The organism is Stappia sp. TSB10P1A (assembly GCF_900185725.1).
Lineage (GTDB): Bacteria > Pseudomonadota > Alphaproteobacteria > Rhizobiales > Stappiaceae > Stappia.
This window is the reverse complement of the sequence record NZ_FYAU01000036.1, coordinates 56363-168017: the sequence shown is the minus strand read 5'-3', so window position 1 is coordinate 168017 and position 111655 is coordinate 56363. Positions and strand designations below refer to the sequence as shown.

The 111655-nt window shown below is 65.0% G+C and carries 109 protein-coding genes and 1 tRNA gene (2 of these 110 cut by a window edge); 56 read left to right on the top strand and 54 right to left on the bottom strand.

From position 1 onward, the window contains the following. Positions 1 to 198: the 5' end (the start) of a 4Fe-4S dicluster domain-containing protein gene (locus tag TSB10P1A_RS19460; protein WP_186389605.1), read on the bottom strand. It extends 1842 nt beyond the left edge of the window; only the first 198 of its 2040 coding nucleotides appear in the window; the start codon lies at positions 196 to 198; its stop codon lies beyond the left edge, outside the window. Between the two features lie 252 nt (positions 199 to 450). Here TSB10P1A_RS19460 and TSB10P1A_RS19455 point away from each other — a divergent pair, with 252 nt between their 5' ends. Continuing rightward, positions 451 to 966, top strand: coding sequence for a DUF3305 domain-containing protein (locus TSB10P1A_RS19455; RefSeq protein ID WP_186389604.1), 516 nt, complete (start codon positions 451 to 453; stop codon positions 964 to 966). Beyond that, a complete protein-coding gene (locus tag TSB10P1A_RS19450) occupies positions 963 to 1742 on the top strand; it encodes a DUF3306 domain-containing protein (protein ID WP_186389603.1) in 780 nt (259 codons plus the stop codon). The genes TSB10P1A_RS19455 and TSB10P1A_RS19450 overlap by 4 nt, the downstream gene beginning before the upstream one ends. A gap of 21 nt (positions 1743 to 1763) precedes the next feature. On the opposite strand, the gene TSB10P1A_RS19445 is transcribed toward TSB10P1A_RS19450, so the two are convergent. Together TSB10P1A_RS19445 and moaA are read right to left on the bottom strand one after the other, a co-directional pair. Beyond that, positions 1764 to 2102, bottom strand: a complete 339-nt coding sequence (locus TSB10P1A_RS19445) for a hypothetical protein (protein ID WP_186389602.1) — start codon at positions 2100 to 2102, stop codon at positions 1764 to 1766. A gap of 1 nt (position 2103) precedes the next feature. Continuing rightward, positions 2104 to 3105 (bottom strand): GTP 3',8-cyclase MoaA, encoded by a 1002-nt coding sequence (gene moaA, locus TSB10P1A_RS19440; protein ID WP_186389601.1) that lies wholly within the window; start codon positions 3103 to 3105, stop codon positions 2104 to 2106. A gap of 226 nt (positions 3106 to 3331) precedes the next feature. On the opposite strand from moaA, the gene TSB10P1A_RS19435 reads away from it, so the two are divergent. Next, on the top strand, positions 3332 to 3703 hold the full coding sequence (locus TSB10P1A_RS19435; RefSeq protein WP_244293189.1) for a gamma-butyrobetaine hydroxylase-like domain-containing protein: 372 nt from the start codon (positions 3332 to 3334) through the stop codon (positions 3701 to 3703). Positions 3704 to 3794: 91 nt separating this feature from the next. Next, positions 3795 to 4490: a L,D-transpeptidase gene (locus TSB10P1A_RS19430; RefSeq protein WP_186390078.1), complete on the top strand. Its 696-nt coding sequence runs from the start codon at positions 3795 to 3797 to the stop codon at positions 4488 to 4490. Positions 4491 to 4492: 2 nt separating this feature from the next. Here TSB10P1A_RS19430 and TSB10P1A_RS19425 read toward each other — a convergent pair whose 3' ends face one another. The 6 genes from TSB10P1A_RS19425 to TSB10P1A_RS19400 all read right to left on the bottom strand — a co-directional run bounded on the left by TSB10P1A_RS19425 (position 4493) and on the right by TSB10P1A_RS19400 (position 9676). Next, entirely contained in the window at positions 4493 to 4729 is a 237-nt protein-coding gene (locus TSB10P1A_RS19425; protein ID WP_186389599.1) for a hypothetical protein, read from the bottom strand. A 360-nt stretch (positions 4730 to 5089) separates the two neighbouring features. Then, positions 5090 to 5680 carry a L,D-transpeptidase gene (locus TSB10P1A_RS19420; RefSeq protein ID WP_186389598.1) on the bottom strand — a complete coding sequence of 197 codons (591 nt, stop codon included), beginning with the start codon at positions 5678 to 5680 and terminating at the stop codon, positions 5090 to 5092. A 325-nt stretch (positions 5681 to 6005) separates the two neighbouring features. Next, entirely contained in the window at positions 6006 to 7640 is a 1635-nt protein-coding gene (locus TSB10P1A_RS19415) for a fumarate hydratase (protein ID WP_186389597.1), read from the bottom strand. Between the two features lie 137 nt (positions 7641 to 7777). Then, positions 7778 to 8347 (bottom strand): YceI family protein, encoded by a 570-nt coding sequence (locus tag TSB10P1A_RS19410; RefSeq protein WP_186389596.1) that lies wholly within the window; start codon positions 8345 to 8347, stop codon positions 7778 to 7780. A gap of 93 nt (positions 8348 to 8440) precedes the next feature. After that, positions 8441 to 9028 carry a cytochrome b gene (locus TSB10P1A_RS19405; RefSeq protein ID WP_186389595.1) on the bottom strand — a complete coding sequence of 196 codons (588 nt, stop codon included), beginning with the start codon at positions 9026 to 9028 and terminating at the stop codon, positions 8441 to 8443. 72 nt (positions 9029 to 9100) lie between these two features. Then, entirely contained in the window at positions 9101 to 9676 is a 576-nt protein-coding gene (locus TSB10P1A_RS19400) for a YceI family protein (protein WP_186389594.1), read from the bottom strand. Positions 9677 to 9947: 271 nt separating this feature from the next. Here TSB10P1A_RS19400 and TSB10P1A_RS19395 point away from each other — a divergent pair, with 271 nt between their 5' ends. Beyond that, complete coding sequence (locus tag TSB10P1A_RS19395; protein WP_186389593.1) at positions 9948 to 10580, top strand: glutathione S-transferase N-terminal domain-containing protein; 633 nt, start codon at positions 9948 to 9950, stop codon at positions 10578 to 10580. 24 nt (positions 10581 to 10604) lie between these two features. Here the strand turns inward: TSB10P1A_RS19395 and TSB10P1A_RS19390 are convergent, their stop codons facing one another. Then, on the bottom strand, positions 10605 to 11303 hold the full coding sequence (locus TSB10P1A_RS19390) for a glutathione S-transferase N-terminal domain-containing protein (protein ID WP_186389592.1): 699 nt from the start codon (positions 11301 to 11303) through the stop codon (positions 10605 to 10607). Positions 11304 to 11561: 258 nt separating this feature from the next. Between TSB10P1A_RS19390 and TSB10P1A_RS19385 the strand changes: the two genes are divergently transcribed. The 4 genes from TSB10P1A_RS19385 to smpB all read left to right on the top strand — a co-directional run bounded on the left by TSB10P1A_RS19385 (position 11562) and on the right by smpB (position 20842). Beyond that, positions 11562 to 17075 carry an alpha-2-macroglobulin family protein gene (locus TSB10P1A_RS19385; RefSeq protein ID WP_186389591.1) on the top strand — a complete coding sequence of 1838 codons (5514 nt, stop codon included), beginning with the start codon at positions 11562 to 11564 and terminating at the stop codon, positions 17073 to 17075. A gap of 24 nt (positions 17076 to 17099) precedes the next feature. Next, complete coding sequence (gene pbpC, locus TSB10P1A_RS19380) at positions 17100 to 19202, top strand: penicillin-binding protein 1C (protein ID WP_186389590.1); 2103 nt, start codon at positions 17100 to 17102, stop codon at positions 19200 to 19202. Between the two features lie 228 nt (positions 19203 to 19430). Beyond that, complete coding sequence (gene dapA / locus TSB10P1A_RS19375; protein WP_186390077.1) at positions 19431 to 20309, top strand: 4-hydroxy-tetrahydrodipicolinate synthase; 879 nt, start codon at positions 19431 to 19433, stop codon at positions 20307 to 20309. Between the two features lie 53 nt (positions 20310 to 20362). Then, the gene (gene smpB / locus TSB10P1A_RS19370) at positions 20363 to 20842 is read left to right on the top strand and encodes an SsrA-binding protein SmpB (RefSeq protein WP_186389589.1); all 480 of its coding nucleotides are present in this window, start codon (positions 20363 to 20365) and stop codon (positions 20840 to 20842) included. Between the two features lie 116 nt (positions 20843 to 20958). On the opposite strand, the gene TSB10P1A_RS19365 is transcribed toward smpB, so the two are convergent. The 10 genes from TSB10P1A_RS19365 to rpoZ form a co-directional block, all read right to left on the bottom strand. Further along, positions 20959 to 21390, bottom strand: a complete 432-nt coding sequence (locus TSB10P1A_RS19365) for a thioesterase family protein (RefSeq protein WP_186389588.1) — start codon at positions 21388 to 21390, stop codon at positions 20959 to 20961. 19 nt (positions 21391 to 21409) lie between these two features. Next, a complete protein-coding gene (gene parC / locus TSB10P1A_RS19360) occupies positions 21410 to 23659 on the bottom strand; it encodes a DNA topoisomerase IV subunit A (RefSeq protein WP_186389587.1) in 2250 nt (749 codons plus the stop codon). 63 nt (positions 23660 to 23722) lie between these two features. Next, positions 23723 to 24505, bottom strand: a complete 783-nt coding sequence (gene recO, locus TSB10P1A_RS19355) for a DNA repair protein RecO (protein ID WP_186389586.1) — start codon at positions 24503 to 24505, stop codon at positions 23723 to 23725. Positions 24506 to 24533: 28 nt separating this feature from the next. Beyond that, a complete protein-coding gene (gene era / locus TSB10P1A_RS19350) occupies positions 24534 to 25448 on the bottom strand; it encodes a GTPase Era (protein WP_186390076.1) in 915 nt (304 codons plus the stop codon). 35 nt (positions 25449 to 25483) lie between these two features. Next, positions 25484 to 26200 (bottom strand): ribonuclease III, encoded by a 717-nt coding sequence (rnc, locus tag TSB10P1A_RS19345; protein ID WP_186389585.1) that lies wholly within the window; start codon positions 26198 to 26200, stop codon positions 25484 to 25486. 24 nt (positions 26201 to 26224) lie between these two features. After that, the gene (gene lepB / locus TSB10P1A_RS19340; RefSeq protein WP_186389584.1) at positions 26225 to 26977 is read right to left on the bottom strand and encodes a signal peptidase I; all 753 of its coding nucleotides are present in this window, start codon (positions 26975 to 26977) and stop codon (positions 26225 to 26227) included. 222 nt (positions 26978 to 27199) lie between these two features. Further along, entirely contained in the window at positions 27200 to 27958 is a 759-nt protein-coding gene (locus TSB10P1A_RS19335; RefSeq protein WP_186389583.1) for a pyridoxine 5'-phosphate synthase, read from the bottom strand. Positions 27959 to 28072: 114 nt separating this feature from the next. After that, entirely contained in the window at positions 28073 to 28666 is a 594-nt protein-coding gene (locus tag TSB10P1A_RS19330; RefSeq protein WP_186389582.1) for a DUF2062 domain-containing protein, read from the bottom strand. A gap of 47 nt (positions 28667 to 28713) precedes the next feature. Beyond that, entirely contained in the window at positions 28714 to 30927 is a 2214-nt protein-coding gene (locus TSB10P1A_RS19325) for a bifunctional (p)ppGpp synthetase/guanosine-3',5'-bis(diphosphate) 3'-pyrophosphohydrolase (protein WP_186389581.1), read from the bottom strand. A 130-nt stretch (positions 30928 to 31057) separates the two neighbouring features. Further along, the gene (gene rpoZ / locus TSB10P1A_RS19320) at positions 31058 to 31465 is read right to left on the bottom strand and encodes a DNA-directed RNA polymerase subunit omega (protein ID WP_186389580.1); all 408 of its coding nucleotides are present in this window, start codon (positions 31463 to 31465) and stop codon (positions 31058 to 31060) included. Positions 31466 to 31915: 450 nt separating this feature from the next. Here rpoZ and TSB10P1A_RS19315 point away from each other — a divergent pair, with 450 nt between their 5' ends. Beyond that, positions 31916 to 32503, top strand: coding sequence for an NYN domain-containing protein (locus TSB10P1A_RS19315; protein WP_186389579.1), 588 nt, complete (start codon positions 31916 to 31918; stop codon positions 32501 to 32503). Positions 32504 to 32514: 11 nt separating this feature from the next. Next, a complete protein-coding gene (locus TSB10P1A_RS19310; RefSeq protein ID WP_186390075.1) occupies positions 32515 to 33168 on the top strand; it encodes a uracil-DNA glycosylase in 654 nt (217 codons plus the stop codon). Positions 33169 to 33192: 24 nt separating this feature from the next. On the opposite strand, the gene TSB10P1A_RS19305 is transcribed toward TSB10P1A_RS19310, so the two are convergent. The 5 genes from TSB10P1A_RS19305 to TSB10P1A_RS19285 form a co-directional block, all read right to left on the bottom strand. After that, on the bottom strand, positions 33193 to 33963 hold the full coding sequence (locus TSB10P1A_RS19305) for an arginyltransferase (protein ID WP_186389578.1): 771 nt from the start codon (positions 33961 to 33963) through the stop codon (positions 33193 to 33195). A 28-nt stretch (positions 33964 to 33991) separates the two neighbouring features. Further along, positions 33992 to 35824, bottom strand: a complete 1833-nt coding sequence (locus TSB10P1A_RS19300; protein ID WP_186389577.1) for an SLC13 family permease — start codon at positions 35822 to 35824, stop codon at positions 33992 to 33994. 160 nt (positions 35825 to 35984) lie between these two features. Further along, the gene (locus TSB10P1A_RS19295; RefSeq protein WP_186389576.1) at positions 35985 to 36482 is read right to left on the bottom strand and encodes an RDD family protein; all 498 of its coding nucleotides are present in this window, start codon (positions 36480 to 36482) and stop codon (positions 35985 to 35987) included. 84 nt (positions 36483 to 36566) lie between these two features. Further along, complete coding sequence (locus TSB10P1A_RS19290; protein WP_186389575.1) at positions 36567 to 37790, bottom strand: threonine ammonia-lyase; 1224 nt, start codon at positions 37788 to 37790, stop codon at positions 36567 to 36569. A 41-nt stretch (positions 37791 to 37831) separates the two neighbouring features. Then, a complete protein-coding gene (locus TSB10P1A_RS19285) occupies positions 37832 to 38452 on the bottom strand; it encodes a LysE family translocator (protein ID WP_186389574.1) in 621 nt (206 codons plus the stop codon). A gap of 99 nt (positions 38453 to 38551) precedes the next feature. Here TSB10P1A_RS19285 and TSB10P1A_RS19280 point away from each other — a divergent pair, with 99 nt between their 5' ends. After that, positions 38552 to 39946, top strand: coding sequence for a PLP-dependent aminotransferase family protein (locus TSB10P1A_RS19280; protein ID WP_186389573.1), 1395 nt, complete (start codon positions 38552 to 38554; stop codon positions 39944 to 39946). A 9-nt stretch (positions 39947 to 39955) separates the two neighbouring features. Here TSB10P1A_RS19280 and hemB read toward each other — a convergent pair whose 3' ends face one another. After that, positions 39956 to 40996 carry a porphobilinogen synthase gene (gene hemB, locus TSB10P1A_RS19275; protein WP_186389572.1) on the bottom strand — a complete coding sequence of 347 codons (1041 nt, stop codon included), beginning with the start codon at positions 40994 to 40996 and terminating at the stop codon, positions 39956 to 39958. A 196-nt stretch (positions 40997 to 41192) separates the two neighbouring features. On the opposite strand from hemB, the gene TSB10P1A_RS19270 reads away from it, so the two are divergent. The 14 genes from TSB10P1A_RS19270 (at position 41193) to TSB10P1A_RS19205 (ending at position 55275) form a co-directional block, all read left to right on the top strand. Further along, entirely contained in the window at positions 41193 to 42332 is a 1140-nt protein-coding gene (locus tag TSB10P1A_RS19270) for an isobutyryl-CoA dehydrogenase (protein ID WP_186389571.1), read from the top strand. An 85-nt stretch (positions 42333 to 42417) separates the two neighbouring features. After that, positions 42418 to 43479, top strand: a complete 1062-nt coding sequence (locus TSB10P1A_RS19265) for an enoyl-CoA hydratase/isomerase family protein (protein ID WP_186389570.1) — start codon at positions 42418 to 42420, stop codon at positions 43477 to 43479. Between the two features lie 34 nt (positions 43480 to 43513). Beyond that, positions 43514 to 43924, top strand: coding sequence for a DUF6163 family protein (locus TSB10P1A_RS19260; protein ID WP_186389569.1), 411 nt, complete (start codon positions 43514 to 43516; stop codon positions 43922 to 43924). Positions 43925 to 44047: 123 nt separating this feature from the next. Next, a complete protein-coding gene (mmsB, locus tag TSB10P1A_RS19255; RefSeq protein WP_186389568.1) occupies positions 44048 to 44944 on the top strand; it encodes a 3-hydroxyisobutyrate dehydrogenase in 897 nt (298 codons plus the stop codon). A 263-nt stretch (positions 44945 to 45207) separates the two neighbouring features. Beyond that, complete coding sequence (ldtR, locus tag TSB10P1A_RS19250; protein ID WP_186389567.1) at positions 45208 to 45720, top strand: transcriptional regulator LdtR; 513 nt, start codon at positions 45208 to 45210, stop codon at positions 45718 to 45720. Between the two features lie 342 nt (positions 45721 to 46062). After that, complete coding sequence (locus TSB10P1A_RS19245; RefSeq protein ID WP_186390074.1) at positions 46063 to 47346, top strand: L,D-transpeptidase family protein; 1284 nt, start codon at positions 46063 to 46065, stop codon at positions 47344 to 47346. A 157-nt stretch (positions 47347 to 47503) separates the two neighbouring features. Continuing rightward, complete coding sequence (locus TSB10P1A_RS19240; RefSeq protein ID WP_208985235.1) at positions 47504 to 47707, top strand: hypothetical protein; 204 nt, start codon at positions 47504 to 47506, stop codon at positions 47705 to 47707. 231 nt (positions 47708 to 47938) lie between these two features. Beyond that, a complete protein-coding gene (gene glyA, locus TSB10P1A_RS19235; protein ID WP_208987177.1) occupies positions 47939 to 49249 on the top strand; it encodes a serine hydroxymethyltransferase in 1311 nt (436 codons plus the stop codon). Positions 49250 to 49337: 88 nt separating this feature from the next. Next, the gene (gene nrdR / locus TSB10P1A_RS19230) at positions 49338 to 49814 is read left to right on the top strand and encodes a transcriptional regulator NrdR (protein WP_186389565.1); all 477 of its coding nucleotides are present in this window, start codon (positions 49338 to 49340) and stop codon (positions 49812 to 49814) included. 20 nt (positions 49815 to 49834) lie between these two features. Next, positions 49835 to 50959, top strand: a complete 1125-nt coding sequence (ribD, locus tag TSB10P1A_RS19225) for a bifunctional diaminohydroxyphosphoribosylaminopyrimidine deaminase/5-amino-6-(5-phosphoribosylamino)uracil reductase RibD (protein ID WP_186389564.1) — start codon at positions 49835 to 49837, stop codon at positions 50957 to 50959. Between the two features lies 1 nt (position 50960). Continuing rightward, a complete protein-coding gene (locus TSB10P1A_RS19220; RefSeq protein ID WP_186389563.1) occupies positions 50961 to 51563 on the top strand; it encodes a riboflavin synthase in 603 nt (200 codons plus the stop codon). Between the two features lie 205 nt (positions 51564 to 51768). Next, positions 51769 to 52215: a 6,7-dimethyl-8-ribityllumazine synthase gene (gene ribH, locus TSB10P1A_RS19215; protein ID WP_186389562.1), complete on the top strand. Its 447-nt coding sequence runs from the start codon at positions 51769 to 51771 to the stop codon at positions 52213 to 52215. A gap of 1 nt (position 52216) precedes the next feature. Then, positions 52217 to 52744: a transcription antitermination factor NusB gene (nusB, locus tag TSB10P1A_RS19210; RefSeq protein ID WP_186389561.1), complete on the top strand. Its 528-nt coding sequence runs from the start codon at positions 52217 to 52219 to the stop codon at positions 52742 to 52744. Positions 52745 to 53139: 395 nt separating this feature from the next. Next, positions 53140 to 55275 carry a sodium-translocating pyrophosphatase gene (locus TSB10P1A_RS19205; RefSeq protein WP_186389560.1) on the top strand — a complete coding sequence of 712 codons (2136 nt, stop codon included), beginning with the start codon at positions 53140 to 53142 and terminating at the stop codon, positions 55273 to 55275. Positions 55276 to 55390: 115 nt separating this feature from the next. On the opposite strand, the gene TSB10P1A_RS19200 is transcribed toward TSB10P1A_RS19205, so the two are convergent. After that, positions 55391 to 55828, bottom strand: coding sequence for an outer membrane protein assembly factor BamE (locus tag TSB10P1A_RS19200; RefSeq protein ID WP_186389559.1), 438 nt, complete (start codon positions 55826 to 55828; stop codon positions 55391 to 55393). Between the two features lie 141 nt (positions 55829 to 55969). Here TSB10P1A_RS19200 and TSB10P1A_RS19195 point away from each other — a divergent pair, with 141 nt between their 5' ends. The 6 genes from TSB10P1A_RS19195 (at position 55970) to TSB10P1A_RS19170 (ending at position 60626) form a co-directional block, all read left to right on the top strand. Then, a complete protein-coding gene (locus TSB10P1A_RS19195; protein ID WP_186389558.1) occupies positions 55970 to 56509 on the top strand; it encodes a ubiquinol-cytochrome C chaperone family protein in 540 nt (179 codons plus the stop codon). Between the two features lie 18 nt (positions 56510 to 56527). Then, the gene (locus TSB10P1A_RS19190) at positions 56528 to 57085 is read left to right on the top strand and encodes a DUF177 domain-containing protein (RefSeq protein ID WP_186389557.1); all 558 of its coding nucleotides are present in this window, start codon (positions 56528 to 56530) and stop codon (positions 57083 to 57085) included. 313 nt (positions 57086 to 57398) lie between these two features. Further along, a complete protein-coding gene (plsX, locus tag TSB10P1A_RS19185; protein ID WP_186389556.1) occupies positions 57399 to 58460 on the top strand; it encodes a phosphate acyltransferase PlsX in 1062 nt (353 codons plus the stop codon). Beyond that, positions 58457 to 59434: a beta-ketoacyl-ACP synthase III gene (locus TSB10P1A_RS19180; protein ID WP_186389555.1), complete on the top strand. Its 978-nt coding sequence runs from the start codon at positions 58457 to 58459 to the stop codon at positions 59432 to 59434. Before plsX ends, TSB10P1A_RS19180 begins: the two co-directional genes overlap by 4 nt. 169 nt (positions 59435 to 59603) lie before the next feature. Further along, a complete protein-coding gene (locus TSB10P1A_RS19175; protein WP_186389554.1) occupies positions 59604 to 59924 on the top strand; it encodes an integration host factor subunit alpha in 321 nt (106 codons plus the stop codon). Between the two features lie 33 nt (positions 59925 to 59957). Beyond that, complete coding sequence (locus TSB10P1A_RS19170; RefSeq protein WP_186389553.1) at positions 59958 to 60626, top strand: MerR family transcriptional regulator; 669 nt, start codon at positions 59958 to 59960, stop codon at positions 60624 to 60626. Positions 60627 to 60666: 40 nt separating this feature from the next. Here TSB10P1A_RS19170 and TSB10P1A_RS19165 read toward each other — a convergent pair whose 3' ends face one another. The 12 genes from TSB10P1A_RS19165 to TSB10P1A_RS19110 all read right to left on the bottom strand — a co-directional run bounded on the left by TSB10P1A_RS19165 (position 60667) and on the right by TSB10P1A_RS19110 (position 71862). Continuing rightward, a complete protein-coding gene (locus tag TSB10P1A_RS19165) occupies positions 60667 to 61302 on the bottom strand; it encodes a cytochrome c (protein ID WP_186389552.1) in 636 nt (211 codons plus the stop codon). A gap of 2 nt (positions 61303 to 61304) precedes the next feature. Beyond that, positions 61305 to 62558 carry a sorbosone dehydrogenase family protein gene (locus TSB10P1A_RS19160; RefSeq protein WP_186389551.1) on the bottom strand — a complete coding sequence of 418 codons (1254 nt, stop codon included), beginning with the start codon at positions 62556 to 62558 and terminating at the stop codon, positions 61305 to 61307. 236 nt (positions 62559 to 62794) lie between these two features. Continuing rightward, positions 62795 to 64366 carry a GMC family oxidoreductase gene (locus tag TSB10P1A_RS19155; RefSeq protein WP_186389550.1) on the bottom strand — a complete coding sequence of 524 codons (1572 nt, stop codon included), beginning with the start codon at positions 64364 to 64366 and terminating at the stop codon, positions 62795 to 62797. Between the two features lie 14 nt (positions 64367 to 64380). Further along, positions 64381 to 64905 carry a Twin-arginine translocation pathway signal gene (locus TSB10P1A_RS19150; RefSeq protein ID WP_186389549.1) on the bottom strand — a complete coding sequence of 175 codons (525 nt, stop codon included), beginning with the start codon at positions 64903 to 64905 and terminating at the stop codon, positions 64381 to 64383. 30 nt (positions 64906 to 64935) lie between these two features. After that, the gene (locus TSB10P1A_RS19145) at positions 64936 to 65331 is read right to left on the bottom strand and encodes a VOC family protein (RefSeq protein WP_186389548.1); all 396 of its coding nucleotides are present in this window, start codon (positions 65329 to 65331) and stop codon (positions 64936 to 64938) included. Positions 65332 to 65498: 167 nt separating this feature from the next. Then, positions 65499 to 65789 (bottom strand): ribbon-helix-helix domain-containing protein, encoded by a 291-nt coding sequence (locus TSB10P1A_RS19140; protein ID WP_186389547.1) that lies wholly within the window; start codon positions 65787 to 65789, stop codon positions 65499 to 65501. A 148-nt stretch (positions 65790 to 65937) separates the two neighbouring features. Then, positions 65938 to 66828 (bottom strand): DUF930 domain-containing protein, encoded by an 891-nt coding sequence (locus TSB10P1A_RS19135; protein ID WP_186389546.1) that lies wholly within the window; start codon positions 66826 to 66828, stop codon positions 65938 to 65940. Positions 66829 to 66947: 119 nt separating this feature from the next. Further along, positions 66948 to 67024, bottom strand: a tRNA-Pro gene (locus tag TSB10P1A_RS19130). 70 nt (positions 67025 to 67094) lie between these two features. Further along, positions 67095 to 68387: an O-antigen ligase gene (locus TSB10P1A_RS19125; RefSeq protein ID WP_186389545.1), complete on the bottom strand. Its 1293-nt coding sequence runs from the start codon at positions 68385 to 68387 to the stop codon at positions 67095 to 67097. Then, a complete protein-coding gene (locus TSB10P1A_RS19120; protein WP_244293186.1) occupies positions 68384 to 69925 on the bottom strand; it encodes an undecaprenyl-phosphate glucose phosphotransferase in 1542 nt (513 codons plus the stop codon). The genes TSB10P1A_RS19125 and TSB10P1A_RS19120 overlap by 4 nt, the downstream gene beginning before the upstream one ends. Before the next feature lie 14 nt (positions 69926 to 69939). After that, positions 69940 to 71178, bottom strand: a complete 1239-nt coding sequence (locus TSB10P1A_RS19115) for a glycosyltransferase (protein ID WP_186389544.1) — start codon at positions 71176 to 71178, stop codon at positions 69940 to 69942. 126 nt (positions 71179 to 71304) lie between these two features. Beyond that, positions 71305 to 71862 carry a polysaccharide biosynthesis/export family protein gene (locus TSB10P1A_RS19110; RefSeq protein ID WP_186389543.1) on the bottom strand — a complete coding sequence of 186 codons (558 nt, stop codon included), beginning with the start codon at positions 71860 to 71862 and terminating at the stop codon, positions 71305 to 71307. A gap of 113 nt (positions 71863 to 71975) precedes the next feature. Between TSB10P1A_RS19110 and TSB10P1A_RS19105 the strand changes: the two genes are divergently transcribed. Further along, complete coding sequence (locus TSB10P1A_RS19105; protein ID WP_208987153.1) at positions 71976 to 74243, top strand: exopolysaccharide transport family protein; 2268 nt, start codon at positions 71976 to 71978, stop codon at positions 74241 to 74243. An 83-nt stretch (positions 74244 to 74326) separates the two neighbouring features. On the opposite strand, the gene TSB10P1A_RS19100 is transcribed toward TSB10P1A_RS19105, so the two are convergent. Continuing rightward, on the bottom strand, positions 74327 to 75541 hold the full coding sequence (locus TSB10P1A_RS19100) for a GNAT family N-acetyltransferase (RefSeq protein WP_186389542.1): 1215 nt from the start codon (positions 75539 to 75541) through the stop codon (positions 74327 to 74329). 311 nt (positions 75542 to 75852) lie between these two features. Here TSB10P1A_RS19100 and TSB10P1A_RS19095 point away from each other — a divergent pair, with 311 nt between their 5' ends. Then, complete coding sequence (locus TSB10P1A_RS19095; RefSeq protein WP_244293185.1) at positions 75853 to 76308, top strand: polysaccharide deacetylase family protein; 456 nt, start codon at positions 75853 to 75855, stop codon at positions 76306 to 76308. Here the strand turns inward: TSB10P1A_RS19095 and TSB10P1A_RS19090 are convergent. Next, positions 76283 to 76513 (bottom strand): DUF2842 domain-containing protein, encoded by a 231-nt coding sequence (locus TSB10P1A_RS19090; RefSeq protein ID WP_186389540.1) that lies wholly within the window; start codon positions 76511 to 76513, stop codon positions 76283 to 76285. The genes TSB10P1A_RS19095 and TSB10P1A_RS19090 overlap by 26 nt on opposite strands. Before the next feature lie 208 nt (positions 76514 to 76721). On the opposite strand from TSB10P1A_RS19090, the gene TSB10P1A_RS19085 reads away from it, so the two are divergent. Beyond that, positions 76722 to 77828, top strand: coding sequence for a COX15/CtaA family protein (locus TSB10P1A_RS19085; RefSeq protein WP_186389539.1), 1107 nt, complete (start codon positions 76722 to 76724; stop codon positions 77826 to 77828). Between the two features lie 70 nt (positions 77829 to 77898). Here the strand turns inward: TSB10P1A_RS19085 and TSB10P1A_RS19080 are convergent, their stop codons facing one another. From TSB10P1A_RS19080 to TSB10P1A_RS19065, 4 genes are all read right to left on the bottom strand, one after another. Further along, positions 77899 to 79182, bottom strand: coding sequence for an O-acetylhomoserine aminocarboxypropyltransferase (locus tag TSB10P1A_RS19080; RefSeq protein WP_186389538.1), 1284 nt, complete (start codon positions 79180 to 79182; stop codon positions 77899 to 77901). A 124-nt stretch (positions 79183 to 79306) separates the two neighbouring features. Then, positions 79307 to 79489 carry a hypothetical protein gene (locus TSB10P1A_RS19075; RefSeq protein ID WP_186389537.1) on the bottom strand — a complete coding sequence of 61 codons (183 nt, stop codon included), beginning with the start codon at positions 79487 to 79489 and terminating at the stop codon, positions 79307 to 79309. 52 nt (positions 79490 to 79541) lie between these two features. Beyond that, complete coding sequence (locus tag TSB10P1A_RS19070; RefSeq protein ID WP_186390070.1) at positions 79542 to 80063, bottom strand: CoA-binding protein; 522 nt, start codon at positions 80061 to 80063, stop codon at positions 79542 to 79544. Positions 80064 to 80080: 17 nt separating this feature from the next. Next, entirely contained in the window at positions 80081 to 80911 is an 831-nt protein-coding gene (locus tag TSB10P1A_RS19065) for an enoyl-CoA hydratase (RefSeq protein WP_186389536.1), read from the bottom strand. A gap of 160 nt (positions 80912 to 81071) precedes the next feature. Between TSB10P1A_RS19065 and TSB10P1A_RS19060 the strand changes: the two genes are divergently transcribed. From TSB10P1A_RS19060 to rpsI, 3 genes are all read left to right on the top strand, one after another. Further along, complete coding sequence (locus TSB10P1A_RS19060; RefSeq protein WP_186389535.1) at positions 81072 to 81485, top strand: PaaI family thioesterase; 414 nt, start codon at positions 81072 to 81074, stop codon at positions 81483 to 81485. A 228-nt stretch (positions 81486 to 81713) separates the two neighbouring features. Beyond that, positions 81714 to 82181: a 50S ribosomal protein L13 gene (rplM, locus tag TSB10P1A_RS19055; protein ID WP_120268039.1), complete on the top strand. Its 468-nt coding sequence runs from the start codon at positions 81714 to 81716 to the stop codon at positions 82179 to 82181. Positions 82182 to 82184: 3 nt separating this feature from the next. After that, entirely contained in the window at positions 82185 to 82661 is a 477-nt protein-coding gene (gene rpsI / locus TSB10P1A_RS19050; protein ID WP_186389534.1) for a 30S ribosomal protein S9, read from the top strand. A gap of 67 nt (positions 82662 to 82728) precedes the next feature. Here the strand turns inward: rpsI and TSB10P1A_RS19045 are convergent, their stop codons facing one another. Then, entirely contained in the window at positions 82729 to 83151 is a 423-nt protein-coding gene (locus TSB10P1A_RS19045) for an Lrp/AsnC family transcriptional regulator (RefSeq protein ID WP_186389533.1), read from the bottom strand. A 187-nt stretch (positions 83152 to 83338) separates the two neighbouring features. On the opposite strand from TSB10P1A_RS19045, the gene rocF reads away from it, so the two are divergent. Then, complete coding sequence (gene rocF / locus TSB10P1A_RS19040) at positions 83339 to 84292, top strand: arginase (RefSeq protein ID WP_244293184.1); 954 nt, start codon at positions 83339 to 83341, stop codon at positions 84290 to 84292. Positions 84293 to 84318: 26 nt separating this feature from the next. Beyond that, positions 84319 to 85533 (top strand): ornithine--oxo-acid transaminase, encoded by a 1215-nt coding sequence (rocD, locus tag TSB10P1A_RS19035; protein WP_371515145.1) that lies wholly within the window; start codon positions 84319 to 84321, stop codon positions 85531 to 85533. A 48-nt stretch (positions 85534 to 85581) separates the two neighbouring features. On the opposite strand, the gene TSB10P1A_RS19030 is transcribed toward rocD, so the two are convergent. Further along, positions 85582 to 86109, bottom strand: coding sequence for a DUF6653 family protein (locus tag TSB10P1A_RS19030; protein ID WP_208984677.1), 528 nt, complete (start codon positions 86107 to 86109; stop codon positions 85582 to 85584). Positions 86110 to 86345: 236 nt separating this feature from the next. Next, positions 86346 to 88151: an alpha/beta hydrolase gene (locus TSB10P1A_RS19025; protein WP_186389530.1), complete on the bottom strand. Its 1806-nt coding sequence runs from the start codon at positions 88149 to 88151 to the stop codon at positions 86346 to 86348. Positions 88152 to 88313: 162 nt separating this feature from the next. Here TSB10P1A_RS19025 and TSB10P1A_RS19020 point away from each other — a divergent pair, with 162 nt between their 5' ends. The 15 genes from TSB10P1A_RS19020 (at position 88314) to TSB10P1A_RS18950 (ending at position 104987) form a co-directional block, all read left to right on the top strand. Beyond that, positions 88314 to 88838 (top strand): hypothetical protein, encoded by a 525-nt coding sequence (locus TSB10P1A_RS19020; protein WP_186389529.1) that lies wholly within the window; start codon positions 88314 to 88316, stop codon positions 88836 to 88838. Positions 88839 to 89033: 195 nt separating this feature from the next. After that, positions 89034 to 90251 (top strand): LL-diaminopimelate aminotransferase, encoded by a 1218-nt coding sequence (locus TSB10P1A_RS19015; protein ID WP_186389528.1) that lies wholly within the window; start codon positions 89034 to 89036, stop codon positions 90249 to 90251. A gap of 51 nt (positions 90252 to 90302) precedes the next feature. Then, complete coding sequence (locus TSB10P1A_RS19010; RefSeq protein ID WP_186389527.1) at positions 90303 to 91625, top strand: homoserine dehydrogenase; 1323 nt, start codon at positions 90303 to 90305, stop codon at positions 91623 to 91625. A 37-nt stretch (positions 91626 to 91662) separates the two neighbouring features. Further along, positions 91663 to 92661, top strand: coding sequence for a class II fructose-bisphosphatase (gene glpX / locus TSB10P1A_RS19005; protein WP_186389526.1), 999 nt, complete (start codon positions 91663 to 91665; stop codon positions 92659 to 92661). A gap of 23 nt (positions 92662 to 92684) precedes the next feature. Further along, positions 92685 to 94514: a single-stranded-DNA-specific exonuclease RecJ gene (gene recJ / locus TSB10P1A_RS19000; protein WP_186389525.1), complete on the top strand. Its 1830-nt coding sequence runs from the start codon at positions 92685 to 92687 to the stop codon at positions 94512 to 94514. A 108-nt stretch (positions 94515 to 94622) separates the two neighbouring features. Continuing rightward, on the top strand, positions 94623 to 94826 hold the full coding sequence (locus TSB10P1A_RS18995; protein WP_186389524.1) for a hypothetical protein: 204 nt from the start codon (positions 94623 to 94625) through the stop codon (positions 94824 to 94826). Between the two features lie 85 nt (positions 94827 to 94911). After that, positions 94912 to 95823, top strand: coding sequence for a nitrilase-related carbon-nitrogen hydrolase (locus tag TSB10P1A_RS18990; protein WP_186389523.1), 912 nt, complete (start codon positions 94912 to 94914; stop codon positions 95821 to 95823). A gap of 5 nt (positions 95824 to 95828) precedes the next feature. Beyond that, positions 95829 to 96233 carry a DUF423 domain-containing protein gene (locus tag TSB10P1A_RS18985; protein WP_186389522.1) on the top strand — a complete coding sequence of 135 codons (405 nt, stop codon included), beginning with the start codon at positions 95829 to 95831 and terminating at the stop codon, positions 96231 to 96233. Positions 96234 to 96406: 173 nt separating this feature from the next. Beyond that, complete coding sequence (locus TSB10P1A_RS18980; RefSeq protein WP_186389521.1) at positions 96407 to 97660, top strand: sarcosine oxidase subunit beta family protein; 1254 nt, start codon at positions 96407 to 96409, stop codon at positions 97658 to 97660. Between the two features lie 8 nt (positions 97661 to 97668). Then, a complete protein-coding gene (locus TSB10P1A_RS18975; RefSeq protein WP_186389520.1) occupies positions 97669 to 98025 on the top strand; it encodes a cupin domain-containing protein in 357 nt (118 codons plus the stop codon). A gap of 10 nt (positions 98026 to 98035) precedes the next feature. After that, a complete protein-coding gene (locus tag TSB10P1A_RS18970; protein WP_186389519.1) occupies positions 98036 to 98341 on the top strand; it encodes a sarcosine oxidase subunit delta in 306 nt (101 codons plus the stop codon). Beyond that, positions 98338 to 101358 (top strand): sarcosine oxidase subunit alpha family protein, encoded by a 3021-nt coding sequence (locus TSB10P1A_RS18965; protein WP_186389518.1) that lies wholly within the window; start codon positions 98338 to 98340, stop codon positions 101356 to 101358. Before TSB10P1A_RS18970 ends, TSB10P1A_RS18965 begins: the two co-directional genes overlap by 4 nt. Next, a complete protein-coding gene (locus TSB10P1A_RS18960; RefSeq protein WP_186389517.1) occupies positions 101351 to 101926 on the top strand; it encodes a sarcosine oxidase subunit gamma in 576 nt (191 codons plus the stop codon). The genes TSB10P1A_RS18965 and TSB10P1A_RS18960 overlap by 8 nt, the downstream gene beginning before the upstream one ends. Positions 101927 to 102167: 241 nt before the next feature. Next, positions 102168 to 103985: a DEAD/DEAH box helicase gene (locus TSB10P1A_RS18955; RefSeq protein WP_186390068.1), complete on the top strand. Its 1818-nt coding sequence runs from the start codon at positions 102168 to 102170 to the stop codon at positions 103983 to 103985. 276 nt (positions 103986 to 104261) lie between these two features. Beyond that, on the top strand, positions 104262 to 104987 hold the full coding sequence (locus tag TSB10P1A_RS18950; protein WP_186389516.1) for a carbonic anhydrase: 726 nt from the start codon (positions 104262 to 104264) through the stop codon (positions 104985 to 104987). Between the two features lie 202 nt (positions 104988 to 105189). Here the strand turns inward: TSB10P1A_RS18950 and TSB10P1A_RS18945 are convergent, their stop codons facing one another. The 5 genes from TSB10P1A_RS18945 to TSB10P1A_RS18925 form a co-directional block, all read right to left on the bottom strand. Further along, the gene (locus TSB10P1A_RS18945) at positions 105190 to 106014 is read right to left on the bottom strand and encodes a phosphodiesterase (RefSeq protein WP_186389515.1); all 825 of its coding nucleotides are present in this window, start codon (positions 106012 to 106014) and stop codon (positions 105190 to 105192) included. Positions 106015 to 106091: 77 nt separating this feature from the next. Next, on the bottom strand, positions 106092 to 107351 hold the full coding sequence (locus tag TSB10P1A_RS18940; protein WP_186389514.1) for an ABC transporter substrate-binding protein: 1260 nt from the start codon (positions 107349 to 107351) through the stop codon (positions 106092 to 106094). 61 nt (positions 107352 to 107412) lie between these two features. Continuing rightward, complete coding sequence (locus TSB10P1A_RS18935) at positions 107413 to 108258, bottom strand: carbohydrate ABC transporter permease (RefSeq protein WP_186389513.1); 846 nt, start codon at positions 108256 to 108258, stop codon at positions 107413 to 107415. After that, positions 108258 to 109220, bottom strand: coding sequence for a carbohydrate ABC transporter permease (locus TSB10P1A_RS18930; RefSeq protein ID WP_186389512.1), 963 nt, complete (start codon positions 109218 to 109220; stop codon positions 108258 to 108260). The genes TSB10P1A_RS18935 and TSB10P1A_RS18930 overlap by 1 nt, the downstream gene beginning before the upstream one ends. Next, entirely contained in the window at positions 109213 to 110361 is a 1149-nt protein-coding gene (locus TSB10P1A_RS18925) for an ABC transporter ATP-binding protein (RefSeq protein WP_186389511.1), read from the bottom strand. Before TSB10P1A_RS18925 ends, TSB10P1A_RS18930 begins: the two co-directional genes overlap by 8 nt. Before the next feature lie 126 nt (positions 110362 to 110487). Between TSB10P1A_RS18925 and TSB10P1A_RS18920 the strand changes: the two genes are divergently transcribed. Then, on the top strand, positions 110488 to 111360 hold the full coding sequence (locus TSB10P1A_RS18920; protein ID WP_305849902.1) for a LysR substrate-binding domain-containing protein: 873 nt from the start codon (positions 110488 to 110490) through the stop codon (positions 111358 to 111360). 16 nt (positions 111361 to 111376) lie between these two features. Here the strand turns inward: TSB10P1A_RS18920 and TSB10P1A_RS18915 are convergent, their stop codons facing one another. Further along, a protein-coding gene (locus tag TSB10P1A_RS18915; RefSeq protein ID WP_186389509.1) for a M3 family metallopeptidase crosses the window boundary here: on the bottom strand, positions 111377 to 111655 show its 3' portion. Its footprint extends 1782 nt past the window's final position; 279 of the gene's 2061 nt are visible here — the last part of the coding sequence; its start codon lies beyond the right edge, outside the window; it ends in the stop codon at positions 111377 to 111379.

The following is a 111655-nucleotide window of genomic DNA, read 5'->3' as shown; positions in this document are numbered from 1 at the left end:
GAAAAGCGGGGCCTCCTGCGTGCACGCCACCAGCAGCGGTTCGCCGGTCGCGAGCGCTTTTTCGAAGGAGGTCATCTGGGCCCGGCACAACTGGGTGTGGATGATGTGGTCCTTCTCCAGACCGGCGATGCGGTGCGCGTCGAGACGCATGGTCTTCTCGCAATTGCACAGCAGGATTCTGGGGTTGCTCGAAGCCATGTCGTTCCTCCCCGCATACGGCCTCAGCCTGTCTGGCAAGCCGCCGCGCCTTATGATTGCTCCGCCGGACACTAGCGCAGTTACGAAGAGTTTTCCCCCTTCGCCTGGAGGACGCAAGTCCAGTGGCTGGCGAACGCCGTGGAGGGGCCGGATTGTCTTTGTCGCGCATGTGCTCCAGAGTCATACTGTCGGGGAGAGCATCCGGACTGCGGTCTACCGGGAGGACGTCAGGTGCACAGGGAAGTGACAGCGATGTTCGGTATCGTGCTCGAACGCCGCCCATCGCCGTCAAAATGGGCGGACTGGTCCTGGGCGGTCGTCGAGGTGATCCCCGATGCGCCGCCGACCGAAGGCTGGACGGTGATCCAGGACCAGGACGGCGTCACCCGCTACCTGTCTTCGCCGCACATGCTGGTCCTGCATCACAAGATGGTCGAGGCCTATGACGCCAATATCGAGACCGGCGAGCCGTCGATATGGGCGATGCTGGACGACGAGATCGTGGCGAGGAATCCGCCCTACAGGGTGCGCGGCGTGACGGCGGATCCGTACGAAGCGCAAGGGGTACTCGACAGTGCCGAAGGCCTCGTCGAGCGCGTGCCGATGCCGCGGGAAACGGTCGCCTGGATGGCTCAGTATCTTGGCTCCCTGCCGGAGGCGCCCGCCTTCCGCAAGCGCCGCCGCGACCGTGTCGAGTTGGAGAAGCAGATTTTCGGCAAGGAGCCGATCTTCTCGCCGCTCGGCCGCAAGGAGGAGCGGGATCAGTGACGAGAGAGGCCGACAGCGGATTCTTGTCGCGGTGGTCGCAGCGCAAGCAGGCGGCACGACAGCAGGAGAGAACCGCTGGGAGTGACGATCTGGCGGGGATGGAGCCGGCTGGGGCGGCAGATGCCGATACCACTGCGCAGGGCGACGCGGCGCTGGAAAGGCCTTCGCAGGAGGAGACTGCCGCTGCCAACCAGGCCGCGGCCGAGTCCGTCGATCTGGAGACGCTCGGCTTTGAATCCGATTATTCGGTCTTTCTGAAGGACGGAGTTTCCACCCAACTGAAAAATGCCGCCTTGCGCAGGTTGTGGCGGTCGAACCCTGTGCTGGCCTGCCTTGATGGGCTCAACGATTACGACGAGGACTATCGCAAGGTCGAGACCTTCGCGCACGGCGTCCGTTCGTCCTGGCAGGTTGGCAAGGGTTATGGCTGGATGGCCGAAGTCGACGAAAACTTGGAGGCGGTCGCGGACAGCGTCGACGGAGTGCCCGCTCCGGACCGTGCCGGTGACCTCGCTTCCGGTGACCTCGTTTCCGGTGAACCCGTGCAGGACACACCGGAGCGCGCCGAGGCGCTGCTCCCTGACGCTGCCGAGCGCGGAGGCGAGGATCCGCAAGACCAGGTGGCGGGTGCATGCGAAGGGGAAGACGAGCGCGGGGAGGCGGGTCTCCAACTCGCCGCGCCGGCGACCCGCGAGACTGACGACACGGTGCGTCCGCACTCGTCTGCCGCGTCAGAGCCTGTCCGCCCCGCGCGGCGGCGGGTCCGCTTCACCTGACGAGACGACCCGGCGGCGAGCCTATTGCGGCGGAAACTGAGCCTCGCAATAGCTGACGGCGCGCGCCCGGAACGTGTCGTAGCGCGCCGCGTCGACCAGCCCATCCCGGCGCATCTGATCGACCGCGCCGAGACGCTCGGCAAGACAGGCGTCAAGCCGAGGATCGGCGCCCGCGGCCAGTCCGGCGCGAACGGGGCCGTCGCCTTCGAACGGTGTCATGGCAACGCCGGCAAACCCGACTTTGCCGATCCACACCATCGCCGCGGCCAGACAGACCGCCACCGCGAGAGCGGCAATCCTTGCGCCGCGACCGTCGATCCCTCGCGGGCGCAACTGCCGACTATCGCGCGCCGCCGCCATCTCAGCCGCCGGTTACGCTCATGTGACGGCTGACGGCAGGCTGGCGGGTGCGCCGATCGATGATGAAGTCGTGGCCCTTGGGTTTGCGGCCGATCGCCTCGTCGATGGCGGTGTGCAGAAGGGCGTCGCTTTCGGAAGCCCGGAGCGCGGCACGCAGGTCCGCGCTGTCGTCCTGGCCGAGACACATGTAGAGCATGCCAGTGCAGGTGATGCGGACGCGGTTGCAGGTCTCGCAGAAATTATGGGTCATCGGCGTGATGAAGCCGAGACGCCCGCCGGTCTCGGCGATGCGCACGTAGCGGGCAGGGCCGCCGGTCTTGTACGGGATGTCCTCCAGCGTCAGATGCTCTGCCAGATTGGCACGAACCAGCGAAAGCGGGAGATACTGGTCGGTTCTGTCTTCCTCGATCTCGCCGAGCGGCATGGTCTCGATCAAGGTCAGATCGTAGCCGTTGCCGTGGCACCATTCGATCATGGGAACAATCTCATGATCGTTCACGCCTTTAAGGGCGACCATGTTGATCTTGATCGACAGGCCGGCCTCGGTGGCGGCGCGGATGCCATCCATGACTTTGGCAAGGTCGCCCCAGCGGGTGATCGCCCGAAAGCGGGCCGGGTCGAGCGTGTCTATGGAGACGTTGATGCGCCGCACGCCGCAGTCGCTGAGTTCCGCTGCATACCGGGCGAGCTGCGATCCGTTGGTGGTGATCGTGAGCTCCTCGAGATCGCCGCTGTCGATATGGCGCGAGAGCGAGCGGATCAGGCTCATGATGTTCTTGCGGACCAGCGGTTCGCCGCCGGTCAGACGCAGCTTGCGCACGCCCTTGACGATGAAAGCCGAGCACAGCCGGTCGAGTTCCTCGAGAGTCAGTACCTCCCGCTTGGGCAGGAAGGTCATGTCTTCGGCCATGCAGTAGACACAGCGGAAGTCGCAGCGGTCGGTGACGGAAACGCGGAGATAGCTGACTGTTCGCCCGAACGGGTCGATCATCTGCTGGGACATCGTGTGTTCCTCGCTCGGTCGGTTGGTCCGGCCTCGTGATACGCGGATCCCGATGCCTGATGCATCCGGCCTCCTCCCATTTGGGTATGAAGGTAGCGGAAAGAAGAGTTGCGTCAATTGTGCGCGCGCAGGAGATGCTGGTGCCCAACACCTGCCCTTGCAGTTTGCCGAGGCGCCACTATCGTCGCCGGCACGCAAGACAACGCAACCCGGAAGGATTGGCACCGTGACCGACAGCAAGCCCTGGCCGACCGAGATCCGTCTGAGCAAGGATCGGAAGCGGTTGACCGTGACGTTCGACAGCGGTGCGGCGCACGAGTTTTCCGCCGAATACCTGCGCGTCTGCTCACCCTCCGCCGAGGTGCAGGGACATTCGCCGGCTCAGCGCAAGACCGTGCCCGGCAAGCGGGAGGTCGCAATTCTCCAGATCGATCCGGTCGGCAACTATGCGGTGCGCCTTCATTTCGACGATCTGCACAATACAGGGATCTTCTCCTGGGACTATTTCCTGAAACTTGCCCATGACCGCGAGGAGCTCTGGGGCGGCTACCTGCGCGAACTGGAGGAGAAGGGGCTCTCACGCGAGCCGAAGCGTTGAATCGGAGCGTCGACAGGTGTGCGGAATCATCGGCATAGTTAATTTGAGAGAATCATTTCGGAGAGTGCGGATCGTGAGCGGTGATGGAGCGATGACCCCGGGTTTCGGGCTAGGCGAAGCCGGACAAGCGAAGGGGTTGAGCCGCCGCGCGCTGCTGATTGGTCTGCCGCTGCTTCTGGCTGCCTGCCAGAGCAAGGGCGGGGCGATCCGCAACGCGGGCCTGGAAATCACCACCGAGGGCAAGCCCGATTATGCGCTGGCCTATGCGGCCCGGCGCGACGGTGGCTTCAACATCCCGGCCATTCCCTGGAAAGAGTTCGACCCGAAATATCTCCGGCAGACGGTGCGTTATGTCAGCCGGCACGAGCCGGGGACGGTTGTGGTCGATCCCCACGCCAAGTTTCTGTATCTCATCCAGCCGGGCGGCACCGCGATCCGCTATGGGATCGGTGTCGGCCGGGCCGGCTTCGCCTGGTCGGGCGATGCGACGATCCGCTTCAAGCGGGAGTGGCCGAAGTGGTTTCCGCCGGCCGAGATGATCGACCGCGACCCATCGCTTGAAAAGTACCGGGACGGTCAGGAGGGTGGCCCAAGCAACCCGATCGGCGCGCGGGGCCTGTATCTGTGGCAGGGCAACGTGGACACGCTCTACCGCATCCACGGCACCAACCAGCCCCGCTCGATCGGTACGAACGCATCGTCAGGATGCATTCGCATGTGGCACCAGGACATCATCGATCTTTACGACCGGGTGAATGTCGGAGCCAAGGTGGTTGTGCTCGGCTGAGATCAGCGCAAGCTGATCGCGAGCGTTTCCGCATAGGCGAGGATCGCTTCCAGATCGTCGGAGGTGAGAACGACCTCAGCGAGGGTGGCCGGACTGTCGGGTGGGCGTTCGGGCTCGTTCTCGAAGCGCAGGTGGGCTGGATGCGGGCGTCGCGCGAGGAAGGTCTCGAAGCGTTCGTGCCAGTCTTCAAGCGCGCTGATCATGATCATGAAGGACGGGGTGGAGGAGATGCCCGTCATGCGGTTCTCCGGAGTCACCACGTGACAGCGGGCACAGTGGAGCCGTGACAAGGCCTCGCCGCGTTGGGCCAGCGCCGTGTCCTGCTGGGCGCTTGCCGGCCCCGGCCCGCCGGGAGGTAGGACAGCCAGTTGGCAGCCGAGGCCGATCATCACCATGAGCCGGCGCGGCCGTCCAGCCTTCTCGTGCCGATGTGACCACCTGTACCCGGCCATGGCTGCCATCCGTGCCTCAACCGCGCGGCCCCAACTGCGCGTGCTTATGCCCGATCCGGCTCAGGATCGCCGCTGGTCGGTTGCCGGTCAATGCAAAAGGGGCCGGCGAACCCGCCAGCCCCTTCAGACCGCTGGAACCCGTGAGGCTCAGCGCTTGACCACGACACGGGTGCCGATATCGACGTTCTCGTAAAGATGAATCACATCTTCGTTGGCCATGCGGATGCAGCCGGATGAGACGGCGGTACCGATGGTCCAGGGCTCGTTCGAGCCGTGGATCCGGTAGAGCGTGTTGCCGAGATACATGGCGCGGGCGCCCAGCGGGTTGTTCGGTCCGCCCGGCATATGCGCCGGCAGCACGCGGCCCTTGGCACGTTCGCGGGCCCGCATCTGCGGCGGCGGCGTCCAGCCCGGCCACTCCGCCTTGCGGGTGATCCGCTGGGTGCCGGCCCACTGGAAGCCCTCGCGGCCGACGCCGATGCCGTATTTCATCGCGCGGCCATTCTCCTGCACATGGTACAGGCGGCGCTCGCCCGTATCGATGATGATCGTGCCCGGCGCGTGGGGGCCGTCATAACGGATGCGTTCCCGCGGGATCGGCGACTTGCCGCTCTGCGTGCCGTGGGGGTTGTATTCCACCCACTTGCGGGTTGCGGGATCAAAGAAGCTGTTCGCAGCCGCAGGCGTCGCGATGGTCGCGGCGACGAGCGTCACGGCAAGCAGTTTGAAAAAGCGCATAGTCAGGTTCCCCATCCGATGGTCATGCGAACCAGCCACTGACCCCATGCTACACCGCGGTGGAAGCCGATGCCGTCCCTGATGGGGAGGCGAGGCTGCCGAAAGGTCTTCGGCAAGGGGTCCGCGTGGCACTGCCTGCCGATCTGGCTCGTCGACGATACTTCCCATTGTCCCTTGCAATGCAGTTAATGCAAAGGTCTCGACAGGACAGAAACTGCCGCAAACGGACGAGGGTTGGCGTGACGGCGGTCACATGATCGTGAGTTTTCCGCCCAAGGGGGCAAGGTGCCGCCGTCACACCGGAATGAGGCAAGGGATTTCAGCTTCAGCCGAGGTTCAACTCCTTGAAGAAGTCATTGCCCTTGTCGTCGATGACAATGAAGGCGGGGAAGTCCTCGACCTCGATACGCCAGATCGCCTCCATGCCGAGTTCGGGGAACTCGACCACCTCGACCTTCTTGATGCAGTCCTGGGCAAGGCGGGCGGCCGGGCCGCCGATGGAGCCGAGATAGAAGCCGCCATGGGCCTGGCAGGCACGGCGCACCTGGGCGGAGCGGTTGCCCTTGGCGAGCATCACCATCGAGCCGCCGGCAGCCTGGAACTGATCCACATAGGCATCCATGCGGCCGGCGGTGGTCGGACCGAACGAGCCGGAGGCATAGCCCTCCGGCGTCTTTGCGGGGCCGGCATAATAGATCGGATGGTTCTTGAAATAGTCCGGCAGCGGCTGGCCGCTTTCCAGACGTTCGCGCAGCTTGGCGTGGGCAAGGTCGCGGGCGACGATCAGCGGGCCGCTCAGCGACAGGCGGGTCTTGATCGGGTGCCGCGTCAGTTCGGCGAGAATCTCCGGCATCGGCCGGGTAAGGTCGATCTTCACCACATGATCGGAGAGCGTGTCGTCGGTCACCTCCGGCATGTACTTGTGCGGCTCTCGCTCGAGCTGCTCCAGATAGATGCCGTCACGCGTGATCTTGCCGAGCGCCTGCCGATCGGCCGAGCAGGACACGCCGATGCCGATGGGCAGCGATGCGCCGTGGCGCGGCAGGCGGATGACCCGGACATCGTGGCAGAAATACTTGCCGCCGAACTGCGCGCCGACGCCGGTCGCCTGCGTCAGCTTGTGGATCTGCTCTTCCATCTCCAGGTCGCGGAATGCATGCCCCAGCTCGGAGCCGGCTGTCGGCAACTGGTCGAGATAGCGCGCGGAGGCGAGCTTGACGGTCTTCAGCGTCATCTCCGCCGAGGTGCCGCCGATGACGATGGCAAGGTGATACGGCGGACAGGCGGCCGTGCCGAGCGTCAGGATCTTCTCCTTGATGAACTCGACCAGCCGGTCCGGGGTCAGCAGCGACGGGGTGCCCTGATAGAGGAACGTCTTGTTGGCCGAACCGCCGCCCTTCGCCATGAAGAGGAACTTGTAGGCATCGTCCCCCTCGCTGTAGAGCTCGACCTGGGCCGGCATGTTGTTGGACGTGTTCTTTTCCTCGAACATCGACAGCGGCGCGAGCTGCGAATAGCGCAGGTTCTTCTTGAAGTAGGCGTCGCGTGCACCTTCCGCGAGCCGCGCCTCGTCGCTGCCGTCGGTCCACACGCGGCGACCCTTCTTGCCCATGATGATGGCGGTGCCGGTGTCCTGACACATCGGCAGCACCCCATGCGCGGAGATGTTGGCGTTCTTCAGCAGGTCGAAGGCGACGAACTTGTCGTTTTCGGTCGCTTCGGGATCGTCGAGGATCTTGCGCAACTGCTCAAGGTGTCCGGGGCGCAGGTAGTGATTGATATCTGCGAAGGCTTCCTCCGCGAGAATGCGGAGGCCCTCAGGCGCGACCATCAGAACGTCCTCACCGTTGAAGGTGGCGGTCGAGACGTGATCGGATGTCAGCTTGCGATAGGGAGTGGGATCCGCACCCAGTGGAAACAGCGTGGAATGGCGATAGTCGGGAGGGGTGGTCTCGGACATCGATCTGCCTTGGCTGGAAGCTGAGGTGGATAGGTTGGGTTGCCTTGTACGCCATCCCGTCGCCTCCCGCCAAGTCGACTTGCGCCGCAGCCCGCCAGTAGTGGGAAACGCGACGGGCGCCGCGCTTCCAGGACCTGCTATCGGGTGGCGGTGATGACCAGTTTTACGGCGACTTCGTCACCGACGGTCGAGGCGGGAATGTCGGAGCCGATGCCAAAGACCAGCCGCAGGACCGGAACTTCCGCCTGAGCGCGGGCGGTGTCGCCATCGATCTCCAGCGTGAAGGGGAGGGTGAGGGGCACGGCCTTGCCCTTGACCGAAAGCTCTCCGGCCGCCTCGTAACGCCCGTCGCCGAGCGCGGTAATCCGCGACGATTCGAAGATGGCCTGAGGATGGGTCGACGGATCGAACCACGAACCGCTGACCAGCGTCTGATCGACCTGCGGCTGGCCTGTGCCGACAGATACGGTGTTGATCACCGCGCGAATGTGGGAGCCGTCGAGGTTTTCAGGATCGAATTCGATCTCGGCGGTCCACTCCTGGAAACGGCCCTCAACGGAGTTGCCGTTCTGCGTCGCGACGAAGGACAGGCTGCTTTCGGCCTGGTCGACAGTCCAGGTGCTGGCTGTGGCCGGACCAGCCGCAAGGAGCGCGGCGAACGCCAGGCCGAGAGCGTGCGTGTGCACAGTTCGGAGAGGGGAGAACATTGTGGTAAACCTCGTGGTTGAACGGTGCCGCGTCCAGGCGCTCCCGGGAGGGAAGGTCGTGGGTCCGGTGCGGTACCTGCCTCGGTTTGGGCGTCAGCGCGGGTGGGTCTCGCTTCCGGTGCGGACCATGCGCCGCAGGACGTCGTCCCGGTTGAGGAAGTGGTGCTTGAGCGCGGCGGCGACATGCAGCACGACCAGGAGCAGAAGACTGTTGGCCAGCAATTCATGCAGGCCCTTGAGCGTACGCTCCGCTTCCGCCTTGCTGCCCAGAGCGTCCGGCACCGGCAGGTGCGGGACAGGCAAGATGTCGAAACCGACCGTCGGAATTCCCCAGGGAGAGGCGGAAACCATCAGCCAACCCGACAGCGGGATCGCCAGCATCAGCGCATAGAGGCCCGCATGCCCGAGATGGGCCGCCAGCCGCTCGATACCCGGCATCGTCTCGGGCAGTGCGGGAGACGGATTTGCCAGCCGCCAGGCAAGCCGGGCGAGCACGAGGGCGAGCACCACGAAGCCGAGCGACTTGTGCAACTGGTAGAGCGCGAAAGTATCCGGCGCCATCGGGTCGAGCCCGGTCATGTACTTGCCGAACAGGAACAGCCCGATGATGAGAAGTGCCATCATCCAATGGAAGAGGATGGCGACAAGACCATAGCCTGAACGAGTGTTGCGCAGTTGCATGACGGCTTCCGTTCCTGCTGCCGTGAGAATGCGGGAGACGGACGGGGAGGCGCCCGTCTCCCGCCTGAAACCTTACTTGGCCTGCAGTGCCTCGGCGCTGAAGGAGATCGTCACCTCGTCGCTCACGAACGGCACGAACATATCCATGCCGAAGTCCGACCGCTTGACCACCGTGGTCGCGTCAAATCCAACCGCCGGGACCTTCTCCATCGGGTGTTCGCCGATCGCGTTGATCGTGACGTCGAAGGTTGCCGGCTTGGTGACGCCCTTGATGGTCAGATCGCCAGCGACGGAAAGGGTCTTCTCGCCGGTCTTCTCCACGCTGGTGGAGACGAACGTGGCGGTCGGATGGGCCGTCACCTCGAAGAAGTCGGAGCCCTTGAGGTGCTGGTCGCGCTCGCCCCAGAACGTATCGAGGCTGTCGACGTTCACCGTCAGGGAAATGCTGGAGTTGGCCGGCGTCTCCTGATCGATCACCAGTTCGCCGTTCCAGTCGCCGAAGCGGCCATCCGTGGTCGAATAGCCGAGATGGTTGTACGAGAAGGTCAGGTTGGCGTGGGACTTGTCGAAATCATAGGCAACCGGTTCGGCGATCGCGGGAGCGGCGGCAAGGGCGACCGCGAGCACGGCGGCGGAAAGACGGATCATGAAAAACTCCTGGCATTGCTGTTAAGGGATCGGCGCTGACCGCGTCGGGCGGCCTGCCGTGGAAATCGTATGAACGCGTTGCGTCATCAACCGCGCCCTGCTGAATTCACTGTCTGCGTGCGGTGAACAATAGCAGACGGTGAGTCATGACTGTATGACGCTTGCGTGTTCCCCCCGGCTCGGGCACTTTCCCGCTGGCCGTGTCTGGACGGAACGGCGCGTGGCGGCAGAATCGAGGCCCGCTGGGTTCGAACTTTCGGAGATGCGGGACATGATCGATCTCTACACTTGGAGCACGCCAAACGGCCGCAAGGTCTCGATCATGCTGGAGGAGAGCGGGCTTCCCTACACGGTCTTCCCGATCGACATCACCAATTCGGAGCAATACGCGCCGGCCTTCGTCCATATTTCGCCGAACAGCAAGATCCCGGCGATCATCGACCGGGAGGCTGGTGTCAGCCTGATGGAGTCCGGAGCCATTCTGCTCTATCTCGCCGACAAGACCGGGCGGTTCCTGCCGCCCGAGGGGCCGGAACGCCTGCGCGTCATCGAATGGCTGATGTGGCAGATGGGCGGCTTCGGACCGATGCTCGGCCAGGCCCATCATTTCCTGCATTTCCATCCGGGCAAGGCGCCTTACGCCGAAGAGCGGTATGCCAACGAGGCGAGACGGCTCTATCGCGTGCTCGACCGCCAGCTTTCCGAGCACCAGTTCGTAGCTGGCGACTATTCGATCGCCGACATGTCGATCTGGCCATGGGCCAGTCGGTTCGCATGGCAGGGGGTCGATTTTGCGGAATATCCCAATGTCCGGCGCTGGTATCTCGAAGTTGCGGCGCGGCCAGCGGTCCAGCGCGGCTACGACGTGCCGAGTGTTTCCGCCGAGATTCCCATGCCCGCCTGAGTGGCGGACATGGGATTGCGGGTCTCAGGCGGGAATGGAAATACCGCGAACCGAGGCCGGGCGCTGCGAGCAGTCGGCGAACCAGCGCTGGACATTGGCGAGCTTGTCGAGGCCGGTGATCTCGCCGGCACCGTAGAAGCCGCCCAGCGTGCGGATCCAGGGCCACACCGCGATATCGGCGATGGTGTAGTCGTTGCCCATGATATAAGCGCGCCCGTCCAGCCGCTGCTCCAGCACCGCGAGCAGGCGTTTTGCTTCCGCCGTATAGCGTTCGCGCGGATAGGGATCCTTGACCTTGTCGGCCGCGAAATGATGAAAATGGCCGAGTTGCCCGAACATCGGCCCGAGTCCGCCCATCTGCCACATCAGCCACTGGATGCAGTGGTAGCGCTCGGCCGGATCGGCCGGGATCAGCTTTCCGGTCTTGTCGGCGAGATAGAGCAGGATCGCCCCGCTCTCGAACAGCGCCAGCGGCGCGCCGCCCGGACCGTCGGGATCAAGGATCGCGGGGATCTTGTTGTTGGGGTTTAGCGACAGGAATTCAGGTGTCATCTGATCGTTCGTCTCAAACGACACCTTGTGCGCCTCGTAGGGAAGGCCGAGCTCTTCCAGCGCGGCGGACACCTTGATGCCGTTCGGCGTGGCAAGCGAATAGAGCTGCAGCCGGTCGGGATGCGTCGCCGGCCAGCGGCGGGTGATCGGGAAGTTGTCGAGTGCGGCCATAAGTGCTTCTCCTGATGCGAGCTTTCTGTGCTTCTAGGGGATCATCGCGGGTCTGTCTCGGCGGATTTCCCGTCACAGGCCTCCGGTTTGGGTGCAGAACCGCTCGCGGTGCAATTTTGGTCTTGGACTTGTCACGATTGCGTGCTCGGATCTGCCTCCTTGGAAATGCGAACCGCATCGGCACCGGAGCACCCGGGGGTGGAATGGTCTCTCAACGGGCCGTCAAACCAGGCCGGAAGATCGGGGGAAGGGGTAGGCATGCGCGGCAAGTTCGGGTTCTTCGGCCTCGGCGGCCTGGTGGTTCCGGCGCTCGCCGGCCTGCTGGTCTTGGGTGTGACGGAAGCTCCGCAGGCACAGGCCCAGGACGCGTCGGAGCGACGGATCGTCACGATCGACAATGCCGACTATTTCGGCGCGGATTTCGAGACGCTCAAGGACGTCGACCTCGACACCTGCAAGGCGGCGTGCCTGGAGAGCAGGCAGTGCCGCGCCTTCACCTACAACACCTCGGCGCGCTGGTGTTTCATGAAATCCGATGTGGGCCAGTTGCAGGCCTTCACGGGCGCTGTGGCCGGGCGCATCGTCACGGTGGCGCGGCGCGACGATGCAAGCCGCAAGGCGCGTGGCGACGAACTGGCCTTCCTGTCCGGCTCGCTGGTGAGCGATGCGGCGGCCTATGCCCGGCGGTTGCCACGCGATTTCAGGGCGGGCGGAGAAAGCGTCGGCCAGTTGGAAAACCAGGCGCGCGCGGCCTTTGGCAGCCGCGATTTCGATGAGGCCGAACGCCAGTTCGCCCGTGCCCTGACGGTCGATGCCGAACGCCCGGACCTGTGGACAGGACTGGCCGGATCGTTGCTGGCTCAGCGGCCCTCGGACTGGCAGCGACAGCGCCAGGTGGAGGCCGATGCAACCGGTGCCGCGATCAACGCCTATCTGGTGTCCGGCAGCCAGGACGAGCGTGTCCAGGCCCTCGATATTCTCGTCTCGGCGCTGGAGCGCCGCCAACTGTACAAGCCGGCGATCAAAGCCCTGCGGGCCGCCCTCGCGCTTGAGGAGACATCGACGCGCCGTCAGCGTTACGACCAGATGGTGGCGAGCTACGGCTTCCGCATTCTCGACCATCAGGTCGATTCCGATGCGGCGACACCGCGCATCTGCGTCGTCTTTTCCGAAACCCTGCAGAGGGGGCTGGATTTCTCGCCCTTCGTGCAGGTGACCGGCGCGGGATCGGTTTCCATCGAGGGAGACGGTGCCCAGATCTGCATTGACGGCATTCGGCACGGCGAGCGCTACGGAGTGCTGCTGCGCTCGGGTGTCCCGTCGGCGGATGGCGAGACGCTGGACAAGTCGGCCGAACTGACCGTTTATGTCCGCGACCGCGAGCCCTCCGTGCGCTTCCTCGGTCGTGCCTATGTTCTGCCCTCGGGCGAGGGCGCCACGATCCCTCTGGTTACCGTCAACACCAACACCGTCGAGGCGGAGATCTACCGCATCGGCGAGCGCGGCCTTTCGCCCGCCCTGCGCGATCGCCGGATCCTGTCGCAGCTCGACAACTATCGCTCCGAGCAGGTCCGCGACGAGTATGGTGAAAAGCTGTGGTCGGGAACGGTCGAAACCGAACTCCGCCTGAACCAGGATGTGACCACCGCGGTTCCCGTCGCCGAGTTCGGGCTGACCATGCAGCCGGGCATCTACGCGATGGTCGCCCGGCCCCGCGGCGACACGCAGAACGCCTGGGGAGCTCACGCAACCCAATGGTTCCTCGTCTCGGATCTTGGCGTCAGCGCCTATACCGGATCACAGGAAACGGCGGTCGTCGTTCGCAGGCTGTCCGATGCCGGGCCTGTCGAGGGAGCGAAAATTCGTCTGGTCGCGGTCAACAACGAGGTGCTGGGCGAGGCCACCAGCGATGCGGACGGCTTCGCGCGGTTTCCGCCGGGCCTGTCGCGCGGGACGGGCGGCAGGGCACCGGCGCTGGTCAGTGCCGAAACTTCCGAAAATGGCGACTATGCCTTTCTCGATCTGACCAAGCCGGCCTTCGATCTGTCCGACCGGGGCGTTGAAGGCCGCGCGGCGCCAGGTCCCGTCGATGTGTTCGCCTGGCTTGATCGTGGCGTCTTCCGCCCGGGCGAGACGGTGCATGTCGGCGCGATGGCCCGCGACCGCGATGCCCGGGCGACGACCGACTTGCCCCTGACCTTCATTTATGAGCGTCCCGATGGGGTCGAGCACAGCCGCGTGATGATCGGTGACGCTGGCGCCGGCGGGCGATCTCACGCCCTGCAGGTTCCTGCCACCGCGCAGCAAGGGAGTTGGTCGGTCAGGATCCACGCGGACCCGAAGGGAGAGGCCTTGGCGCGCCTGTCGTTCCTGGTGGAGGATTATCAGCCGGAACGGGTGGATTTCACGCCGCAGACCGAGGCCAAGGCCTTCGACCCGGAGACGCCGCCGACCGTCTCGCTGGAAGCGAAGTTCCTCTACGGTGCCCCCGCCTCGGGACAGCGCATCGAAGGAGAGGTCGTGGTGTCCCCGACCCGGCAGTCGCCGGCCTATCCGGGCTACACGTTCGGTCTCGCCGACGAGCAGATCTGGCCGGAACGGGCGTCCCTTCCCGACGGGATCTCGACCGATGACGACGGCAAGGCGAGCTTCACGCTTCCCGTGCCGCAGTTGCAGCCGACGACTGCCGGCTACACGGCCACGGTGATCACCCGGGTGGTCGAAGCCGGCGGGCGCTATGTTGAGCGCGGCCTCGACCTGCCGGTCGTCGCCGACGGTCGCAGGATCGGTGTCAAGCCGGCGTTCGACGGGGGCGTCGACGAGGGAGCTCCGGCCGAGTTCGAGATCATTGCCCTTGACGCGCAAGGCGAGCGGATCTCGGCGGACGTCCAGTGGACGCTCCTGAACATCGACACCCGCTACCAGTGGTACAGGTCGGATGGACGTTGGTCCTTCGAGCCGGTAACGACGAGCCGCAAGATCGCAAGTGGCGACCTTGCCGTCACCAAGGACGGCTTGGCCCGTCTGTCGGTGCCGGTGAAGTGGGGTGAGTATCGCCTTGAAGTGGTTGCCAACGGGCGCGAGCCGGCAGCGACGAGCCTCACCTTCAATGCCGGCTGGTACGTCTCCTCGGCGTCGTCGCAGACGCCGGATGTGCTGGATGTCGGCCTCGACAAGACGGCTTACCGGTCTGGCGAGACGGCGAAGTTGCGGTTGAAGCCTCGTTTCGACGGCACTGCTCTGGTGTCGGTGATGGCGGATCGGCTGATCGAAAGCCGCGTGGTCGAAGTGGCGCAGGGGGAGACGGAGATCGATCTCACCGTCACCGATGACTGGAGCAGCGGTGTCTACGTCACCGCGACGCTGCTGCGTCCGATGGATGTCGAGGCGAAGCGGATGCCTTCGCGGGCGCTCGGCCTGCAGTGGCTTTCCGTCGATCCGGGCGAGCGTCGCCACACGGTCGAGATCGAGGCGCCGGCCACGCTGCGCCCGCGTTCGACCATGGAAGTCGGCCTGACGATCCAGGGCCAGCCTGCCGGCACGCCGGCCTTCGTGACGGTTGCCGCGGTCGATGTCGGCATTCTCAACCTCACCCGTTTCCAGACCCCGGATCCGGCCGGCTGGTACTTTGGCCAGCGGCGTCTTGGTATGGAAATCCGCGACTACTACGGCGAACTCATCGACCGGACCGTGGGCGATCTCGGTGTGGTGCGGTCCGGCGGCGATGGCGGCGGACTGGCGTCCGCCGTGCCGCCGCCGCAGGAAGAGCCGATGGCGCTGTTCTCGGGCGTTGTTGAGACCGACGCCGACGGACGCGCCATGGTCTCCTTTGAGGTGCCGGACTTCAACGGAACGGTGCGTCTGACCGCCGTCGCCTGGAGCGAAAGCGGCGTCGGGCATGCCGAGCGTGAGGTGACCGTGCGCGATCCGCTCGTTGTCACCGCCACCCTGCCGCGCTTCCTTGCACCGGAGGATCAGTCGCGTCTTCTGGTCGAGATCGACAATGTCGAGGGGCAGGCAGGTGACTATGTGTTGCAGACCATCGTCGATGGGCCGGTCTGGTTGCAGGCGGAGGACGCCTCCCGCACGCTGACGCTTGCCGCCGGCGAACGGCAGACCCTGCGCATTCCGCTGATGGCCGACACAGGCACGGGAGATGCGTCCCTGACGCTGACGCTCGCCGGGCCGGATGGCCCGGTCGCGGAAAAGACCTTGGCTCTCGGCGTTCGCGACACCATGCCCCCCTTGATGCGTCGCTCCTTCGTGACGCTCGCGGCCGGGGCCGGCCTGACGTTGGACGGCGGCACGCTCGCCGGCATCGTGCCGTCCGGCGCCAGCGTGACGGTCTCGGCCGGCGGCGCCGCCCGGATCGACATTCCGGGCCTGCTCGCCGCCCTTGATCGGTATCCCTATGGCTGCACCGAACAGGTGACGAGCCGGGCGCTGCCGCTGCTCTATCTGAACGAACTCGCCGTCGCGAGCGGGTTGGAGACCGATGGCGAGGTGCGCAAGCGGGTGGAGCAGGCAATCGTTCGTGTGCTTGGAAACCAGAGCTCGAACGGGTCCTTCGGCCTGTGGTCGAGCTTCGGGTCTCAGGACACGTGGCTCGATGCCTATGTGACCGATTTCCTGCTGCGGGCACGTGAGCGGGACTACGACATCCCCTCGCTTGCCCTGGAGTCCGCACTGGAGAACCTGGAGAACCGCATCGCCTATGCGTCCGATTTCAACGATGGCGGCGAGGCGATCGCCTATGCGCTCTACGTTCTGGCCAGCGCCGGACGCGCCTCGATCGGAGATCTGCGTTACTACGCGGATGTGAAACTCGACGATTTCGCAACGTCGCTCGCCAAATCGCAGATCGCCGCCGCGCTCGCGCTTTACGGCGAAGCCGGCCGCGCGGAGCGTGCTTTCGCTGCCGCGGTCGGGGAGAGCGGGCGCGTCGAGATGCTCAGCTACCGTTCGGACTATGGCACCGTGTTGCGCGACAATGCCGGTGTGCTGGCTTATGTGACCCGCGCCAGCGCCACGTCCGTTGATGCGGCGGCCCTGACACGCGATGTCGCCAATCGGCAGGACGCGACGCCCGTGCTTTCGACGCAGGACATGGCCTGGCTGCTGCTTGCCGGTCATGAACTGGAGAAGAAGGCGGAGGCCGCGCGCTTTGCCGTGGATGGATCTCCGGTGTCCGGTCGGCTCGACAGGCGGCTTGCGGGCACGGCGGTGTCCGCACAGCCGATGCGGATCGAAAACCGCGGCGACAAGGCCACCGATGTGGTGATCACCGTCAGCGGCCGGCCGGTCGAGCCGGAGCCTGCCGGTGGTACCGGCTACAGCATCACCCGAGCGTTCTACGATCTCGACGGCAATGAACTGTCTACCGAAGCGGTGCCGCTCAACACCCGCGTGGCCGTGGTGCTGACGGTCACCCGTGATCGGCCGGGCAGGGGGCGGATCATGGTGGTGGACCGTCTGCCGGCGGGCCTCGTCATCGACAACCCGCGGCTGGTGCGCTCTGGTGACCTTGGTGGCCTGGACTGGTTGTCGACGGTGGACAACACGGAACATGTCGAGTTCCGTGACGACCGCTTCGTGGTTGCGCTGGACGAAACGCAGCAGAACCTCGACGTGATGACCTTCGCCTATCTGGCACGCGCGGCGCTGCCGGGCAGCTTCGCCCATCCGCCCGCGACGGTGGAAGACATGTATCGGCCCGATCTTGCGGCCCGCACCGACACCGGGCGGCTGGAAGTGCTCGGCCCGCTGCGCTGACGGTGGGGCGGGAAAGGCAGGCGGATGAGGCAGGCGAAACCTGGCAGGCGGGTGCGGCGGCTGGCGATTGGCCTGTGCTGCGCCGGCCTCTTGGGTCTTGCCGCGCTCGCCGCGGCGCTGGCGGTCCAGGTTGCCACGCTGGATCGGGAGGGTCTGCCCGGCGCCGTCGAGATGTCCCGGTCGGTGAGCGACCGGAATGGCCGGCTGTTGCGCGCCTTCCAGACGGCGGATGACCGCTGGCGGATGCCGGCTTCCCCCGAGGATGTGGATCCGCTCTATCTGAGCCTGCTCTTGGCCTATGAGGATCGACGGTTCAACGATCATCATGGTGTCGACCCGCTGGCGATCCTGCGGGCCGCCGCCCAGTCGCTGGCGAACGGACGCATCGTGTCGGGCGCCTCGACGCTGACCATGCAGACCGCGCGGCTGCTGACGGAGACGCCGACGCGCACGCCTGTGTCGAAGTGGCGGCAGATCGTGCTGGCGCTTGCGCTGGAGCGCCATCTGGACAAGCGGGAGATCCTGTCGCTCTACCTCGCTCGCGCCCCGTTCGGCGGCAATATCGAGGGCGTGCGGGCGGCCAGCCACGCATGGTTCGGCAAGGAGCCTGCCCGACTGACGCCGGCGCAGGCCGCGCTGCTCGTGGCCTTGCCGCAGTCGCCCGAGGCACGCAGGCCGGATCGGTTTCCCGATGCGGCGCGCGTCGCACGCGATCGGGTGCTGGCGGCGGCGCAGGCAGCGGGTCTGCTCTCCCACGAGGATGTGGTCGCCGCGCAGAAGGAGGCCATCCCCCGCACGCGCCGGCCAGTGCCGATGCTTGCGCCCCATGCGACACGACAGGCACTCGCCCGCAGCGAAGCGGCCGATCAGCGCCTGACCATCGATGCGGACGTGCAGGCCCGGCTCGAGGCGCTGGTCGCCGAGCGCGCCGGACGGCTCGGCAGCCATGTGTCGGCGGCCGTGATCGTTGCCGACCACGGCAGCGGCGAGATCCTGGCGCGGGTCGGATCGGCCGGGCTGCTGTCGCAGGCACGGCGCGGCCATGTGGATATGACGGGCGCCATCCGCTCGCCCGGTTCAACGCTGAAGCCGCTGATCTATGCTCTGGCCTTTGAACAGGGGGTGGCGCATCCCGACAGCCTGATCGAGGATCGGCCGACCACCGTCGCCGGTTACAGCCCGACGAATTTCGATCTTTCCTTTCAAGGCACGGTTCGTGTCCGCGAAGCCCTGACCGCCTCGCTCAACGTGCCAGCGGTCGCGCTGCTCGATGCGGTCGGCGTTGCCCGGTTCGTGTCGCGGCTTAAGCGGGCCGGCACCTCGCCGCGCTTCCCCGCCGGAGAGGCGCCGGGACTTGCGGCCGCGCTTGGCGGGTTCGGCATCTCGCTGCGCGACCTGGTGGCCCTCTATGCCGGCATCGCGCGCGGCGGCGTGGCGGTTCCGCTGCGCGAGAGCCTTGCCGAGGGGAGCGGAGAGGCGCTGCTGCCGGAGGGCCGCCGCTTCCTGTCCGAGACCGCGGCCTGGCGGATCGCCGACATCTTGTCGGAAGTGCCGCCGCCCGATACGGCGAATGGTGCCGGCATCGCCTACAAGACCGGGACGTCCTACGGCTACCGTGATGCATGGGCAATCGGGTTCGACGGTCGTCACACCATCGGCGTCTGGGTCGGGCGTGCCGATGGAACGCCGGTGCCGGGATTGACCGGCTACAAGTCGGCGGCGCCGCTGCTGTTCGACGCGTTTCAGCGTGTGGCCGCGCGGCGCACACCGTTGCCAAGGCCGCCTCGCGATTTCGATCCGCTGGTGGATGCGGTGCCAGCGCCCATGCGCTACGCTCGCACGGTGGTGCGTCCGGACGGCCAGCATGCCCGGCGTGGGCCCGAGATATTCTTCCCGCCGGACGGAGCGACAGTGGACCTGGGACTTGGCGAGGGCCGCGATGCGGCGCTGGTGGTGAAGCTCCGCAGGGGCCGGGCGCCGTTCCTCTGGCTCGCCAACGGGGCACCGGTGGCGAGCGGGCCCTTTGCGACATCGCTGGTCTGGCAACCGGACGGACCCGGCGCGTCCACCATCTCGGTCATCGACGCGGATGGCAATTCCGCCCGCGTGACGCTCGACCTCCGATGAGTCTACCCTGCCCGGAACTCATCGGGGGCGGGCAATCTCGGTCTCGTCTCTCGAGCCCCGCCGTGTTCCGGCTCCCACGCGAGACGACGTCGGAAACTGCCGCGACAAGTGCGATTGCCGCGACCGCGGGAGAAGTCCGGCTCAATGTTGCGTCAGTCCCGCGCGCCGACTATTGTGCGCCACCCGGACAGCCTGTCCGGTCAAACGCCACACTCCAAGAGGTCCAGCATGTTCAAGGGATCCATCCCCGCACTCGTCACGCCGTTTCGCAATGGAGCGGTCGACGAGAAAGCGTTCCAGGAGTTTGTGGATTGGCAGATAAAAGAGGGCAGCCATGGGCTTGTGCCGGTGGGCACCACTGGCGAGAGCCCGACGCTGAGCCATGACGAGCACAAGCGCGTCATTGAATTGTGCATCGAGGCCGCCGCCGGCCGCGTGCCGGTGATGGCGGGCGCGGGCTCGAACAACACCGTCGAGGCCATTGACTTCGCCACCCATGCGGAGAAGGCCGGCGCGGACGCCCTGCTGATCGTGACGCCCTATTACAACAAGCCGAACCAGGCTGGTCTGATCGCCCACTATCGGGCCATCGATGCTGTCGTCGGCATCCCCATCTACATCTACAACATCCCCGGCCGGTCGGTGATCGACATGCAACCGGAGACGATGGCGGAGCTGTTCAGGACGTCGCGCAACATCAAGGGTGTGAAGGACGCAACTGCGAACATGTCGCGTGCCAGCCGCCAGCGCGAGCTGTGCGGGCCGGATTTCGTCCAGTTGTCGGGCGAGGATATCACCGCGCTCGGCTTCAACGCCCATGGCGGGACGGGCTGCATCTCGGTCACGGCGAATGTTGCGCCGCGGCTCTGTTCGCAGTTCCAGGAGGCGATGCTGGCAGGCGATTTCGCAACGGCCTTGTCGATCCAGGATCGGCTGGCACCGCTGCACAATGCGCTGTTCATCGAGCCGAACCCGACCGGGGCGAAATACGCCCTGTCGCTGCTCGGCAAGCTCGAGAACGAGCTGCGCCTGCCGCTGGTTCCGGTCTCCGAGCCGACCAAGGCTGCAATTCGCGATGCCATGACCCATGCGGGTCTGCTCAACTGACAAGGACGGTTTGCCGGGCGGCGTGATCCGCTGCCCGGCGCCGGTAAATGAAAATGGCCCAAAAGAGCGCCGCCGACAGCAACCGCAAGCTTATCGCCGACAACCGCAAGGCCCGGTTCAACTATGAGATCGAGGACACGCTGGAAGCGGGGATCGAGCTCAAGGGGACCGAGGTCAAGGCGCTGCGCGAGGGCAAGTCGATGATTGCCGAATCCTACGCCAGCTTCGAGGGCGGGGAGTTCTGGCTGATCAATTCCTACATTCCCGAATACCTGCAGGCCAACCGCTTCAACCATGAGCCGCGCCGCAAGCGCAAGCTCCTGTTGCACAAGCGGGAAATGGCTAAGCTCGCCCTCGCCGTCGACAAGGACGGCAAGACGATCGTTCCCCTGAAGCTCTATTTCAACGAAAAGGGACGGGCCAAGGTCGAGCTCGCACTTGCGCGCGGCAAGAAGCTGCACGACAAGCGCGAGACCGAGCGTCAGCGCGACTGGAACCGGGAAAAGGCGCGCCTGTTGAAAAACGCTGGATAAGCTGGGGGAAAACTCTGGGTGAGTGGTGGAAAACGCAGTGCGCGTTTTTGCTTTGTTCCTGATATTTTACTTCAGAAAACTTCCACAACTTACTCGAAGTTCACGAGATCCGGATTTTAGAGGATCGTGCTCAACAGCGCGCGCCTTTCGCTGTCGATCGGAACCGGACGCCTTGTGGATCGATCGACCTGAACATGGACGAAGCGGCCTTGCGCGCTGGCGGCATGTTCTTCGCCGGCAAAGAGTGCGATCTCATACGTCACCGACGAGCCCCCGAGCCGGGCGACCCTGACCCCGGCCGTCACTGTGCCGGGAAAAGTCAGTTCCGAGAAATAGGCGCATTGCGTCTCGACGACGAGAAACACCGTCTCGGAGCCTCGCGGATCGAGCACGCCTTCTTCGATCAGCCAGCCGTTCACCGCTGTATCGAAATAGCTCAGATACTCGACATTGTTGACGTGGCCGTAGATGTCGACATCCATCCAGCGCGTCGGGATCGACCGGAACAGGCGGAAATCGTCACGGGTCAGCGGTGTGGGGCGGGTCATTGGCAGACACTCCCTCTCGTCACAGCGTGCGGCGGCCGAACGTGTTCGTGCGCGGAAAGCCGTTGGGGGGCAGGCGTCCTGCCTGGGCGCGGTCGCCGCGCCAATCCGTCAACTCGTCCATCTTGCGGTTGAAGCTGCGTCCGGACGAGTCGACCCAGGACAGGCCGTCCTCGGCCTTGAACACCGTCACGTCGGACACGCCGCCGTCGCGATAGCGCTGCAGCCGCACGCCGCGCCCACGTGCCATCTCCGCAACCTGTGCCAACGGGAAGACGAGCAGCTTCCGGTTGCGCCCGATGATCGCCACATGGTCGCCCTCGGCGGCAACGCAGAGCCGCGCCTCGATCGGCGGCGTCACATTGAGGACCTGCTTGCCCTTGCGGGTATTGGCGACGACATCGGCCTCGTTGACCACGAAGCCGCGCGCTTCGTCGGAGACGACGAGAAGCTTCCGGTCGCCGCGATAGACAAAGACGTCGATGACGTCCTGACCTTCCTCCATGTCGACCATCAGGCGGATCGGCTCGCCATGGCCGCGCCCGCCCGGCAGCTTGTCGGCGCCGAGCGTGAAGAACTTGCCGCCGGTGGTGAAGACGAGCAGCTTGTCCGTCGTCTCCGCCAAAAGGTGCAGTTTCAGACTGTCGTCCTGCTTGAAGGTCAGCGAGGAGAGGTCGGACTGATGCCCTTTCAGGGCCCGGATCCAACCTTTTTGCGAGATGACGACGGTGATCGGTTCCTTCTCGATCATCGCCTGATGAATGTCTGTCAGGTCGTGATCGGGCGCATCGCCGAAAGTCGTGCGGCGCTTGCCGAGCGGTGTTTCCGGTCCGTAGGCCTTGGCCATCTCGCCGATCTGCTTGCCGATCTTCGTCCACTGGCGCGCCTCGGAGCCAAGCAGCGTCAGCAACTCGTCGCGCTCGGCAGTGAGCTTGTCGTGCTCCTTGCGGATCTCGAGTTCCTCGAGCTTGCGCAGCGAGCGCAGCCGCATGTTGAGGATCGCCTCGGCCTGCACGTCCGTCAGGCCGAAGGCCGCCTTCAGCGACACCTTGGCATCGTCCTCCTCGCGGATGATGCGGATTACCTCGTCGAGGTTGAGATAGGCGATAAGGTAGCCGCCGAGCACTTCCAACCGATGCTCGATCTGCGCCAGTCGGTGCTGCGAACGGCGAACCAGGACGTCCTTGCGGTGGTCGAGCCACTCCTGCAGGGCCTGCTTGATCCCCATCACCATGGGAATGCGGCCGCCCGACAGGACGTTCATGTTGAGCGAGAAGCGGTTCTCCAGGTCGGTGAGCTTGAACAGCGACTCCATCAGCAGCGCCGCATCGACATTCTTGCTGCGCGGCACGAGGACGAGGCGGACATCCTCGGCGGACTCGTCGCGAACGTCATCGAGCAGCGGCAGCTTGCGGGCCTGCAGCAACTCCGCGATCTTCTCGATCAGCCGCGACTTCTGCACCTGATAGGGGATCTCGGTGACCACGACCTGCCAGGTGCCGCGGCCAAGATCCTCGACCTCCCAGCGAGCCCGCACGCGGAAGCCGCCGCGGCCGGTCTCATAGGCCTCCAGGTAGGCCGCGTCGCTCTTGACCAGAATGCCGCCGGTCGGAAAGTCCGGCCCTTGGATGAATTGCAGCAGGTCTTCGGTCGAGGCACCGGGCGTCTTGATCAGATGCTGCGCGGCGGCGCAGAGCTCGCCGATATTATGTGGCGGAATGGAGGTCGCCATGCCGACGGCGATGCCGGCCGCGCCGTTCGCCAGCAGATTGGGAAACCCGCCCGGCAGCACCACGGGCTCCTTGTCGAGCCCGTCATAGGTCTCGCGGAAGTCGACCGCGTCCTCATCCAACCCGTCGAGGGTGCGCACGGCGATGTCGGTGAGGCGCGCTTCCGTGTAGCGCATGGCCGCCGCGCTATCGCCGTCGATATTGCCGAAGTTGCCCTGACCGTCGACCATCGGGTAGCGGACGGCAAAGTCCTGCGCCAGGCGGACGAGCGCGTCGTAGATCGCCTGGTCGCCATGCGGGTGATATTTACCCATGACGTCGCCGACGACGCGGGCGCATTTCTTGAAGCCGGCATTCGGATCGAGCTTGAGCAGCCGCATCGCATAGAGGAGGCGACGATGCACGGGCTTCAGCCCGTCGCGTACATCCGGCAGCGCGCGGTGGGTGATGGTCGACAGCGCGTAGGAGAGGTAGCGCTCCTCGAGCGCCGAACGAAGGTCGACAGGCTCGATGCCGCCCGGCTGAATCAGGTCTTTTCCCATGCCTTACTCGCTACAGGCATTCGCGGTCCGAGGCAATGCGCGAGCCGTCACCAATGGCGGTTTTCAGCCGCTTTCCGCCTCTTGGAGCTGGCGCTTGATCGCCTCGATGAACCCGTCGCGGGCCGGAGACATCTGTAGCAGGCGCGGGGCGAGAACATGCCGGTCGAGAAAGTAGCCGGTGAGGTGGAAGGCATCCTCCAGCGCCTTGCGATCGGGAAGCGTCCCGGAAGGTTCGGAAGCGATACCGCCCTCGCGTGCCGACGATGTCGCCGGCGCCAGAAACGGCGGCAGGGGCAGCAGGCGAGGGGCGTAAGGAAGCCCCGCCTCGCGGCAGACCGCGCGTCCCGATTTCGGCGACACGTAGATCAGGTCGTCGCTGCGTCCCGTTGCGGCGCATTCCGTCAGGTCCAGCCCGAAGCCGAGCTCGGCAAGGACCTGCAATTCGAAATGCACCATCAGCGCACCGGCGACCAGCGGCTCGTGCAGATGGGCGATGATCGCCTCGAGCCCGTCATGAAGCTGCGGATGCGGATCGCGTTCAGGGAGGAAGTGCAGCAGGGCCGCGAGCGCCTGGATGCCGTAGACGCCGGTCGAACTGGTCATCAACTGGGCGGCGCGCAGTTCCAGCGGCTCGATGGCGTAGAGACCGAGGTGATCGTCGAGGCGGGCCCGCCAGACGAGGCCGACGCGATTTCCCGGCTGCAGTGCCGCCTGCATGCGCCGGCTGCGCCCGCCGCGCACGAGACCCAGATGCCGGCCGCGCTCGCGCGTCATCGCCTCGAGGATCAGGCTGCTCTCGCCGTGTTTCCTCGTCGCCAGGATGATACCGTCAGCGCTCCATTCCATGAGTATGCGGCCAGATCGGTGAGAGGTGCTACCTTGGGAACTCCAGGCCCATCTCGCGGTAGCGCTCGGGGTCGTCGGACCAGTTCTCGCGCACCTTGACGAAGAGGAACAGGTGGACCGGGCAGCCGGCGGCCTCGGCGATTTCGGCGCGGGCGGCCTGCGAGATCGCCTTGATGGTGCGTCCGCCCTGGCCGAGCACGATCATCTTCTGGCTGTCGCGCTCGACATAGATCGTCTGCTCGATACGGACCGAACCGTCCTTGCGCTGCTCCCAGGCCTCGGTCTCCACCGTCGACATGTAGGGGAGTTCCTGATGCAGGCGCAGGAACAGTTTCTCGCGAGTGATCTCGGCAGCCAGCATGCGCATCGGCAGGTCCGAGGCCTGGTCCTCCGGATAGAGCCAGGGGCTTGGTGGGACGCGCTCGGCGAGATCTTCCATCAGGTCGTCGAGACCGGAGCCGGTGACGGCCGACACCATGAAGGTCTTGTCGAACTGGACGATGTCGTTGGCCTTCTGCGCCAGCGCCAGCAGTTTCTCGCGCCTGGTGACGTCGATCTTGTTGAGGATCAGCAGCTTCGGCAGCTTCACATCCGCGAGCCGTTCCAGAATGCTGGCGACCTGATCGTCGATGCCCTTGCGCGCATCGATCAGCAGGGCAACCACGTCGGCCTCGCGCGCGCCGCCCCAGGCGGTGTCTACCATGGCGCGCTCCAGTCGCCGCGTGGGACGGAAGATGCCCGGCGTGTCGACGAAGATCACCTGCGAGGCCCCGTGCATGGCGATGCCGCGCACCAGGGTGCGCGTCGTCTGCACCTTGTGGGTAACGATGGAGACCTTCACGCCGACAAGGGCATTGAGCAGGGTCGACTTGCCGGCATTCGGCGCCCCGATCAGCGCGACGAAACCGGCCCTGGTGGCGGTCTCGTTCGTCTCGGGGGACATGCCGGTGCCCTCGGTCGGGGCCTGGTCGCTGGTGCTCACTTGATATCCGTCTCCGTCCAGACGCCTTCCCGCAGGAGAGCCGTCTCTGCCGCCCGCTGTTCCGCGAGCCGTTTCGATCCGCCGGTTCCCGTGGCCGGCTCGTATCCGTCGATCTCCACCTGGACGGTGAAGCTGGGCGCGTGGTCCGGGCCGCTGCGCTCCGTCATCACGTATCGCGGGGCGGCCTTGCCGCGTCCTTGCGCCCATTCCTGCAGCATCGTCTTGGCATCGCGCAACGGGCCGGTATAGCCGGTCATCCGTGGTCCCCAGTGGCGCTCGATCAGAGTTTGCGCCGCCTCGAGCCCGCCGTCCAGATAAACGGCGGCAATCACCGCCTCGCAGACGTCGGCGAGGATCGCCATCTTGCGCTTGCCGCCGGTCTGAGCCTCGCTCTCGCCAAGGCGGATGGCATCGCCGAGCTTCAGGTCCCTGGCGACTTCCGCGCAGGTCTCCTTGCGCACAAGCTGGTTCAGCCGCCGCGCCAACTCGCCTTCCTCGGCCCTGGGAAAGCTGCGATGCAGCATCGTCGCGACCGCGAGCCCGAGCACCCGGTCGCCAAGGAACTCCAGACGCTGGTAGCTTGCCGCCGGCCCGCTGCGCGCGGTGGCGCTGCCATGGGTCAGGGCGCGCGCGAGAAGCTCACTGTCGCGAAAATCATGGCCGAGGCGCTTCTGCAATTGCGCCTCGGCCTTTTTCTGCACATCGGAGTTCATGTCGAGGTCTCTAGGCCACCTGCTTCACAGCAGCTTGAACAGCCGGCTGCCGCGCACGGTCCAGGGCCACTTCCAGAACATCCAGGCCGACGCATCCTCGTCGACGGAGAAGAACAGCATCTCCGCGCGGCCGACAAAATTCTCGAAGGGAACATAGCCGACGGCGGACAGGACACGGCTGTCGGTGGAGTTGTCGCGGTTGTCGCCCATCATGAAGTAGTGGCCGGGCGGCACCTTGTAGATGCCGGTATTGTCCCAGGTGCCCCGGGTCGTCAGGTCTAGCGTGTCGTAGGTGACCCCGTTGGGCAGCGTTTCCCGATAGCGGGGAACACGCCGCACATTGCCGAACTGGTCTGTCGTGATGAAATCGTCGATCTGGGTCCGTTCCACCGCCGTGCCGTTGATATGCAGAACCCCGTCGATCATCTGGATTTCGTCGCCGGGCAGACCGATGACGCGCTTGATGTAGTCGACGGAGGTATCCTTCGGCAGCTTGAAAACGGCGACGTCGCCGCGCTCCGGTTCGCTCGCCCAGATGCGCCCCTCCATCGGAACGAGCCCGTAAGGGAACGAGTATCGGGAGTAGCCGTAGCTGTATTTCGACACGAAGAGATAGTCGCCGATAAGCAGCGTATCCATCATCGAGCCGGACGGGATATTGAAGGGCTGGAACAGCAGGGTCCGCACCACCAGGGCCAGCAGCAGCGCCTGCACAAGCACCTTCACGGTCTCGTAGAGGCCACCTTCCTTGCTCTTGCTATCGTCGGACACGCTCATTTTTTCCTTCGTGACGGTCGCTCCCCGGCGCCGGCCTGATGGCTTGCGGCCCGTCTGGGAGGCAGTCCCGCCCGTGCCGCATCGCCGCTGATCTTCGGCTGGATTCGGGAAAGGGACTGCGCCTTGTCTCCAAGGCTTGTACCGGCTTGCCCCAATTGACGCAATGCAAACGCCGCGCGCCGCGCCAGGGCGCAGGGTCCGCGCTGGTTTCCCGCGGAATTTTCAGGGTCTGGCGCTTGCCCGCCCCGCATCCATCCGCCGCCGCATTTCGCGGATTGCCGCTTCCAGGCCGATGAAGATGCCTTCGCCGACGAGGAAGTGGCCGATGTTCAACTCGGCAAGCTCAGGGATCGCCGCGACGCCTTCCACAGTGTCAAAGGCAAGGCCGTGTCCAGCATGGACCTCCAGCCCCAATGCCACGCCGTACCGGGCGGCCTCGCGGATCCGGTCGAGTTCCAGGGCTGCCGCTTTCGCGTCGCCGTCATTGTGAAGATCGCAATAGCGACCGGTATGCAGTTCCACCACGGGTGCGCCAAGGGCGACTGCGGCATCGAGTTGAGCCTTGTCGGCCTCGATGAACAGCGAGACGCGCGTACCGTTGTCGGCAAGGGCCGCGATCAAGGGCTTCAGGTGGTTATGCTGGCCGCGTGCGTCGAGGCCGCCTTCGGTCGTCCGTTCCTCGCGCTTTTCCGGCACGATGCACGCCGCGTGCGGGCGCGCCTCGAGAGCGATCTTCAGCATTTCCTCGGTTGCCGCCATCTCGAAATTCAGCGGCAGGTCGATTTCCTTGCTCAGTCGCGCGATGTCGTGGTCGGAGATGTGGCGGCGGTCTTCGCGCAGATGCGCCGTGATGCCGTCGGCGCCGGCCTGGGCCGCGAGATGCGCGGCACGCACCGGATCGGGAAACCGGCCGCCGCGCGCGTTGCGGATCGTTGCCACGTGATCGATGTTGACGCCAAGACGCAGGCGCTGACTGAGCATGGGAAACTCCTGGGGAGGTCGGTCTGTCGAACCGGAAGGCAGGTTTGCGCCACTATGTGGCTTCCATCTCCTGTCTTCAACGGGAAAGCGACTGGCGGGGTCGCTCTCGCCGCGTCAGGCGTCGGCGTCGTGCGTTGCGCCCTTGACGCCGCCGGGGAGCCGGCGCGATGCCAGCTTGAGACGGCGCGAGCGTTGATAGGCGCGCACGCTGTAGAACACCAGGAAATAGAAGATCGTCGCGGTCAGCAGGCCGAGCGGGACCGCCCCCACCAGCATCGGCTTGATCAGCGGCAGGAGCGTATCCAGCGACTTCTCGAGAAAGCCTCCGTCCAGATGCCTGTCGATGGTGCGGTGGTCGAGGGTCTTGGCCTCGCCATAGATGATCATGGAGCCGACCTTGTAGGTCGAGGCCCAGATGAAGGGAAAGGTGAGGGGATTGCCCACCGCTGTCCCCAGGGCGGCGGCGACCATGTTTCCGCCGACGATGAAGGCGAGAACGAAGCTCAGAAGGAAATGCAGCCCGATGAAGGGCGTGATCGAGGCAAAGGCGCCGGCGGCGAAGCCGAGGGCGATCGCATTCGGGCTGGCTGTCAGCCTCAGCACACGCTTCGAGAAGTAGCGGGCGGAGCGAGCGAAGCTGTGACGCGGCCAGACTGCGACGCGCAGGCGTTCCAGATGGTTCGGCTTGTCACGACGTTTGAAAAGCATGCCTCGTCTTCACGTCCTCTTGTACGTCCGCCAGCGGCGATGCCCGGTCAGCCGATCTCGCGTGTGACGCTGGACACATTCGGCTTTGCCCGTAGCTGATTGATGATGCGATTCAAGTGCTTCAGATCCCATACCTCAAGATCGATAAGGATTTCATGAAAATCTGCGGCCCGTCGCAGCATTTTCAGATTGTCGATATTACCACCCAATTCGGCAATCGTTGCGGCAATCGTCGCGAGAGATCCAGGTTCGTTGAGGGCGTAGACATTGATGCGCGCCGGGAAGCGTTCCCGCTTCTCTCCGCCCATGTCCCAGCGAACGTCCAGCCAACGATCCGTTTCATCCTCGAACGCCTGAAGTGCCGGCGACTGTATCGGATATATGGTGACGCCGACGCCCGGTGTCAGGATGCCGACGATACGATCGCCGGGGACGGCGCCTCCTTCCGGCGCAAAGGAGACGGGAAGATCGCCGGACAATCCGCGAATCGGCAGTGATCCCTCGCCGTGGCGGCCGTCCTCGCCATCCGGGATGCGGAACTTCATGCCGCTTCCAGACTCAAGGCCGAACCAGCCCGGCTCGCCGGACTGCATCGCATTTGGCAGACGGTCGTCCTGGTAATCCGGGTAAAGGGTGGTGACGATCTCGTGCGCCCGCATTTCGCCGCGTCCGACCGCGGCGAGCAGATCCGCAAGCGCGCTGAAGCCGAGATCGGGCAGCGCCCCTTCGATCCGCTCCTCGTTGAACGCATGCCCTGCCCGACGGAACGCCCTTTCGAGAATGTGCCGGCCCAGCGAGCCATATTGCTGGCGGGCGTTCTCGCGGGTCGCGCGACGGATCGCGGCGCGGGCCTTGCCGGTAACGGCGATCGATTCCCAGGCCGGAGGCGGCGTCTGTGCCTGGCTGCGAACGATGTCGACCTCGTCGCCGTTGCGAAGCTCGGTGACGAGCGGCATGATCTGGCCATTGACCTTGGCGCCGACGCAGGTGTTGCCGATATCGGTGTGGACCGCATAGGCGAAGTCGATGGGCGTTGCGCCGCGGGGCAGGGCGATCAGTCGGCCCTTCGGTGTGAAACAGAACACCTGGTCGTGGAACAGCTCCAGCTTGGTGTTTTCGAGGAATTCTTCGGGCGTATCACCCTGCGACAGCAACTCGATCGTGCGCCGCAGCCATTCGTAGGCGCGGCTTTCGTCGTTGAGCTTGTTGATGTTTCTGCCGCCCAGCTCGCCATCCTTGTAGAGCGCGTGCGCGGCGATCCCGTATTCGGCGACGCGGTCCATCGCCGTTGTGCGGATCTGCAACTCGACGCGCTGACGGCTGGGACCGACGACGGTCGTGTGGATCGACCGGTAGTCGTTCTGCTTGGGAGTTGACAGATAGTCCTTGAAGCGATCGGGCACCGCCGGCCAGGTTGTGTGGACCACGCCGAGTACCCGGTAACAGGCCTCGACCGTGCCGACCACCACGCGAAACCCGTAGATGTCCGACAATTGTTCGAAGGCGATCGACTTCGACTGCATCTTGCGGAAGATCGAGTAGGGCCGCTTCTCCCGCCCCTTGACCAGAGCCGCGATGCCACGCTCTTCCAAGCGCGCCATCAGGTCGTGCTCGATGTCGGTGATCAGGCTCTTGTTCTTGTCGCGAAGCGCCGTCAGCCGATCGGTGATCGTGGAATAGGCATCCGGATTGAGGGTCCTGAAGGCGATGTCCTCCAGTTCCTCGCGCATGTCGTGCATGCCCATGCGTCCGGCGAGCGGCGCATAGATCTCCATCGTCTCCTCGGCGATCCGGCCGCGCTTGTGCTCCGGCATATGGTGGAGCGTACGCATGTTGTGGAGCCGGTCCGCCAGCTTGACGAGCAGGACACGCACGTCATCGGCGATCGCAAGAAGCAGCTTGCGGAAGTTTTCCGCCTGCTTCGCGCGCTTGGATGCAAGGTCGAGACGCTTGATCTTGGTCAGTCCGTCGACGAGCTTGCCGATCTCGGGACCGAACATCCTGTCGATCTCGTCGCGGGTCGCGGATGTGTCCTCGATGGTGTCGTGCAGCAGGGCGACAGCAATGGTCGCATCGTCGAGACGCAGATCCGTGAGAATCGCGGCGACTTCGAGAGGGTGGGAGAAGTAGGGATCTCCCGACGCGCGCTTCTGGGTGCCATGCTTCTGCATGGCATAGACATACGCCTTGTTGAGAAGCGCCTCGTCGGCATTCGGATTGTATCGCTGGACCTTCTCGACCAGCTCATATTGCCGCATCATTGCGGAAACGCCTCACACATCGGTGCGGCCGAGACCATGCCGCTGTCCCACGGGACGCCACGACAGACGACTGCAGGGACAGACGACCGCACGCCGTCGCTCGGCGGCATACGCCGCCAGGCGTCCGCGTTCAGATGTCGTCCTTGCGCTCCGGCGGCACAAGGCCCTCGAGGCCGCGCAGCAGATCTTCCTCGGACATGCGGTCGAACTCGACCGAGCTGTCGTCGACGGCGTTGACCTCGGTTCCGCCTTGACTCTGCGAGGAGGTGTTGGGGACCATCGGAACGGCTTCCGCCTCCGGCTCGTCCACCTCGACATACTTCTGCAGCGAGTGGATCAGATCTTCCTTCAGATCCTCGGGGCTGATGGTCTGCTCGGCGACCTCCCGCAGGGCAACGACAGGATTCTTGTCGTTGTCGCGATCGATGGTCAACGGCGAGCCGTTGGAAATCATCCGGGCCCGATGGCTCGCAAGCAGCACCAGTTCGAAGCGGTTCTCGACCTTGTCGATGCAGTCTTCGACTGTCACGCGCGCCATAGGTATGCTCCATTTAAACGGTTGTCAGCAAGCGGCGATATGTACTGTGTTGCACCGCAAGACGCAAGCCTTACGAGGAAGGAGGCTACGGTTTTGTTTTTTAATCACGTTTCTAATTTCGCCATGTTTTCCTGTAGACTCTTTCCTTAAACCTGCAGAAGCTCAGTTGCCGCTTTATGGCAAAATGGTGTAGGTGGAAATACTCACAGACGGTTGAGTGTACCGTCCAAAGCAAAAAGACGGGATGCTTGCAGGATTGCATCCCATGGGCACGGAAGCCGGATGGAAATCCGGATTGCAGGTCGATCCGAAAACGATGTCGAGTCGAGCCTCAACTCCTGACGCGGTGGGCGAACCCGCGTCACAAGGCAGCTCGCTGACTTTCCCTTGGGTGCGCTTCTCCCTCGGGGTGGTGGTCGCCCTGCATTGCAATGAAAGGTATTGTACGAGATGTTCGATCCACGAGAGAAGGTTGCGTTGTTCATTGACGGCGCGAACCTGTATTCGACTGCGCGCAGTATTGGATTTGATATTGACTACAAGATGCTGCTTCAGGAATTCCAGAAGACTGGGTATCTTTTGAGGGCGTATTACTATACGGCTCTGATCGAGGACCAGGAATATTCGTCGATCCGTCCGCTGATCGACTGGCTGGATTACAATGGCTACAAAGTTGTCACCAAGCCGGTGAAGGAGTTCGTGGACTCGACCGGGCGTCGCAAGATCAAGGGCAACATGGATATCGAGCTTGCGGTCGATGCCATGGAAATCGTCGAGCATGTCGATCACATCGTCCTGTTTTCCGGCGACGGCGATTTTCGTCCGCTGGTCGAGGCCCTGCAGCGCAAGGGCCGAAAGGTCAGTGTCGTCTCCACCTTGCAGACCCAGCCGCCGATGATTGCCGACGACCTGAGACGGCAGGCCGATCATTTCATCGACCTCGCGAATCTTGCCAAGAAGGTCGGACGCGATCCCGCCGAGCGGCCGGCACGGCCGGCGCCGCGCCGCGCCGAGGTGGAAGAAGACGACGATTATTGAGGCAGGTCGCGGTGTCAGACCTGCCTGATCCTGGACGGGACTGCCCGTTCTGCCCGCGTCTCGTGGCCTTTCGCGAGCGGCACAGGGCGGAGCAGCCTGTCTGGCACAACGCGCCTGTTCCAACCTTCGCCTCCGAGCGGCCCCGGTTGCTGATCGTCGGACTTGCGCCGGGCCTGAGGGGCGCGAACCGCACCGGGCGTCCGTTTACCGGCGACTATGCCGGGGATCTCCTCTACGAGACGTTGGTGGATTTCGGCTTTGCGCGTGGCCAGTACCAGGCGCGACCGGATGACGGGCTCGAACTCGTTGATGCCGCCATCACCAATGCAGTGAGATGCGTTCCGCCGGAGAACAAGCCGACAGGGGCGGAAATCCGAACCTGTCTGCCCTATCTCGCGCAGACCTTCGAGGCCTTGCCTTCGCTCAAGGCTGTGGTGGCGCTCGGGCGTATTGCGCATGATGCGACGCTGTCAGCCCTGGGTGTCAGGCGCGCGGCCCACCCTTTCGGCCACAACGCGCGGCACGAGCTTTCGTCAGGACCCGTTCTGTTCGACAGCTATCATTGCTCCCGCTACAACACCAACACCGGCCGGTTGACCCGCGAGATGTTCCGCGACGTCTTTGCGGCGGTGCGTGTGCAGGTGGATGCGGCGCGGGACGATTGAGGCGATCACATCACGCCGATGCGATCAGGTGGACGGTTCTGCGTCGGGCTCCGCGGCGGAAAACCAGCCGCGCGGGCCAAGATGATCCTGCGGCTGGAAGCGTGCCTTGTAGTCCATCTTGGGCGAGCCCTGCACCCAGTAGCCAAGATAGACATAGGGCAGACCCAGCGCCCTTGCGCGTTCCACATGGTCGAGGATCAGGTGGGTGCCGAGACTTCGGAGCGGAGCTTCGGGCTCGAAGAAGGAATAGACCATCGACAGTCCGTCGCTCAGCCGATCGGTAAGGGCGACCGCGAGAAGCGGGCCGGCACCACGGCCGGTGAGGAACGTATCCGGCCCCCGTCGACGGTATTCGATCAGCATCGTCTCCACATGGGTGTCCTCGATCATCATCGCATAGTCGAGAACGGTCATATCCGACATGCCGCCATTGGCGTGTCGTGCGTCGAGATAGCGGCGGAAAAGGTCGTATTGCTGCGACGAGGGGGCCGGATCGCTGATGCTGCCCACCAGATCCGCGTTTCGCTTCCACAGGCGGCGGAAGGATCGGGTCCAGCGAAAATCATCGACACGCACCCGGATGGAGACGCAGGCGCGGCAGTTCTCGCAGGCGGGACGATAGGCGATGTTCTGGCTGCGGCGGAACCCGCCCTGGGTGAGCACGTCGTTGAGGATTTGCGCCCGCGAGCCGACGAGATGCGTGAAGACCTTTCTCTCCTGCTTGCCAGGCAGGTAGGGGCAAGGCGACGGCGCAGTCAGGTAGAATTGCGGTGTGTCGGTCGGATGTCGCGTCAAGTGCGTCCTTCCCGCTCAGCGCGTCTCACTACATCGAGAAGCCATAATATATGGGTGCGACAAAAGTGAAAGTCAGCCAGAGCAACAGCGCGAGCGGTGTGCCGGCGACGATAAAATCCGAAAACCGGTAGTGGCCGGGCCCCATGACGATCAGGTTGGTCTGGTAGCCGATCGGCGTCGCGAAGGAGCAGTTGGCGGCGAAGATGACGCAGGTGACGAAGGCTTCCACCGGCATGCCGCTCTGGATCGCCATGTTGACGGCGATTGGTGTGAACAGCACCGCAGTTGCGTTGTTCGACAGAACGTTGGTCAGCAGCATGACCAGCAGGAAGAGGGAGGACAGCATCACCATCGGCCGCTGACCCTCAAGTGCCAGCACCAGGAGATCGGCGATCATGCTGGCTCCGCCGGTGACTTCCAGGGCGCTGGCAGCCGCGATGGAGGCGCCAATGAGCATGAATATCCGGCTGTCTACCGCGCGCAGCGCCTGCCGCGTGTTGAGGCACCCGGACAGCACCATCGCCAGGGTCGCCGTGATCGAGGCGATGACGATGGGGACGAGGCCGCTGGCGCTGGCCGCCACCATCAGCGCGAAGATGGCGAGCGCTCGCGGGGCCATGCGCCGCGGCGGCAGCTCTGCGGTCGACCAGTCGAGCAGCAGCACGTCGCGGTTCGTGCGCAGCTTCTGGACGCTGGAGGCGTGGCCGGCGACCAGAAGAACGTCTCCCGGCTCGAGCCGGATTTCCGTCATCGCCATGCGCGGCATCCGCGACCGGCGCTGAACGCCCATCACCACGCAGTCCGTCTCGCTGTGAAAGCCGCTCTGGGCGATCGTGCGCCCCGATAGACGTGAGGCGGGAGCGACCACCACTTCCGCAAGCGTGAGCGAACGCTGCGGCAACGACGTCTCGACCTCGGACGGCTCCTCGCTTTCCGTTGCCATCAACGGGCGCCGTTGCGAGAGGGCGGCCGTCAGCGCATGGCGTGTGGCGGCCACGATCACGGTATCTCCCGGCATCAGGGTGACATTCTCGAAAGGCGGCAGGATCGGTCGCTCGCCGCGCTGGACGAGCCGGACGGTCATGTCCTTCAGAGCGGGAAACAGGCCGGTGACGGAGGTGACGCCTTCCAGAGGATGCCCGGCGGTGATGCCGATCTGGGCGATGAACTGTTTCCCGGACGAGACCTGCAACTCTTCTGCCATCGAGCGCCGCGGCTTCAAGAGATACGGCATGACGAACAGGACATAGAGGATGCCGACGCTCGCCAGGATGCTGCCCATGCCGGTGAAGCTGAAGAAGCCCAGCCGGAGATCGCTGGTGCGGGCCGCCACATCGGCGACCAGCAGGTTGGTCGAGGAGCCGATCAGCGTGGTCATTCCGCCGAGGATGGCGATGAAGGACAGGGGCATCAGCAGCCGCGCCGCCGGTTTGCCCTGCGCCGCGGCGACGGCGGACAAGATCGGCAGGAACATGACCACGACCGGGGTATTGTTCAGGAAGCCGCTGATCACGGCGACGGCGATGAGGATCGGTGCCGCCGCCAGCACCGGACGTTTGCGTGTGGCGTCGACGATGATCTTGGCCGGTTTTTCGAGCGCATCCGTCTGGAACAGCCCCTGTCCGACGATCAGCAGGCAGATGACGGTGACCAGCGCGGGATTGGCGAAGCCGGCGAGCAATTCGGCCGGGCCGATCGTGGCGGTGCCAACGGCCGGTTGGAAAAAGCTGAAAATCAAAAGGAAAGCGACGACGGATCCGAGCGCGACCACCTCCAGGGCGACGCGCTCCAGAGCGTAGAGCACGACGGTGGCCACGATCACCACGAAGGTCAGCAACATCGCGGGATCGATCGGCAGCATGTGGCGGGCTCGTGTCCTTGGTGGGGAGCACGCGAGTTGCGTGCAGCGCGGCACGCGCCATGTGCTTTTTTAATGGGGCGGCGCACTTTCGCAAAGCGGCAATGAGCTCATCCACCGCTTGCTCTTCAGAATGGATTTGCTTGCAAAGACTATTTGGCGGTCAATCCGTTTCGCGCCCGCGGTTCACCACCACCACGCCGAGCACGATGTCGTGCAGCAGACGCTTTTCCGCATTGAAGAAGCTGACGAGCAGGACGAGCGGCGTGAGCAGGCTGAAGGAGAACCAGAACAGCAGGGCATGCATGGCCGCAATCAGCATGTCGGGGCGCCGGCCGTCCAGCATCCGCATGGTGATCCCCATGGCCCGCATGCCGGGCGTTGCACTGTGCGGTCCGCCGAGCGTGATGCTGACATAGGCGAGCGCGACGCCTGGGCCGAGCACCGGGAACAGCAGCCAGCCGAGGCCGAACGTGAAGAGGCCGAGGAACAGAAGCAGCAGGCCGCCTGCAAGGGTCAGGGCGACGATGACCGCCGCATCGATGAAGAAGGCAAGAATGCGATTCGTCCGCAAACCGTCGAACAGTCTCGGATCGAGGCCGGGGATGCCGCGCCCGTCGTCTGTCTCGCCGCCGGAACCCGACGCGTTCCGCTCATACATCGTCAAGCCTCCTTGTCGTCCCTGCAGGTGGTGATGCGGGCGGCTTATGTCAAACCGCTTGTGCGCAAGCCGGTCGCCGGCCGATCAGATCCGGGATTCCCCGAGATCGAGCGGGTGCACGGAATGGCCGGCGGCTTCCAGTGCCCCGTGGATGCGGCCCGCGTGATCGCGGTCGTGCGTTTCCATCGTGACGTCGAGGGTCGTGCCTTTGGCCGGCACGTTGAGAAACAGCCGATGGTGGGAAACCTCCAGGATGTTTCCCCCAAGACGGCCGATCAGGGTCGCAATCTCCCCGAGAATGCCCGGACGGTCGGCGGTGGTGATGCGAATCGAGAGCAGGCGGCCCTCGCGGGCGAGTTCCCGCACCATGATCGAGGAGAGCAGGCGTGGGTCGATGTTCCCGCCGCATAGGACAAGACCGACACGCTTACCTGCAAAGCGCTCCGGATAGGCGAGCAGGGCGGCGAGACCGGCCGCTCCCGCGCCCTCGGCCATGGTCTTCTGCCGGGTCAGATAGGCATTGACCGCCCGCTCCAGCGTTGCCTCGTCGACAAGCAGGATGTCGTTGACGGTCTGGCGAACGATCTCGAGCGTGAGCTTGCCGACATTCTTGACCGCAATGCCCTCGGCCAGCGTCGCACCGCCACAGGTGACCGGTTCTCCGCGCAAGGCGCCGATCATGGAGGGGTAGAGGGCGGCCTCCACGCCGACAATCTCGATGTCGGGCCTGGTGGCTCTGGCCGCGACGGCGATCCCCGAGATCAGCCCGCCGCCACCGACCGGAACGACCAGGCAATCGAGGTCCGGGTGGTCTTGCAGCATCTCCAGTGCAATGGTGCCTTGGCCGGAGATGATTGCCGGGTCGTCATAGGGGTGGACCCAGACGAGCCCTTCCTCGTCGGCAATGCGCTCCGCCTCTGCCTGGGCATCGGCCAGGACCTCGCCCGCAAGTACGACACGGGCTCCATAGCCGCGCGTTGCCGCGACCTTCACGAACGGGGTCGGCTCCGGCATGACGATGGTGGCCGGAATCCCGAGCCGAGCGGCATGATAGGCGACGGCTTGCGCATGATTGCCAGCCGACATGGCGATGACACCGCGCCGGCGCTCGGCGTCTGCAAGCGCGGAGAGCTTGACGAGGGCGCCGCGCTCCTTGAACGCGTTGGTGACCTGCAGGTTCTCGTATTTGACGAAAACCTCCGCCCCGGTCAGTTGCGAAAGTTTCGGTGCCGGCAGGCACGGCGTGCGCATCACGGCTCCCTCGATGAGCCTTGCAGCCTGAACGATCGTATCGAGGGAAACTTGCATGTGAGTGGTCCGGCTACGCGAAAAGTTGCGCCCAACTGCCATCAAGCCGGGATCATTTGCAAGCTCAGGATGGTTGCCCCGACCATCAGGCCGGCCAGAGCGATCCGCAAACCGTTCAGCAGACCGATGTTCCCGGTATTGCTGCGAATCCAGCTTCCCGCCAGCAGCCACAAACCGTTCAGGAAACCGCCGAGAAGCAGAAACGTCAGCGACAGGATCAGCGCATCGGCGAAGTAGCGCTCGGCCGAGACGAACTGACTGATTCCTGCGATCTGCATCGCATAGGCTTTCGGATTGAGCGGATGCACCCAGAAGCCCCGGCCGTATCCCGGGATGTGTCCCGCCTTGCTGCCGGCTTGTACCGGGCTGCGAACGATCACCCAGGCAAGATACAAAATGTATCCAAGGCAGAGCACCCTCAGCACGTCGAACACCTCCGGCGCGGCTTTCAGCAACGCGAAGAGGCCGGCGACGTTGAGCCAGTATATCACCTGAAAACCGGACATGGTCCCGAGCATGAAGGGAAGCGCGGGACGCGCACCAAAGGACATGCTGTTGGCCATCAGCGACATGTTCGCCGGACCCGGGGATCCGACCATGGCCGAGACGAACAGTGCGAGCAGCCCGAACTGGGCAAGAGGCATGACGAGATCTGAAGACATCTGACGGAGGCTTTCCACGAACCGAGGCCGAACGAATGCCCGACTGCGCCGCCAGAATTGAGTTGAGCCAATGCGAGATACAATAGTAACATTGTTCCTATGACAATATTTGCGGATCTGCCGGCCGGCTCGGCAACGACTGTCACCACGCGAGCGCTGGAAGCGCATTTGCGCGATGCGATCGAGCACGGCAATCTGAAGCCCGGAGACCGGTTGCCGCCGATCCGCGAGGCGGCATGGAAGCTCGGTTGCGCACCTGGAACCGTGGCCCGCGCCTATCGTGCACTGGAGCTTGCAGGCCTCGCGCACGGGGAGGTTGGTCGCGGCACCTTCATCACGGCCGGCGACAGGAAGCTCGGATTTCCCAAGCCTGCGGGACCATCGGCGCGTGCTGTCACCGATCTCGCGGTGAACAGCTTTCTGCTCGACGACGCGACCGATCTGCTGGGGGATGCGATGGACTCGGCGCGCCAGGCATTGGCCGGCGGCGCGCTGCCGCTTGCCTATCTGGCGCCGGGCGCCGATGCCGATATCCGGCAGGTTGCGTCGACGTTTCTCGGGAGATGGTGCGCATCTCCCGATCCCGACCGGATTGTCGTAACGTCCGGTGCCCAGGCCGCCATTGCCGCAACCTTCCTGGCGCTCACCGAAAATGGCGGCGGCATTGCCTGCGATGTCCTGACCTATCCGGGAGTGATCGGTGCGGCCAGTGCCGCGCGGGCGCGGCTGCATCCGGTGCGAATGGACCAGGAAGGCATGGAGCCGGAGGCGCTGGATGCTCTATGCCGCCGCTCCAGCATTTCCTGCGTCTTCCTGATGCCATCGGTCCAGAATCCGACAGGCAGGCAGATGTCGCTCCGCCGCTGCCGGGAACTGGCGGCTGTTGCCGAGCGGCACGGTATCGTGATCATTGAGGATCAGGTTTACGGGTTCCTGCGCGAGCCGGGATCATCGCCGGGGTTTTCCGGTCTTCTGCCTGACGCAACGGTTCTGGTGACGGGACTGTCCAAATGTGTCGCACCGATCCTGCGCGTTGGCTTTGTTGCGGCGCCGCGCCCGCTGACCAGGCAGATTCTCGCTGTCGACAACGCGCTCAGCCTGATGGTGTCTCCGGTCCTGACGCACATGGCCGGGCATGTTCTCGCCGATCCGCGCTTCGAGGGAAGGCTGGAGAGGCTCCGGCGTGCAGTGGCAAGGCGCGCGCCCCTTGTCCATGAACGGTTTCCTGCCCTGCGGCCGGAAACGCTGCAGGGCGGGCTTGCCTGGCTGCCCCTGACCGGTGGGTGGTCGGCGGATGCGTTCGCCGCCGAGGCGGAGGCGCTCGGCGTGCGGGTGGCGCCGGGACGTTGCTTTGCGGTCGAGCCGCGCGGCGCTCCGGATGCGGTCCGCATCTGCCTCGGCTCCGTCTCCGACGACGCCACATTCCTGCGGGCGCTGGAAGACCTCGCCGGCCTGATGTCGCGACCACCGCGCAGCCTGCAGGCGCTTCCCTGACGCCTGCGCCTAGTCGATGCCCTTGAGCTTGCGCGCCACACTCACAGCGAAATAGGTCAGAACGCCATCGGCGCCGGCACGCTTGAAAGCCATCAGGCTCTCCATCATCGCCCGCTCGCCATCGAGCCAGCCGTTCCCCGCGGCGGCCATGATCATCGCGTATTCGCCCGACACCTGATAGGCGAAGGTGGGGCGCTCGAACGTGTCCTTCACCCGTCGGATGATGTCGAGATAGGGCAGGCCCGGCTTGACCATGATCATGTCGGCGCCTTCCTCCAGATCCAGCGCCACCTCGTGCAGTGCCTCGTCGCTGTTGGCCGGATCCATCTGGTAGGTCCGCTTGTCGCCGACCAGCGTCGCGTTGGTTCCGACCGCGTCGCGGAACGGACCATAGAAGGCGGAGGCATATTTCGCCGCATAGGACATGATCTGGACGTCCGCGTAGCCTGCCGCGTCGAGGCCGGCACGGATCGCGCCAATACGGCCATCCATCATGTCGGAGGGAGCAATGACGTCGGCGCCGGCCTCCGCCTGCAGCAAGGCCTGGCCCACGAGTTGGGCGACGGTCTCGTCGTTGAGGATCGTCTCTCCCGCCATCAAGCCGTCATGGCCATGGCTGGTATAGGGATCGAGAGCGACATCCGTGACGATGCCGATCGGCAGACCCGCCGCCTTGATCGCCCGGCAGGCTCGGCAGATCAGGTTCTCCGGATTGAGCGCCTCGGAGCCTGCGGCATCGCGCAAGACCGGATCGGTGTTGGGGAACAGGGCGATTGCCGGGATACCCAGTTCCGCGGCGGTTTCGACCTGGCGCGCGATCCGGTCGACGCTGTAGCGCATGACGCCGGGCATCGACGAGACAGGCTGCTCGACATCCGTTCCATCGGTCAGGAAAAGCGGCCAGATCAGGTCGTCCACCGTGAGCGTGTTCTCGCGCACCATCCGACGGGACCAGTCGGTGCGACGGTTCCGTCGCATGCGCCGCCCCCCGAGGATGCCGGGGACGTCGGCAGAGGGACGGAGGGCGGAGGGGCGCTGGTCAGCGGTCATGTCGGGTTCCGTGCAACACTGGCAATTGAGGTGGTAGACCCTAGCACCGCAGGAGCGGCGTTCGAAAGCCTGCCGCGCAAAGCATCCAAGGCCGGATTGACGCAGGCGCGGGGGCTGGCTAATCCAGCTAGCGTCAACGTGGAAGGTTGGGTTCCCCCCTTGCCGGCACGGCGACAGGTTTGGGAGGACGCAGGCGATGGATTTTACGCTCGGAGAGGACCAGCGCGCGTTTCTGGATGTCGCCCGCCAGTTCGCACGCGACGAGATGGAGCCCAAGGCTCGGGAGTGGGACGAAAAGTCGTTCTTTCCCGTCGAGACGCTGCGCAAGGCCGCCGAACTCGGCTTTGGCGGGATCTATGTCGGCGACGACGTCGGTGGCTCCGGTCTGGGGCGGCTGGATGCCGCGGTGATCTTCGAGGAACTCGCCGCCGGCTGCACCTCCACGGCCGCCTATATCTCCATTCACAATATGGCCGCGTGGATGATCGACCGCTTCGGCACGCAGGAGCAGCGCGAGCGGTTCCTGCCGGAGCTGTGCTCGATGGCGCGCTTTGCCAGCTACTGCCTGACCGAGCCTGGGGCCGGCTCGGATGCGGCAAGCCTGCGCACGCGCGCCGTGAGGGACGGCGATCATTACGTCGTGAACGGCTCGAAAGCCTTCATTTCCGGCGGCGGGGCATCGGATGTCTATGTGGTCATGGTCCGTACGGGCGGCGATGGCCCCAAGGGGATTTCCTGCCTCGTCGTCGAGAAGGACACGCCGGGGCTCGGCTTCGGTGCGCAGGAGATCAAGCTTGGCTGGAAAAGCCAGCCCACGGCCCAGGTAAACTTCACCGATTGCCGGGTCCCGGTCGCCAACCGCATCGGCGAGGAAGGCGAGGGCTTCCGCATCGCGATGGCGGGCCTCGATGGCGGCCGCCTGAACATCGGCGCCTGCTCGCTCGGCGCGGCGCAGAGCTGCCTGGACCGCTCCATCGCCTATCTCAAGGAGCGCCGGCAGTTCGGACGGCCGCTGGCGGAGTTCCAGGCGCTGCAGTTCCGCCTCGCCGACATGGCGACGGAGCTGGAAGCCGCGCGGCTGCTGCTGCACAAGGCGGCGACGCTGGTGGATGCGAAGACGCCGGATGCGACGCGCATGGCGGCAATGGCCAAGCGGATGGCCACGGATGTCGGCTTTGCCGTCGTGAACGAGGCATTGCAATTGCACGGTGGTTACGGCTATCTGCGAGACTATCCGGTGGAGCGTTATCTTCGTGATGTCCGGGTGCATCAGATTCTGGAAGGCACGAACGAGATCATGCGTGTCATTATCGCCAGGGATCTTCTGAAGGATTGACCTGGAAGGACGGTAGTTCCGCGAATTATGCGCTCTATGTGTTTCGAATTAATCGAGAGTTCCGGCGAATTTTTGAGGATACTTGATGAGCGAACCCGAAGTTCTGTTTGATCGGATCGGCCATGCCGGCGTCATGACCCTGAACCGGCCGAAGGCGCTCAACGCCCTGAACCACGGCATGGTGCTCGCGATGGCCGATCAGTTGGAGCGGTGGGCAGGCGACGACGCGGTGCGCCACGTGATCGTGCGCGGGGCGGGAGATCGCGCCTTTTGCGCAGGTGGCGACATTCGCAAGATCTATGACCAGGGCATGGCAGGCGATCCGACGCGGGCACGGTTCTTCGCGGACGAATATCGCCTGAACGTCCGCATCAAGCGCTTCCCGAAGCCCTATATCGCGCTCATCGACGGGATCGTCATGGGCGGCGGAGTGGGGGTTTCCGTCCATGGCAGCCACCGCGTCGGCACCGAGCGCACGACCTTCGCCATGCCGGAGACCGGCATCGGGTTCTTTCCCGATGTGGGCGGCTCCTGGTTCCTTCCACGCATGCCGCAGGAGACCGGCATGATGGCGGCGCTCTCCGCCGGCCGCCTCAAGCAGGCCGATGCGCTGTGGACCGGCATCCTCACGCATGGAATTGCGTCCACCGACATGGAGGCGCTGGCGAGCGCGCTGACCGAGACCGACGCGGTCGACGAGGTCATCGCCGGTTTTTCGCGGCGCCATGACGCCGGCGCGGCGCCAATCGCGGCGCGTGCACCGAGGATCGCCGAGATCTTTGGCCGGGCTTCGGTTGCCGAGATTCTCGAGGCTCTCGATGAGCTGGCTGGCGCGGCGGGTGACCCCGATGCGGACTGGGCACAAGGTCTGGCGGACACAATCCGCGCCAAGTCGCCGACCAGCGTGATGCTGGCGTTCCAGCAGTTGCGACGCGGCGCGGAGCTCGATTTCGAGGCTTGCATGCGCCTTGAATATCGGATCCTCAGTCACATCCTCCAGGGGGCCGACTTCTATGAGGGCGTGCGAGCGGTGATCGTCGACAAGGACAATGCGCCGCGCTGGTCACCAACCCATCTTGCCGATGTGACGGAGGCCGACATTCTCGCGCATTTCGAGCGGCCCGAGAGCGGCGACCTCGACGTGTGAGGCGTGCTTCCGGCAGGGGGCGGAAAGGCTTTTCATGACTGCGCTGTTTCTCGAGTTCCTGAAGAACAGGCCGCCCTGGTCGGTCACGCTGGTCCTGTACCTGCGGGCGATGGCCATTCTGCTGCTCTTCGCCGGTCTCATCCACTGGGGCCGCATCGTCGGCATAACGCCGTGGCGTGGCCAGTGGTTCTGGGAAATGCCGGTCGAGTGGCAGGCGGCGACGGTGTTCTTCGCCGTGCTCGACCTGGTCGCGGCTATCGGCCTCTGGTTGACGGTCTCCTGGGGCACGGTCATGTGGCTGACCAGGGCGCTCAGCCAGGTCGTCATGCACACGTTGTTTTCCGACATCTACGGTCGCCGGCCCTACGAGATCGCCTTCTATCTGACGACCATCGCGATCTATCTGATCCTGCTTTATTTGAGCGAGCGGGAACAGAGGCGCTGACGACGCTGCCGCAATCGGGGCCGGACCAACCGGGCCGGATCGTCAGGATATCGCCCGGCCATCGGGGCAGCGGGCGTGAGTGACATGGTTTGCCCGAGGGGGCGCAAAAGGGAGAAGACGCTTATGGCAACGGTCGGGTTTATCGGGCTTGGCAACATGGGCGGGCCGATGGCCGCCAATCTCGTCAAGGCCGGCCACGATGTGCGCGGGCTGGACCTTTCGGCGGACGCCAAGGCCCGTCTGAAGGAGGTGGGCGGCAGGCCCGTGGACAATCTTGCGGAGGTGGCGGCCGACGCGGATGTGATCGTTTCGATGCTTCCTGCCGGCGGTCACGTGCGCAAGGTCTACACGGGGGAGGGCGGTGTGCTCGCGCATGCCCGCCCCGGGACGCTGCTGATCGACAGTTCGACGATCGATGTGGAAAGCGCCCGCGCGGTGGCCGCCGCTGCCGAGGCGGCGGGCATGCCGATGGTCGACGCACCGGTTTCCGGCGGCGTCGGCGGCGCGACTGCGGGTACGCTGACCTTCATGGTTGGCGGTCCCGATGCGGCGTTCGAGGCAGCGCGGCCCTATCTTGAGGTGATGGGCAAGACCATTGTGCACGCTGGCGGCGCCGGCACGGGGCAGGCGGCCAAGATCTGCAACAACATGCTTCTCGGCATCTCGATGATCGGCACCTGCGAGGCTTTCGTGCTGGCGGAGCGCCTCGGCCTGGATGCGCAGAAGCTGTTCGACATTTCCTCCACCGCATCGGGGCAGTGCTGGTCGCTGACCACCTATTGCCCGGTACCGGGCCCCGTGCCGACGTCGCCGGCCAATCGGGACTATCAGCCAGGGTTTGCTGCAGCGATGATGCTGAAGGACCTGAAGCTGGCCCAGGAAGCGGCCCATGCCAGCGGCGCGTCTACGCCCCTGGGAGCGGAAGCTGCGGCGCTTTACAATCTTTTCTGCAATTCCGGCGACGCCGATACGGATTTTTCCGGCATCGTCCGCTTTCTGCGGGGCAAGGTCCAGGATTGAGCCCCCGGACTCTCCGGCAGTCTGTTTCCTCACGGCACGGCGCGGGATACTTGTCCCGCGCCGGTTTGCGTTGCAGGGCTTGGAAAGCGCGGAACTCGGCAGCAAATATCCTTAACGGAAGGTATTTCGTGGCATCCTGCATTGCTTTTGCGTGTTAACCAGAGATTTAGTCTCCTTTTTAAGCGGATTTTAGAGGCCTGCCCGTATTGTCGGTTTCAAGGTGACGACAAACGCACCACCAACAATACATGAGGCGCAAACAAATGATGACGGCAAAGAAGGCAGTCGACGTCGCGTTGCAGGCTGAAGAAGGCGACGACATCAAGCCGCTCTACCTCGAGGCTCTGACTCTGGTCGAACGTCTGCATCGGCGGCTGCTCGACGTGATCAAGGACGAGTTCGACCGCGAAGGGCGTGCAGACGTGAACAGCGTGCAGGCGCTGCTGCTGTTCAACATCGGCGATGCTGAACTGACCGCCGGAGAACTGCGCACCCGCGGCTACTATCTCGGCTCGAACGTGTCGTACAACTTGAAGAAGCTCGTCGACATGGGCTTCATCCACCATCAGCGTTCGCGCACCGATCGCCGGTCGGTTCGTGTCAGTCTGACGCCGAAGGGCAAGGATGTCGCGGAGAAGGTGAACGCGCTCTATGAGCGGCACATGTTGTCGGTCGAACAGGTCGGCGAGATCGGTCCGGACGATTTCAAGGTGCTCAATCGCTCGCTGCGCCGGCTGGAGCGCTTCTGGACCGACCAGATCCTCTACCGTCTCTGACAGTGCGGGACAGGCAGTCCCGCGTCGTCCTCATCGAAGCCGTCTCGTGCTTGACCGCGCGGGACGGCTTCGCTGCATTCGGGCGCGGCATGCCGCCGTTTTTCGCGTTGCGACATGAATGCGCCATAATGGAGTGGCTTACGGAGACGGCACCATTCGGCTGGGATGGGGCGGTTCGGGCAGAGGTGTTGCCGCGTCGGGCCGGGGCTGGTTTCGTTTGCGCGCGGATCGTGAGTATTTGTTAAGTCCGTCGACGTATCCTTAACGGGACCTTTCTGAGCTTGATCTGGGACTGGAGTCGATACGGTGGGATTTGCAGTGACCGACCTTTTCGAAGGACGCATGTTCGGGTTGCGTGCCGGTGCGAAAGGCGCCGCACTTGCTCTTACGGGCATTTTCGCCTCGTTTGCCGCAGGGGATGCCGCCACGGCGCAGCCGGCTCCTGTCCAGATGATGCTTGAGCAGCAGCGGGTCGAATGGCGCGACCAGTTCGATACGACGATGCGGACGCTGCAGGCTGTCGAGTCGACGTTTCCAACCCTGTCTCCGGACACCGCCAGCTATGTCGAAGGCGCCATCCAGCGCTATTCCATGATCGTGCAGCAAGGTGGCTGGCCGCAGGTGACGAGCGGCCGCCAGGCCATGCGCCTTGGCGTTCGCGAGGAGCATGTGCTGTCGCTGCGCCGCCGGCTGATGGTCTCCGGCGACCTTGAGCAGACGGCCGGGTTTTCGGACACCTTCGATTCCTATGTCGATGCTGCCGTGCGCCGCTTCCAGCTCCGCCACGGACTGTCGCCGGATGGCGTGGTCGGCAAGACCACGCTGATCGCCATGAACGTGCCGGCGGATGTCCGGCTGTCCCAGTTGGAGACCAACCTGGTGCGGCTGCGCTCCATGTCGGGCTTCCTTGGCGATCGCTACGTGATGGTCAATATTCCGGCGGCGGAGATCGAGGCGGTTGAAAACGGGCGCGTGCGCTCGCGCCACACGGCGGTGGTCGGCAAGATCGACCGCCAGACGCCCATCCTGAACTCGTCGATCTACGAGCTCAATTTCAACCCGTACTGGACGGTGCCGGTTTCGATCATCCGCAAGGATCTCATCCCCAAGATGAACGAGGATCCGGCCTATCTGGAGAAGAACCGCATCCGGATCTTCGACTGGAAGGGCAACGAGCTCGCTTGGCAGCAGATCAACTGGAGCACCGACGAGGCGACCCAGTACCAGTTCCGCCAGGATCCGGGCGAGATCAATTCGCTTGGCTCCGTGCGGATCAACTTCCACAACACGCATCAGGTCTATCTGCACGACACGCCGTCCAAGTCGCTCTTCGGCTCGGATTACCGGTTCCATTCGTCCGGTTGCGTGCGTGTGCAGAATGTCAGGGAACTGATCACCTGGCTGCTGGAAAGCACCACCTCGGACTGGAGCCGCGCACGGGTTGACGAGACCATTCGCTCCGGAGCCCGCGAGGACGTGAAGCTCGGGACCAAGATCCCGATCTACATGTCCTATGTCACTGCCTGGGCGACCGCCGAGGGCGTGGTGCATTTCCGTGAAGACATCTACAACCGCGACGGTCTGCTGATGAGCGACGCGACGATGGGCAGTGCGTCCCTGCAGTGATTGTGAGGCTGCGGCACGCCGCAGCACGGGGGCGCGTCGCCTGCCGGCTGCCCTGGGCGGCCTCCGACACGTCGGAGGCCGTAAGTCGTATGGCTGAAGACTGGTGCTTGCAGACGGGGGCCTGAAGCCGGGTACCTGAAGTCGGGCGGGGGAAGTCGTGACCCTGGGAAAGCCGCCGAAAGGCGAGGTTTATTTCGAATTTCATCCCCTCGGGCGCCAGGTCCGGGTTGCGGCAATCGATGGCGATACCGGCACCGAGGTTGTCGTCATGGGGCCGATCCAGGCCTCGCAGGCCGACCTGCAGCAGCTCGCTCTCCGCAAGCTCATGAAGCGTCTGGCCGAAATCGGGCCAACGCGCTGAAGGGCCGGGCATCGTGAGCCGGCGTGATGTCGGGCGCCGGCAATGGCCCTTGGTTCCCGCGTGCGGCTGTGCTATCTGGCGAAGCCTTTCGGATGGACCGGACCGGGCAGCATTCAGCAGCGCTGAGTCCGGTAGGCCGGGCGTTTTCCGTTCGCCTGCGGTTGCGGCGCCTGTGGTCGCGATGCGCGGCTGATCTCACTTCAGGACTGCTAGAGGGGACCGACGATGTCGATGACTGAAACCACGTTCGACACGCCGATTTATCCGGATTTCTTCACCCGTTCGCTTGCGGACGTGGATCCGGAAATCAATGCGGCGATCACCAGCGAACTCGGTCGCCAGCGCCATGAGATCGAGCTGATCGCGTCCGAGAACATCGTCTCGCTCGCGGTGCTTGAGGCCCAGGGCACGATCCTGACCAACAAGTATGCGGAAGGCTATCCGGGCAAGCGCTACTATGGCGGCTGCGAGTTCGTCGATGTCGTCGAGACGCTGGCGATCGAGCGCGCCAAGCAGCTTTTCGGCGCACAGTTCGCCAATGTGCAGCCGAATTCCGGCAGCCAGATGAATCAGGCCGTGTTCCTCGCCCTGCTGCAGCCGGGCGACACCTTCATGGGGCTTGACCTCAACTCGGGCGGTCACCTGACCCACGGCTCTCCGGTCAACATGTCCGGCAAGTGGTTCAACGTCGTGTCCTATGGTGTACGGCAGGACGACCATCTGCTCGACATGGACGAGATCGCGCGCCTTGCCGAGCAGCACAAGCCGAAGCTGATCATCGGCGGCGGCACGGCCTATTCCCGAATCTGGGACTGGAAGCGCCTGCGCGAGATCGCCGACTCGGTCGGCGCCTATCTGATGGTCGACATGGCTCACATTGCCGGCCTGGTCGCCGGCGGCGCGCATCCTTCGCCGCTGCCGCATGCCCATGTGGTCACCACCACGACGCACAAGTCGCTGCGTGGTCCGCGCGGCGGCCTCATTCTCACCAACGACGAGGCGATCGCCAAGAAGGTGAACTCGGCCGTTTTCCCCGGTCTGCAGGGCGGGCCGCTGATGCATGTGATCGCGGCCAAGGCGGTTGCGCTCGGCGAGGCTCTGCGCCCCGAATTCAAGACTTACGCGCAGGCCGTTGTCGCCAACGCCAAGGCACTGGCCGCCAGCCTGCAGGAGCAGGGGCTCGACATCGTCTCCGGCGGCACCGACAACCACCTGATGCTCGTCGACCTGCGCCCGAAGAACGCCACCGGCAAGCGCGCCGAGGCGGCTCTCGGCCGTGCCAACATCACCTGCAACAAGAACGGCATTCCGTTCGATCCGGAAAAGCCCTTCGTCACCTCCGGCATTCGACTCGGCACCCCGGCGGGAACCACCCGTGGCTTCGGCCAGGGCGAGTTCCGCGAGATCGGTCGCCTGATCGGTGAAGTGCTCGATGGTCTGCGCAGCGCCAACAGCGAGGATGGCAATGCGGAGGTCGAGGCGCGGGTGAAGGAGAAGGTGATCGCACTCACCGATCGTTTCCCGATCTACCCGACTCTCTGAGCGCGAGCCGGCGCGCAAGTCGCGTGCCGGCAGCCAGTCTCCGTGGATCGCCTCTTGCAGGGGTCCGCCGGTCCGGAGCCAAGACAGCATGAAGTGCCCGTATTGCGGGTGTGACGACACCCAGGTGAAGGACTCGCGTCCCACGGAGGACAACACCGCGATCCGCCGCCGTCGGATCTGCACCGCTTGCGGTGGCCGCTTCACCACGTTCGAGCGGGTCCAGTTGCGCGAGTTGACCGTGATCAAGCGCAGCGGCCGGCGTGTTCCCTTCGATCGAGACAAGCTGATGCAGTCGGTGCGCATCGCCACCCGCAAGCGTCCGGTTGAACCGGAGAAGCTGGAGCGGATGGTGAGCGGCATCGTCCGGCAGCTCGAAAGCTCGGGAGAAAGCGACATCAAGGCGAGCGACATCGGCAACCTGGTCATGGAGGGCCTGAAGGTGATCGATGATGTCGCCTATGTCCGCTTTGCTTCCGTCTACAAGAATTTTCGCGAAGCCAAGGATTTCGAGGCGCTCCTCGACGAGATGAGCGGGCCTGACGCCGCTGCCGTCGGCGAAGGCTGATCCTTGGACATGAACTGACCATGCCGGACAGTTGGGACGATGATCGTTTCATGGCCGCCGCCGCCTCTTATGCGCGGCGAGCGCTGGGACGCGTTTGGCCCAACCCGGCCGTCGGAGCGCTGATCGTGCGCGACGACGGCGACGGCCCCGTTGTCGTCGGACGCGGCTATACCCGTCCGCCGGGAGGTCCCCACGCGGAAGTGGTCGCGCTCGCACAGGCAGGAGAAGCGGCCCGAGGGGCTACCTGCTACGTGACGCTGGAGCCGTGCTCCCATCACGGGCGGACGGGGCCGTGCTGCGTGGCGCTGGCCGAAGCGGGTGTGCGGCGTGTGGTGATTGGTCTGCTCGATCCCAACCCGCGCGTCGCCGGGCGCGGCGTCGCCATGTTGCAGGCGTCCGGCGTCGAGGTTCGCTCAGGGGTGCGGGAGGATCTGTGCAGCGCGCTCCACGCAGGTCATGTCAGCCGCCTGACCCGGGGTCGTCCGCTGGTCGTGTTGAAGCTGGCGGTATCGCAGGACGGGTTCATCGGCCGGCGCGGTGCCGGCCAGATCGCCATCACGGGGGACGATGTCTTCCGCCGTGTGCATGTTCTTCGGGCCGAGTGCGATGGGATCCTGGTCGGGATCGGCACGGCGCTCGCCGACGATCCGATGCTGAACTGCCGATTGCCGGGGCTGTCCCATCGCTCGCCCGTCCGCATCGTTCTCGACACGACCGCGCGGTTGCCGCTGGAAAGCAGGCTGGTGAAGAGCGCGGGCGACATCCCGCTCTGGCTGCTGGTGGCGGCCGATGCGGAGGTCGAAAAGGTCGACGCGCTGAGCGCGGCGGGCTGCACGGTGATCCGCCTGGCGCGAGCCAAGGGAGAGCCGATCGACCCGCGGACCGCCGTTCGCGCCCTCGGCCAGCGCGGCATTACCAAGCTGATGGTCGAGGGAGGCTCGGCGGTCGCCCGTGCGTTTCTCGATGCCGATCTGGCCGATGAAGTCATCATCTCGCAAAGCGATCTGACCATCGGCGACGGCGGCATCCTTCCCTTCGGGGAACGCGGGGTCGACTTGGTGACCGCTAGCGTGTTTTTCCGCAAGGTCGGGGCAAGGCGGTTCGGTGCCGACACCATGACCCATTTCCTTCGTGAAAGGAGCTGAGATGTTCACCGGGATCGTCACGGATATGGGGCGGATCGCGTCGGTCGCGACGATTCCGGCCGGACTGCGCACGCGGATCGTCACCGCCTATGATCCCGAGGGGATCGAGATCGGCGCGTCGATCGCCTGCGACGGGGTGTGCCATACGGTCACCGCGCGCGGCCGGGACGGCGGCGAGAACTGGTTCGAGATCGAGTCGGCGGCAGAGACGTTGCGTCTGACCACCGTCGGAAGCTGGACAGTTGGCGACCGTGTCAACCTGGAGCGCTCGCTGAAGATTGGGGATGAACTGGGCGGACACATCGTCCAGGGCCATGTCGACGGAACGGCCGAGATCATCGAGCGGGTCGACCACCCGGACTCGGTGTTCTTCCGCTTCCGCGTCCCGGCAGATTGCGCGCCGTTCATCGCCAGGAAGGGCGGCGTGGCGCTGCATGGCACATCGCTGACCGTCAACGAGGTGGAAGGGGACACATTCACCGTGTTTCTCATCCCGCATACCCTTGCGGTCACCACCTGGGGCGAGCGCAAGCCCGGTGACAGGATCAATCTCGAAGTCGACATGATGGCCCGCTACGCGGCCCGGCTCGCCGAGTATCGCTGACCTTCGTCCCGCCCGGTCTGCACCTTGCGCGGCTATCCCGCGGCGGCATGGCCGCCCCCGGCAATCCGCGCTGGACAAACGCGGCCCGGCATGGTTCCTACCGGCACCTTGACGCCGGCTGGACCGGCTTTCGGAGTGGCGATCTGTTTCGTCCCGCATGCGCCCGGCGACCGGGCCGCAACGATATGAAAGCGAAGAGAGCGACATGACGACTCCCCGAATCCTGATCATCGACGCCCGCTTCTACGAAGACATTGCCGATGCCCTGCTTGCCGGCGCCATGGAGGTGCTTGAAGGGCAGGGGGCGGATGTAACCCGTGTCTCCGTGCCTGGGGTCCTGGAAATCCCGGCCGCCCTCGCGATGGCGCTGGCCGCCATGGAGGCCGGAACCGCCGACTATGACGGCTTCGTGCTGCTCGGCTGCGTGATCCGCGGCGAGACCTCCCATTATGACATTGTCGCCAACGAATCCGCCCGCGCCGTGATGGAACTGGTGATCGATGCGGCGCTGCCGCTCGGCAACGGCATCCTGACCGTCGAGAACGGCGAGCAGGCCTGGGTGCGCGCCGATCCGGCGAAAAAGAACAAGGGCGGCGCAGCGGCGCAGGCCGCGCTCGACATGATCGCGATCAGGGACCGCTTCGGGATCTGACATGACCGAGGACAACGAAGCCCGGACGGAGCCGCTGGTGCGCCCCGCCAACAAGCGGGGGGCTGCCCGTCTGTCTGCCGTGCAGGCATTGTACCAGATGGATGTCGGCGGCTCGAACCTTGCCGATGTTCTGGTGGAGTTCGAGGCATTCCGTCTCGGGGCCGAACTCGACGGCGAACAGTACCGGGAGGCGGATGCGAGCTGGTTTCGTGACCTCGTCAAGGGCGTGGTCTCCGAACAGCGCTATCTCGACCCAGTGATCCATCGCTCGCTGGTGGCCGGCTGGCCGCTGAAGCGGATCGACACGACCTTGCGCGCCATCCTGCGCGCCGGTGCCTTCGAGCTGATGCGGCGCAAGGACGTGCCGGCCCGCGTCGTGATCAGCGAGTACATCGATGTTGCCCGCGCCTTCTACGAGAAGGACGAGCCGCGTATGGTGAACGGCGTGCTCGACAAGCTGGCGCGGGAATTTCGCGCGGCGGAGTTCGACGGCCCCGGCAAACCGGAGCCGGCGGAAGACGACGCCTGATCTGCCTGCCCTTGCGTGAGGAGTGAGTCCGTGGAGCTGCGGCGATTCGTCGTGGCTTGCGCCTCCTGCGCGATCCTGCGGCCCTGGCACAACTTTTCTAAATGGAAATGCCATGAGGCGGAACCGGATCAAGTGCCGGTGGAGCCGTCCGTGGAGCAGCTCCTTGCACCCGCCGGTGCGGCTCGTTCCGGGCGATTCCGGTAAATCTTCCGCAGCGTAAGGAATGGCGGCCCGGCCTTGCGGGCAGGGCAGGGCCTGATGCTGCTGGTCGTGTCTCCTTCCGCAACTGGGTGGAAACTCGTCCTTGACGGGACGCACAGGACAGATACCGTTCCTCCCGCAGGACCAGACAAGAACAAGAAAAGGTCCTTTCGCGTCCTTCATTGGGGGGAAGTATGCTCGAGCTCGTAATCGTAATCCTGTGTGGCCTACTGTCCATCGCCTATGGCGCGTGGGCCATTCAGTCCGTCATGGCGGCAGATGCCGGCAATGCGCGCATGCAGGAAATCGCCGGCGCCATCCAGGAGGGCGCGCAGGCCTATCTCAACCGTCAGTACACAACGATTGCCATCGTCGGCGTTGCCATCTTCGCAGTGGTCGCCTGGTTGTTGGGCATGCTGGTCGCCATCGGCTTCGCCATCGGCGCGATCCTGTCGGCCGCCGCCGGCTATATCGGCATGCACGTCTCCGTGCGCGCCAACGTGCGCACCGCGCAGGCGGCCAGCACCTCGCTTGCCGCGGGCCTCGAGATCGCCTTCAAGGCTGGCGCCGTCACCGGTCTGCTGGTCGCGGGCCTTGCCCTGCTTGGCGTCGCTGTCTATTTCACGATCCTCACCGAAATCCTCAACTATGAGGCTCAGAGCCGGGTCGTCATCGACTCACTGGTGGCGCTCGGCTTCGGTGCGTCGCTGATCTCTATCTTCGCCCGTCTCGGCGGCGGCATCTTCACCAAGGGTGCGGATGTCGGCGGCGATCTCGTCGGCAAGGTCGAGGCCGGCATTCCGGAAGACGATCCGCGCAACCCGGCCACCATCGCCGACAATGTCGGCGACAATGTCGGCGACTGCGCCGGCATGGCGGCAGACCTGTTCGAGACCTATGCGGTGACGGTGGTTGCCACCATGGTGCTGGCATCCATTTTCTTCACCGGAGCGGCGGCACTGGAACTGATGCTTCTGCCGCTGGTGATCGGCGGAGCCTGCGTCGTCACCTCGATCGTCGGCACCTTCTTCGTGAAGCTCGGCGCCAGCAACTCGATCATGGGCGCCCTCTACAAGGGCTTCGTCGCAACCGCCGTGCTGTCCGCTGTGGCCCTGTTCGGCATCGTGTTCTTCTGGCTCGGCTTCTCGACCGAATACACCACCTCCGGCGGGCTGACATTCTCCGGCCGGCATCTGTTCTATTGCGGGCTTGTGGGCCTTGTGGTCACCGGCCTGATCATCTGGGTGACGGAGTATTACACCGGTACAGATTACCGGCCGGTCCGCTCCATCGCCCAGGCTTCGGTTACCGGCCACGGCACCAACGTGATCCAGGGCCTTGCCGTTTCGCTGGAAGCGACGGCACTGCCCGCCATCGTCATCATCGCGGGTATTCTCGGCGCCTATAACCTGGCAGGACTCTTCGGCATCGCCATCGCAGTGACGACGATGCTGGCACTCGCCGGCATGGTGGTTGCGCTCGATGCCTTCGGCCCGGTGACGGACAATGCCGGCGGCATCGCCGAAATGGCAGGGCTCCCGAAGGAGGTGCGGGTCACCACCGACGCGCTAGATGCTGTCGGCAACACCACCAAGGCGGTCACCAAGGGCTATGCCATCGGCTCGGCCGGTCTGGGTGCGCTGGTGCTGTTTGCGGCCTACACGGAGGATCTCAAGTTCTTTGCGGCCAATGCGACGCCGGGCTCCTATTTCGACGGGGTCGTCGTCGATTTCTCGCTGTCCAACCCCTACGTGGTGGTTGGCCTGCTGTTCGGCGGCCTGCTTCCCTATCTCTTCGGCGGCATCTCGATGACCGCCGTCGGCCGCGCCGCCGGCTCGGTCGTCGAGGAGGTGCGTCGGCAGTTCCGCGAGAAGCCGGGCATCATGGAAGGCACGGAGAAGCCGGACTATGGCCGCGCCGTCGACATGCTGACCAAGGCGGCAATCCGCGAGATGATCATCCCGTCGATGATGCCGGTCCTGTCGCCGATCGTGGTGTTCTTCGTCGTCACTGCCATTGCCGGCAAGTCTCAGGGCTTTGCCGCCGTCGGCGCCATGCTGCTCGGCGTCATCGTCACCGGCCTCTTCGTCGCCATCTCGATGACGGCGGGTGGCGGTGCCTGGGACAATGCCAAGAAGTCCTTCGAGGATGGCTTCGTCGACAAGGACGGGGTCCGGCACATGAAGGGCTCGGAAGCGCATAAGGCCTCGGTCACCGGTGATACGGTCGGCGATCCCTACAAGGATACGGCTGGTCCTGCGGTCAACCCGATGATCAAGATCACCAACATCATGGCGCTGCTGTTGCTGGCCGTGTTGGCGCATGCCTGACCAAACTGGGGCCGTCGCTTGCCGGCGGCCCTGCCGCTTCCATGCCGTGCCGCATGACAAAAAACGCCCGCAGCCTCGGCTGCGGGCGTTGCGTTTGAAGAGGCCGAACGGGGCTCTAGAGGTTGAGGCTCGGGTTCTGGGCGCCGCGCAGGATCTGCGACAGGAAGCCGTAGTCGGAGCCGCCGGTGCGGGTCTTGCGGTTGAGGATGTCGACGACCTTGCCGTCCTCAAGGCTGTAATAGGCGGTGTCGCGAACGAAGCCGTCCTCATCGAAATAGACCGCAACGACCCGCTGTTCGACCGTCCGCGGGCTCATGAAGGCCGTGGTCCGCTTCACCTGCGAGATATAGTAATAAGCCTCGCCGTCGAGCCGTGAGGCGGTCGAGGGCGAACCAAGCAGCAGTTCGACCTGCTCACGGCTCGATCCCACCTGGATGTCCCGCACCCGGTCCGGCGGGATGACATGGCCGTGATTGAGCGTCGTGGTGAAGCAGCCACCGAGCGGCAGCGCCAGAACGCCTGCCAGCAATGCTCCGCGAATCCATGTCTTCATATGAAGCGTATCCTGTTGCTTTCTGGCAGCTCTCACGACCGGAAGGCAGCCGTGCGCCATCTTTATCGCTCCGCGCGTCCTTGGCAAAGTCCCTAACCTGCGTTAGGCCACTTGGCAACCTTCGTCCAAGCGAGGCAACCCATGGTCTTCGGTCTCTTTCGCCGGCGTCAGCGTCCGGAAGTGCTCGCCGCATACACCTCGATCGTGGCACAGGCGCGGCAGCCCTGGCTCTACGTCCGCTATAACGTGCCCGATACCGTCGATGGCCGTTTCGAGATGGTCATGCTTCATACGATCCTGGTGCTCAACCGGCTCCGGGGCGAGGGAGGGGAAGTCGCCAGTTTCTCCCAGGAGCTTTTCGACACGTTTTTCGCCGACATGGACGGGTCGCTGCGGGAAATGGGTGTCGGCGATCTTGGGGTTCCGAAAAAGGTGAAGAAGATGGCCGAGGCCTTCTATGGTCGCGCCGCGGCGATTGCCGAGGCTCTGGCCGCCGACGGCTTGCAGGAGCTTGCAAGCGTCGTTGACCGCAATCTTTTCGCCGGCGCGTCGGACATGGGTGCTGCGCATGCGATTGCCCGCTACCTGCGCGAAGCTGCGGACGGGCTGGACCGCCAGCAGGCATCGCAGATCGTCGCCAGCGGCCCCAAGTGGCCGGGCGAGCCGGTCGACATAGGGTAAAGCTGGAAGGAGACGTTCATGGCACTCGCTGACTTCCCTCTGTCGCACCCGCAGGACATCCAGCATCTGACCGACAAGCCGTTGGTGGTGGATCTGCGGCCGGACGAGGCGCAACTCCAGCGCCTGACCAAGGCCTACTCGCTGCTCGCCTTGGAAGATCTCGTTGCGCGGTTCGAACTGCGCCGATGGCGCCGTGACGGCGTTGCGATCGAAGGCCGGCTCCAGGCGCGGGCGACTCAGGCTTGCGTTGTCACGCTGCAGCCGGTGGAACAGCAGATCGACGAGGCATTCACCATGCGGTTTGACCCCGATGCCGCAGCCCTGTCCGGCGTCGAGGAGGAGGGCGAGATCGACATCGATGCCTTTGCCGAAGACCCACCGGATCTTTTGGAGGGGGGAAGGCTCGATCTCGGCGCGATCCTGTGCGAGCAACTGGCGCTGGCGCTGGACCCCTTTCCGCGCGCGCCCGGGGCGGAGCTCCCGGAGGGCTATGGCGAAGACGGCAAAGTCGATGCGGACGACAAACCGCCGTCGCCATTCGCCGTTCTGGAGCGGTTCCGCAAGCATGAGGAGTAGGCCGCACATCTTGCGCGCGGCTGAAGGCCAGAAAGCTGTTGTCTCTCCGTTGTAAACAGGTATGTTCCCCAACGCCTCGGATGAAGGGGAGTCCAACCACTCTTTCGTGTGTCGTGGCAACGGCTGCCCGCAAGTCATGAGGTTGCACGACCTTGTGAAACGACCCGTCGGGCGGCGCAGGCAACAACAAGACAAGACGGCAGCATTGTCGTCCCGGGCCCGAGCGGTCTGGAGAATTCGGGACAGCAATGCCGATCGGCGCGCTCTCTTCCCTTCGGGTGGGGCGTCGCCGCCGATCCAGAAGACACGGACGATGGCTCAGACGGTTCGAATCTCGCTGGATGCAATGGGCGGCGACAGGGGGGCGGAAGTCGTCGTTCCTGGAGCCGCATTGGCGCTGGAACGGCGTCCCGACATCAGCTTTTCCTTCTACGGCAACTCGGATGCGGTGGCGCCGCTGCTGCAGGCGCATCCGCGTCTGCGCGACGCCTCGACGCTGCATCACTGCGAGGTCGCCGTCGCCATGGACGCCAAGCCCAGCCAGGCGCTACGCCAGGGGCGCTGGAAGTCGAGCATGTGGCGCTGCATCGAGGCGGTGAAGACCGGTCATGCGGATGTCGCCGTCTCGGCGGGCAATACCGGCGCCCTTATGGCCATGTCGAAATTCTGCCTGCGCACCATGGCGAATATCGAGAGGCCGGCGATCGCGGCGATCTGGCCGACCACACGGGGCGAATCCATCGTCCTCGACGTTGGCGCGACCATCGGCGCCGATGCCCAGCAACTGATCGACTTCGCGCTGCTGGGCGGTGCGATGGCCCGCATCCTCTTTTCCATCGAACGCCCGACCGTCGGCCTTCTCAACATCGGCGTCGAGGAGGTGAAGGGCCTGGAAGAGGTGCGCACCGCCGGCCGGCTGCTGCGCGAGGCCAACCTGCGATCGCTGACCTATGCCGGCTTCGTCGAGGGGGACGACCTCGGCAAGGGCGTCGTCGATGTGGTGGTGACGGAAGGGTTCGCCGGCAATATCGCCCTGAAGACAGCGGAAGGGACAGCGCGCCAGATCGGCAGCTACCTGCGCTCCGCCATGAATCGGACTTGGCGGGCACGGCTCGGCTATCTGCTGGCGAAGGATGCCTTCGACCGGCTGCGGGAGAAGATGGATCCCCGAAAGGTCAATGGCGGCGTCTTTCTCGGCCTCAACGGCATCGTCATCAAGAGCCATGGCGGAACCGACGCGGAAGGCTTTGCCGCCGCCGTCGAACTTGCCTACGACATGGCCCGCAACGATCTGATGAACAAGATTTCCCAAGACCTCAAAAGCTACCATCGCGGCCGGTTCGCGCCGCGGGACGGATCGGAAGGTGATCAGTGACAGTCAAGCGATCCATCGTTCTTGGGACCGGCAGCTATCTTCCGGCCCGCCGGCTGACCAATGACGATCTCGCCAGGATGGTGGACACTTCCGATGAATGGATCGTCCAGCGCACTGGTATCCACGCCCGGCATATCGCGGCGGACGGCGAGTTCACCTCCGATCTCGCGGTCGCTGCTGCCCGCAAGGCGCTTGAGGCGGCAGGGTGCGAGGCGACGAGCATCGATCTGATCATTCTTGCCACGGCAACACCGGACAATACCTTCCCGGCGACTGCCGTCACGGTCCAGCACAGGCTCGGCATCGCCAGCGGATTCGCGTTCGATGTGCATGCGGTCTGTTCGGGCTTCGTCTATGCGCTGGCAACGGCGGATGCCTATCTGCGGGCCGGCATGGGAAAACGGGCGCTGGTGATCGGCGCTGAGACCTTCTCCCGCATCCTCGATTGGGAGGACCGCACCACCTGCGTGCTCTTCGGCGATGGGGCAGGCGCCATTGTCCTGGAGGCAGCGGAGGGGGACGGGACCACGGCCGATCGGGGTATCCTGACCTCGCACCTGCGCTCCGACGGCGCCCACAAGGACAAGCTCTATGTCGATGGCGGTCCGTCTTCGACCCAGACCGTCGGCCACCTGCGCATGCAGGGCAAGGAAGTCTTCCGCCATGCGGTGTCGATGATCACCGACGTGGTCGAGGCAGCCTTCGAGGCAACCGACACCAGCGCCGAGTCCCTTGACTGGTTCATTCCCCATCAGGCCAACCGCCGCATCATCGACGCCAGCGCCAAGAAGCTCGGCGTCGACCCCGCCAAGGTGGTTGTGACTCTGGAGGATCACGGCAACACCTCCGCGGCCTCGATTCCCCTGGCGCTCGACCAGGCGGTGCGCGACGGGCGGGTGAAGCGCGGCGACCTGATCATGCTCGAGGCGATGGGCGGCGGCTTCACCTGGGGAGCGTCGCTGCTGCGCTGGTAGCCATGCAAAGGCTTGAGCCTTGTGAACTTTTACGAACCGGAGCAAGGTCAGACTGTTGACCGTCTGCGCGCGAGCCAATAGGCTGTCTTCCGGGTTCGGTGGGCCCCGAAGGGTCAAAGAAGAATATCCCTGACACCGTCGAACCACGAGGTTCGGCCAAGGAGGGACTATGAGCGGCAGGACAGTTACGCGGGCCGATCTTTGTGAGGCGGTCTACCAGAAAGTCGGCCTTTCAAGATCGGAATCATCGGAACTCGTGGAAAAGGTCCTGTCGGAGATCGCGGACTGTCTCGTTGCCGGAGAGTCGGTGAAACTCTCGTCATTCGGGTCCTTTGTCGTGCGCTCCAAGGGAGAGCGCATCGGACGAAATCCGAAGACCGGCGAGGAGGTGCCTATCCTCCCGCGCCGAGTGATGGTGTTCAAACCGTCGAACGTGCTCAAGAAGCGCATCAACGAGACGATGATGGGAGCGTCCGGGAGCGGCGACTGAGACAGCGCCGGCGGACGATGAAGCACCATTTCAGTGACCGTCGAAAAAAGCCCTGACGCCTTTCGCACGATCAGCGAGGTCGCCGACGATCTCGACTTGCCGCAGCACGTCCTCCGTTTCTGGGAAACCCGCTTCACCCAGATCCGCCCGCTCAAGCGCGGCGGCGGTCGTCGCTACTATCGTCCCGACGATATCGATCTGCTGCGTGGCATCCGGCATCTGCTCTATGGCGAAGGCTATACGATCAAGGGCGTGCAGCGCATCCTGAAGGAACAGGGCCCCCGTTTCGTCATGCAGGTCTGGCGCGAGGATGGTATCGCGCTCGCGGCCCTTGCCGCACAGCCGGGGACGGACGAACCGGAGGTCGAGGACGTGGTGCCCCCGCCGGCTGCTCCGCCAAGGTCGCAGCCGCGCACGCCGGATTTCGCGCCGAGCATGCAGGCACCTCGAGCACGCCAGGCGGAACCGCAGTTCGTCGATCCGGACGATGATGGAGAGCCGATCCCGCGCGGCATATTGCCCGAGGGGGCCGTGCCGCCGGAGATGCCGACGACGCGCGCCGGGTTTCGTCTCATGGAGCGGCTGCTCGGCGAGCGTGTCGAGGCTCCGTCCGGCAATCTGTCGAAGGACGATATCCGCCGCCTCCAGGCGACGCTTTTCGAGCTGCTGGAATGCAAGCGCATCCTCGATCAGGCGCGGTAGATCGGCGGGAGCGAGTGCCTGCTAAACACCGCGCCGGCGGCTAGCGGGTTTCTGGCGGTGCGATCTCCAAGGTTATCGCCGCATACCAGTCCGCAACGCGGCGCATGTCCTCGTCGCTCATGTCTGCCGCTATCGCCGACATCACGTCGTGTTGGCGCTTCCCGAGCCGGAACGCCTTGAGCTGGGTATCGATATAGATCGCGCTCTCTCCGGCGAGGTTTGGCACGCCGTCCATCTGCCCGATTCCCTGGACGCCGTGACACGTGCTGCACTCGACAGGGGCGTCATTCTCCGAAACTCCGGCGGGAAGGACCGCGCTGGCCTGCTGCGCCCCGTACCAGGCGGCAAGATTGGCAATCGCTGCGTCGTCGAGCGACTGAGCCACCACGCTCATCATTTCATGCGTGCGCCGGCCGTCCCGGAACGCGCTGAGCTGAGACTCGATATAGGAGGCAGGCTCGCCGCCGATGTGAGGTGCGATCGGTATTCGGGCCATGCCCTCAAGGCCGTGGCAAGTACGGCACTGGCCGGCCTGTTTGCGACCAGCTTCCGGATCACCGAGAGTGCCCTCGGCGACGGCGGGTGAGGAACCGGCAACCCGGGCAGGAACAATCCCGCCCGGGTTCGGACCAGCGAGGAGCATGGCGCAGGTGAGCACCATCGCAGGTCGCTTCATTCTCAGTTCCCCTCGTAGGAGATTCGGTAGAGGGCTCCGGCCAGATCGTCGGACACCAGAATAGAACCGTCACGCAACTGGGCGACGTCGACCGGGCGGCCGAGATACTCTCCGTTCTCATCGATCCAGCCTTCGGCGAAAGCCTCCGTGGTGGCATTGCCCTCACTATCGATGAAGGTGACCATGACGCGCGCGCCGACCGGCTCCGTGCGGTTCCATGAGCCATGCTGTGCAGAGAAGATCGCGTTCCTGTACTTCTCCGGGAATTGGCGGCCTGTATAGAAGGACATTCCAAGATCGGCTGCGTGGGCGATCGTCTCCACGGCCGGCATGACCACCTCCACCGGCACTTCCTCGTTCGCGTATTCGTTGGTCCGCACGTCGCCGCCGCCGTACCAGGGATGCCCGAAATGCTGTCCGGCCGCTGTCTGTCTGTTGATCTCGCCCGGAGGGATATCGTCGCCCATGCCGTCCACCTGGTTGTCGGTAAACCAGAGTTCTCCGGTCTGGGGATGGAAGTCGTGTCCGACAGAGTTGCGAATGCCGTAGGTGTAGACCTCGCGCCCGGTTCCATCGGTGTTGATGCGGATAATGCCGCCAATGCCGAACTCGTTGTACAGATCCAGCTTCTCTGCTGGCGCCACGTTGAACGGCTGGCCGAGCGAGATATAGAGCTTTCCATCGGGACCGATCCTGCAGACCCGTGCAGTGTGATTGTAGCTCTCCTCGGATGGCGGAACCAGTTCGCCCTGCTTGATCACGTTGAAGGCGGCGACGTCAGGGCTTTCGTAAAAGAACTCCGCAGCCGGATAGACCAGCACCCGGTTCTGCTCGGCGATGTAGAGGAAGCCGTCCTTCGAGAAGCACGGACCATTGGGGATCGCAAACTTGAGCGAGGGAGCGAAGTCCTTCACCTCGTCCGCGACACGATCCTTGTTGCGATCAGTCACGGCCCAGACCTTGTCCTTGCGCGTGCCGACGAAGGTGACGATGCCCTGCGGACCGACGGCAATGTGGCGCGCATCGGGGACCACGGCATAGAGGTCGATCTTGAACCCGGCCGGAAGCTTGATGCGCTTCAGCGTTTCACGGATGCCGTCGGCATAGGCGCCGCTCTGCTCCACAAAGGTGAACTCCGTGGTGCCGGTGCTCTGGAAATTCGACAGTTTCTCGAGGTTGTCCGGCACCGGCGCCTGCGCGGCGGCGAGGGATGTCGCGGCCAGCAGAGCCATGCTTGCAAGCAGGAAGGTCTTCATGCGTTTCCTCCGGTGGTGATGGTTGGACCGCGGGAGCGGTCGCAATGCACGGGATCTGCGTCCCGATTGACGCTCGAAAGACCCCGGACGGTCGCGCCCCAGGAACAGGCGGCCTCGTCCGGACAGGTGAGCGGGAAATATAAAATCATACATATGACAAATGATGCAATCTTTGCGAGAAGGGCGGGTCTATTACCCCTTGTCTCTGCCCGCCCTCTCTCGTCCGGGGCTGCTGGCTACAACTGTCCTTGCGACATCTGCGAGGCGATATGGTCGGCCTGGCGGATCGCCAGCGCCACGATAGTCAGCGTCGGGTTCTCCGCCGCGCCGGTGGTGAACTGGCTGCCGTCCGACACATAAAGGTTCGGCACGTCGTGCGCCCGACCCCAGCGGTTGACCACGCCGTCCCTCGGGTTTTCCGACATGCGGTTGGTGCCGAGATTATGCGTGGAGGGGTAGGGCGGCGTCGGGAAGGTGCGCGTCGCGCCGACTGCCTCGTAGATCGCGATGCCCTGCTTGTAGGCATGGCGGCGCATCGCGATGTCGTTGGGGTGGTCGGTGAAATGCACGTTCGGCGCCGGCAGCCCGTACTGGTCCTTGAGCTCGTGATTGAGCGTGATCCGGTTGGTCTCCTGCGGCATGTCCTCGCCGACGATCCACATGCCGGCCATGTTCTCGTAGGAATCGAGCGCGGTGGTGAACTCGCGGCCCCAGGCACCCGGATCCAGGAACGCTGCCATGAACGGCAGTCCGAGGGCGAGTGTCTCGAGTTCGTAGCCGCCGACGAAGCCGCGCGAGGGATCGTGCCTCGCCTCGTCCTGGACGATGCCGGCCATCGTCGTGCCGCGCCACATGCGCACGGGCTTGTCGAACACGGCATAGACCGATCCGGTCATGTGCCGCATGTAGTTGCGTCCGACCTGGCCGGAGGAGTTGGCAAGCCCGTCGGGGAAGAGGCTCGAGGCGGAGTTGAGCAGCAGGCGAGGGCTCTCGATCGAGTTGCCCGCGACGCAGACGACGCGCGCCTTCTGCAGGTGCTGGTTACCGTCCCTGTCGGCATAGAGCACGCCGGTCACCTTGCCGCCGGCATCGTGCTCGATCCGCAGAACATGGGCGCGCTCGCGCACCTCAAGGTTGCCGGTGGCTTCGCCGCGCGGGATGTCCGTATAGGCGGCGGACCATTTGGCGCCCCATTTACACCCCTGGAAACAGAAGCCGGTCTGCTGGCAAGCAAAGCGGCCGTCGTTCTCCGCCGAGTTGATTGCCATGCGTCCGGTATGGACTTCCGTGTAGCCGAGCTTGCGCGCGCCGGCTTCGAAGACCTTGAAATTGTTGTTGCCGGGCAATCCTTCTCGACCGCCGGTGCGCGTGACGCCCAGCTTCTCCTCCGCCTTCTCGTACCAGGGTTCCATCTCGGCAAGGTCGATCGGCCAGTCGAGCAGGTTGGCACCCTCGACATTGCCATAGGTGCTGCGGGTCTTGAATTCGTGCGGCTGGAAGCGCAGCGACGCACCCGCCCAATGGGTGGTGGTGCCGCCGACAGCCTTGACGATCCATGCCGGCAGGCCGGAGAAGTCCTTTGCAACGCGCCAGTCGCCGGAGGTCGAACGCGGGTCGAGCCAGGCCAGTTGCCCGAAACTCTCCCACTCGTCGTTGATGTAGTCTTCCGGCAGATAGCGCCCGCCGGCTTCCAGCGCCACCACGCTGACGCCCTTCTGGGCCAGTTCATTGGCCAGGACGCCGCCGCCGGCGCCTGTCCCGATGACCACGACGACCGTGTCGTCGTTCAGGTCGAATGGTGCGGCCATGACAGCCTCCTCCCTCAGAGCCAGTTGATGTCGTCGAAACCCCGGTCGATGTAGCCGCCCAGCGAGTAGCTTTCCCCCTCGTAGCCGAAGAGGGGCCACACGGCCTTCTGGTTGTAGAGCCCGGTGACCAGCCCGCCGCGCACGGTCTGGAAGAAGGGGCTCTCCTCCATCGATCGCAGGAGGTCGGAGCGCTCGCGCTCCCAGCCGATCGCGAGATATCCGGCATGCCCCTTGCCCTGGGCCGCCGCGTCGAGCGCGGTAACGCCGGCCTCGATCATCGCCGCCTTGTCGGGGACGTCGTATCCCTTGACGGCGATGGCGTAATACTCGTCCGCCACATGATCGTGCGGATAGATGTCGCGGGCCATGCGGATCAGGGTTGCCATGGTTTGCGGCTTCAGATGGGCGACCTCCATTGCCCATGCCGCGGTGTTGGCGGCCAGAAAGCCCGGTCCGATGACGAATGCGGCGCCAACTGCTGCGCTGCGTGCCAGCAGTTGCCGTCTGGTCATGTGTCTGTGGGTCAGTGTTTCGGTCATTTTCCTCCCTCCCGAAACGGTGTGCCCCGTTCAGCGATAGCGACCGTGGCGCTGCAGCACCTCGATCTGATAGCCGTCCGGATCCTGAACGAAAAAGAAGCGGGCCAGCAGAGCGCCGTCGCGGTTGAACTCCACGATCTTGCGCGGAGCGAGCCCGGCCTGCTCGAAGCGGGTGTGTTCCGCATCGAGATCGTCGACGCAGAAAGCCAGATGTCCGTAGCCGTTGCCGAGGTCGTAGGGTTCCGTGCGTCCCTTGTTGACCGTCAGTTCGACCTCGAAATCCGCGTCGGCATTTCTGAGATAGATGAGGATGAAGTCGTCGAACTCGAGCCGTTCGGCAATGTCGAGCCCGAATGCCGTCTTGTAGAAGCCAACGGAACGCGTTTCATCGAGCACGCGGATCATCGCGTGTATGCATTTCGCCACGAGTGTTCTCCTGGATCAGTCCTGACGGCGGTGCCGGCAGCTTTCTTCAATCGGACAGCCCTGGCCGCAAGACTGCGGCCAGATGGCTGATGCCCAGTTCTTCCGATAGAGAAAGGATGCGTCCGGGATTCACTTCATGGGTAGTAAAGTTTTACTACAGGCGCTTTTTACTCCGCAGCTTCCAGATGCATCTGAGGAACCGTCTGGCGAAGCCGAACGAGACAGGCACAGCGCAGCAGCGAAGTGAAGTTGCGCGTCTCGCCCCGCAGTTCCAGCACCTCGGAATGCAGCTTCGAGATGAAGGCCGGCGTGCTCACGCCTTCGCTCTGCGCGATCTCGTCGATGATCTCCCAGAACGAGCGTTCGAGCCGGATGCTGGTGCTCTGTCCGTTCAGTCGCAGGCGCCGCATTTCGGGTTCGTAGTCGCCCGGGTCCTGCCCGGCAAAGATGTGGCACATGTACGTTCCTCCCACGTGACGGCCGGGTTCTTGTCGGTGCTCCGGTCCTTGTCAAGCATGGTAGCGCTGTTCGCGGATCGCACAAGTGGACCAGAGGTCGAGCCTGCCCCTCCGGACCTGCAGCCAGGGCGGAACCCGTTGCTGCGCGTCAATGGATCGGGCCGTCGATAGGCAGGTCGAGGTCGTCGCGCTCCGGGCGGGTGATCTCCGGTCCCAGGGCGAAGGCAAACCCGGTGACCCCCATGAGATCTTCCGCCACTTCGCAGCGGAAGGAGAGGTCGTACCAGCGTCCGCGTCCCTGGATTGCCGCTCCCTTTGCCTCCAGCGCCAGGCCCGTCAGCGTCGCTTCCTCGCGTGCCTCGGCGATTGCGTATTCGAACCGCAGGTCCGGATGCTCCCGGCGCAGTTGCTCGACCGCCTCATAGGTGCACAACTGAAAGATTCGCTCTTCCGGGTCGGCCAAGTCCAGTTCGGCGAGCGCCGCGCGCCCGAGCGCTGTGTCGCGCAACCGCGAGGTGTAGAGGGTGCGCGCCTCGGTGAGTTCAGGGACCCGTCGCCGGGGAGGGGCGGGCGTGACGCGGGCGGCATCCTTGGCCGTGGGCGAAGGCGGGGCGTCCGTTGACGCCCGATCGGTTGGCAAGTCTGCTGGCACCTGCTCGTCCTGCGTCCGATGTTGCTGCAATGGCGCAGGTGCTGCGGAAGACACATCGTCTGCGGGCTGCGTTGTCGTCCCCCGGGGGGCGTCCGCAACCTCCCCCAGCCGAGGCTCGGCTCGCGTTTGCAGCGGTACCAGCACCACTTCGACCGCATCGTCATACGATACGCCGTAGGGCTGTGGAGGATCCGAGAGCAGTGCAAGCATTGCGAATGCCGCGACGTGAAAGGCTGCCGACAAGGCAAGGCCGAGCGTCAGGTCCCAACGCTCCGGAGGGGCTGGGGGCTGATCGGCAAAAGCAGGTGTCGAGGCCCCCTCAGTGTCGATGGGGCCTGCCCGAACGTCTTCAAGATCGGCCTGGGTCGCGATCTCGCGCGCGCTCATCGCACGACCGGCTTTGCTGCTTGGCGTCTATGGATGATGGGGCTGAGCATGTCACGCATCGGCCCGGATATTCCGGCCACTGCATGACGATCTGAACGCCAAGCAGGGCGAGATGCGAATGGTCGGGCAGGCCGGATTTGAACCGACGACCCCTTCACCCCCAGTGAAGTGCGCTACCAGGCTGCGCTACTGCCCGACTGCCCGCTTCGCGAGCCCGTTCTTCCTATCCGCTTCGCAAGGGGCACGCAAGCGCTTAAGAACCGCAATCAACGCTCGCGAGCGGCCTTCATCCCGGCGGAAGACAGGCGCTTGGCGGCCGAGGTCCGCCACGCATATTCACAGGCGATCAGACCCCAGGCGAGGCCGTAGAGCAGATAGAGATGGCGCCAGCGGTCGGTATCGATGATCGCCGACATCAGCATGTGACCGAACAGCACCACGAACACGCATTGCGCGGCCCACGTCCACGGGCGTCGCTGGTAGACCAGCGGGAACAGCCGGATCGCCGTGAAGGCGACGAGCGAGAGATAGGCGACGCCGCCGAGCCAGCCGTAGGTTGTGAAGGCTTTCAGATAGGTATTGTGCTCGTCTTCGGGGAAGAAATTGCGGAACTGCAGGGGACCGAGCCCGAACGGCCGGTCGAGCACCATCTGGAAGCCGAGCGTATAGCGCGCGAAACGGCCGAGCCGCGCCGTGTCGTAGTCCTGCACCAGCCTGGCACGCTGCAGCAGCATTCCGGAGATGGACTCGACCGACAGCGCGACAGCGATCAGCGCAAGGACGGCGAGAACGCCGGCGGCTCCGAACAGGATCAGCCGCGCGCGTTCCCCGCGCTCCCGCGTCATGCAGAAGAGGATCACGTAAAGGCCGATAGCGGCAAACGCGGCAAGCCCCCAGGCCGCGCGCGAGAAGCTGAGCAGGATACCGAAGCTCAGGACACCGAGCACCGCGATTGCGATTCCCGAGCGGGCAAGCGGGCGGGTCAGCACCGTGTGCAGGGCGATGGTCCAGGGCAGCACCAGGAAGGGGCCGAAGACATTGGGGTCCTGGAACGTGCCTTTGGCGCGGCCGTACAGGGTGAAGAGGCTGCCGGGAAGCAGGCCGAAATAGCCGCCGATGCCAAGGAGCGCAACGATGACCGCGCTCGCCGTGTAGGCATTGGCGATGGTTGCCAGACGGGAGGGATCGCTTGCGACCACCGAGGCGAAAAAGACGGAGGTCAACGCCAGGAAGCCGGTGACGGCGATATACATGATCGCAACGCCGAAATTGTCGGACATCAACGTTCCGAGCAGACCGCCGCAGACGAAGAGCACGATCACCAGCAGAAGAGGGCCGAGGGCGGGGGAGAAGCGCGGGCCGGACAGCAGCCAGCCCGACAGCACGACCACCATCGCCAGCTCGTAAGGGGCGGGCTCGCGCAGCACGAATCCGCCAAGGAAGGTCACCAGCCAGAGCGCGAGCGTGCCGATCAGCCGCGTATCGATGCGCAGGCCGCCGCTACGCCGGATCGGAGCGGTGGGAGCTCCGGCAAGTCCGCGATGGGCGGCCGTGCTCAATAGGCGTTCTCCGACTTGAACAGGGCGAAGGGCGTTGCCAGCAGGATGCGGATATCGAACAGGATCGACCAGTTCTCGATATAATAGACGTCATATTCGACGCGCTTCTGGATCTTTTCCGGCGTGTCGACCTCGCCGCGCCAGCCGTTGATCTGGGCCCAGCCGGTCACGCCGGGCTTGACCTTGTGGCGCGCGAAATAGCCGTCGACCACCTCGTCCCACATCTTCTCGTTCGTGTGGGCATTGACCGCATGCGGGCGCGGCCCCACCAGCGACAGATCGCCTTTGAGAACGTTGAAAAGCTGGGGCAATTCGTCCAGCGACGAGCGGCGGATGAAGCGGCCGACGCGGGTCACCCGCGGGTCGTTGCGGGTCACCACTTTCTTCGCGGCCGGGTCCGCCATCTCGTGATACATCGAACGGAATTTGAGGACTTCGATCACCTCGTTGTTGAAGCCATAGCGCTTCTGGCGGAAGAGGGCAGGTCCCTTGCTGTCCAGCTTTACCGCCAATGCGGTGGCGATCATGACCGGCGACAGCAGCACGATCATCAGGCTCGCCACGATGAGGTCGAAGGCGCGCTTGGCGATACTGTCCCAGTCGGCAAGCGGCTTGTGCACCACGTCGACGATCGGCACGGTTCCGATGAAGGAAGACGCGCGGTCGCGGAAGGTCAGCTTGTCGGTATGGGCGGACAGGCGGATGTCGACCGGCAGGACCCACAAGGTCTTGAGGAACTCCAGCAAGCGCTTCTCGGCTCTCAGCGGGATCGTGACGATCAGCATGTCGATGCGAGCGATGCGGGCGAACTCGACAAGGTCGCTCACCGTCCCAAGCTTCGGATAGCCGGCGACGATATCCGGCGAACGGTCACCCTTGCGGTCGTCGAACAGGCCGCAGATGCGGATGTCGTTGTTCGGCTGCCGCTCGATTTCGTGAATGAAGTCTGCGGCAACCTGACCGCCGCCGACGATCACCGCCCGCCGCTCCAGCCGGCCTTCGCGCGTCCATTTGCGCACGAAAATCGTCACCAGCGTGCGCGCCGTCAGCAATGTGGCCAGTCCGAACCCGTACCAGAGGATCAGCAGATCGCCCGGCACGCCCCGCATCACGTTGCCGAATGTCTTGGCCATGAACATGGTCACGAAAACCAGGGTCCAGGCGATGACCATGCGTGCGGCCTGGGCCACCATGTTGCGCATCAGCGGGATCTGGTAACAGTCCGAGGCCTGGAAGAAGGCGGAGGAGAGCAGCAGCGCCGCAGCGACCGACAACAATGCGGTCGACGAGACCACCGGAATGCCGCCTGAATGCAGGGAGGCAAAGCCGAAGGCCGCCACGATGGCAAGGTCGGCCAGTCGCACGGTGCCGCCCAGCACTGTCGGCGAGACCACGGAGGTCTGCAGGCCGCTGGCGATCTTGATCGCGAGCGGCGACAGTTTGCTGGTGTTCGTCAGCGGGGTGCTGTTCTCGCCCTCCGTCTCCGACGTGCTTGGCATGACGTTCTGCAGCAGTTGCGCGGTATGATGCGGGGGCATTTCCTTTGCCTCTTTCATTCGCGCCTGCCCGACGCGCCGGCATCCCGGTTCGCCAGGGCGCTGGCGGCAGCCAGCGTCGGCGCGTCCGGGCTCCGTCCCGCCTTGTCCTGCCGCTTCACCCCGCGCGTCTCCAGATAGAGCGAGGTGATGCGATCGTTCATGAGTTCGACGTTGAAGGTCTCGGACAGGCACTTGCGCTGCCCTTCCGCGCGCCGGCACATGGTATCCGGATCCCGGAAGGCCGCAGCCATGGCGCTGGCCAGTTCTTCCGCATCGCCCGGCGTTACCAGTTTGTCGGCGAAGCGGCCGAAGATCTCCGGAATGCCGCCGACGCGGGTTGCGATCAGCGGCATCTGGGCCGCCACCGTCTCCAGCACGATATACGGCATGGCCTCCGCACGGGAGGGAACGACGACACAGCGTGCGAGACGGAAGGCTTCGCGGGCGGGCATGGCGCCGAGGAAGCGAACGCGGTCGGTAAGGCCGTGCGCCTGGACCATCGCTTCGTAGCGCGAACGATCTTCGCCCTCGCCAACGATATCAGCCCGGGCCTTCATGCCGTGGACGCTCTCCATATGCGCCAGCGCCTGAATGAACAGATCCGGCCCCTTGAGGTCGCGCAGCATGCCGATGAACAGGAAATCGGCGGCGTCGGCCTGCGGCCGCACTTGCGAGAACTCTTCCGGTGCCAGCCCGTTATAGACGACCCGAGCGGCCACCTTGGGCATGGAGACCTTTGATTCGTAGGCAGAGTACTCGTAGTCCGAGACGAAGATGAGTCCGTCGGTGAAGCGCTCCTGCAAGCGCTCGAGCGCGAAATAGATGCGTCCTTCGATCCCGCGCGGATCGTAGTGGAGGCTGCCACCATGCGGGCAGTAGATCCGGGTGACCTTGCGGCCGCGCAGCCGCAGCAAGGTGCCGATCGAACGGGCGAAGACCCCGCCCTTGGCGCCATGGCCATGCAGGACGTCGGGCTTGAGATCGCGCACATGCCGAAACAGCGACAATGCCGCACGCAGGTCGCCGGGGGTTACCTGGCGACGCATCGGAAAGCGCGCGATGCCGAGGGCAAGCTGCGGGGCAAGACGTGCGATGGCCTCGGCTTCGAACGGGCCGCCGGTGGAGGCGTCGCAGATCACTCCGACCTGATGACCGGCCCGCGTCTGGGCCAGCGAAAGGTCGGAGATATGTCGGAAAATCCCGCCGATCGGGGCGCGGACGATGTGAACGATGCGCAAGGGCGCGGCGGTCATCTGGAAACTCCCTGGCTCAACGCGGCTGCCCGTCCGGATTATCTTTCCGGATCATGCAACCTGAACCTTAGCAGACAGGGATGAGTCGCAGGTTAATCCGCCAAAAATGCGAAACCCTCGGGTGGGTTAGAAGAATCGCTCCCGCACATAGATCGTGTCGCCCGGTCGGACCGGGTCGGTGATCGGCACGCGCCCGCTGATCACCTCGCCGTTGATCTGGCGGGTGATGTCGACCGAGGACTGCTGACCGCGGGGCGTGAACCCGCCCGCCGTTGCGATGGCATTCTGCGCCGTCATGCCCGCCACATAAGGGTACTGGCCGGCGGCGGCGACTTCGCCCATGACGAAGACGGGACGGTAGGTGGCAACTTCAACCGAGACGTCTGGATCGCGCAAGTATCCGTTTTTCAAGCGATTCGTGATCTGGGCCTCAAGCTCGCGGACGGTCAGTCCGCGTGCCGCGACACTGCCGATGAGAGGCATCGCGACATAGCCGGCCTGATCCACCGTGTAGGTGTTGTTGAGATCCTGCTGACCGAACACGATCACCCGCAACACATCACTGGAGTCAAGCCTGTAGGGCTTGGTGAGGATGTCGTGGAACGCCGTTGGCGGTTGCCGGTATCCGCTGCACGCGGCGACCGTCAGGGCCAGGCAAAGAACGGCGATGAGGCGCGTGAACATTCCGATCTCCTGAAGCGACTGCGCCATTCTTTTCCGCAACGTGGTTAACTTGGGGTGAATCGGGCAAGCGCGATGCTGTGCGCACGGCTCGGGAGGTTAACTCTCCGCTTACCATGAATCGTCATCATCCTCGCAGACACCCTTCCGGAGTAGCGAGCATGAACCAGCCGCACGCACCTGACGCCCGACCGCCCGGCGTCGACGAGCGCGTCGAGATCGACCTTTCGGCGATCCTTGGCGCCTTGCGCCGGTCGCTTCGCTGGCTGCTGCCTCTTGTGGTCGGCGCCGCACTCGTGACTTTCCTGGTTCTGCAAGTCGTACCCTCCCGCTACCGGGCCGAATCGAAGGTGCTGATCGAGACGTCGAACGTCGTCTATCCTGGGGAAGCGCGCGGCGCAGAGGAGGAGCGGGCGCTTCTCGACAACGAGGGTGTCGCCAGCCAGGTCGAACTTTTGCAGTCGCGCGATCTGTTGCGCCGGGTGGCCAAACGGCTCGATCTTGCCAGCATTCCCGAGTTCGAAGCAGGCTCCAGCAGCCTGATCCAGGACATGTTCGTCGCGCTCGGCGTGATGCGCGATCCCGGCAGCAATACCCGCGAAGAGCGGGTGCTCAAGGTCTTCTATGACAATCTCGAGGTGTTTCGGGTGGATGGCTCCCGGGTCATCTCCGTCCGCTATGTCTCCAAGAATCCCGAGCTCGCCGCCAGGGTCGCCAATGCGGTGGTCGAGGAGTATCTCGACCTGCAATCATCGGTGAAGCGCGAGACGACGGACATGGCCGCGGCCTCGCTGGAGCCGCAGATCGAGCGGCTGCGCGAGGAGGTTCAGGCGGCGCAGAAGCGGGTCGAGGATTTCCGTTCGCAGAACGATCTCCTGCTCGGCGCCGACAATCAGACGCTGGATCGCCAGCAACTCGGGGAGATTGGAACACAGCTTTCCGACGCCCGCGCGGCCCAGTCGCAGGCCGAGGCGCGGGCGAAGCTGATCCGCGCCCAGCTCAGTGGCGGCGGGTCGCTCGACGGCATGCAGGACGTGCTGAACTCCCAGCTTATCCAGCGTCTGCGCGAGCGTCAGGTGGAACTCCAGGCCCGCATTGCCGAGCTCTCCACCACCTTGCTGCCGAACCATCCGCAGCTCCGGGCGCTGCGGTCCCAGCTTGATGACTTCGATCGGCAGATTCGCCAGGAGGCGGGACGTGTCGCGGCGGGGCTGGAGAACGAGGCGCGTATCCAACAGGAGCGTGTGGCCTCGCTTCAGGCAACGCTCGAGGAATTCAAGACGCGCGCGGCCCGTTCCAACGACGATCAGGTCCGCCTGCGCGATCTGGAGCGTGAGGCAGCGGTCAAGACGACACAGCTCGACCAGTTGATGACCCGCTACCGCGAGGCCGATACGCGTCGCAACGCCAGCGTTATTGGCGCCGACGCGCGCGTCATCTCACGAGCAACCGTCCCGCTGGAGCCCTTCTCTCCGAAGGTGCCGCAGACGGTGGCGATTGCCGCTTTCGTCACCTTGATGCTGTCGGCGATGTCGGTGATTCTCGGCCAGTTCGTCTCCGGGCGCGCTTTCGTGACCCGTATCGTGGAGACGGAGGAGGCGGACCATCCCGTTGCGGCTGCATCCGCTTCGCAAACGCGCTCCGCGTCAACGGGGCGGGGAGGGGCAGCCTATGGTGCCGGCACGCCGACCTTCTCCTATGACTGGACGCCAAGCGCAGCGGTGGGCGCTTCCCTTGCCGTGAAGTCCCAGTCGACCGCGGAAGAGACGCCGTCCGACATCGCCAGATCCGCCCCGGCGTCTGGTCTCGACGGGCCGCTTGTTGCGCCCAGCCGAGAACGGCCGCGCCGCATCGCCGTGCTCAGCGTCGACAGCGACGAGATCTCACAAAGTGTCACGTTCCGTCTCGTGCGCGCCGCGGCGGAGGAGGGCGTCATGCCGTTGTTCCTTGAGGTCCGCCCGGATCTCGCCGATCCCCAGGCGGTGCCGGGGTTTGCCGAGCTGCTCGACGGCAGCGCCTCGTTCGCCGGCGTGATCTATCGCGATGCAGCCTCGCGCGCGCATGTCATCGAGGCGGGGCGACGGGCGATTGACGACGATCTCGCTCAGAACGAGCGGTTCGAAATGCTGATGGAAGCGATCGACCACACCTACGATCAGGTGTTCTTCGACCTCGGGCTGATCGACGATTCGCTGATCAGCGCCCAGATCCTGGCGATGGCTGATCAAGTCGTGGTGGCGTCGGGCGGATCTCCTGCCGATCCCGAGATGGAAGACGCAATGCGCATGCTCGAGGACCAGACCGGCACTCCGGTGATCGTGGAAACCGTTAGCGATGGCGCAGGAAGGTCCGCCAGCGTCGGGCGAGCGGATATGGCAGCGTGAGGCGGTAGCGCGGCACCAGGATTGGCAAAGCAAGAGGCCGGGGCGATGCCCGGCCTTTCTGCAACTCCTGCCGGGTGGTTGCGTCAGCCCTTCAGCCTGCGCATCATCCGTACCGCCTGCCACAGCTTGGGCGAACTGCGGATCCGCCGTTTGAAGGCGCGCATCTGCTTGACGCCGTTCTGTGCGATATAGCCCTTGATCGTCACCGGAATTTCGACGTCCATCAGGACTTCCTTGTCCGCCCAGGCCGTCTTGTACCGTTCTGCGCCGAGGCCGAAGTCGAACGTGTGGGCGCCCAGGCGGCAGGCATCTGCAATCACATGGTTGAGCAGGATATCGCCGGGGCTGCAGGCGGCGACGTCCTCGTCGATGCTGTTGGTATAGGCGTGGTAGCGGCCATATTGCAGGCCGCACAGATAGGTCGCCCGAATCCGCCCGCCAGCTTCCAGGGCATGGATGGTCACGTGCTCGGAGCGATCGCGGATCGCGCTTGTGATCTGATCGGCGAGGAACCCTCTGACATCCGCCGGCTCGAAGACGTTGGGAATGCCGTGCGTGGCTTGACGGGCGCTGCGTTGCGCAACCAGCGTGTCGAGGAAGTGCAGGGCCGTTTCCGTGTCGACCGCCTTGCGCCAGGCCAAGCCTCCCAGTTCCGCGAGCTTCTTTTCCTTGATCCTGAGCTTCTTGCGGGCGCTGGAACTCCGGCGTTCCTTGTAGAGCGTGTCGAAGTCGGCCTTGAGCGGGAAAGCATGAACCGCGTTCAGGCTTTCGATCGCGGTGCGGTCTATCAACGGATGAACCCGCTCGTCCAGGGTGGCGGGAATGTACTTGAGGTCGAACAGGTCGATCCGGTGTTCGCGCCCGATGCGCAGGAGCGCGCGGTGCAGGCTCTTGCCATGGATGCCCGCGAACACGTCGCGGCGCCAAAGGCCACTGTTCTGATTGCCGTGAAAGTCGCCGAGGAACCGGCCGAGACGCAAGGTGCCGCCGAAGATCTTCATCACTCCAAGCGGCAACAGGAAGCCGGGCTCGCCGTCAATCTCGCCGAGGACGATGATCGGCTCGATGCCGCGCGCGCGGCCGACGTGGTCGTACCACGACGCGAGCCAGTCATAACTCGTGAACAGCGTACCGAAGGCGTTTTCTTCGAGATGGCGCCAAGCGCAGGCCGCCTCCGCCGGATCGCGAAGGGCACGCACGGAAAATTCGCCGTTCTCGAGCATGGCATCCAGCCTCATCGCCTGAAGGTCCATCTGATCCCAGTCATTCGACTGGAGCAACCCGACCGGCCTGACCATCGTCTCCCCCAGATTCGCGATGCTCTCGTTGCTGCTGCCCCGATGGCATTCTCATTCGATTGCCAGTTTCACTAGCAAGGAGTTCTAAAGAAACCGTCGATATGCCGCTCCCAGTTGAAAAAGCTGGCGACTGTCACCGGCTTCAGGCGGTTGTCAAAACATGGATCTGCGGCGTCACCTGCTGGCTGGACGCTGTAAGCTGCTGCATTGGAGCGGGATCGGCCACCTGCTGCCGCCACTGACTGGCGGGCGAGGTGTGATTTTTACTTGCACAGCGTGCGACCTTCTGGCGCGCCGCGTCAGTTCCCCCAATGCCCGTCTCACCGTCACATCGGAGTTTCTGGACCATACGATCCGCCAGATACGTGCTGCCGGTATGGAGATCGTGCCGCTGGAGACGGCCGTGGCACGCATGCAGGAGCCGGACAGCGGGGGCGCGTTTCGCTGCGCTGACCTTCGACGACGGGTATCGCGACAATCTCGTCCACGCCTGGCCGGTGCTGAAGCGCCACTCTGCAACCTGCAGCACTGGTTCGCGCGGGATCTGGGGGAACTCGCAGCGGTTGGAACTGGAACTGCGCCGGCTGGCATCTGTCCACGGCGTCGACCTGTCGGCTCTGGCCGAGGAACTGATCCTGATCTGGGACGAGTTGCGCGAGATGCTGCGCGGTCCGCCGTTTTCAGTAGGCTCTCACACCCACGACCATTATCCGCTGACGCGCGAGCGCCTGCGCGACACGATCAATCCGCATCCCGCCTGCGGCTGATCCGGAAGCCGTGCTCCATCCACCAGATGATGGCGCCGGCAGGGAGCGTCCAGGCAATTCCAGCAATCCCGAAATACAGGAGCTGCACGGCGAGCGAGGCGTGCTGCAACGTCATGTCGCCAATGACCATCGCCACGAAGGCATAGACGATCACGAAAGTGACCAGCACCAGCATGCCGATGAATTTGCGCAGCGGATTTCGCATCTGCTCTCCGGATCGGTGTGGAAGCGGCCTGTCGCCCGCACCCAATCGCAAGGGGTAGGCCAAGCGTCCAAACGATATGTTCTGAGTGCATGTGTCACAGCGACCCCTGCCGTCAAGACCTTGTCTTTCGCCGCCCGTGCCTATAACCCCGCTCAGTCTCGCGGTGCCGCTGGCGCCGTTCCTTCATTTGACGATATGGTGCCTCCCCATGTCCGACACGACGGCAGCCTCGCTCGGCGCTCCGATGGATGACGCCAACGCTCGCATCGCGGCCGACCGCCGGGCGATCCGGCTCTGGCTCTATGCGATCTGCGTGCTGATCTTCGCCATGATTGTCGTCGGCGGCGCGACCCGTCTTACCGATAGCGGCCTGTCGATCACCGAGTGGAAGCCGATCCACGGCGTCATTCCGCCGCTTTCCGTTGCCGAGTGGGAGGAGGAACTGGAGAAGTATCGCCAGATCCCCGAATACCAGCTCATCAACAAGGGCATGTCGCTGGACGAGTTCAAGTTCATCTTCTGGTGGGAGTGGGGACATCGCCTGCTCGGCCGGGTGATCGGCCTTGCCTTCTTCGTGCCTCTCGTATGGTTCTGGTGGCGTGGGCGCATCGAAAAATGGCTGCTGCCCTGGCTGGTCGGGGGCTTCGTACTCGGCGGCATGCAGGGCGTCGTCGGTTGGTGGATGGTGGTCTCCGGGCTTGCCGAGCGTGTCGACGTCAGCCAGTACCGCCTTGCCACCCATCTGACGCTTGCCTGCCTGATCTTCATCTATCTCTTCGCGCTCGCCCGCTATCTCGCGCAGGTTCCGGTCGATCGCGAGGCCGCCGCCCGGCCGCAAGGGGCGCGGCCCTTCGTGGGAACGGCAAAGCTCCTGCTGGCCCTGCTGGTGCTGCAGATATTCCTCGGTGGTCTGGTGGCCGGGCTCAAGGCCGGGCTTTCCTTCAACACCTGGCCGCTGATGGACGGCGCCCTCATCCCCTCCGGCCTGTGGCTTATGACGCCGGCCTGGATCAATCACTTCGAGAACGTGCTGACCGTGCAATTCCAGCACCGCCTGACCGCTTATCTGATCGTCGGATTCGCGCTATGGGCCATGTGGGCGGTCTATCGCTGCGAAACCGCCCGCCATCTGCGCGGCGCGGCGCATGCCGTGCTGGTCGTCCTCCTCGTCCAGATGGTCATCGGCATCGCCACCCTGCTTGGCCATGTGCCGTTCTGGCTGGCGCTTACCCATCAGGGCTTCATCGTCGCGGTGATGATCGCCGCCGTGGAGTTCTGGGTGCGGGCGCGTTTCAGCGAGGCCCTTCGCACGTGATGGTGCCGGCGCAGATATGAAAAAGCCGGGCGACATGCCCGGCTTTTCCGTTCTTCACACCGCTTTTCGATCAGACCGCGGCCAGTGCCTGGTCGAGATCGGCAATGATGTCCTCGACATCCTCGAGGCCGATCGACAGACGGACGACGTCCGGACCGGCACCGGCCGCCGTCTTCTGCTCGTCGGTGAGCTGACGGTGAGTGGTCGAAGCCGGATGGATGATCAGCGAGCGCGTATCGCCGATATTGGCGAGATGCGACAGGATCTGGCAGTTGGAAACGAGCGCGACGCCCGCCTCGTAGCCGCCCTTGACCCCGAAGGTGAAGACCGCACCTGCACCCTTCGGCATGTATTTCTGCTGTTTGGCATGGTTGGGGTCGCCCGGCAGGCCGGCATAGGACACCCAGGCGACCTTGTCGTGACCGGCCAGGTGCTGTGCCACCTTGAGCGCGTTGTCGCTGTGGCGCTGCATGCGCAGCGGCAGCGTCTCGATACCGGTCAGGATCATGAAAGAGTTCATCGGCGAGATCGCCGGACCGAGGTCGCGCAGGCCGAGCACGCGGCAGGCGATGGCGAAGGCGAAGTTGCCGAAGGTCTCGTGCAGCACCATGCCGGAATATTCCGGGCGCGGCTTCGACAGCATCGGATAGCGGTCGGTCGACGACCAGTCGTAGCTGCCACCGTCGACGATCACGCCGCCCATCGAGTTGCCGTGTCCGCCCATGAACTTTGTCAGCGAGTGCAGCACGATGTCAGCGCCGTGCTCGATCGGCCGGCACAGATACGGGGTCGCCAGCGTGTTGTCGACGACGAGCGGGATGTTGCGGGCCTTTGCGACCTTCGAGATCGCCTCGATGTCGACCACGACGCCGCCGGGATTGGCGAGGCTCTCGACGAAGATCGCGCGGGTGCGGTCGTCGATCAGCGCGGCGAAACTCTCCGGATCCTGCGCGTCAGCCCACCTCACTTCCCAGCCAAAGCTCTTGAATGAGTGGTTGAGCTGGTTGATCGAGCCGCCATAGAGCTTGTTGGCGGCGACGATGTTGTCGCCCGGCGTCATCATCGTGTGGAAGGCAAGCAACTGCGCCGAGTGGCCGGACGCCACCGCAAGCGCCGCCGTGCCGCCTTCCAGGGCCGCGACGCGCTCTTCCAGAACAGCCGTCGTCGGATTGGTGATACGGGTGTAGATGTTGCCGAAGGCCTGCAGCCCGAACAGCGACGCGGCATGGTCGACATCGTCGAAGACGAAGGACGTGGTCTGGTAGATTGGCGTCACTCGCGCGCCGGTCGACGGGTCGGGCTGCGCGCCGGCATGGATCGCCAGCGTCGAAAAACCGGGAATGCGGTCGCTCATGAATTCCTCCTAGACTGCAAGCGGCGGCATACTGGCCGATGCCCGCGAGGAGGTCAAAGGAAAGCGATTTCGTTTCAGGGATCTGAGGAGAATGAGTTTTGCGAAACGCGGCTCCCCGCGCGCTTCAGTCTCCGTCGCAGCCGCCTGCGTCGGCATCTGATGGGCCCGCGTCATAGCCGATATGATAGGAGCGCTCTCCCCGTCTTCCGGTGGCGATCATCGCGAAGCCGGCGATGACAAGCACCATGATCGCTCCCAACAGGGCGAGCGTAAGGGGGGAGGCAAGGGGTGCGAGCAGCGTTTCCATACCCTCCTTTTAGGGGAGGGAGGGAAAGATTCCCTGAATCTCGCCGTTCGCTTCAGTCCTTCCGCAGCCCGCGGTGCTGGAAGCCGCCTTTCAAGGCCGGACGCTTTGCCGACAGGGTGCGGGAATTGACGCCGGTCCAGCCGATTTCGCCCGACAGGCGGCCATACTCGATCTTCGGGCAGCGGTTCATGACGACGCGCACGCCGGCGGCCTCCGCCAGGCTGGCCGCTGCGTCGTTTCTGACCGAAAGCTGCATCCAGATGACTTTTGGTAGAGGGGATAGCTGCAGCGCTTCCTGCGTCACGGCGAGCGCGGCGTCCGAATTGCGGAAGACGTCGACCATGTCGATGGGCGATGGCACGTCCGCGAGGCTGGCATAGACCTTCTGCCCGAGGATCTCCTTGCCGGCATGACCGGGGTTGATCGGGAAGACCTCGTAGCCCTTCGACAGCATGTATTTCAGCACGAAATAGGAAGGCCGGACGGCGTTGGGGCTCGCGCCGACCATGGCGATGGTCCTCACGTCGTCGAGGATCGCCCGGATATACGCATCCGGATAGGTGTCGTGCTGGATCTTGCTCACGGTCTCTCTCATTCGCCGCTCCACTGGGGCGTCCGCTTTTCGATGAAGGCGCCGATGCCTTCCTCCGCATCGCGGGCCAGCATGTTCTCCACCATGACCTGGGTGCAATGGCGATAGGCGTCGACGAGCGACATCTCCGCCTGGGCGTAGAAGGCTTCCTTGCCGATCTTCAGCGTCAGCGGCGACTTGGAGGCGATGGTCTCGGCATATTTCGCTGTCACCTGGGCGAGGTAATCGGCTGGCACGACCCGGTTGACGAGGCCGAATTCGCGCGCCGTCGAGGCGTCGATGATCTCGCCGGTCAGCAGCATCTCCATCGCCTGTTTTCGCGAGACGTTGCGCGACAGCGCAACCATGGGGGTCGAGCAGAACAGGCCGATATTGACGCCCGGCGTGCAAAAGCGGGCGCGGTCGCTGGCGATCGCCAGATCGCAGGAGGCGACAAGCTGAAGCCCGGCAGCGGTTGCCATGCCGTCGACCTCCGCGATCACCGGCTTGGGATGGGTAACGATGGTCTGCATCAACCGGGCGCAGCGGTTCATCACCTCGGAGAAATAGACACGACCGCGGTCGGAGTGACTGCGGGCGGCGGTCATCTCCTTGAGATCGTGTCCGGCGCAGAACACATGGCCTTCGGCACGCAGCAGGATCACCCGGACGGCGGCATTCTCGGCTGCGGCGTCGAGCGCGTCCTGCAGCGCCGCCATCATCTCTTCGGAGAGCGAGTTGCGTCGCTCGGGCCGGTTCAGCGTCAACCGCAGCACTCCAAAGGACAGGTCCTGGGCGGTCGGCCCACTCTCGCTGGTCGCCGCAGCTTTTGCCGCTGTTGCATCGGTCATGGTGCTTTCTCCCTGTTTTACCTTGTTATAGGGCAAGCCGCAGGCGCGACAAAGCGGACCTTCGTTCCCCCTGGGACTTGTCGCTTTTTCCGGCTTACGTTAACGAAAGCGTCAAAACAGCAAGACCTCCAGGGAAGGAACCGGATCCGTGCAGCCGATCATGACCGTAGCCGAGCTCAACGTATTTCTGGATCGCGAGTTTCCGCAGATCCATGCGGACGGCCGCATCTACGAAATCGAGGCGGTGACGCCGGGCGAGGCGGTCTTGTCCGTGAAGGCTACGGACAAGCATCTGCGGCCCGGGGGAACGATCTCTGGGCCGACCATGATGGCGCTCGCCGATCTCGCCGCCTATGCGGTGATCCTGGCGCATATTGGTCCCGTCGCGCTGGCCGTCACCACCAATCTCAACATGAATTTCCTGCGCAAACCCGAACCCGGCGACCTTGTCGGCACCTGTCGGCTGCTGAAGCTCGGCAAGCGCCTTGCCGTCACCGAATGTGGCATTGCCGGCCGGGCAGGGGGCGACCTGGTGGCCCACGCAACAGCCACCTACTCGATTCCGCCCCGCTGACGGGCGGAAAAGCCTTCGATTTTGTGTGGTATATATATACCGTTTTTGTAATGCATTGTTTTTAATGATATATTTTTGGAGATGACGTTTTTAAGTGCATTGACAGTGCCTGCGAAGCCGCGTACATCCTCCGCCGACAGGAAGCGGGCCCGTTTCGGGGCCCGTTTTGCTTGACCTCGGGTGATCCGCACTGATCGCGGCGCCCGCGACCAAAGACGGACCACAGCGATGAAGACCTATTCTGCCAAGACGGCCGAGGTCGAGAAGAAGTGGATCTTGATCGACGCAGAAGGCGTTGTCGTCGGCCGCCTGGCCGCCTTCATCGCCAACACGCTGCGCGGGAAGACCAAGCCGACCTTCACGCCTCATATCGACTGCGGTGACAATGTCATCGTGATCAACGCCGACAAGGCGGTGCTGACCGGCAAGAAGTACTACGACAAGAAGTACTACTGGCACACCGGCTTCCCCGGCGGCATCAAGGAGCGCACCGCCCGCGCCATTCTCGAGGGTCGTTTCCCCGAGCGTGTGCTTGAGCAGGCTGTGAAGCGCATGATGCCGGGTGGTCCGCTGAGCCGCGCCCAGCTCAAGAATCTCCGGATCTATTCCGGTGCCACGCATCCGCATGAGGCCCAGTCGCCGGTTCCGGTCGACTTCAAGGCTTTCAACGCGAAGAACGACGGAAAGAGGGCCTAATCCATGGCTGAGCTCCAGTCCCTCGAAGATCTCGGCGGCGCTCTGGGCACTGCCCAGGCCGAAGCCCCGGTGCATGTCCAGAAGCTGGACGCCCAGGGCCGCGCCTATGCCACCGGCAAGCGCAAGGACGCCATCGCGCGCGTCTGGATCAAGCCCGGCACCGGCAAGATCACCATCAATAAGAAGGACTACTCCGCGTATTTCGCGCGTCCGGTCCTTCAGATGATCCTGCGCCAGCCGATCGTCCTGACCAACCGCGACGGCCAGTATGACGTCATCGCCACCGTGTCCGGCGGCGGTCTGTCCGGCCAGGCCGGCGCGCTGCGCCACGGCATCTCCAAGGCTCTGACCCATTACGAGCCGGAACTGCGCGGCATCCTCAAGAAGGAAGGCTTCCTGACCCGCGACAGCCGCGTCGTGGAGCGCAAGAAGTACGGTCGCCGGAAGGCGCGCCGGAGCTTCCAGTTCTCCAAGCGCTGATCTTTACCGATCACCTTGCGATATTCGACGGCCCGCCCTTGGCGGGCCGTTTGCGTTTGAGGATGGGTCACCCTTTGCGTGACGACAACAGGATGCTGGTTTCGGAACCGGCGATGCCGTCGAGCAAGCGGACGGTGGAGAGCAGCCGATCGAATGCCTCCAGCGTGTCGGTTTCCAATTCCGCGACCACATCCCAGCGGCCGTTGGTCGTGTGCAGCGCGCGGACTTCCGGAAAGCCCTGCAGCCGCCGCACCACCGATTCCGCCCGGTGTCCCTCCACCTCGATCATCATGATCGCCCGCACCCGCCCGCCCGCCTCGTGGCTGCGCAGGCGCACGGTGAAGCCTTGAATGACGCCGGTTTCCGTCAGCCGGTCGATACGGGCCTTCACCGTTGCCCGCGACACGCCGAGATCGGCGGCAAGCGAGGCGACAGGAAGCCTCGCGTCGTGGCGCAACAGGGCAATGAGTCGGCGGTCCAGGTCGTCCATCTTATCACTTTGCTAGGTAGATCTTATCAGATCGTCGGATCATACCGTCAATCTGACGAATTTTCACCTGTTCGCTCACTCTTCATGCGGACATCATCCGTCCTGAGCTACGCTGTTGCTGGCAGCCGCCGGATTCAATCGCCCGGCGGATCCTTGATGGATGAGACAGCAGGCAGGAGACAGACGCATGTCGACCGACAGGACACAGCCGATCGCGCTTCTTGGCGTACCGCTGGAGGCGGGCACGGGTCGACGCGGCGCGGCGATGGGGCCGGCTGCCCTGCGCGTCGCGGGGCTCGCCGAGCGGCTCGAGGCACTCGGCTGGTCCGTCAAGGATTTCGGCGACGTGACGCCGCTTGCCCTGGAGACGATTGCCCCGCTTCACCTGCCGGGCAAGGCGCATGTGCCGGACGTGGTCGCCTCCTGGGTGCGGCCGCTGGCGCGCGAGGCGCGGCGCCTGTGCGACGAGGGCTATCTGCCGGTGTTCATGGGCGGCGACCATTCGCTCTCCATGGGATCGCTGTCGGGCGTCGCCAGCTACTGGCAGGAGAAGGGGCGGCCGCTCTATGTGCTCTGGCTGGACGCCCATGCCGATTTCAACACGCCGTCCATCTCGCCCTCCGGCAATCTGCACGGCATGTCGCTGGCGCTCGCCGCGGGTGAAGAGGAGTTGTTTCCCGTAATGGCGGACGCTCCCCGGGCGGTCGTGGATCCGTCCCGCATGTGCGTCTTCGGCGCCAGGTCGATTGATCCGCAGGAGCGCGAACTGCTGCGCCGCCGTGGTGTCACCGTTTGCGACATGAGGCAGATCGACGAGAACGGCGTCTCCCTTCTTATGCGTGACTTCCTGAAGAAAATCAGTCAAGACCACGGCGTTCTTCACGTATCGCTTGATGTGGACTTCCTCGATCCCGGCATTGCGCCCGGCGTCGGAACCACAGTGCCGGGCGGCGCCACCTATCGCGAGGCGCATCTGGTGATGGAACTGCTGGAGGATGCCGGCGTCACCGTGTCGCTCGACATCGTCGAGCTCAACCCTTTCCTCGACGAACGCGGCCGCAGTGCCATCGCGCTTGCCGAACTGGTCGCCAGCCTCTTCGGCCAGGACGTCATGGACCGCCCGACCCAGGCTTTTGCCTGACGCTGCCCCAATCAATGGAGACGAATGTGACCCGCCTGCCCGAAGACTATATCGCCGCCGAACATCAGCTCGGAGCGCATAACTACAAGCCGATCGACGTCGTGCTCACCCGCGGTGAGGGCGTCTGGCTGTGGGACGTCGACGGCAACCGCTACATGGATTGCCTTGCGGCCTATTCGGCGGTCAACCAGGGGCATTGCCACCCGAAGATCCTTGCGGCCATGACCGAACAGGCAGCGAAGCTGACGCTGACCTCGCGCGCCTTTCGCAACGACCAACTGGCGCTTCTCTACGAAGATCTGGCAAGGCTCACGGGAGCCCACAAGATCCTGCCGATGAACTCCGGCGCCGAAGCCGTGGAAAGCGCCGTCAAGGCGGTGCGGAAATGGGGATATGAGGTCAAGGGCGTACCGCGGGAGAAGGCCGAGATTATCGTCTGCGCCAATAACTTCCATGGCCGTACCCTCGGCATTGTCGGCTTCTCGACCGATCCGGTGGCGCGTACCGGCTTCGGCCCCTTTGCGCCGGGGTTCCGCGTCGTACCCTTCGGCGATGCCGATGCGTTGGAACAGGCGATCACCCCGAACACCGTCGCTTTCCTCGTCGAGCCGATCCAGGGCGAGGCCGGCATCCTGATCCCGCCGGCCGGCTATTTCGCCCGTGCCCGCGAGCTCTGCACCGCGCATAACGTCACGCTGATCCTCGACGAGATCCAGACGGGACTGGGGCGGACCGGCAAGTTGCTGGCCGAGGAGCACGAAGGCATCGAAGCGGACGTCACGTTGGTCGGCAAGGCGCTGTCCGGCGGCTTTTATCCGGTCTCGGCTGTGCTCTCCAACTCGGAAGTGCTGGGCGTCCTGCAGCCGGGCGAGCATGGTTCGACCTTCGGCGGCAATCCGCTTGCCTGTGCCGTTGCTCGTGCCGCGCTTCAGGTGCTGGTCGAGGAAGGCATGATCGAAAACGCCGAAAGGCAGGGGCAGCGCTTCATCGAGGGCCTGCGCTCGATCCGGTCCAACGCGGTGCGCGACGTGCGCGGGCGCGGCCTGATGCTGGCCGTCGAGCTTCATCCCGAGGCTGGCGGCGCGCGCGGCTATTGCGAGGAACTGAGGGCCCAGGGGATCCTGGCGAAGGACACCCACGACCATACGATCCGCATCGCCCCGCCGCTGGTGATCACGGCCGACCAGGTCGACTGGGCGCTGCAGCGCTTCGACACGGTGCTGACGCGCGCCGCCCACTGAAGCGGCTGCGTGCCAGCGCGTGTTGGCGGCCCGGAATGAGGTGAACGGTCACGATGCCGTGCGGCGATCGAGATCCTGGCGCGAGGCGTTGTCGTTGTCGGGAACGACAGTCCAGGAACGATAGACCGGATGGGCGTCGCGCATCCGGTCGTAGAGCGCCACCATGCCTGCAAGGAACGCGATCTTCGCCACGTAGGTCACGATAGTGCCGGCGATGAGCACCGGCAGGTTCTGTGTGAAGGCGCCCCACATGCCCATCGCGAAGCCGACCGCAGTCGCCAGCGACAGCAGGATGGCTCTGCGGTTGTCGTCGGTCGGGATCGGTACCACGGCCCGGTTGAGCCACACCCGCTCGCCGAAGGTGGCGCGTGCGTGCCAGGTGTTCAGCCGGCGCGGCGGCGGAAAGATGCGCGGGTTGAGCCACAGCCACAGACAGACGGTGGCGATCGACAGGCCGGCCAGCGGCCAGCCGAACCAGCCATGCGACCAGACGGCGAGATAGAGCAGGGGCAGGGTGGCAAAGCGTGTCCACACGCTCCAACCGCTCGCGTGCCGGAGCCAAACGTCCGCATCCATGCCAAGCATCCGCAGGCGTCCGGCATTCATCGGCCGATAGACCGAATAGCGCCCCGATCTCGGCCGTGGTCTGGCCTGTTGCCGCATCTCTCGCATCTCTCGCGGACCCGGCCGGCTGGCCCCTGTCAGGGGATGCGCGGGTGCGGGTCAAGCGTTTCCTCAAGCCCGGAAGTCTAGCGCAGGTGGCCGCCGCGTGCCACCGGGGATGCCCGATATGGTTTCGAAAAGCTGCAGCTTCAGGAAAGTGCCTTGACGTAGCTGCCCGGCGCATCCTCGATGATCTTGACCCTGTTGGCGCCGGGCTTGCGGGCTTTTGTGGTGTTGCCGTCGAGCTTGCGGATCCAGCCGTCCCAATGCGGCCACCAGGAGCCGGGGTGCTCCTTCGCCTTGGCGAGCCAGTCCTCGTAGCCCCCCTTCGGGCGCGCGCCGGTCCAGTATTGATACTTGTTCCTGACGGGAGGATTGACGACACCTGCGATATGCCCGGATCCCGAAAGCACATAATCGACAGGTCCACTGAAGCACTGCGATCCGACGAACACCGATTGCGGCGGAGCGATATGGTCCTCTCGGGTGGCAAGGTTGTAGATCGGGATCTTCACCTTGCCGAGGTCGAGCTTTTCGCCGCCAATCTCCATCGTGCCCTTGCTGAGCCGATTTTCCAGGTAGCAGTTGCGCAGGTAGAATGAGTGGTTCGCCGCCGGCATGCGGGTGGAATCGGAGTTCCAGTACAGCAGGTCGAAGGGGAAGGGCTCGCGGCCCTTCAGATAGTTGTTGACCACATAGGGCCAGATCAGGTCGTTGGAGCGCAACAGGTTGAAGGCCGAGGCCATTTTCGAGCCTTCAAGATACCCCTTCTCCCCCATGCGCCGCTCCAGCGCCTGGATCTGCTCTTCGTCGACAAAGACCTTCAGGTCGCCCGCATGGGTGAAATCCACCTGCGTGGTGAAGAAGGTGGCGCTGGCGATGCGATCATCGCCCGTTGCCGCCATATAGGCGAGCGTCACGCCCAGCAGCGTACCGCCGACGCAATAGCCGATGGCGTTCACCTGCTCCTCGCGCGTCGCCTTTCGGATCACGTCGAGCGATTCCAGAATGCCCTCGCGCATATAGTGCTCGAAGCTTTTCTGCGCTTGTTTCTCGTTGGGATTCACCCAGGAGATGACGAAGACCGTGTGTCCCTGGTCCACCGCCCATTTGATGAACGACTTCTCGGGGGTCAGGTCGAGGATGTAGTACTTGTTGATCCAGGGTGGCACGATTAGCAGCGGCCGCTTCAACACCGTCTCGGTCGTCGGCGTGTACTGGATCAACTGGCGCACGTCGTTCTGCGCGATGACCTTGCCCGGCGTCAGCGCCAGGTTGGTGCCGACGCGGAACTTGGTCGGATCGGACTGGCGGATCTTCAAGTCGCCCTTGCCGGCCTCGATATCCTCGGCCAGCAGCTTCATGCCGCGCACGAGGTTCTCGCCGTTCGACTCCAGCGTTTCGCGCAGCAGTTCCGGATTGGTCAGCACGAAATTCGACGGCGACAGCGCATTGGCGATCTGCTTGACATAGAAATCCGCCTTGTGGCGGGTGTGCTCATCGAGATCCGCCGCCTCGACCACCATCTGCTCGGCCCATTGCGAGGTGATGAGATAGAGCTGCTTCACGAAATCGAAGAACTGGTTCTCGCTCCATTCCGGATCGCCGAAGCGCTTGTCGCGCGGGTCCGGGCTCGCGGCGGGGGCGGCCTGCTCTCCCATCATTCGCTTCAGGGACGAGTTCCACAGGTCGATATATTTGCCCCAGAGCCGCGTCTGCGCTTCCAGCGCACGCTGCGGGTCGGACATCCAATATTCGCCGACCTGCGCCAGGGTCTTGAAGATCACCGTCAGTTCGTCGCTGGTCTCGGGCTTGATCTCGCCCTTTTCGCGCGGCTCCACATAGGCCGCCATGGCGCGCCCGGCATTCTCGATGATGCGTCCCAGGTTCTGCGCAAAAGCCTCCGGATTCTTGACGATATATTGCAACAGCGGACTGGTCTTCTCGTCAATCATCCCTGGCGTATCCTCCACTTCGGGTCCCGGTCGTCTTTGTGTCCGCAACCCAGGCGGGTCTTGGCGGACCTCATTTGCGGCCTTCGTTTGCACCCCGTGTCCGCTTGACCCCATAATAGTTCTTCATGACGCAAGACTGACAAGTTGGACAAGGCGCTTACAATGTCGTACGTCCCGGTCAGCTTGCAAGCGGTGACATTCGCGAAATTCGTGCAGGACCACGGTTACATGCGTGCAACGGTCTTCACCACTGTTTTGACCTCGGCGCTTCTCGCCGGGTGCGCTTATGCGCCCTCCGGTACGCTGGTCGACGCTCTGGAGCCGGAAGGCGTCTCCCGCAGCGGCATGATGGCGCCCGCGACCACTGCGCGTGTACCCTCGCCGGAGGTCGCGATCCCCGGCACGGGCTTGCCGGCCGCGACGCCTCCGGTCGCCTACGGGCCGACGGGGACGATCGAAGGGGTGGGGCAGGGCGCTGCGGTTGCGGCGCCGATCCGCAGCCCCGATGGGCTGCTCACCGAGGATGCGGCGGCGGCAACCCGGACCCGTCTCCAGGAGATTGCCCGCTCGCGCGGCGGGGCATCCCGTCCGGCAAACTCCAGTAGCGTCATCCAGCTCAAGAAGCTTGGCGAAAGCCACGGTGCCCGTGCCATTTCCGAGATCGAGGCGGACGGCAGCAGCGATTGATCCCGCTTCGTAAGGCAGCCGGCGTCTTCGGTCGCAGCAGGCGCGGATATTTTGGCGCGCAGGCCTTTTTGCCGATGCGCGGCGGCGCGGCCACTGGTATGTAGCCGGCGTTCGGCGTCGTGCACAGGCCGATGCCGCATATGCGCCCGGACGAGAGGCGCGCGCAGACCACGCTTTGCGGGTGAGGATTAGACCATGGAAGAGTTCTACCAGACGCGGCGCTTGCCGCCCTATGTCTTCGAACAGGTCAACCGGCTCAAGGCGAAGGCACGCGCGGCAGGCGCAGATATCATCGATCTCGGCATGGGCAATCCTGACCTGCCGACGCCCAAGCACATCGTCGACAAGCTCACCGAGACCGTCCAGAATCCCCGGACCCATCGCTATTCGGCGTCCAAGGGCATTCCCGGGTTGCGGCGGGCGCAGGCGGCCTATTACGAGCGCCGGTTCGGGGTGAAGCTCAACCCGGAGACCCAGGTCGTCGCGACCCTCGGCTCCAAGGAAGGCTTCGCCAACATGGCGCAGGCGATTTCCGCGCCGGGCGATGTGGTGCTGGTGCCCAATCCCAGCTATCCGATCCACGCCTTCGGCTTCCTGATGGCCGGCGCGGTGCTGCGGTCGATCCCGTCCGAGCCCGGACCGGAGGTGTTTCACGCGTTGGAGCGGGCGCTGATCCATTCGGTCCCCAAGCCGATCGCGATGATCCTGTGCTATCCGGCCAATCCGACGGCCTATGTGGCCGATATCGAGTTCTACCGCGATGTCGTCGCCTTCGCGAAGAAGCACGACATCTTCGTGCTCTCCGATCTCGCTTATTCGGAGATCTATTTCGGCTCGACGCCGCCGCCCTCGGTCCTGCAGGTGCCGGGTGCCATCGATGTGGCGGTGGAATTCACCTCGCTGTCGAAGACCTTCTCCATGCCCGGCTGGCGGATGGGCTTCGCCGTCGGCAACGAGCGGCTGATCGCCGCACTCGCCCGGGTGAAGTCCTATCTCGATTACGGCGCCTTCACGCCGATCCAGGTTGCGGCCTCCGCCGCGCTGAACGGGCCGGACGACTGCATCGTTGCGGCGCGCGAGACCTATCGCAAGCGGCGCGACATCCTGGTCGAGTCCTTCGGCCGCGCCGGGTGGGAGGTGCCCGCGCCGGAAGCGTCCATGTTCGCCTGGGCGCCGATCCCGGAGAAGTTCCGTCACCTCGGTTCGCTGGAGTTCTCCAAGCTGCTGATCGAGCATGCCGACGTCGCCGTCGCCCCCGGTCTCGGTTTCGGTGAGTATGGCGACACCCATGTCCGCATCGCTCTGGTGGAAAACGAGCAGCGCATCCGCCAGGCGGCGAGAAGCCTGCGTCGCTTCCTTGAAACGGCGGACGAAAAATTGCACAACGTCATCCCCATCGGAGCCTCGGGTTAAGGGCGTGTCGCGTCTTGCGGCGCGCCACTCCTCAAACGGATCGCGATCTTCATGAAAGCTGAATTGCGCGTCGGCGTCGCCGGCCTTGGAACGGTTGGTGCCTCTCTCGTCCGCCTGCTTGGCCGCAAGGCAGACACTTTCGCCGCCCGTTGCGGTCGTCCCGTCACCGTCACCGGCGTCTCGGCGCGCGATCGCTCCCGTGATCGCGGCCTCGACCTGTCCGGCATCGTCTGGCATGACCGGCCGGAGGACCTCGCTGTTTCACCGCAGATCGACGTCTTCGTCGAACTGATCGGCGGTGACAGCGGCCCGGCCGAGACGAGTGTCCGTGCCGCTCTGGCCGCCGGCAAGCATGTCGTCACCGCCAACAAGGCGTTGCTCGCCCGCCATGGGGTGGAACTGGCCCGTCTTGCTGAGGAGAACGGCGTCAGCCTGGCTTTCGAGGCGGCGGCAGCCGGCGGCATCCCGGTCATCAAGGCGGTGCGCGAGTCGCTCGCCGGCAACGACATTTCGCGCGTCTATGGCATTCTCAACGGCACCTGCAACTACATCCTGACCCGGATGGAGCAGGAGGGGCTCGACTTCTCCGCATGCCTCGCCGACGCCCAGCGCCTTGGCTATGCCGAGGCGGATCCGACCTTCGACATCGAAGGCTTCGACACGGCCCATAAGCTGGCGCTGCTGACCTCGCTTGCCTTCGGCAGCGAGATCGACGTCGATGCAATCTACATAGAGGGCATTTCCTCGATCACCCGCGCCGATATCGAGGCGGCAGGCGAACTCGGCTACCGCATCAAGCTCCTGGGAGTTGCCCAGAAGACCGACAGCGGCATCGAACAGCGCGTGCATCCGACCATGGTGCCGCGTGCCTCGGCCATCGCCCGCATCGACGGGGTGCTGAATGCGGTCGCCATCGACGGCGACGCGGTCGGCGAAGTCGTGCTGGTTGGGCCCGGTGCCGGCGGCAACGCCACTGCCTCGGCGGTGCTGGGCGACATCGCCGATATCGCCCGGGGCCTTGCCATTCCTGCTCTCGGCCGCCCAGTCGGCAGGCTCTCGCCCTACAAAGCGGCGCGCATGCGTATGCATGAGGGCGGCTACTACATCCGCCTTGCGGTCTATGACCGTCCCGGCGCCTTCGCCGAGATCGCCCGGATCATGGCCGGCGAGGGAATCTCGCTGGAGTCCATCGTCCAGCGCGACCGAACCCGCCGCGTCGGCGACCAGACCCCGCACGGCGACACTCCGCAACCGGTGATCCTGATCACCTATGAAACCACCGAGGCCGCGGTGAAGCGGGCGCTCGCGACGATCTCCGCGCAGAATGTCGTCGCCGGTACCCCGCAGCTCATCCGCATCGAGAAACTCGGCTGACCGAACCGCCCCGCCAAGCGCCTTTCGAGGAAACCTGATGCCCAGCACCGCAGACCTTCACAGCGAAGCACTCGACCGTATCCTGACCCTGGAACTTGCCCGCGTCACCGAGCGTGCGGCCGTTGGCGCTGCCCGCCTGCGCGGCCGCGGCGACGAGAAGGCGGCCGACCAGGCCGCGGTCGATGCCATGCGCCGGGAGCTGAACCGCCTGCCGATCGACGGCACGGTGACAATCGGCGAGGGCGAGCGTGACGAGGCGCCGATGCTCTATATCGGCGAGAAGGTCGGCACGGGCGAGGGACCGGAGGTCGACATCGCCCTCGATCCGCTCGAGGGTACGACGATCTGCGCCAAGAACCTGCCGAACTCGCTGGCTGTGATTGCGATGGCGCCGAAGGGCGGTCTGCTCAACGCGCCTGACAGCTATATGGAAAAGATCGCCATCGGTCCGGGCTATCCGGCCAATCTGGTCGATCTCGACGCGCCCGTGGCCGACAACATCAACGCGCTGGCCAAGGCCAAGGGTGTGCCGGTCGCCGAGATCACCGCCTGCGTGCTCGACCGTCCGCGCCATGCCCGGCTGATCGAGGATCTGCGCGCCACCGGCGTCGCGGTGCGTCTGATCGGCGACGGCGACGTGGCCGGCATCATTCATACGACCGATCCGGACGAGACCGGCATCGACATCTACATGGGCATCGGCGGTGCGCCGGAAGGCGTGCTGGCGGCGGCAGCGCTGCGCTGCATTGGCGGCCAGATGCAGGGGCGTCTGGTGATCACCCGCGACGAGCAGGTCGAGCGGGCCCACCGCATGGGCATCGACGACATCCACCGCAAGTACACGATGGAAGAGATGGCGCGCGGCGAGGACGTCCTCTTCGCCGCAACCGGCGTCACCGATGGCAACTTCCTGCAGGGCGTGCGCTTCGGGCGCGGCGAGATCACCACCCACACGGTGGTGATGCGCGCGGCGACGGGCACGGTGCGCTATATCAAGGCGCGCCACACCCAGCTCGACAAGTTCCACCTCGATTGAAGGACGGAGGCCGATCCCGCCAGATGCCCGGCATCGACCAGACCGACCTGACGGATGACGGGCGCCGCCGCGTTCTCGGCGTTGCCCGCTCCGCCGGCGAGCGGACCTGGCGGGAGCGGCTGACACAGGGGCAGGGCGCGACGGCGCTGGCGATCGCGCAGCGTCTCGGCGTTCCGGAAGTCGTCGCACGGGTGATGGCCGCCCGCGATGTCCAGCTTGAGGCGGCCGAGCGGTTTCTCGACCCGACCATCAAGGACCTGATGCCGGATCCTCTGTCGTTGCGCGACATGGAACCGGCCGTCGCCCGCGTCGCCGATGCAGTGGCCGCCGGCGCGCGCATTGCGATCTTCGGCGATTACGATGTGGACGGCGCCACTTCGTCCGCGCTGCTGTCGCGCTATCTTGCCGCCATCGGCATCGCCAGTCGCATCCATATTCCTGACCGCATCATCGAGGGCTACGGTCCTAATGGACCGGCCATCCGCATGCTGCGGGAGGAGGGGGCGGGGCTGCTGGTCTGCGTCGATTGCGGCAGCGTTTCCTTCGAGGCCTTCGCCGAGGCCCGCGCTGTCGGCCTCGATGTGGTGGTGCTCGACCACCATCAGGTCGGCGAGGAACTGCCCGCCACAGCCGCGCTGGTCAATCCGAACCGGCAGGACGACCTCTCCGGCCTTGGCCATCTTGCCGCCGTTGGCGTCACCTTCCTCTTTCTCGTTGGGCTGAACCGCGAGCTTCGGCGACGCGGCCTTTTCCGCGCAAGACGCGAGCCGGATCTGCTCGCGCTGCTCGATCTCGTCGCCGTCGGCACGGTCTGCGATGTGGTGCCGCTGAAAGGCCTGAACCGCGCCTTCGTCCGCAAGGGGCTGCTCGCGATGCATGGCCGGGCCAATGCCGGCCTTGCCGCGCTTGGCGACGTGTCGCGCGTCCACGGCCGGGCGACGCCCTATCACCTCGGCTTCATGATCGGCCCGCGCATCAATGCGGGCGGACGCATCGGCGATGCCGCACTCGGCGCGCGGCTGCTCACCACCGACGATATGGACGAGGCCCGCTCGATCGCCGAGCGGCTCGACGGGTTGAATGCCGAGCGTCAGGCCATCGAGGCGGAAATGCTGCTGGAGGGCGACGCCCAGGCCACAGTCACCCTTGAGCGGGACGACCCGGCGGTGCTGCTCACCGGGTCGCCGGACTGGCATCCCGGTGTCGTCGGCCTCGTCGCCGCCCGCCTCAAGGAACGCTACCGCCGTCCGGCCTTCGCCATTGCCTATGATGTCGACGGCAAGGGAACCGGCTCTGGACGGTCCATTCCTGGTGTCGACCTTGGCGCCGCCGTCCGCCGCGCCGTCGACGAGAGGATCCTGGAAAAGGGCGGCGGGCATGCCATGGCCGCCGGCCTCACCGTACGCCACGAGAGGCTGGACGACCTTGCCGCCTTCATGCAGACAGCCCTTGCCGAGGATGTCGCCGCCGCACGCTCGGCAACTGAGTTGAAGATCGATGGCGCCCTGACGGCGGGAGCGGCCAGTGCCGATCTGCTGCATATGCTGGAGACCGCCGGCCCGTTCGGTGCCGGCCATCCCGAACCGGTCTTCGCCTTTCCCAGCCATCGCGTCACCTTCGCCGACACGGTCGGCAAGGGCCACGTCCGCCTGACGCTCGCCGATGGTGGCGGCAGCACGCTGAAGGCCATCGCCTTCAAAGCCGCCGACACACCGCTCGGCCAGGTGATCCTGGGCGGGCGTGGCGGCGCGCTGCATGTTGCCGGGGCGTTGTCCCTGGACACCTGGCAGGGCCAGGAGCGGGTGCAACTGCGCGTGATCGACGTCGCCGACCCGCAGCGTTCGAGACTGTAAGCGCATCCGAGGCGGAATCTTCTGCCCATCGGCATTTCCTGCCCTGTTAAGGAAGGCGAAACCCCGCCCGCGCTAGCGTGCGCCAGGATGGAATTGCGGGATGGAATCATGTCACCTCGGGCCCAGTTGCGTCATTTGATGGCCGAAGTCGATACTGCTGCCGACAACGCGGAACGGGCGCTGCGGCGCCTGCAGGCGCAGGGCGTCACCGCCGTGGCGCCGGAGCGTGCGCCCGCTGTGACCCCGCTGCGCGCGGGTCTCATTCTCGTCAGCCTGCTGATGGCGGCCAAGGTTATCATCTCCAACGACTGAGCTTGCGCTCGTCGCCGGTATTTTTGATCGCCGGCGCAAATTGTCGCCTTGATTGTGGCAGTCGATGGGGCCAGCATCCGGCTCCATGAACACGCCTTCCTCTCCCGACACCTTCCGCCTTGCGCTTTGTGCCTTCAATCTCGGCCAGGGCGGTCGCAGCCGCGAGGATTTCCTCGCCGGCATCTCGCAACGGCTCGCCCGCGCCCATGCCCAGGGCGCCGAGCTCCTCGTACTTCCCGAATATCTGAGCGAAGCCTTTCTCGCTTGGAAGCCGAAAGGCCTGAAACCGACATCGGAACTCGCCTTTATGGCCGGTGAGGCCGAAGCCCTGATGCCCGACCTGAAGGCTCTGGTTGCCGAACACGCGGTCACCCTCGTGGCGGGCTCCATGCCGGCAGCCGATGGCCGGGGCGGCTTCGTCAACCGTGCCGTCGCATTGATCGCCGACGGTCGGAGCATCTCCCACGACAAGCTGGCATTGACGCCTTTCGAACTGGACCGCGAAAGCTGGTATGTCACGCCGGGCGACAGGGTGATCCGCTTCGAGGTCGCCGGCCTGTCGATGATGATGCTGATCTGCCTCGACGTCGAAATGCCGGCGCTCTCCTGCCTGATCGCCCGCGAGGCGCCAGACCTTCTCATCGTGCCCTCAATGACATCAAGCCTCGCCGGCTACAACCGGGTGTTCGGCTGCGCCAAGGCGCGCGCGGTCGAACTCATGTGCTCGGTCGCCGTCTGCGGCGTTGTCGGCGCCTCGCCGGGCACCACCCAGAACGACAGCAACGTTTCGGGCGCCGCGCTCTATGTGCCGTGCGAGCCGTCGCTCGGCTATCGCGGCGTGGTCGCGGAAATCGCTCCTGTCGGCGGCACGCGCGGCGAAGAGCCGTTCCTGGTTGCCGATGTCCCGGTCGCGGCGATCCGGGCCTTGCGCGCGGGCGGCGCCGAGGTCTGGCCGGGCCACTGGTCGGCCGATCACATCACCCTGTCCCGCGAGTGACCGTCATGAGCGCTCCCGATATTTCCGCGTCGTTTCGGGGCGACCGGGCGACTGGCGTTCTCCTGCTGCTGGCCGGCCTTTCCGGCGGACTAGGCGTCGCCCTGTCGGCGATGGCAGCGCATGTGCCGGGCGGCGAACTGCTGTCGAGCGCGGCCAACATGCTGCTGTTCCATGCGCCGGCCTTTCTGGCGCTGGCGGCGCTGCGTGCGATCGGTCCGAGCGGCGTTCTTGCGGTCGCAACGCTCGCGCTTGCAGTTGGTCTTGCGCTGTTCGCCGGGGATCTGACCTCGCGGGTGATGCTGGGTGATCGGCTGTACCCGATGGCGGCGCCGACGGGCGGCAGCTTGATGATCCTCGGCTGGGCGGGCATCCTGCTGGCTGGAGCCGTTCGGCTGGTGAGAAGGGCCTGACCTGCGGTCTTTTGCCACTGTCGCGCATGCGACGCAAAGCCTCGACGGGATGTCGTTTTTCCGCAAGACCGGCCGCCGGATCGGTTGCACAACAGAGCGGATGGCGCGCAGACGTGGCCTGTCGGCGACCGGCATTCCGCCTCCGCATGAGCCGCCACCGGCAAGAGGACCGCATGACACGTTTCTCCTTCTGGGACCTGGCCTTGAAGGCCCTCAACGCCCATCAGGACTGGGGCCACCAATGGCGCAAGCCCGATCCGAAACCGGAGTATGACGTTGTCATCATCGGCGCCGGCGGTCATGGTCTTGCCACCGCCTATTATCTCGCGAGCGAGCACGGCATCACCAACATCGCCGTGCTGGAAAAGGGCTGGCTCGGTGGCGGCAATACGGGCCGCAACACCACCATCGTGCGCTCCAACTATCTCTGGGAGGAGAGCGAGGCGCTCTACGACCACGCGATGGACCTGTGGCAGGACCTGTCGCAGAAGCTGAACTACAACGTGATGTACTCTGCCCGCGGCGTCATGATGCTCGCCCATACGGTGCATGACATCCAGGTCTTCAAGCGTCACGTCCACGCCAACCGGCTCGCCGGCGTCCAGAACGAGTGGCTGAGCGCGGAGGAAGCCAAGGCGTTCTGCCCGCCCCTCAACATCGGTCGCAACATCCGCTATCCGGTTCTGGGTGCGGCGCTCCAGCGCAAGGGCGGCGTTGCCCGTCACGATGCGGTGGCCTGGGGCTATGCACGCGGCGCCGACCAGCGCGGCGTCGACATCATCCAGAACTGCGCCGTTACCGGCATTCGCCGGCACCCGGATGGTTCGGTCGCCGGGGTCGAGACCTCGCGTGGGTTCATCGGCGCCAAGAAGATCGGCGTCGTTGCTGCCGGCCACACCTCGGTCGTCATGGACATGGCCGGCGTCAGGATGCCGCTGGAATCCAACCCGCTGCAGGCACTGGTGTCCGAGCCGGTGAAGCCCTGCTTCCCCTGCGTGGTCATGTCCAACACGGTGCACGCCTATATCTCGCAGTCGGACAAGGGCGAATTGGTGATCGGCGCCGGCACCGACCAGTATGTCTCCTACAGCCAGACCGGCGGATTGCAGATCACCACGCACACGGTCGATGCGATCTGCGAACTGTTCCCGATGTTCCGCCGCATGCGCATGATGCGCAACTGGGGCGGCATCGTCGACGTCACGCCGGATCGCTCGCCGATCATCGGCAAGACCCCGGTGCCCGGCCTTTATGTCAATTGCGGCTGGGGCACCGGCGGGGTCAAGGCGACGCCCGGCTCCGGCCATGTTTTCGCCCACACCATCGCGCGCGACGAGCCGCACCCGATCAACGCCCCCTTCACGCTGGACCGGTTCCGCACCGGCCGGCTCATCGACGAGGCGGCTGCCGCCGCCGTCGCGCATTGAGGCCCGACATGACGCATCAGGCAGTGAATCTTGCCGGGAAGCTCGCTCTGTTCTCCGAACACTGGTCGCCCAAGATCGTCGGCTCGTTCAACGGTCACGACCTCATGGTGGTGAAGGTCAAGGGAGAATTCACCTGGCATTCGCACCCCGACACCGACGATTTCTTTCAGGTGTTGTCGGGTCGGTTGACCATTCGGATGCGCGACGGCGATGTCACGCTCGGGCCCGGAGAACTGTTTGTCGTGCCCAAGGGCGTCGAGCATTGCCCGGTCGCCGAAGTTGAAACCCACCTGTTGCTGATCGAGCCTTCCGGGACGCCGAATACCGGCGATCCGGAGACCGCGGCACACAAGACCGAGATCTAGGGGTGAGCCGATGCTTCTGATCCACTGCCCCTGCTGCGGCGTCGACCGACCCGAAATCGAGTTCCGCTATGGCGGCGAGGCGCATATCGCCCGTCCCGTGCAGCCGGCCGATTTCGACGATCGTCAATGGGCCGAGTTTCTCTACATGCGGACCAACCCGAAGGGCGTGATGGCCGAGCGCTGGCGCCACGTCCATGGCTGCGGCCGCTTCTTCAATGCGCTGCGCGACACGGTGAGCGATCGCTTCATCGCCGTCTACCAGACCGGCGAACCACGGCCCGACCTTTCCGCGACCGGCGGGGAGGGGGCAAGATGACCCGTTCCTTCCGCACCTCGAAAGGCGGGCGCATCGACCGCGCCGTGCCAGTGACCTTCACCTTCGACGGCAGGACGCTCACCGGCCGGGCCGGCGATACGCTTGCCTCGGCCCTGCTTGCCAACGGCATCCATCTGGTCGGCCGCTCCTTCAAGTATCACCGCCCGCGCGGCATCCTCACCGCCGGCTCGGAAGAACCCAATGCGCTGGTCGGGGTCGCGAAATCCGCGGCGGCGGCCGCGGCCGGCCAGAGCGTGCCGAACCTGCGCGCCACCCAGGTCGATATCCACGAGGGGCTGGTGGCGGTCAGCCAGAACCGCTGGCCGTCGCTCGGCTTCGATATCGGCGCGGTCAACGACCGTCTCTCGCCGCTTTTCGTCTCCGGCTTCTACTACAAGACCTTCATGTGGCCGAAGAGCTTCTGGAACCGGGTCTATGAGCCGTTCATCCGGGCGGCTGCCGGCCTCGGCAAGGCGCCGACCGCCCCGGATCCGGATCGCTACGCCAACCGCTACGCGCATTGCGATGTCCTCGTCGCCGGCAGCGGCCCGGCGGGCCTTGCCGCTGCGCTCGCCGCTGCCCGCGCCGGCGCGCGGGTGATCCTGGCCGACGAGCAGGCCGAACCGGGCGGCTCGCTGCTGCATGAGGCGGGGGCCGAGATCGAAGGCCAGTCCGCCACCGTATGGGTATCGGCCGCGATGGCCGAACTTGCCGGCAATGACCGGGTCACCCTGCTGCCGCGCACCACCGTCTTCGGCTATTTCAACCAGAACTTCGTCGCCCTTGCCGAGCGGGTCACCGACCATCTCGCCAGTCCCGACCCGTCGCTGCCGCGCGAGCGCCTGTGGCAGGTTCGTGCCCGTCAGGTGGTGCTCGCCACCGGGGCCATCGAGCGACCGCTGGTCTTCCCGGAGAACGACCGTCCAGGGATCATGATGGCCGAAGCCGGCCGCATCTACGCCAACCGCTACGGCGTTCTGCCGGGCCGTGCGATTGCGGTCGCCACCGCCTGCGACAGCGCCTGGCGCGCTGCGTTCGATATCGCTGCACTGGGGGGCAACGTCGTTGCCGTTCTCGACATGCGCGGCGACGTCGATCCGCTGCTGAAGGAGCGTGCCCGCGCGCTGTCGATCCGGGTGGAAACCGGCTGCACAGTGACCGGCGTCAAGGGATCGAAACGCGTCCAGGGCGTCCTTCTCGGCCGCCTCGTCGGCGAGACAGTGTCGTCCGCCGGCAGTCTCGCCTGCGACTGCCTGCTGATCTCCGGCGGCTGGACGCCCAATGTCAGTCTGCATTCGCAGGCGCGGGGCAAGCTCGACTGGAACCCCGAAAAGGGCGCCTTCCTGCCGGGCGATCCGGTGCAGGCGCAGCGTTCGGCCGGCAGTTGTCGCGGCATCGACGGTCTGGCGCTGGTGCTCGCCGACGGCGCGCGCGCAGGCGCCGAGGCGGCCGAAGCCGCGACCGGAAGCCCGGCGGATGTCCCGACCTTCTCTGCCAGCGGAGGCGACGCGTCGACCGGATGGTGGCTCGGTGCCGTGCCGCATGATCGCAACCCGGCTCGCGTACGCGCCTTCGTCGACTTCCAGAACGACGTCACCGCCAAGGACGTGAAGCTCGCCGTGCGCGAGGGCATGCATTCCATCGAGCACATCAAGCGCTACACCACGACCGGAATGGCGACCGATCAGGGCCGCCTGTCCAACATGAATGCGCTGTCGATCGCCTCCACGGCGCTGGCCAACGAGATCCCGCAGGTCGGTCTCACCACCTTCCGCCAGCCCTACACGCCGGTGACCTTCGGCACGTTGGCGACGACCTCGCGCGGCGATCTGTTCGATCCCGTCCGCCGGACGCCGATCCACGATTGGGCGGCGGCGAAAGCCGCGGCGTTCGAGGACGTCTCGCTGTGGAAACGCGCCTGGTACTTCCCCAAAAGCGGAGAAGACATGCATGCCGCGGTGCTGCGCGAGTGCCGCACCGTGCGCGAGAGCGTCGGTCTCTTCGATGCCTCGACCCTCGGCAAGATCGAGGTGGTCGGACCCGACGCGGCGGAGTTCCTCGAGCGCATCTACACCAATCCGTGGAAGAAGCTCGGCATCGGACGCCTGCGCTACGGGCTGATGCTCAACGAGGCGGGCTTCATCATGGATGACGGTGTCGTCGGCCGTATCAATGAGGACTGTTTCCACGTCACCACCACGACCGGCGGCGCGCCGCGCGTCCTCGCCCATATGGAGGACTATCTCCAGACCGAATGGGCTGACCTGAAGGTCTGGCTGACCTCCACCACCGAACAGTGGGCGGTGATCGCCGTGCAGGGGCCGAAGGCGCGCGAGGCGATTGCCCCGCTTGTCGACGACATCGACCTTGCCACCGAAGCGATGCCGCACATGTCGGTGCGCGAGGGCCATGTCATGGGGGGCATTCCCTGCCGCCTGTTCCGTATGAGCTTCACCGGCGAGGCCGGCTACGAGATCAACGTGCCGCCGTCTCGCGCGCGCCAGGTCTGGGAGGCGGTTTTCGCCAATGTCGAGCGGCTTGGCGGCTGCGCCTACGGCACCGAGACGATGCACGTCCTGCGCGCCGAGAAGGGCTATATCATCGTCGGCCAGGAGACCGACGGTACGGTGACGCCGGACGATGTCGGCATGGCCTGGGCCATCGGCAAGGCCAAACCCGATTTCGTCGGCAAACGTTCGCTCGCGCGTCCGGATCTCGTCGCGCCGGGCCGCAAGCAGCTCGTCGGTCTGCTGACCAGGGACGGCAGGGCATTGTTGGAAGAGGGCGCCCAGGTCACGGCGGAGGCCGATCCGGCGCCGCGCACGCCCGCGCTCGGCCATGTCACCTCGTCCTACATGTCGGCCGCTGCCGGCCGGCCCATCGCGCTCGCGATGATCGCCAACGGCCGTGCCCGCCACGGCGAGATCCTGCATGTGCCGATGCCGAATGGCGCGATTGCCGTCGAGGTGGTCCCGCCGCTCTTCGTCGATCCGGAAGGAAGCCGGCTCAATGTCTGACACCTTGTTTCATGCGCCCGCCGAGGCCCTCGCTCTGCCGCCGCATGCCGCTGCGGGCACCGCCCTTCACCGCGCCGGTCCGCTGGTCCGCTTCGTGTTCCGGGGTGATTCCGGCGCGGCAGCGAAAGTCGGGGAGGCATTCGGCGTGTCCTTGCCGCAGACGCCGCTTGCGGCCGGCAGGGCAGGCGATCGCGCTGCGCTCTGGCAGGGGCCGGACGAATGGCTTCTGCTCGCCCGTCCGGCCGCCGACGGACCGCAGGCTGTCGATGGGCTCGCCCGCAGTCTTGCCGGCGAGCTTGCCGCCGTGCTCGGCGACACGCCGCACTCGCTGGTCGACGTGTCGGAGCGCAACATCGCGCTGCTGCTGGAAGGGCCGGGTGTTGCCGACCTTCTCAACGCGCATGTCTTCCTCGATCTCGACCCCGTCGCCTTTCCGGTCGGCATGGTGACACGCACGCTCTTCACCAAGGCAGAGATCGTGCTGTGGCGCACCGGCAGCGACAGGTTCGTCCTGGAGTGCTGGCGCAGCTTCGCCCCTTACGTTGAAGGACTGCTGGCGGAGGGGTGATCCGGGTTGCGCTGTTCATGACAACAGGACAGGAACAGCGGCGGCGCCGGCGGCGCCGCCCGTTTTGTTTCGGCCGCGGCACTTGCGCGGCAGCGGCGGTCGTGGTGAATGTGCGGGCCGTCGCCCCTGACCGATGGGAGAGGCCCGTCCACCCCGGGGCGCCGGTGGACGATGATCCCCCAACAATCGCTGCCCAAAGCGCCGACGCTATGATATTCGGCAGTTCGCAAAGATGGTGACCATGACGCCGAATAACGATCCCAACTCCACATCCCCGATCGCCGGGATACATCCGGCCCTTGCGTCCGCCTTGGCAGCGAAGGGGTACAGCCAACTGACACCGGTCCAGTTGGAGATGACGAACGAGGAGTACGGCGATGCCGACCTTCTCGTCTCGGCGCAGACCGGGTCGGGAAAGACGATCGCATTCGGCATTGCCATCGCATCGACCCTGCTCGGCAGCGCGACACGCTTTGACGTTGCGGCCGCGCCGCTGGGTCTGATCATCGCTCCGACACGCGAGCTTGCCATTCAGGTTCAAAGGGAACTCGCCTGGCTCTATGCGGAGACGCAGATCAGGATCGCGACCTGCGTCGGCGGCATGGATATCCGCACCGAACGCCGGGCGCTCGAACGCGGCGCCCACCTTGTGGTCGGCACGCCCGGCCGCCTGCGCGACCACATCACGCGCGGCGTGCTGGACCTCGGCGGCATTCGCGCGGTGGTGCTCGACGAAGCCGACGAGATGCTGGACCTCGGGTTTCGCGACGACCTGGAGTTCATCCTCGGCGCGTCGCCGAAGGACCGCCGGACGCTGCTGTTCTCGGCGACCGTCAGGCGCGGCATCGCCGAACTGGCCAAGACGGTGCAGACCGATGCCGTGCGCGTCGCGACACTCGCGACCACCGAACAGCATGCCGACATCGAATACCAGGTGATGCTGGTGCGGCGCGACGAGCGCGAGCACGCAATCATCAACACGCTGCTGGAGTCGGACAGCAAGAGCGCCCTGGTGTTCTGCCACACGCGCGAAGCGGTTCGCCACCTCACGGCGCGCCTCGTCAATCGCGGCTTCTCGGTGGTGTCGCTTTCGGGCGAGATGGCACAATCGGAGCGCTCGAACGCGCTGCAGGCCATGCGTGACGGACGCGCGCGCGTCTGCGTTGCGACCGACGTCGCGGCGCGCGGCATCGACCTTCCCAACCTCGACCTCGTGGTCCACGCCGACCTGCCGAGCAAACCGGAGACCCTGCTGCATCGGTCCGGGCGCACCGGGCGCGCCGGCCGAAAGGGCATCTGCGTGCTCATTGTTCCCGAAAACAGGCGTGGGGCAGCGCATCGCGTTCTGACAATGGCGCAGCTCACCGCGACCATGCGTGCGGCTCCCGGCATTGCGGAGATTGAGGCCCGCTACCGCCGGCAGATCCTGGATGCCGCCGTCTCGGCGGCGGAACCCGATGAGCAGGAGGCGGATTTCGTGGCCGAGTTGCTGGAGCGGGCCGGACCGCAGCGTATTGCGGCCGCGTTCCTCCGCCAGAACCTGGCCGCGCATCCGGTTCCGGAGGACCTCCTGCCGCTTCCTGCCGAAGCGCTGCAGAGCCGTGGTCTCGGCAACCGTGTCCGTCGGTCCGGCGAGGACCATGCGCCGACCCGCGAGCCGCGTGGCCCGAGCATGGAGGACGGCGTCTGGTTCACCATCTCGCTCGGGCGCAGGCACCGCGCCGACCCGAAGTTCCTGCTGCCGATGATCTGCAACGCCGGCGGGGTGACAAAACGAGATGTCGGCGCGATCAAGATCGACGAAAGCGAAACCCGTTTCGAGATTTCCGCCGACAAGGCTGGTAGCTACGCTTGGCAGATCCTGCAGCCTGGCAGTCTCGAGAAGGGCATCAGGATCGCGCCTGTCGGCGAGATGCGCGCAGCGCCGAGGCAATCCAAACCGAAATTCAAGCAGGACGGCAAGCCGGCCCGCAAGCACAAGGCTCCGGAGAGGGCCCCGGCAACCGATCGCGGCAAGCCGCCGAAGCACAAGAACCGCAAGCCGAAGCGCCCTCACTGATCGTGAGGGGGCTGGCGGAGGAACAAGGCGCCTTTCCGGGTGAAATGCGTCTTGCGCGCTCCGGCCGAGGGCGCCTGTCGCCAGCACCGATTGTCAGAACCTCATAGCATCAGTTTTCATCTCATTCGTTCTGCAAGGTTTACCCCCCGTTGAGACAGGGCATGTCTAGTTGTAGCCGTGAAACCGGCTGATCGGCGGATGTGTCGAGCATGCGTCTCCATGGCGCGGTCGGGAGGCCGGCACGCCCGTGTCGGCACGCTGGGGGAGGATCCAGAAATGTGCGAGATTGACCATTACGCCCTGTCGCGACGCGGCCTGCTGGGACTTGGAGCAGCGGCGGCGACGACGGCCTTCGCCGGTGGTTTCGCGTTGCCGGGCAGCGCCGCCGCCGAGCAGGCGACGAGCGCACCCAACGACATTTCCCCAGAGGACGCGCTGGCGCGGCTGGTCGAAGGCAATTCGCGCTATGTCGCCAACGCCGGATGCAACGGCGACTTCTCGGTCGGCCGCGCCGCGCGTGCCGGAGCTCAGTACCCCTTCGCCGGAATTCTCTCCTGCGCCGATTCGCGCGTCGCCCCCGAACTTCTCTTCGATCAGGGGCCGGGCGAACTGTTCGTGATGCGGGTTGCCGGCAACTTTGTGGACATCAGCGGGCTTGCCAGCATCGAGTACGGCGTTGCCGTGCTCGGCATCCCGCTTCTCGTGGTCATGGGCCATACCAACTGCGGCGCCGTGTCTGCGACCATCCGCGTGGTGGAAGAGGGCACGGAACTGCCGGGTCACCTGCCGGAACTCGTCGGCATGCTGAAGCCGGGCGTCGAGGCGGCGCTCGCCGACAAGCCCGCCGATCCGCTCGCCGCCGCGACCCGTGCCAATGTTCTGCACAATGTCGAAAAACTGAAGGCCGCCGGCCCGATCGTTGCCGAGGCCGTTGCCGGCGGCAAGGTGCGCGTTGTCGGTGCGCTCTACGATATCGCCACCGGCAAGGTCGAGGTCATCTGACCTTTGCAACGGCGGTGCGGAGACCTTCCGCGCCGTCGATCTTCGCTCACGCCGCTGGGGCTCAGGCAAAGCCGCTCTTCGCCAAGATGGAGATCGTGCTCCGGCGCGACGGCGACCGCGTCCGCCATATGGGAGTGGGCGAATTTTCCACCCTATTTGGAAGGCTTTCTCGCCGGATCGCAACGCCAGCCTTGCACCGAGATCATCGCACCATCGTCTCCCGGTTCCACGCCGCGTAATCCGGATTGCCCTCCGTGCGCACGGGGCCGTCATAGCCGAACTCGACCATGTGTACGCAGACATGATCGGCTGCGATGAACGCGACTCCGTAGCTCGCCGGCAGGTCCGAACTGGACAAGAGTTCGCGTTCGCGGAACAGCGCGATGCCGGCATGGTTCGTGCCGCGCAGCGAGGTTGTCGGCACGCCGGCGGTCGAGCCGGCCAGCGGCAGATGGCAATGCCCGAAGAAGATGTGCCGGATCCGGTCGCGGTGGCGGGCGACGGCGTCGCGGAACGCCCTCCCGTCGGCAAGGCCGATCCGGTCGAGCGGCGCGAGATGGGTCGGGAACGGATTGTGGTGCATGAACAGGAAGAACGGGCCGTCATGTTCGCGAAGCCGGGCCTCGAGCCAGGCCAGCCGGGCTTCGCAATAGTGCCCGGAATGGGTCTGCGGTTCCCAGGTGTCGAGCATTAGGCAGCGCCCCGCCGAGACGTCGCGCACGCTCTGCACGAAGCCGTTCGGGTCGGCGAGTTCGGGAAATACGTCGAGAAATGTCGGGCGGTCGTCGTGGTTGCCGATGCACAGCGCGATGGGGAGGGGCAGGTTGGCGAGCCGGTCGCGCAGGCGTTCATAGTCCGCCCGGTCGCCCCAGTCGGAAAGGTCTCCGGTGATCACCAGCAGTTCGGCATCGCCATGGTCGGCCAGCGCATGGCCGAGGGCGCGCTCGAAACTGGCGTTCGGGTCACGGCCCTGGATCGTGTGCCCCGGCGTGGTCAGATGGATGTCGCTGAAATGGAGGATCTTCATCTTGTCTGGCTTGGTCTTGAGGGGCCGGATCGGCGCAGGCACGCCAGGCGTATGGCCCGGCGTGCCTGCTGTCGGAGTTACTTCCTCGGCAGCAGCTTCTGCACGTCGGCGGTCATGTCGGCGAGCACCGCATCGGGCTCCTGCGCCCGTGCGCCGGTGATGATCGAGTTCAGGTGATCCTTGATCACGTCGGTGATCTTGAGCCCGTTCTCGCGAGGGAAGGCGTACCACTTGGTCAGCAGGGCGACCTGGCTGACGGCGGTGTAGTTGTTCGGATTGTCCGTATAGAAGTCCTTGAGGTAGACGTCGTTCGCCTTCTTGTTGGGCGGCATGTAACCAGTCGTCCGCGCCATGATGGCCGCGCCTTCGGCGCCGTGCCAGAACTTCATCACCTCCCAAGCAGCCTTCTGCTTTTCGGCGTCCTTGGTCAGGATGATGCCGACATTGCCGCCCGCCGGCAGACGGCCCGTGCCCGGCACCACGTCGGGGAAGGTGAAGGTCTTCAGGTCGAACTTGCCGTCGACCATCGAGGTGACCTTGGCGAGGTCGGAGGTCGAAGTGAAGTGCAGGCCGGTCTTGCCGGCGGCGAAGGCGCTGCGCATGTCGGGCTGGGTGAGGTTCGGCATGCCGGCCTCGGTCACCAGGCCGGCGATCATGTTGATCGCGAAACGGCCTGCCTCGCCGTCGAAGGCGACCTTGCTCTCGTCCTCGCTCAGCATCGTGCCGCCACGGGCGAAGACCGGGGCCTGCCACAGCCAGTTGCCGGTAATGTCCCAGGCGTAGGTGACGCCGTTGATGTCGTCGCCAACCGACTTGATCTTGCGCGCGAGGTCAATCACCTCGGCCCAGGTGGTCGGCAGCAGCTCCGGATCGGCGCCGGCGGCACGCACAAGGTCGAGATTGACATACATGATCGGCAGCGAGATCGCGAAGGGCAGCGCGTAGACTTGGCCGTTCTGTGTGCCGATATCGTACATCGCCTTGTGGAAGCCGTCGGTCTCCAGCTCCGGATCGGCGGCGATGAAACCGTCGAGCGGCTGCGCGATGCCGCGATCGACGAAGATGCGGACGCGGTTCAGGCCCTGGAAGGTGATGTCCGGCATCTGGCCGGTGATCGCCTCGCGCAGCACCTTCTGCGTGCCTTCCTCGTAGGACTCGTAGGGCGCGCGGAACGTCACCTTGATGTCGGGATTGGTCTTCTCGAAGGCCTCCCGGATCTGCTCGTGTGTGGTGTTGAAGAGCTCGCCATAGGGGTACTGGATGACGATCTCGGTCTGGGCGGCGGCCGGGAGGACGGCAAGCGTCATCGCGGCCGAAAGCAGGACGTGCTTCAGCATGTGGATCTCCATACGAGGCTGCGGTAGAGGTCCGGCGGACGTTGACCGTCCGTTCTCGGGGTTATTTCATGCCCGTGAAGGTGATGCCTTCGATGAAGCGGCGCTGCGCGAACAGGAAGGCGATAACCAGTGGGGCGATGATGATCGTGGCCGCCGCCATCAGCGGACCGTAGTCGGTGCCGGCTTCCTCGTTGCGGAAGGCGGCGACGCCAAGCGGCGGGGTGAACAGGTGCGGCGAGTTGATGGCGACGAGCGGCCAGAAATAGTCGTTCCAGTGCGAGACGACCGAGAAGATGCCGAAGGCGGTGACGGCCGGGATCGCGGTCGGCAGCATGACGCGCCAGACGATGCCGAACTCCGATATGCCGTCCATCCGGGCAGCGTCGACCAGGTCGTCCGGAACGCTCATGAAGAACTGGCGCATCAGGAAGATGCCGAAGGCGGAGATCGTGAAGGGCACCACCAGCGCGGCATAGCTGTCGAGCAGGCCGAGCTGGTGGAACAGCAGGAACAGCGGCACGGCGGTTGCCTGTTGCGGGACGAGGATCGCGAACAGGACGAGGGCAAAGGCCGTCTGGCGTCCGATGAAGCGCAGCTTGGCCAGGGCATAGGCCGCCGGCAGGTTGACGACCACCTGCAGGGCGAAGATCGCCAGCGTCACGATCGCGCCATTGGCCAGGAAGCGCAGCAGCGGTGCGCGCTCGAAGGCGGCGCTGTAGTTCTCGACCGCGGCGAGACGCTCCGGCCACCAGCGGATTTCCGACAGGAAGATCTCGCCGGCCGGCTTGAGCGAGGTCGAGATCATCCAGGCAAACGGCAGCAGCGTCAGCGCGGCGAGCGCCAGCAGCGCGGCATGGCGGGCAAGGCCGGGCAGGGCGGCGGAAAGCGGAGAGAGCAGCGGGCGCATCAGTAGTGGACCCTCTTTTCGATCACCCGCGCCTTGATCAGCGTGAGTAGCAGGACGAAGGCTAGGAACACCACCGCGATCGCCGCGGCGAGGCCCGAGCGGAAGAATTCAAAGCCCTCGGTGTACATCGAGTAGAGCAGCACCTCGGAGGCCTTGCTCGGGCCGCCCTTGGTCAGCACATGCACCGTGTCGAAGACCTGGAACGAGCGGATCGCCGAGATCAGCACCACGAACATGGTGACCGGTCCGAGCAGGGGCCACGTGACGAGGCGGAACTGCGACCAGGCGGAGCGGGCGCCGTCAAGTTCCGCGGCCTCGTAGAGGTGGCGCGGGATGGACACCAGCCCGGCGAGAAACAGCACCATGTTGAAGCCGAACATCTGCCACACGCCGATCGCAGCGAGCGTCGGCAGGGCGAGCGCCGGTTCGCTGAGAAACGCGTGGGTCGGCAGGCCGAGGGCGGAGAGCATCAGGTTGATGAGGCCGAACTGCGGATGCAGCATGAACTCGAACGAGATCGCCATCGCAATCAACGTCGCCATCACCGGCACGAAGAACACCGCCCTGTAGAGGCTGCGCAGGCTCCGGCCGGACTCGATCAGCAGGGCCACCGCGAGGCCGAGACCGACGGAGGCGGGCACCACGATCGCCACATAGGCGAGCGTATTGCCGAGCGCCTTCCAGAACACGCGGTCGTCCAGCAGGGCGGCATAGTTTTCAAACCCGATGAAGGAGAAGCCGGAGGCGCCGAGTTGGTAGTCCGTCAGCGACATCAGCAGCACGGCTGCGACCGGCCCGAGCACAAGGAGCAGCATGAGCAGGCCGGCGGGAAGCAGCAGCGCCGTTGCGACGAGCTGGTGCGGGGAGCGTGCGGCCGTGGCGGCCGCCTTGCTCTTTCGCGACGACCGGCTCACGGGCGCGGCGACACCTTCGCGGGCAAGGGGCAGGCTCGCGTCAGACATGGGCAACCTCCCCAACGCGAGGAGCAATCCGCCGACCGTCGGCGGCGAACAGGCGCGCGGCGGCCGGTTCGAAGCCAAGCCCGACCGTGTCGCCGAGGCGTGTCCGGCGCGCCTCGGCCTGGCTGAGCCGCACCACGACCGGAGCTTCGCACCCCTCGACCGCGAGATGGACGAAAACGTCCGCGCCGAGATTCTCCGTGTGGGCAAGGCGGCCCCGCAATCCGGCGGCGTCCGGCGCGCGCAGGGCGATCGCCTCGGGCCGGATGCCCAGACTGACGCCAGAGCCCGGCGTGGCTGTCGCGGCGCAGCCGGTGTCGCGGCCGCCAAGCCGGACGCTCCCGGCGTCGTCGACCACGCCGTTCAGGACATTGATCTTCGGGCTACCGATGAACTCCGCAACGCGCAGGCACGCCGGCTCGTCGTAGATCTGATCCGGGCTTCCGACCTGCAGGATCTCACCCTCGGCCATGACCGCGATCTTGTCGGACATGGTCATCGCTTCGGCCTGGTCATGCGTCACGTAGATGAACGTGGTGCCCAGCGCCCGGTGCAGTTGGGCGATTTCCGTGCGCATGTGCACGCGCAGCTTGGCGTCGAGATTGGACAGAGGCTCGTCGAGCAGGAAGGCGCGCGGCTGGCGCACCATCGCCCGCCCGACCGCCACGCGCTGGCGCTGGCCGCCGGAAAGCTGGCCGGGCTTGCGCCGCATCAGCGCGCCGAGGCCGAGCTGTTCGGCTGTGCGCGCCACCTCCGCGCGGATCTCCCGCTCCACCGCGTGTGTCCCTGGCACCGCGTGGCGGATCAGCGGCATGCGCTGCAGCGTCGACAGCCGACGCATGCGCAACGGCACGGCGATGTTGTCCGCCACGCTCAGATGCGGATACAGCGCATAGGACTGGAACACCATGGAGAGGTTGCGCTCCGATGGTCGCACGGCGTCGACCACGTCGTCGCCGATCCGCACATGCCCCGAGTTCTGGCGCTCCAACCCGGCGATGATGCGCAGCAGCGTGGACTTCCCGCAGCCTGACGGTCCGAGCAGCGACAGGAACGATCCGTCCTCTATCGTCAGGTCGATCCCTTTCAGGATCTCCGTCCGCTCGTAGCTTTTCCGGATGCCCTCTAGCGTTACGCTTGCCATTGGATCGGCCTCACTGTTTGTCCCTTGCGGACACTGCCTAGCAAGTCGGGTTGACAGTCACATAACCGGAAATAAGCCCTGCTAATGATACGGCGGAGTCCCATCCATCCGGCAGGAGAAACGCCCGTGAAACCCGGCCTGGCCCAGCTCGAGGCGTTTACCGTAGCGGCGCGCGAGCGCGGATTTTCCCGCGCGGCGACGGTGCTCGGCATCACCCAGTCGGCGGTGACGCAGCATGTCGCCAAACTCGAGCGGTTGATGGGGGTGCCCTTGTTCGTGCGCCGTCGCGGCGGACTCGAGCTGACGCGCCCCGGACAGGACCTGTTCGAGCTCACCGACCGGGTCTTCACCCTGACCCAGCTTGTCGGTGAACGCCTGCAGGCCTACGGGGCCATCGAATCGGGGCATCTGCGGGTCATCGCCAATGCGCCGCGCCCCGTTCTGCCGCTGATCGCCGCCTTCAACCGCCGCTATCCCGGCGTCCGGGTGGCCTTCTCGTTACACAGTTGGTCGGTGGCGATGCAGCGCTTGCGCGGGCGCGATGTCGACATCGCGGTCGTGACCGAGCCCGAGCACGTCGAGGGCATGTACGAGCTTGAGCTGGAGCGCGCCTGTTTCATGGCCTATCTGCGCGGCGAGCATCCGCTCGCCCGCCAGAAGACCCTGTCGCTACGCGATCTCGCGCAGGAATGCGTCGTGCTGCCCGAGGGCGGCTCTCTCACGCGGCGCGCGGTGTCGCAGGCCCTTGCCAGGAACGGCCTTGCGCTCGACCGCATGATGGAGATGACGAGCTATCCGGTGGTCAAGGAGGCTGTTCTGCACGGCGTCGGCGTCGGCCTGCTGCTCGGCGCGAGCTTCTTCCCGTCGCGCCAGCTTGTCGTGCGGCCGATCGCCGAGATGCCGGAGGCCTACCGGACGGTGCTCGTCACCCCTGCTGACAAGCGCGCGCTCCGGATCGTGCGCGCCTTCATCGACGTCGCAGAAGAAAGTGTCGGCTGATGCCTGCCGCCCGGTCTCAGGCGAAGCCGCGCTTCTTCAGCAGCGGCCCGGCATCGGGCAGGGCGCCGCGGAAGGCGACATAGGCGTCCTTCGGGTCCTGCCGGCCGCCGGCAGAATAGATCGCCTCGCGCAGCCGCCGGGCGAGGTCCGCGTTGAAGATGTCGCCCGTTTCCTCGAAGGCGGTGAAGGCATCCGCGTCCATCACTTCCGACCACATGTAGCTGTAATAGCCTGCCGAATAGCCGTCGCCCGAGAACACATGGGCGAAATGGGTCGGCCGGTGGCGCATGGTGAT

What these genes read in the sequence shown, in the direction of transcription:
- TSB10P1A_RS19455 (WP_186389604.1), top strand. Translation starts at nt 451, where the DNA reads ATGTTCGGTATCGTGCTCGAACGCCGCCCATCGCCGTCAAAATGGGCG.
- TSB10P1A_RS19445 (WP_186389602.1), bottom strand. Translation starts at nt 2,102, where the DNA reads ATGGCGGCGGCGCGCGATAGTCGGCAGTTGCGCCCGCGAGGGATCGAC.
- moaA (WP_186389601.1), bottom strand. Translation starts at nt 3,105, where the DNA reads ATGTCCCAGCAGATGATCGACCCGTTCGGGCGAACAGTCAGCTATCTC.
- TSB10P1A_RS19430 (WP_186390078.1), top strand. Translation starts at nt 3,795, where the DNA reads ATGACCCCGGGTTTCGGGCTAGGCGAAGCCGGACAAGCGAAGGGGTTG.
- TSB10P1A_RS19425 (WP_186389599.1), bottom strand. Translation starts at nt 4,729, where the DNA reads ATGACGGGCATCTCCTCCACCCCGTCCTTCATGATCATGATCAGCGCG.
- TSB10P1A_RS19420 (WP_186389598.1), bottom strand. Translation starts at nt 5,680, where the DNA reads ATGCGCTTTTTCAAACTGCTTGCCGTGACGCTCGTCGCCGCGACCATC.
- TSB10P1A_RS19415 (WP_186389597.1), bottom strand. Translation starts at nt 7,640, where the DNA reads ATGTCCGAGACCACCCCTCCCGACTATCGCCATTCCACGCTGTTTCCA.
- TSB10P1A_RS19410 (WP_186389596.1), bottom strand. Translation starts at nt 8,347, where the DNA reads ATGTTCTCCCCTCTCCGAACTGTGCACACGCACGCTCTCGGCCTGGCG.
- TSB10P1A_RS19405 (WP_186389595.1), bottom strand. Translation starts at nt 9,028, where the DNA reads ATGCAACTGCGCAACACTCGTTCAGGCTATGGTCTTGTCGCCATCCTC.
- TSB10P1A_RS19400 (WP_186389594.1), bottom strand. Translation starts at nt 9,676, where the DNA reads ATGATCCGTCTTTCCGCCGCCGTGCTCGCGGTCGCCCTTGCCGCCGCT.
- TSB10P1A_RS19395 (WP_186389593.1), top strand. Translation starts at nt 9,948, where the DNA reads ATGATCGATCTCTACACTTGGAGCACGCCAAACGGCCGCAAGGTCTCG.
- TSB10P1A_RS19390 (WP_186389592.1), bottom strand. Translation starts at nt 11,303, where the DNA reads ATGGCCGCACTCGACAACTTCCCGATCACCCGCCGCTGGCCGGCGACG.
- TSB10P1A_RS19385 (WP_186389591.1), top strand. Translation starts at nt 11,562, where the DNA reads ATGCGCGGCAAGTTCGGGTTCTTCGGCCTCGGCGGCCTGGTGGTTCCG.
- pbpC (WP_186389590.1), top strand. Translation starts at nt 17,100, where the DNA reads ATGAGGCAGGCGAAACCTGGCAGGCGGGTGCGGCGGCTGGCGATTGGC.
- dapA (WP_186390077.1), top strand. Translation starts at nt 19,431, where the DNA reads ATGTTCAAGGGATCCATCCCCGCACTCGTCACGCCGTTTCGCAATGGA.
- smpB (WP_186389589.1), top strand. Translation starts at nt 20,363, where the DNA reads ATGGCCCAAAAGAGCGCCGCCGACAGCAACCGCAAGCTTATCGCCGAC.
- TSB10P1A_RS19365 (WP_186389588.1), bottom strand. Translation starts at nt 21,390, where the DNA reads ATGACCCGCCCCACACCGCTGACCCGTGACGATTTCCGCCTGTTCCGG.
- parC (WP_186389587.1), bottom strand. Translation starts at nt 23,659, where the DNA reads ATGGGAAAAGACCTGATTCAGCCGGGCGGCATCGAGCCTGTCGACCTT.
- recO (WP_186389586.1), bottom strand. Translation starts at nt 24,505, where the DNA reads ATGGAATGGAGCGCTGACGGTATCATCCTGGCGACGAGGAAACACGGC.
- era (WP_186390076.1), bottom strand. Translation starts at nt 25,448, where the DNA reads ATGTCCCCCGAGACGAACGAGACCGCCACCAGGGCCGGTTTCGTCGCG.
- rnc (WP_186389585.1), bottom strand. Translation starts at nt 26,200, where the DNA reads ATGAACTCCGATGTGCAGAAAAAGGCCGAGGCGCAATTGCAGAAGCGC.
- lepB (WP_186389584.1), bottom strand. Translation starts at nt 26,977, where the DNA reads ATGAGCGTGTCCGACGATAGCAAGAGCAAGGAAGGTGGCCTCTACGAG.
- TSB10P1A_RS19335 (WP_186389583.1), bottom strand. Translation starts at nt 27,958, where the DNA reads ATGCTCAGTCAGCGCCTGCGTCTTGGCGTCAACATCGATCACGTGGCA.
- TSB10P1A_RS19330 (WP_186389582.1), bottom strand. Translation starts at nt 28,666, where the DNA reads ATGCTTTTCAAACGTCGTGACAAGCCGAACCATCTGGAACGCCTGCGC.
- TSB10P1A_RS19325 (WP_186389581.1), bottom strand. Translation starts at nt 30,927, where the DNA reads ATGATGCGGCAATATGAGCTGGTCGAGAAGGTCCAGCGATACAATCCG.
- rpoZ (WP_186389580.1), bottom strand. Translation starts at nt 31,465, where the DNA reads ATGGCGCGCGTGACAGTCGAAGACTGCATCGACAAGGTCGAGAACCGC.
- TSB10P1A_RS19315 (WP_186389579.1), top strand. Translation starts at nt 31,916, where the DNA reads ATGTTCGATCCACGAGAGAAGGTTGCGTTGTTCATTGACGGCGCGAAC.
- TSB10P1A_RS19300 (WP_186389577.1), bottom strand. Translation starts at nt 35,824, where the DNA reads ATGCTGCCGATCGATCCCGCGATGTTGCTGACCTTCGTGGTGATCGTG.
- TSB10P1A_RS19295 (WP_186389576.1), bottom strand. Translation starts at nt 36,482, where the DNA reads ATGTATGAGCGGAACGCGTCGGGTTCCGGCGGCGAGACAGACGACGGG.
- TSB10P1A_RS19290 (WP_186389575.1), bottom strand. Translation starts at nt 37,790, where the DNA reads ATGCAAGTTTCCCTCGATACGATCGTTCAGGCTGCAAGGCTCATCGAG.
- TSB10P1A_RS19285 (WP_186389574.1), bottom strand. Translation starts at nt 38,452, where the DNA reads ATGTCTTCAGATCTCGTCATGCCTCTTGCCCAGTTCGGGCTGCTCGCA.
- TSB10P1A_RS19280 (WP_186389573.1), top strand. Translation starts at nt 38,552, where the DNA reads ATGACAATATTTGCGGATCTGCCGGCCGGCTCGGCAACGACTGTCACC.
- hemB (WP_186389572.1), bottom strand. Translation starts at nt 40,996, where the DNA reads ATGACCGCTGACCAGCGCCCCTCCGCCCTCCGTCCCTCTGCCGACGTC.
- TSB10P1A_RS19270 (WP_186389571.1), top strand. Translation starts at nt 41,193, where the DNA reads ATGGATTTTACGCTCGGAGAGGACCAGCGCGCGTTTCTGGATGTCGCC.
- TSB10P1A_RS19265 (WP_186389570.1), top strand. Translation starts at nt 42,418, where the DNA reads ATGAGCGAACCCGAAGTTCTGTTTGATCGGATCGGCCATGCCGGCGTC.
- TSB10P1A_RS19260 (WP_186389569.1), top strand. Translation starts at nt 43,514, where the DNA reads ATGACTGCGCTGTTTCTCGAGTTCCTGAAGAACAGGCCGCCCTGGTCG.
- mmsB (WP_186389568.1), top strand. Translation starts at nt 44,048, where the DNA reads ATGGCAACGGTCGGGTTTATCGGGCTTGGCAACATGGGCGGGCCGATG.
- ldtR (WP_186389567.1), top strand. Translation starts at nt 45,208, where the DNA reads ATGATGACGGCAAAGAAGGCAGTCGACGTCGCGTTGCAGGCTGAAGAA.
- TSB10P1A_RS19245 (WP_186390074.1), top strand. Translation starts at nt 46,063, where the DNA reads ATGTTCGGGTTGCGTGCCGGTGCGAAAGGCGCCGCACTTGCTCTTACG.
- glyA (WP_208987177.1), top strand. Translation starts at nt 47,939, where the DNA reads ATGACTGAAACCACGTTCGACACGCCGATTTATCCGGATTTCTTCACC.
- nrdR (WP_186389565.1), top strand. Translation starts at nt 49,338, where the DNA reads ATGAAGTGCCCGTATTGCGGGTGTGACGACACCCAGGTGAAGGACTCG.
- ribD (WP_186389564.1), top strand. Translation starts at nt 49,835, where the DNA reads ATGCCGGACAGTTGGGACGATGATCGTTTCATGGCCGCCGCCGCCTCT.
- TSB10P1A_RS19220 (WP_186389563.1), top strand. Translation starts at nt 50,961, where the DNA reads ATGTTCACCGGGATCGTCACGGATATGGGGCGGATCGCGTCGGTCGCG.
- ribH (WP_186389562.1), top strand. Translation starts at nt 51,769, where the DNA reads ATGACGACTCCCCGAATCCTGATCATCGACGCCCGCTTCTACGAAGAC.
- nusB (WP_186389561.1), top strand. Translation starts at nt 52,217, where the DNA reads ATGACCGAGGACAACGAAGCCCGGACGGAGCCGCTGGTGCGCCCCGCC.
- TSB10P1A_RS19205 (WP_186389560.1), top strand. Translation starts at nt 53,140, where the DNA reads ATGCTCGAGCTCGTAATCGTAATCCTGTGTGGCCTACTGTCCATCGCC.
- TSB10P1A_RS19200 (WP_186389559.1), bottom strand. Translation starts at nt 55,828, where the DNA reads ATGAAGACATGGATTCGCGGAGCATTGCTGGCAGGCGTTCTGGCGCTG.
- TSB10P1A_RS19195 (WP_186389558.1), top strand. Translation starts at nt 55,970, where the DNA reads ATGGTCTTCGGTCTCTTTCGCCGGCGTCAGCGTCCGGAAGTGCTCGCC.
- TSB10P1A_RS19190 (WP_186389557.1), top strand. Translation starts at nt 56,528, where the DNA reads ATGGCACTCGCTGACTTCCCTCTGTCGCACCCGCAGGACATCCAGCAT.
- plsX (WP_186389556.1), top strand. Translation starts at nt 57,399, where the DNA reads ATGGCTCAGACGGTTCGAATCTCGCTGGATGCAATGGGCGGCGACAGG.
- TSB10P1A_RS19175 (WP_186389554.1), top strand. Translation starts at nt 59,604, where the DNA reads ATGAGCGGCAGGACAGTTACGCGGGCCGATCTTTGTGAGGCGGTCTAC.
- TSB10P1A_RS19165 (WP_186389552.1), bottom strand. Translation starts at nt 61,302, where the DNA reads ATGAAGCGACCTGCGATGGTGCTCACCTGCGCCATGCTCCTCGCTGGT.
- TSB10P1A_RS19160 (WP_186389551.1), bottom strand. Translation starts at nt 62,558, where the DNA reads ATGAAGACCTTCCTGCTTGCAAGCATGGCTCTGCTGGCCGCGACATCC.
- TSB10P1A_RS19155 (WP_186389550.1), bottom strand. Translation starts at nt 64,366, where the DNA reads ATGGCCGCACCATTCGACCTGAACGACGACACGGTCGTCGTGGTCATC.
- TSB10P1A_RS19150 (WP_186389549.1), bottom strand. Translation starts at nt 64,905, where the DNA reads ATGACCGAAACACTGACCCACAGACACATGACCAGACGGCAACTGCTG.
- TSB10P1A_RS19140 (WP_186389547.1), bottom strand. Translation starts at nt 65,789, where the DNA reads ATGTGCCACATCTTTGCCGGGCAGGACCCGGGCGACTACGAACCCGAA.
- TSB10P1A_RS19135 (WP_186389546.1), bottom strand. Translation starts at nt 66,828, where the DNA reads ATGAGCGCGCGCGAGATCGCGACCCAGGCCGATCTTGAAGACGTTCGG.
- TSB10P1A_RS19120 (WP_244293186.1), bottom strand. Translation starts at nt 69,925, where the DNA reads ATGCCCCCGCATCATACCGCGCAACTGCTGCAGAACGTCATGCCAAGC.
- TSB10P1A_RS19115 (WP_186389544.1), bottom strand. Translation starts at nt 71,178, where the DNA reads ATGACCGCCGCGCCCTTGCGCATCGTTCACATCGTCCGCGCCCCGATC.
- TSB10P1A_RS19110 (WP_186389543.1), bottom strand. Translation starts at nt 71,862, where the DNA reads ATGTTCACGCGCCTCATCGCCGTTCTTTGCCTGGCCCTGACGGTCGCC.
- TSB10P1A_RS19105 (WP_208987153.1), top strand. Translation starts at nt 71,976, where the DNA reads ATGAATCGTCATCATCCTCGCAGACACCCTTCCGGAGTAGCGAGCATG.
- TSB10P1A_RS19100 (WP_186389542.1), bottom strand. Translation starts at nt 75,541, where the DNA reads ATGGTCAGGCCGGTCGGGTTGCTCCAGTCGAATGACTGGGATCAGATG.
- TSB10P1A_RS19095 (WP_244293185.1), top strand. Translation starts at nt 75,853, where the DNA reads ATGCCCGTCTCACCGTCACATCGGAGTTTCTGGACCATACGATCCGCC.
- TSB10P1A_RS19090 (WP_186389540.1), bottom strand. Translation starts at nt 76,513, where the DNA reads ATGCGAAATCCGCTGCGCAAATTCATCGGCATGCTGGTGCTGGTCACT.
- TSB10P1A_RS19085 (WP_186389539.1), top strand. Translation starts at nt 76,722, where the DNA reads ATGTCCGACACGACGGCAGCCTCGCTCGGCGCTCCGATGGATGACGCC.
- TSB10P1A_RS19080 (WP_186389538.1), bottom strand. Translation starts at nt 79,182, where the DNA reads ATGAGCGACCGCATTCCCGGTTTTTCGACGCTGGCGATCCATGCCGGC.
- TSB10P1A_RS19075 (WP_186389537.1), bottom strand. Translation starts at nt 79,489, where the DNA reads ATGGAAACGCTGCTCGCACCCCTTGCCTCCCCCCTTACGCTCGCCCTG.
- TSB10P1A_RS19065 (WP_186389536.1), bottom strand. Translation starts at nt 80,911, where the DNA reads ATGACCGATGCAACAGCGGCAAAAGCTGCGGCGACCAGCGAGAGTGGG.
- TSB10P1A_RS19060 (WP_186389535.1), top strand. Translation starts at nt 81,072, where the DNA reads ATGACCGTAGCCGAGCTCAACGTATTTCTGGATCGCGAGTTTCCGCAG.
- rplM (WP_120268039.1), top strand. Translation starts at nt 81,714, where the DNA reads ATGAAGACCTATTCTGCCAAGACGGCCGAGGTCGAGAAGAAGTGGATC.
- rpsI (WP_186389534.1), top strand. Translation starts at nt 82,185, where the DNA reads ATGGCTGAGCTCCAGTCCCTCGAAGATCTCGGCGGCGCTCTGGGCACT.
- TSB10P1A_RS19045 (WP_186389533.1), bottom strand. Translation starts at nt 83,151, where the DNA reads ATGGACGACCTGGACCGCCGACTCATTGCCCTGTTGCGCCACGACGCG.
- rocF (WP_244293184.1), top strand. Translation starts at nt 83,339, where the DNA reads ATGTCGACCGACAGGACACAGCCGATCGCGCTTCTTGGCGTACCGCTG.
- TSB10P1A_RS19030 (WP_208984677.1), bottom strand. Translation starts at nt 86,109, where the DNA reads ATGGATGCGGACGTTTGGCTCCGGCACGCGAGCGGTTGGAGCGTGTGG.
- TSB10P1A_RS19025 (WP_186389530.1), bottom strand. Translation starts at nt 88,151, where the DNA reads ATGATTGACGAGAAGACCAGTCCGCTGTTGCAATATATCGTCAAGAAT.
- TSB10P1A_RS19020 (WP_186389529.1), top strand. Translation starts at nt 88,314, where the DNA reads ATGTCGTACGTCCCGGTCAGCTTGCAAGCGGTGACATTCGCGAAATTC.
- TSB10P1A_RS19015 (WP_186389528.1), top strand. Translation starts at nt 89,034, where the DNA reads ATGGAAGAGTTCTACCAGACGCGGCGCTTGCCGCCCTATGTCTTCGAA.
- TSB10P1A_RS19010 (WP_186389527.1), top strand. Translation starts at nt 90,303, where the DNA reads ATGAAAGCTGAATTGCGCGTCGGCGTCGCCGGCCTTGGAACGGTTGGT.
- glpX (WP_186389526.1), top strand. Translation starts at nt 91,663, where the DNA reads ATGCCCAGCACCGCAGACCTTCACAGCGAAGCACTCGACCGTATCCTG.
- recJ (WP_186389525.1), top strand. Translation starts at nt 92,685, where the DNA reads ATGCCCGGCATCGACCAGACCGACCTGACGGATGACGGGCGCCGCCGC.
- TSB10P1A_RS18995 (WP_186389524.1), top strand. Translation starts at nt 94,623, where the DNA reads ATGTCACCTCGGGCCCAGTTGCGTCATTTGATGGCCGAAGTCGATACT.
- TSB10P1A_RS18990 (WP_186389523.1), top strand. Translation starts at nt 94,912, where the DNA reads ATGAACACGCCTTCCTCTCCCGACACCTTCCGCCTTGCGCTTTGTGCC.
- TSB10P1A_RS18985 (WP_186389522.1), top strand. Translation starts at nt 95,829, where the DNA reads ATGAGCGCTCCCGATATTTCCGCGTCGTTTCGGGGCGACCGGGCGACT.
- TSB10P1A_RS18980 (WP_186389521.1), top strand. Translation starts at nt 96,407, where the DNA reads ATGACACGTTTCTCCTTCTGGGACCTGGCCTTGAAGGCCCTCAACGCC.
- TSB10P1A_RS18975 (WP_186389520.1), top strand. Translation starts at nt 97,669, where the DNA reads ATGACGCATCAGGCAGTGAATCTTGCCGGGAAGCTCGCTCTGTTCTCC.
- TSB10P1A_RS18970 (WP_186389519.1), top strand. Translation starts at nt 98,036, where the DNA reads ATGCTTCTGATCCACTGCCCCTGCTGCGGCGTCGACCGACCCGAAATC.
- TSB10P1A_RS18965 (WP_186389518.1), top strand. Translation starts at nt 98,338, where the DNA reads ATGACCCGTTCCTTCCGCACCTCGAAAGGCGGGCGCATCGACCGCGCC.
- TSB10P1A_RS18960 (WP_186389517.1), top strand. Translation starts at nt 101,351, where the DNA reads ATGTCTGACACCTTGTTTCATGCGCCCGCCGAGGCCCTCGCTCTGCCG.
- TSB10P1A_RS18955 (WP_186390068.1), top strand. Translation starts at nt 102,168, where the DNA reads ATGACGCCGAATAACGATCCCAACTCCACATCCCCGATCGCCGGGATA.
- TSB10P1A_RS18950 (WP_186389516.1), top strand. Translation starts at nt 104,262, where the DNA reads ATGTGCGAGATTGACCATTACGCCCTGTCGCGACGCGGCCTGCTGGGA.
- TSB10P1A_RS18945 (WP_186389515.1), bottom strand. Translation starts at nt 106,014, where the DNA reads ATGAAGATCCTCCATTTCAGCGACATCCATCTGACCACGCCGGGGCAC.
- TSB10P1A_RS18940 (WP_186389514.1), bottom strand. Translation starts at nt 107,351, where the DNA reads ATGCTGAAGCACGTCCTGCTTTCGGCCGCGATGACGCTTGCCGTCCTC.
- TSB10P1A_RS18935 (WP_186389513.1), bottom strand. Translation starts at nt 108,258, where the DNA reads ATGCGCCCGCTGCTCTCTCCGCTTTCCGCCGCCCTGCCCGGCCTTGCC.
- TSB10P1A_RS18930 (WP_186389512.1), bottom strand. Translation starts at nt 109,220, where the DNA reads ATGTCTGACGCGAGCCTGCCCCTTGCCCGCGAAGGTGTCGCCGCGCCC.
- TSB10P1A_RS18925 (WP_186389511.1), bottom strand. Translation starts at nt 110,361, where the DNA reads ATGGCAAGCGTAACGCTAGAGGGCATCCGGAAAAGCTACGAGCGGACG.